Annotated in this window: 130 protein-coding genes, 1 other RNA gene and 1 riboswitch (1 of these 132 cut by a window edge); of the genes, 19 read left to right on the forward strand and 112 right to left on the reverse strand. The window is 40.6% G+C overall.

Going from position 1 to position 115,343, the window contains the following annotated elements; all coding sequences use genetic code 11:
- Both msrB and msrA read right to left on the reverse strand, forming a co-directional pair.
- Positions 1-174, reverse strand: partial view of a peptide-methionine (R)-S-oxide reductase MsrB gene (msrB, locus tag MHB38_RS10295; RefSeq protein ID WP_007500777.1) — the beginning only. 258 nt of this gene lie to the left of the window's left edge; the window shows 174 of its 432 coding nt (coding positions 1-174); its start codon is at positions 172-174; its stop codon lies off the left edge, out of view.
- On the reverse strand, positions 174-707 hold the full coding sequence (gene msrA / locus MHB38_RS10300) for a peptide-methionine (S)-S-oxide reductase MsrA (protein WP_065460583.1): 534 nt from the start codon (positions 705-707) through the stop codon (positions 174-176). Before msrA ends, msrB begins: the two co-directional genes overlap by 1 nt.
- Before the next feature lie 138 nt (positions 708-845).
- Between msrA and MHB38_RS10305 the strand changes: the two genes are divergently transcribed.
- From MHB38_RS10305 to MHB38_RS10315, 3 genes are all read left to right on the forward strand, one after another.
- Complete coding sequence (locus tag MHB38_RS10305; protein ID WP_007500780.1) at positions 846-1,277, forward strand: MarR family transcriptional regulator; 432 nt, start codon at positions 846-848, stop codon at positions 1,275-1,277.
- Between the two features lie 52 nt (positions 1,278-1,329).
- A complete protein-coding gene (locus tag MHB38_RS10310; protein WP_008346413.1) occupies positions 1,330-1,590 on the forward strand; it encodes a hypothetical protein in 261 nt (86 codons plus the stop codon).
- A gap of 117 nt (positions 1,591-1,707) precedes the next feature.
- Entirely contained in the window at positions 1,708-2,376 is a 669-nt protein-coding gene (locus MHB38_RS10315; RefSeq protein WP_024718557.1) for a DUF4397 domain-containing protein, read from the forward strand.
- 188 nt (positions 2,377-2,564) lie between these two features.
- Here MHB38_RS10315 and ypmT read toward each other — a convergent pair whose 3' ends face one another.
- The 7 genes from ypmT to ilvA form a co-directional block, all read right to left on the reverse strand.
- Entirely contained in the window at positions 2,565-2,762 is a 198-nt protein-coding gene (gene ypmT / locus MHB38_RS10320; RefSeq protein ID WP_008346409.1) for a protein YpmT, read from the reverse strand.
- 24 nt (positions 2,763-2,786) lie between these two features.
- Positions 2,787-3,353 (reverse strand): YpmS family protein, encoded by a 567-nt coding sequence (locus tag MHB38_RS10325; protein ID WP_024718556.1) that lies wholly within the window; start codon positions 3,351-3,353, stop codon positions 2,787-2,789.
- Between the two features lie 9 nt (positions 3,354-3,362).
- The gene (locus MHB38_RS10330; protein ID WP_017359696.1) at positions 3,363-4,124 is read right to left on the reverse strand and encodes an SGNH/GDSL hydrolase family protein; all 762 of its coding nucleotides are present in this window, start codon (positions 4,122-4,124) and stop codon (positions 3,363-3,365) included.
- A gap of 69 nt (positions 4,125-4,193) precedes the next feature.
- Positions 4,194-4,784, reverse strand: coding sequence for an SCO family protein (locus MHB38_RS10335; RefSeq protein ID WP_268390170.1), 591 nt, complete (start codon positions 4,782-4,784; stop codon positions 4,194-4,196).
- Between the two features lie 22 nt (positions 4,785-4,806).
- Positions 4,807-5,649 carry a DegV family protein gene (locus MHB38_RS10340; RefSeq protein WP_017359697.1) on the reverse strand — a complete coding sequence of 281 codons (843 nt, stop codon included), beginning with the start codon at positions 5,647-5,649 and terminating at the stop codon, positions 4,807-4,809.
- A gap of 187 nt (positions 5,650-5,836) precedes the next feature.
- On the reverse strand, positions 5,837-6,088 hold the full coding sequence (locus MHB38_RS10345; RefSeq protein WP_008346400.1) for a YpmP family protein: 252 nt from the start codon (positions 6,086-6,088) through the stop codon (positions 5,837-5,839).
- A gap of 36 nt (positions 6,089-6,124) precedes the next feature.
- Entirely contained in the window at positions 6,125-7,393 is a 1,269-nt protein-coding gene (ilvA, locus tag MHB38_RS10350; protein WP_008346398.1) for a threonine ammonia-lyase IlvA, read from the reverse strand.
- Between the two features lie 180 nt (positions 7,394-7,573).
- Between ilvA and MHB38_RS10355 the strand changes: the two genes are divergently transcribed.
- Entirely contained in the window at positions 7,574-8,542 is a 969-nt protein-coding gene (locus tag MHB38_RS10355) for a sigma 54-interacting transcriptional regulator (RefSeq protein ID WP_206115513.1), read from the forward strand.
- A 13-nt stretch (positions 8,543-8,555) separates the two neighbouring features.
- Positions 8,556-9,191, forward strand: coding sequence for a PAQR family membrane homeostasis protein TrhA (gene trhA / locus MHB38_RS10360; RefSeq protein ID WP_008346394.1), 636 nt, complete (start codon positions 8,556-8,558; stop codon positions 9,189-9,191).
- Positions 9,192-9,229: 38 nt separating this feature from the next.
- On the opposite strand, the gene MHB38_RS10365 is transcribed toward trhA, so the two are convergent.
- The 12 genes from MHB38_RS10365 to MHB38_RS10420 form a co-directional block, all read right to left on the reverse strand.
- Positions 9,230-9,853, reverse strand: a complete 624-nt coding sequence (locus MHB38_RS10365) for a lysophospholipid acyltransferase family protein (protein WP_268390167.1) — start codon at positions 9,851-9,853, stop codon at positions 9,230-9,232.
- 19 nt (positions 9,854-9,872) lie between these two features.
- Positions 9,873-10,361 (reverse strand): type 3 dihydrofolate reductase, encoded by a 489-nt coding sequence (folA, locus tag MHB38_RS10370; RefSeq protein ID WP_007500805.1) that lies wholly within the window; start codon positions 10,359-10,361, stop codon positions 9,873-9,875.
- Positions 10,358-11,152 (reverse strand): thymidylate synthase, encoded by a 795-nt coding sequence (locus tag MHB38_RS10375; RefSeq protein ID WP_017367468.1) that lies wholly within the window; start codon positions 11,150-11,152, stop codon positions 10,358-10,360. Before MHB38_RS10375 ends, folA begins: the two co-directional genes overlap by 4 nt.
- Before the next feature lie 113 nt (positions 11,153-11,265).
- Positions 11,266-11,793 carry a phosphatidylglycerophosphatase A family protein gene (locus MHB38_RS10380; RefSeq protein ID WP_008346387.1) on the reverse strand — a complete coding sequence of 176 codons (528 nt, stop codon included), beginning with the start codon at positions 11,791-11,793 and terminating at the stop codon, positions 11,266-11,268.
- A gap of 18 nt (positions 11,794-11,811) precedes the next feature.
- On the reverse strand, positions 11,812-12,429 hold the full coding sequence (locus MHB38_RS10385) for a YpjP family protein (protein WP_341003324.1): 618 nt from the start codon (positions 12,427-12,429) through the stop codon (positions 11,812-11,814).
- Between the two features lie 266 nt (positions 12,430-12,695).
- Positions 12,696-13,493: a class I SAM-dependent methyltransferase gene (locus tag MHB38_RS10390; protein WP_025207514.1), complete on the reverse strand. Its 798-nt coding sequence runs from the start codon at positions 13,491-13,493 to the stop codon at positions 12,696-12,698.
- A 65-nt stretch (positions 13,494-13,558) separates the two neighbouring features.
- Positions 13,559-13,993, reverse strand: coding sequence for a BrxA/BrxB family bacilliredoxin (locus MHB38_RS10395; RefSeq protein ID WP_025207515.1), 435 nt, complete (start codon positions 13,991-13,993; stop codon positions 13,559-13,561).
- A gap of 81 nt (positions 13,994-14,074) precedes the next feature.
- The gene (gene ilvD, locus MHB38_RS10400) at positions 14,075-15,751 is read right to left on the reverse strand and encodes a dihydroxy-acid dehydratase (RefSeq protein WP_007500822.1); all 1,677 of its coding nucleotides are present in this window, start codon (positions 15,749-15,751) and stop codon (positions 14,075-14,077) included.
- Between the two features lie 310 nt (positions 15,752-16,061).
- Positions 16,062-17,201: a conserved virulence factor C family protein gene (locus tag MHB38_RS10405; RefSeq protein ID WP_025207516.1), complete on the reverse strand. Its 1,140-nt coding sequence runs from the start codon at positions 17,199-17,201 to the stop codon at positions 16,062-16,064.
- Positions 17,202-17,231: 30 nt separating this feature from the next.
- Complete coding sequence (locus tag MHB38_RS10410; protein WP_341003330.1) at positions 17,232-17,855, reverse strand: HD domain-containing protein; 624 nt, start codon at positions 17,853-17,855, stop codon at positions 17,232-17,234.
- Between the two features lie 2 nt (positions 17,856-17,857).
- Positions 17,858-18,340 (reverse strand): glutathione peroxidase, encoded by a 483-nt coding sequence (locus MHB38_RS10415; RefSeq protein WP_007500827.1) that lies wholly within the window; start codon positions 18,338-18,340, stop codon positions 17,858-17,860.
- Positions 18,341-18,414: 74 nt separating this feature from the next.
- Complete coding sequence (locus tag MHB38_RS10420) at positions 18,415-20,097, reverse strand: formate--tetrahydrofolate ligase (protein WP_035391708.1); 1,683 nt, start codon at positions 20,095-20,097, stop codon at positions 18,415-18,417.
- A 138-nt stretch (positions 20,098-20,235) separates the two neighbouring features.
- Here MHB38_RS10420 and metA point away from each other — a divergent pair, with 138 nt between their 5' ends.
- Together metA and MHB38_RS10430 are read left to right on the forward strand one after the other, a co-directional pair.
- Positions 20,236-21,144, forward strand: coding sequence for a homoserine O-acetyltransferase MetA (gene metA / locus MHB38_RS10425; protein WP_008346374.1), 909 nt, complete (start codon positions 20,236-20,238; stop codon positions 21,142-21,144).
- Positions 21,145-21,372: 228 nt separating this feature from the next.
- A complete protein-coding gene (locus MHB38_RS10430) occupies positions 21,373-22,524 on the forward strand; it encodes a diglucosyl diacylglycerol synthase (RefSeq protein ID WP_007500831.1) in 1,152 nt (383 codons plus the stop codon).
- Between the two features lie 35 nt (positions 22,525-22,559).
- On the opposite strand, the gene MHB38_RS10435 is transcribed toward MHB38_RS10430, so the two are convergent.
- Entirely contained in the window at positions 22,560-23,261 is a 702-nt protein-coding gene (locus MHB38_RS10435; protein WP_007500832.1) for an AIM24 family protein, read from the reverse strand.
- Between the two features lie 267 nt (positions 23,262-23,528).
- Here MHB38_RS10435 and cspD point away from each other — a divergent pair, with 267 nt between their 5' ends.
- Positions 23,529-23,729 carry a cold-shock protein CspD gene (cspD, locus tag MHB38_RS10440; RefSeq protein WP_003215784.1) on the forward strand — a complete coding sequence of 67 codons (201 nt, stop codon included), beginning with the start codon at positions 23,529-23,531 and terminating at the stop codon, positions 23,727-23,729.
- 51 nt (positions 23,730-23,780) lie between these two features.
- Here cspD and MHB38_RS10445 read toward each other — a convergent pair whose 3' ends face one another.
- The 3 genes from MHB38_RS10445 to MHB38_RS10455 form a co-directional block, all read right to left on the reverse strand.
- Positions 23,781-23,963 (reverse strand): hypothetical protein, encoded by a 183-nt coding sequence (locus tag MHB38_RS10445; protein WP_008346368.1) that lies wholly within the window; start codon positions 23,961-23,963, stop codon positions 23,781-23,783.
- A 171-nt stretch (positions 23,964-24,134) separates the two neighbouring features.
- Positions 24,135-24,317 (reverse strand): zinc-finger domain-containing protein, encoded by a 183-nt coding sequence (locus MHB38_RS10450; RefSeq protein WP_008346366.1) that lies wholly within the window; start codon positions 24,315-24,317, stop codon positions 24,135-24,137.
- Between the two features lies 1 nt (position 24,318).
- Complete coding sequence (locus tag MHB38_RS10455) at positions 24,319-24,990, reverse strand: ribonuclease H family protein (RefSeq protein WP_046343813.1); 672 nt, start codon at positions 24,988-24,990, stop codon at positions 24,319-24,321.
- A gap of 94 nt (positions 24,991-25,084) precedes the next feature.
- Here MHB38_RS10455 and MHB38_RS10460 point away from each other — a divergent pair, with 94 nt between their 5' ends.
- The 3 genes from MHB38_RS10460 to MHB38_RS10470 are packed head-to-tail and all read left to right on the forward strand — an operon-like array spanning position 25,085 to position 26,340.
- Positions 25,085-25,774, forward strand: a complete 690-nt coding sequence (locus MHB38_RS10460) for a queuosine precursor transporter (RefSeq protein WP_007500834.1) — start codon at positions 25,085-25,087, stop codon at positions 25,772-25,774.
- A 1-nt stretch (position 25,775) separates the two neighbouring features.
- Entirely contained in the window at positions 25,776-26,171 is a 396-nt protein-coding gene (locus MHB38_RS10465; RefSeq protein ID WP_079919900.1) for a reverse transcriptase-like protein, read from the forward strand.
- Between the two features lie 43 nt (positions 26,172-26,214).
- Positions 26,215-26,340, forward strand: a complete 126-nt coding sequence (locus MHB38_RS10470) for a hypothetical protein (RefSeq protein WP_008346357.1) — start codon at positions 26,215-26,217, stop codon at positions 26,338-26,340.
- 38 nt (positions 26,341-26,378) lie between these two features.
- Here the strand turns inward: MHB38_RS10470 and MHB38_RS10475 are convergent, their stop codons facing one another.
- The 7 genes from MHB38_RS10475 to MHB38_RS10505 form a co-directional block, all read right to left on the reverse strand.
- Positions 26,379-27,266, reverse strand: a complete 888-nt coding sequence (locus MHB38_RS10475; protein WP_079919902.1) for a 5'-3' exonuclease — start codon at positions 27,264-27,266, stop codon at positions 26,379-26,381.
- Between the two features lie 275 nt (positions 27,267-27,541).
- Positions 27,542-27,805, reverse strand: coding sequence for a YpbS family protein (locus MHB38_RS10480; RefSeq protein ID WP_008346351.1), 264 nt, complete (start codon positions 27,803-27,805; stop codon positions 27,542-27,544).
- 41 nt (positions 27,806-27,846) lie between these two features.
- Positions 27,847-31,440, reverse strand: a complete 3,594-nt coding sequence (locus MHB38_RS10485; protein WP_079919903.1) for a dynamin family protein — start codon at positions 31,438-31,440, stop codon at positions 27,847-27,849.
- A gap of 131 nt (positions 31,441-31,571) precedes the next feature.
- The gene (gene fbpC, locus MHB38_RS10490) at positions 31,572-31,679 is read right to left on the reverse strand and encodes a Fur-regulated basic protein FbpC (protein ID WP_306172627.1); all 108 of its coding nucleotides are present in this window, start codon (positions 31,677-31,679) and stop codon (positions 31,572-31,574) included.
- A gap of 64 nt (positions 31,680-31,743) precedes the next feature.
- Entirely contained in the window at positions 31,744-32,253 is a 510-nt protein-coding gene (locus MHB38_RS10495; RefSeq protein ID WP_017367476.1) for an isoprenylcysteine carboxyl methyltransferase family protein, read from the reverse strand.
- Complete coding sequence (locus MHB38_RS10500; protein WP_017359717.1) at positions 32,253-33,350, reverse strand: type III polyketide synthase; 1,098 nt, start codon at positions 33,348-33,350, stop codon at positions 32,253-32,255. Before MHB38_RS10500 ends, MHB38_RS10495 begins: the two co-directional genes overlap by 1 nt.
- A 309-nt stretch (positions 33,351-33,659) precedes the next feature.
- On the reverse strand, positions 33,660-34,166 hold the full coding sequence (locus tag MHB38_RS10505; RefSeq protein WP_098680800.1) for a GrpB family protein: 507 nt from the start codon (positions 34,164-34,166) through the stop codon (positions 33,660-33,662).
- 488 nt (positions 34,167-34,654) lie between these two features.
- On the opposite strand from MHB38_RS10505, the gene MHB38_RS10510 reads away from it, so the two are divergent.
- A complete protein-coding gene (locus MHB38_RS10510; RefSeq protein WP_341003344.1) occupies positions 34,655-35,509 on the forward strand; it encodes a polysaccharide deacetylase family protein in 855 nt (284 codons plus the stop codon).
- A gap of 183 nt (positions 35,510-35,692) precedes the next feature.
- Here MHB38_RS10510 and pbuX read toward each other — a convergent pair whose 3' ends face one another.
- From pbuX to MHB38_RS10570, 12 genes are all read right to left on the reverse strand, one after another.
- Positions 35,693-37,012, reverse strand: coding sequence for a xanthine permease PbuX (gene pbuX / locus MHB38_RS10515; protein WP_341003346.1), 1,320 nt, complete (start codon positions 37,010-37,012; stop codon positions 35,693-35,695).
- Complete coding sequence (gene xpt / locus MHB38_RS10520) at positions 37,009-37,593, reverse strand: xanthine phosphoribosyltransferase (RefSeq protein WP_008346333.1); 585 nt, start codon at positions 37,591-37,593, stop codon at positions 37,009-37,011. Before xpt ends, pbuX begins: the two co-directional genes overlap by 4 nt.
- A 118-nt stretch (positions 37,594-37,711) precedes the next feature.
- Positions 37,712-37,811: riboswitch (purine riboswitch) on the reverse strand.
- A 340-nt stretch (positions 37,812-38,151) separates the two neighbouring features.
- Positions 38,152-39,657 (reverse strand): carboxypeptidase M32, encoded by a 1,506-nt coding sequence (locus tag MHB38_RS10525; protein WP_341003348.1) that lies wholly within the window; start codon positions 39,655-39,657, stop codon positions 38,152-38,154.
- A 127-nt stretch (positions 39,658-39,784) separates the two neighbouring features.
- Positions 39,785-41,722, reverse strand: a complete 1,938-nt coding sequence (locus tag MHB38_RS10530; protein ID WP_048001897.1) for an ATP-dependent DNA helicase — start codon at positions 41,720-41,722, stop codon at positions 39,785-39,787.
- Positions 41,723-41,797: 75 nt separating this feature from the next.
- The gene (locus tag MHB38_RS10535; RefSeq protein WP_017359721.1) at positions 41,798-41,995 is read right to left on the reverse strand and encodes a hypothetical protein; all 198 of its coding nucleotides are present in this window, start codon (positions 41,993-41,995) and stop codon (positions 41,798-41,800) included.
- Between the two features lie 105 nt (positions 41,996-42,100).
- Positions 42,101-43,255 (reverse strand): THUMP domain-containing class I SAM-dependent RNA methyltransferase, encoded by a 1,155-nt coding sequence (locus tag MHB38_RS10540; RefSeq protein WP_017359722.1) that lies wholly within the window; start codon positions 43,253-43,255, stop codon positions 42,101-42,103.
- 108 nt (positions 43,256-43,363) lie between these two features.
- Positions 43,364-43,745: RNase P RNA component class B (rnpB, locus tag MHB38_RS10545), an RNA gene on the reverse strand.
- A 60-nt stretch (positions 43,746-43,805) separates the two neighbouring features.
- On the reverse strand, positions 43,806-44,111 hold the full coding sequence (gpsB, locus tag MHB38_RS10550) for a cell division regulator GpsB (RefSeq protein ID WP_008344631.1): 306 nt from the start codon (positions 44,109-44,111) through the stop codon (positions 43,806-43,808).
- A gap of 75 nt (positions 44,112-44,186) precedes the next feature.
- On the reverse strand, positions 44,187-44,729 hold the full coding sequence (locus MHB38_RS10555) for a DUF1273 domain-containing protein (RefSeq protein ID WP_202394241.1): 543 nt from the start codon (positions 44,727-44,729) through the stop codon (positions 44,187-44,189).
- Positions 44,730-44,778: 49 nt separating this feature from the next.
- The gene (gene cotD / locus MHB38_RS10560) at positions 44,779-45,015 is read right to left on the reverse strand and encodes a spore coat protein CotD (protein ID WP_072368252.1); all 237 of its coding nucleotides are present in this window, start codon (positions 45,013-45,015) and stop codon (positions 44,779-44,781) included.
- Between the two features lie 314 nt (positions 45,016-45,329).
- Positions 45,330-46,577 carry a ribonuclease H-like domain-containing protein gene (locus tag MHB38_RS10565; protein ID WP_017359725.1) on the reverse strand — a complete coding sequence of 416 codons (1,248 nt, stop codon included), beginning with the start codon at positions 46,575-46,577 and terminating at the stop codon, positions 45,330-45,332.
- Between the two features lie 23 nt (positions 46,578-46,600).
- The gene (locus MHB38_RS10570; protein ID WP_341003353.1) at positions 46,601-48,847 is read right to left on the reverse strand and encodes a DEAD/DEAH box helicase; all 2,247 of its coding nucleotides are present in this window, start codon (positions 48,845-48,847) and stop codon (positions 46,601-46,603) included.
- 160 nt (positions 48,848-49,007) lie between these two features.
- Here MHB38_RS10570 and MHB38_RS10575 point away from each other — a divergent pair, with 160 nt between their 5' ends.
- Positions 49,008-50,126, forward strand: a complete 1,119-nt coding sequence (locus tag MHB38_RS10575) for an NADH-dependent flavin oxidoreductase (RefSeq protein ID WP_025207530.1) — start codon at positions 49,008-49,010, stop codon at positions 50,124-50,126.
- 49 nt (positions 50,127-50,175) lie between these two features.
- Here MHB38_RS10575 and MHB38_RS10580 read toward each other — a convergent pair whose 3' ends face one another.
- On the reverse strand, positions 50,176-50,682 hold the full coding sequence (locus tag MHB38_RS10580; RefSeq protein WP_065460619.1) for a PTS sugar transporter subunit IIA: 507 nt from the start codon (positions 50,680-50,682) through the stop codon (positions 50,176-50,178).
- A 170-nt stretch (positions 50,683-50,852) separates the two neighbouring features.
- Between MHB38_RS10580 and MHB38_RS10585 the strand changes: the two genes are divergently transcribed.
- Entirely contained in the window at positions 50,853-51,272 is a 420-nt protein-coding gene (locus tag MHB38_RS10585) for an Hsp20/alpha crystallin family protein (RefSeq protein WP_144740044.1), read from the forward strand.
- 21 nt (positions 51,273-51,293) lie between these two features.
- Here the strand turns inward: MHB38_RS10585 and MHB38_RS10590 are convergent, their stop codons facing one another.
- The 3 genes from MHB38_RS10590 to MHB38_RS10600 form a co-directional block, all read right to left on the reverse strand.
- The gene (locus MHB38_RS10590; RefSeq protein WP_017359729.1) at positions 51,294-51,746 is read right to left on the reverse strand and encodes a YppG family protein; all 453 of its coding nucleotides are present in this window, start codon (positions 51,744-51,746) and stop codon (positions 51,294-51,296) included.
- A gap of 108 nt (positions 51,747-51,854) precedes the next feature.
- The gene (locus MHB38_RS10595; protein WP_225310452.1) at positions 51,855-52,235 is read right to left on the reverse strand and encodes a YppE family protein; all 381 of its coding nucleotides are present in this window, start codon (positions 52,233-52,235) and stop codon (positions 51,855-51,857) included.
- 49 nt (positions 52,236-52,284) lie between these two features.
- Positions 52,285-52,518, reverse strand: a complete 234-nt coding sequence (locus MHB38_RS10600; protein ID WP_231131595.1) for a DUF5446 family protein — start codon at positions 52,516-52,518, stop codon at positions 52,285-52,287.
- Between the two features lie 196 nt (positions 52,519-52,714).
- Here MHB38_RS10600 and sspM point away from each other — a divergent pair, with 196 nt between their 5' ends.
- A complete protein-coding gene (sspM, locus tag MHB38_RS10605; RefSeq protein ID WP_017359731.1) occupies positions 52,715-52,819 on the forward strand; it encodes an acid-soluble spore protein SspM in 105 nt (34 codons plus the stop codon).
- Positions 52,820-52,842: 23 nt separating this feature from the next.
- Here sspM and MHB38_RS10610 read toward each other — a convergent pair whose 3' ends face one another.
- The gene (locus tag MHB38_RS10610; protein WP_017359732.1) at positions 52,843-53,799 is read right to left on the reverse strand and encodes a DUF2515 domain-containing protein; all 957 of its coding nucleotides are present in this window, start codon (positions 53,797-53,799) and stop codon (positions 52,843-52,845) included.
- A 46-nt stretch (positions 53,800-53,845) separates the two neighbouring features.
- Between MHB38_RS10610 and recU the strand changes: the two genes are divergently transcribed.
- Positions 53,846-54,481, forward strand: coding sequence for a Holliday junction resolvase RecU (gene recU / locus MHB38_RS10615; RefSeq protein WP_017359733.1), 636 nt, complete (start codon positions 53,846-53,848; stop codon positions 54,479-54,481).
- Between the two features lie 19 nt (positions 54,482-54,500).
- Complete coding sequence (locus MHB38_RS10620; RefSeq protein WP_019744017.1) at positions 54,501-57,188, forward strand: PBP1A family penicillin-binding protein; 2,688 nt, start codon at positions 54,501-54,503, stop codon at positions 57,186-57,188.
- A gap of 35 nt (positions 57,189-57,223) precedes the next feature.
- Here the strand turns inward: MHB38_RS10620 and MHB38_RS10625 are convergent, their stop codons facing one another.
- The 17 genes from MHB38_RS10625 to MHB38_RS10705 all read right to left on the reverse strand — a co-directional run bounded on the left by MHB38_RS10625 (position 57,224) and on the right by MHB38_RS10705 (position 72,179).
- On the reverse strand, positions 57,224-57,733 hold the full coding sequence (locus MHB38_RS10625; protein ID WP_019744018.1) for a YpoC family protein: 510 nt from the start codon (positions 57,731-57,733) through the stop codon (positions 57,224-57,226).
- A complete protein-coding gene (gene nth / locus MHB38_RS10630; protein WP_008344602.1) occupies positions 57,730-58,392 on the reverse strand; it encodes an endonuclease III in 663 nt (220 codons plus the stop codon). The genes MHB38_RS10625 and nth overlap by 4 nt, the downstream gene beginning before the upstream one ends.
- A 17-nt stretch (positions 58,393-58,409) precedes the next feature.
- Complete coding sequence (locus tag MHB38_RS10635; protein ID WP_007500879.1) at positions 58,410-59,114, reverse strand: DnaD domain-containing protein; 705 nt, start codon at positions 59,112-59,114, stop codon at positions 58,410-58,412.
- A gap of 97 nt (positions 59,115-59,211) precedes the next feature.
- The gene (gene asnS, locus MHB38_RS10640) at positions 59,212-60,504 is read right to left on the reverse strand and encodes an asparagine--tRNA ligase (protein ID WP_024718525.1); all 1,293 of its coding nucleotides are present in this window, start codon (positions 60,502-60,504) and stop codon (positions 59,212-59,214) included.
- Positions 60,505-60,620: 116 nt separating this feature from the next.
- Positions 60,621-61,106, reverse strand: coding sequence for a cell wall elongation/penicillin-binding protein regulator TseB (gene tseB, locus MHB38_RS10645; protein WP_035391675.1), 486 nt, complete (start codon positions 61,104-61,106; stop codon positions 60,621-60,623).
- A 12-nt stretch (positions 61,107-61,118) separates the two neighbouring features.
- Positions 61,119-61,289 (reverse strand): YpmA family protein, encoded by a 171-nt coding sequence (locus MHB38_RS10650; protein WP_008344594.1) that lies wholly within the window; start codon positions 61,287-61,289, stop codon positions 61,119-61,121.
- 132 nt (positions 61,290-61,421) lie between these two features.
- Positions 61,422-64,214, reverse strand: a complete 2,793-nt coding sequence (dinG, locus tag MHB38_RS10655) for an ATP-dependent DNA helicase DinG (RefSeq protein WP_060832413.1) — start codon at positions 64,212-64,214, stop codon at positions 61,422-61,424.
- 115 nt (positions 64,215-64,329) lie between these two features.
- Complete coding sequence (gene panD, locus MHB38_RS10660) at positions 64,330-64,713, reverse strand: aspartate 1-decarboxylase (RefSeq protein ID WP_017359738.1); 384 nt, start codon at positions 64,711-64,713, stop codon at positions 64,330-64,332.
- A complete protein-coding gene (gene panC / locus MHB38_RS10665; RefSeq protein ID WP_046527069.1) occupies positions 64,706-65,572 on the reverse strand; it encodes a pantoate--beta-alanine ligase in 867 nt (288 codons plus the stop codon). Before panC ends, panD begins: the two co-directional genes overlap by 8 nt.
- The gene (panB, locus tag MHB38_RS10670; protein ID WP_008344587.1) at positions 65,569-66,408 is read right to left on the reverse strand and encodes a 3-methyl-2-oxobutanoate hydroxymethyltransferase; all 840 of its coding nucleotides are present in this window, start codon (positions 66,406-66,408) and stop codon (positions 65,569-65,571) included. The genes panC and panB overlap by 4 nt, the downstream gene beginning before the upstream one ends.
- A gap of 199 nt (positions 66,409-66,607) precedes the next feature.
- On the reverse strand, positions 66,608-67,591 hold the full coding sequence (locus tag MHB38_RS10675) for a bifunctional biotin--[acetyl-CoA-carboxylase] synthetase/biotin operon repressor (RefSeq protein ID WP_025207537.1): 984 nt from the start codon (positions 67,589-67,591) through the stop codon (positions 66,608-66,610).
- Complete coding sequence (locus MHB38_RS10680) at positions 67,564-68,766, reverse strand: CCA tRNA nucleotidyltransferase (protein ID WP_017367495.1); 1,203 nt, start codon at positions 68,764-68,766, stop codon at positions 67,564-67,566. The genes MHB38_RS10675 and MHB38_RS10680 overlap by 28 nt, the downstream gene beginning before the upstream one ends.
- Positions 68,759-69,904, reverse strand: a complete 1,146-nt coding sequence (gene bshA, locus MHB38_RS10685) for an N-acetyl-alpha-D-glucosaminyl L-malate synthase BshA (protein WP_046527071.1) — start codon at positions 69,902-69,904, stop codon at positions 68,759-68,761. The genes MHB38_RS10680 and bshA overlap by 8 nt, the downstream gene beginning before the upstream one ends.
- A 2-nt stretch (positions 69,905-69,906) precedes the next feature.
- Positions 69,907-70,611, reverse strand: coding sequence for a bacillithiol biosynthesis deacetylase BshB1 (gene bshB1, locus MHB38_RS10690; RefSeq protein ID WP_017367496.1), 705 nt, complete (start codon positions 70,609-70,611; stop codon positions 69,907-69,909).
- Complete coding sequence (mgsA, locus tag MHB38_RS10695; RefSeq protein ID WP_008344580.1) at positions 70,598-71,017, reverse strand: methylglyoxal synthase; 420 nt, start codon at positions 71,015-71,017, stop codon at positions 70,598-70,600. Before mgsA ends, bshB1 begins: the two co-directional genes overlap by 14 nt.
- Before the next feature lie 17 nt (positions 71,018-71,034).
- A complete protein-coding gene (gene dapB, locus MHB38_RS10700; protein ID WP_017359745.1) occupies positions 71,035-71,838 on the reverse strand; it encodes a 4-hydroxy-tetrahydrodipicolinate reductase in 804 nt (267 codons plus the stop codon).
- A 5-nt stretch (positions 71,839-71,843) separates the two neighbouring features.
- The gene (locus MHB38_RS10705; RefSeq protein ID WP_008344575.1) at positions 71,844-72,179 is read right to left on the reverse strand and encodes a nucleotide pyrophosphohydrolase; all 336 of its coding nucleotides are present in this window, start codon (positions 72,177-72,179) and stop codon (positions 71,844-71,846) included.
- Between the two features lie 137 nt (positions 72,180-72,316).
- Here MHB38_RS10705 and MHB38_RS10710 point away from each other — a divergent pair, with 137 nt between their 5' ends.
- Positions 72,317-73,189 (forward strand): YitT family protein, encoded by an 873-nt coding sequence (locus tag MHB38_RS10710; protein WP_003215598.1) that lies wholly within the window; start codon positions 72,317-72,319, stop codon positions 73,187-73,189.
- A 30-nt stretch (positions 73,190-73,219) separates the two neighbouring features.
- Here the strand turns inward: MHB38_RS10710 and ypjB are convergent, their stop codons facing one another.
- From ypjB to MHB38_RS10890, 36 genes are all read right to left on the reverse strand, one after another.
- On the reverse strand, positions 73,220-74,026 hold the full coding sequence (ypjB, locus tag MHB38_RS10715; protein WP_008344572.1) for a sporulation protein YpjB: 807 nt from the start codon (positions 74,024-74,026) through the stop codon (positions 73,220-73,222).
- A 65-nt stretch (positions 74,027-74,091) separates the two neighbouring features.
- On the reverse strand, positions 74,092-74,685 hold the full coding sequence (locus MHB38_RS10720; protein ID WP_017359746.1) for a DUF1405 domain-containing protein: 594 nt from the start codon (positions 74,683-74,685) through the stop codon (positions 74,092-74,094).
- A 102-nt stretch (positions 74,686-74,787) separates the two neighbouring features.
- Positions 74,788-75,555 carry a menaquinol-cytochrome c reductase cytochrome b/c subunit gene (locus tag MHB38_RS10725; RefSeq protein ID WP_008344567.1) on the reverse strand — a complete coding sequence of 256 codons (768 nt, stop codon included), beginning with the start codon at positions 75,553-75,555 and terminating at the stop codon, positions 74,788-74,790.
- A 41-nt stretch (positions 75,556-75,596) separates the two neighbouring features.
- Positions 75,597-76,271: a menaquinol-cytochrome c reductase cytochrome b subunit gene (gene qcrB, locus MHB38_RS10730; protein WP_003215804.1), complete on the reverse strand. Its 675-nt coding sequence runs from the start codon at positions 76,269-76,271 to the stop codon at positions 75,597-75,599.
- A 2-nt stretch (positions 76,272-76,273) separates the two neighbouring features.
- Positions 76,274-76,780: a ubiquinol-cytochrome c reductase iron-sulfur subunit gene (locus tag MHB38_RS10735; protein WP_007500911.1), complete on the reverse strand. Its 507-nt coding sequence runs from the start codon at positions 76,778-76,780 to the stop codon at positions 76,274-76,276.
- 144 nt (positions 76,781-76,924) lie between these two features.
- On the reverse strand, positions 76,925-77,371 hold the full coding sequence (locus tag MHB38_RS10740; RefSeq protein WP_017359747.1) for a YpiF family protein: 447 nt from the start codon (positions 77,369-77,371) through the stop codon (positions 76,925-76,927).
- Positions 77,372-77,432: 61 nt separating this feature from the next.
- Positions 77,433-77,972, reverse strand: a complete 540-nt coding sequence (locus MHB38_RS10745; protein ID WP_008344562.1) for a ReoY family proteolytic degradation factor — start codon at positions 77,970-77,972, stop codon at positions 77,433-77,435.
- A gap of 75 nt (positions 77,973-78,047) precedes the next feature.
- Positions 78,048-79,319 carry a tetratricopeptide repeat protein gene (locus MHB38_RS10750; protein WP_035702924.1) on the reverse strand — a complete coding sequence of 424 codons (1,272 nt, stop codon included), beginning with the start codon at positions 79,317-79,319 and terminating at the stop codon, positions 78,048-78,050.
- A gap of 289 nt (positions 79,320-79,608) precedes the next feature.
- Positions 79,609-80,895, reverse strand: coding sequence for a 3-phosphoshikimate 1-carboxyvinyltransferase (gene aroA, locus MHB38_RS10755; RefSeq protein ID WP_017359749.1), 1,287 nt, complete (start codon positions 80,893-80,895; stop codon positions 79,609-79,611).
- A 10-nt stretch (positions 80,896-80,905) separates the two neighbouring features.
- Positions 80,906-82,021, reverse strand: a complete 1,116-nt coding sequence (locus MHB38_RS10760; protein WP_017359750.1) for a prephenate dehydrogenase — start codon at positions 82,019-82,021, stop codon at positions 80,906-80,908.
- 115 nt (positions 82,022-82,136) lie between these two features.
- Positions 82,137-83,234, reverse strand: coding sequence for a histidinol-phosphate transaminase (gene hisC / locus MHB38_RS10765; protein WP_017359751.1), 1,098 nt, complete (start codon positions 83,232-83,234; stop codon positions 82,137-82,139).
- Between the two features lie 11 nt (positions 83,235-83,245).
- Positions 83,246-84,049, reverse strand: coding sequence for a tryptophan synthase subunit alpha (trpA, locus tag MHB38_RS10770; RefSeq protein WP_007500934.1), 804 nt, complete (start codon positions 84,047-84,049; stop codon positions 83,246-83,248).
- Positions 84,046-85,245 (reverse strand): tryptophan synthase subunit beta, encoded by a 1,200-nt coding sequence (gene trpB / locus MHB38_RS10775; protein ID WP_007500937.1) that lies wholly within the window; start codon positions 85,243-85,245, stop codon positions 84,046-84,048. Before trpB ends, trpA begins: the two co-directional genes overlap by 4 nt.
- On the reverse strand, positions 85,226-85,894 hold the full coding sequence (locus MHB38_RS10780; RefSeq protein ID WP_017359753.1) for a phosphoribosylanthranilate isomerase: 669 nt from the start codon (positions 85,892-85,894) through the stop codon (positions 85,226-85,228). The genes trpB and MHB38_RS10780 overlap by 20 nt, the downstream gene beginning before the upstream one ends.
- The gene (gene trpC, locus MHB38_RS10785) at positions 85,891-86,643 is read right to left on the reverse strand and encodes an indole-3-glycerol phosphate synthase TrpC (RefSeq protein WP_048003157.1); all 753 of its coding nucleotides are present in this window, start codon (positions 86,641-86,643) and stop codon (positions 85,891-85,893) included. The genes MHB38_RS10780 and trpC overlap by 4 nt, the downstream gene beginning before the upstream one ends.
- Complete coding sequence (gene trpD, locus MHB38_RS10790) at positions 86,636-87,658, reverse strand: anthranilate phosphoribosyltransferase (protein ID WP_268390149.1); 1,023 nt, start codon at positions 87,656-87,658, stop codon at positions 86,636-86,638. The genes trpC and trpD overlap by 8 nt, the downstream gene beginning before the upstream one ends.
- Positions 87,630-89,177: an anthranilate synthase component I gene (gene trpE, locus MHB38_RS10795; RefSeq protein WP_017359756.1), complete on the reverse strand. Its 1,548-nt coding sequence runs from the start codon at positions 89,175-89,177 to the stop codon at positions 87,630-87,632. Before trpE ends, trpD begins: the two co-directional genes overlap by 29 nt.
- Positions 89,178-89,409: 232 nt before the next feature.
- Positions 89,410-89,793: a chorismate mutase gene (gene aroH, locus MHB38_RS10800; RefSeq protein WP_008344549.1), complete on the reverse strand. Its 384-nt coding sequence runs from the start codon at positions 89,791-89,793 to the stop codon at positions 89,410-89,412.
- Positions 89,790-90,881 (reverse strand): 3-dehydroquinate synthase, encoded by a 1,092-nt coding sequence (aroB, locus tag MHB38_RS10805; RefSeq protein ID WP_017359757.1) that lies wholly within the window; start codon positions 90,879-90,881, stop codon positions 89,790-89,792. The genes aroH and aroB overlap by 4 nt, the downstream gene beginning before the upstream one ends.
- Positions 90,881-92,053, reverse strand: coding sequence for a chorismate synthase (aroC, locus tag MHB38_RS10810; RefSeq protein WP_007500947.1), 1,173 nt, complete (start codon positions 92,051-92,053; stop codon positions 90,881-90,883). The genes aroB and aroC overlap by 1 nt, the downstream gene beginning before the upstream one ends.
- Before the next feature lie 76 nt (positions 92,054-92,129).
- Complete coding sequence (locus tag MHB38_RS10815) at positions 92,130-92,906, reverse strand: CheR family methyltransferase (RefSeq protein WP_008344547.1); 777 nt, start codon at positions 92,904-92,906, stop codon at positions 92,130-92,132.
- Positions 92,907-93,050: 144 nt separating this feature from the next.
- On the reverse strand, positions 93,051-93,497 hold the full coding sequence (gene ndk, locus MHB38_RS10820) for a nucleoside-diphosphate kinase (RefSeq protein ID WP_003216015.1): 447 nt from the start codon (positions 93,495-93,497) through the stop codon (positions 93,051-93,053).
- A 129-nt stretch (positions 93,498-93,626) separates the two neighbouring features.
- Positions 93,627-94,589 carry a heptaprenyl diphosphate synthase component II gene (gene hepT / locus MHB38_RS10825; RefSeq protein ID WP_203085342.1) on the reverse strand — a complete coding sequence of 321 codons (963 nt, stop codon included), beginning with the start codon at positions 94,587-94,589 and terminating at the stop codon, positions 93,627-93,629.
- 24 nt (positions 94,590-94,613) lie between these two features.
- Positions 94,614-95,318: a demethylmenaquinone methyltransferase gene (locus tag MHB38_RS10830; RefSeq protein WP_007500957.1), complete on the reverse strand. Its 705-nt coding sequence runs from the start codon at positions 95,316-95,318 to the stop codon at positions 94,614-94,616.
- A gap of 3 nt (positions 95,319-95,321) precedes the next feature.
- On the reverse strand, positions 95,322-96,089 hold the full coding sequence (locus tag MHB38_RS10835; protein ID WP_007500958.1) for a heptaprenyl diphosphate synthase component 1: 768 nt from the start codon (positions 96,087-96,089) through the stop codon (positions 95,322-95,324).
- A gap of 115 nt (positions 96,090-96,204) precedes the next feature.
- Positions 96,205-96,435, reverse strand: coding sequence for a trp RNA-binding attenuation protein MtrB (mtrB, locus tag MHB38_RS10840; protein WP_008344541.1), 231 nt, complete (start codon positions 96,433-96,435; stop codon positions 96,205-96,207).
- A 23-nt stretch (positions 96,436-96,458) separates the two neighbouring features.
- The gene (gene folE, locus MHB38_RS10845) at positions 96,459-97,028 is read right to left on the reverse strand and encodes a GTP cyclohydrolase I FolE (RefSeq protein WP_003215789.1); all 570 of its coding nucleotides are present in this window, start codon (positions 97,026-97,028) and stop codon (positions 96,459-96,461) included.
- 190 nt (positions 97,029-97,218) lie between these two features.
- Positions 97,219-97,497: a non-specific DNA-binding protein Hbs gene (gene hbs / locus MHB38_RS10850; protein ID WP_003215863.1), complete on the reverse strand. Its 279-nt coding sequence runs from the start codon at positions 97,495-97,497 to the stop codon at positions 97,219-97,221.
- Positions 97,498-97,871: 374 nt separating this feature from the next.
- Positions 97,872-99,350: a stage IV sporulation protein A gene (spoIVA, locus tag MHB38_RS10855; protein ID WP_008344534.1), complete on the reverse strand. Its 1,479-nt coding sequence runs from the start codon at positions 99,348-99,350 to the stop codon at positions 97,872-97,874.
- Between the two features lie 205 nt (positions 99,351-99,555).
- Positions 99,556-100,281 (reverse strand): hypothetical protein, encoded by a 726-nt coding sequence (locus tag MHB38_RS10860; RefSeq protein ID WP_007500961.1) that lies wholly within the window; start codon positions 100,279-100,281, stop codon positions 99,556-99,558.
- 18 nt (positions 100,282-100,299) lie between these two features.
- Positions 100,300-100,503, reverse strand: coding sequence for a DUF2768 domain-containing protein (locus MHB38_RS10865; RefSeq protein WP_008344530.1), 204 nt, complete (start codon positions 100,501-100,503; stop codon positions 100,300-100,302).
- Positions 100,504-100,769: 266 nt separating this feature from the next.
- Complete coding sequence (locus MHB38_RS10870; protein WP_341003392.1) at positions 100,770-101,807, reverse strand: NAD(P)H-dependent glycerol-3-phosphate dehydrogenase; 1,038 nt, start codon at positions 101,805-101,807, stop codon at positions 100,770-100,772.
- A gap of 14 nt (positions 101,808-101,821) precedes the next feature.
- Positions 101,822-103,132, reverse strand: a complete 1,311-nt coding sequence (der, locus tag MHB38_RS10875) for a ribosome biogenesis GTPase Der (protein ID WP_008344528.1) — start codon at positions 103,130-103,132, stop codon at positions 101,822-101,824.
- Positions 103,133-103,291: 159 nt separating this feature from the next.
- Positions 103,292-103,486: a capping complex subunit for YIEGIA gene (locus MHB38_RS10880; RefSeq protein ID WP_008344527.1), complete on the reverse strand. Its 195-nt coding sequence runs from the start codon at positions 103,484-103,486 to the stop codon at positions 103,292-103,294.
- A gap of 6 nt (positions 103,487-103,492) precedes the next feature.
- The gene (locus tag MHB38_RS10885) at positions 103,493-104,377 is read right to left on the reverse strand and encodes a YIEGIA family protein (RefSeq protein ID WP_007500964.1); all 885 of its coding nucleotides are present in this window, start codon (positions 104,375-104,377) and stop codon (positions 103,493-103,495) included.
- Complete coding sequence (locus MHB38_RS10890; RefSeq protein ID WP_419145717.1) at positions 104,374-104,976, reverse strand: YphA family membrane protein; 603 nt, start codon at positions 104,974-104,976, stop codon at positions 104,374-104,376. The genes MHB38_RS10885 and MHB38_RS10890 overlap by 4 nt, the downstream gene beginning before the upstream one ends.
- A gap of 118 nt (positions 104,977-105,094) precedes the next feature.
- Here MHB38_RS10890 and MHB38_RS10895 point away from each other — a divergent pair, with 118 nt between their 5' ends.
- Entirely contained in the window at positions 105,095-105,226 is a 132-nt protein-coding gene (locus tag MHB38_RS10895; RefSeq protein ID WP_008344525.1) for a YpzI family protein, read from the forward strand.
- A gap of 174 nt (positions 105,227-105,400) precedes the next feature.
- Here the strand turns inward: MHB38_RS10895 and fni are convergent, their stop codons facing one another.
- The 10 genes from fni to MHB38_RS10945 form a co-directional block, all read right to left on the reverse strand.
- On the reverse strand, positions 105,401-106,468 hold the full coding sequence (fni, locus tag MHB38_RS10900; RefSeq protein ID WP_008344521.1) for a type 2 isopentenyl-diphosphate Delta-isomerase: 1,068 nt from the start codon (positions 106,466-106,468) through the stop codon (positions 105,401-105,403).
- Between the two features lie 14 nt (positions 106,469-106,482).
- Positions 106,483-107,634, reverse strand: a complete 1,152-nt coding sequence (gene rpsA, locus MHB38_RS10905; RefSeq protein ID WP_008344519.1) for a 30S ribosomal protein S1 — start codon at positions 107,632-107,634, stop codon at positions 106,483-106,485.
- Positions 107,635-107,857: 223 nt separating this feature from the next.
- On the reverse strand, positions 107,858-108,535 hold the full coding sequence (gene cmk, locus MHB38_RS10910) for a (d)CMP kinase (RefSeq protein ID WP_007500974.1): 678 nt from the start codon (positions 108,533-108,535) through the stop codon (positions 107,858-107,860).
- A 71-nt stretch (positions 108,536-108,606) separates the two neighbouring features.
- The gene (locus MHB38_RS10915) at positions 108,607-108,789 is read right to left on the reverse strand and encodes a YpfB family protein (protein WP_008344514.1); all 183 of its coding nucleotides are present in this window, start codon (positions 108,787-108,789) and stop codon (positions 108,607-108,609) included.
- A gap of 63 nt (positions 108,790-108,852) precedes the next feature.
- Positions 108,853-109,500, reverse strand: a complete 648-nt coding sequence (locus MHB38_RS10920) for a flagellar brake protein (RefSeq protein ID WP_007500975.1) — start codon at positions 109,498-109,500, stop codon at positions 108,853-108,855.
- Between the two features lie 102 nt (positions 109,501-109,602).
- Complete coding sequence (ypeB, locus tag MHB38_RS10925; protein ID WP_116307088.1) at positions 109,603-110,952, reverse strand: germination protein YpeB; 1,350 nt, start codon at positions 110,950-110,952, stop codon at positions 109,603-109,605.
- A gap of 16 nt (positions 110,953-110,968) precedes the next feature.
- Positions 110,969-111,880, reverse strand: coding sequence for a spore cortex-lytic enzyme (gene sleB / locus MHB38_RS10930; protein ID WP_017359767.1), 912 nt, complete (start codon positions 111,878-111,880; stop codon positions 110,969-110,971).
- Between the two features lie 132 nt (positions 111,881-112,012).
- Entirely contained in the window at positions 112,013-112,669 is a 657-nt protein-coding gene (gene prsW / locus MHB38_RS10935) for a glutamic-type intramembrane protease PrsW (protein WP_008344507.1), read from the reverse strand.
- Positions 112,670-112,824: 155 nt separating this feature from the next.
- On the reverse strand, positions 112,825-113,796 hold the full coding sequence (locus MHB38_RS10940) for a YpdA family putative bacillithiol disulfide reductase (RefSeq protein WP_017359768.1): 972 nt from the start codon (positions 113,794-113,796) through the stop codon (positions 112,825-112,827).
- A gap of 124 nt (positions 113,797-113,920) precedes the next feature.
- Entirely contained in the window at positions 113,921-115,195 is a 1,275-nt protein-coding gene (locus MHB38_RS10945) for a Glu/Leu/Phe/Val family dehydrogenase (protein ID WP_007500982.1), read from the reverse strand.
- Positions 115,196-115,343 lie beyond the last annotated feature (148 nt).

Consider the following 115,343-nt stretch of genomic DNA (forward strand, 5'->3'; position numbering starts at 1 on the left):
AAATTTATCTAAAGAAGAAAACAATGGTTTGCCTGAAATGATATCTACATAAATGCCCTCTTCCTTATGGTCCCAAAATTCATTTTGAAATGGCGGCTCAGTTCCATTATTTTGCGTCACTTCGTACTGCATTCGGTTTAATTCTTTGATGCGCTGCTCTTTTTCGTTAGCCATTATTTATCACTCCAATGAGATTGAATAAAACCTGCTCTGCCCGAACCGACATGGTATCGTTCGTAGTGCATTTTGTTCTTTTTATAATAATGCTGATGATATTCCTCAGCAGGATAAAAAGGACCAGCCTCTAAAATTTCTGTCACGATTGGCTTTTGGAAAACTCCACTTTGGCTCAGCTGCTCTTTTGATGTTTCTGCAAGTTGCCTTTGTTTTTCATTGTGGACATAAATCCCTGTACGGTAGGACTCTCCTCTATCACCAAATTGTCCTCCATCATCTGTTGGGTCTATTTGCTGCCAATATAGTTCTAATAGCTTCTCATACGGAAAAATGTCTGGATCAAAGGTAATTTGAACGGCTTCTCTATGGCCTGTCGTATTTGTACATACTTCCTCATAGGTTGGATTCACTGTATGTCCGCCAGTATACCCTGATTCAACTTTGATAATGCCTGGCTGTTCATCAAAAGGTTTAACCATACACCAGAAACAGCCTCCAGCAAATGTGGCTAATTCTTGTTTTTCAGACATATTAGTGCCCCCTTCATTTAAAAAATGGTATCATCATATTATAACATGATAAAAAATAATGAAAATGATACGACTTGTATACCTAAAAACAAAAGAAAGCATTCTGTCGTATCTTAAAATATAATGGGGGTTTAATGATTGGAACAAAGAAAACAAATGATGTATGAAATGGATACTTTACTGAGAACCGTATTTAAGCAAATACGTTATGAAATTAACAGCTTGCTTGAAAACGAATTATCTCGGAATGAATTTCTCATTTTAAATCTGCTGCGTGAACAAGGCGCAAAAAAAGTAACGGAATTCGCCTCAATTCTCGGTGTATCAGCAAGCCATATTACAGCTGTAACCGACACGCTTGTAGAAAAAGGCTGGATCACTCGTATCCGTTCAAAAGAGGATCGACGCATCATCAAAATCCACTTAACCGATAAGGGTAAGGAAATTACTGAGCATTTTGAGAAAAAGAAAACAGAATACTTCATGGAACGATTTGAATCATTTGATGATGAAGAACTGAAAACGATGATCAAGTTATTTAAAAAGCTGGATAAAAGTCAAAAGGATTAAGCATAGATTTTAGCGTGGAGGACATGCTACGGATAAAAAGGTGGAATGAACCATGACAAGTCCATATCTTTGTCCGAACTGCAAAACCAACAGAACGCGTTTTAACCTCATCGAGCAGCATTCAGAACCTGTGAAACTTGATCCAGCAACTGGAGCTATTGTCGAAACATATGAAGGAGATCAGCTTTCTCCTTTTCACATGAACTATCAAGGACCGAAAATCAAAGTCCAGTGCGGCGTTTGCGGATTAATTGAGGATGAAAAAACGTTCATTAAGCTGGCTGAATATCATCAATATTCATCTCCTTCTTAATACGAGAGCCTGACACTTTTTGTCAGGCTTTTTTCTATGTTTCTTTTGCCTATACAGATCGTCCCTTTCTTGCATACGCTACAAAAAACACATTGTAGAGAAAGAAGGGATAAAGACGTGCAGCAGCTCTACGAGATGAATCAATTTCTATATCGTCCATTAGCTACCTTCCCCCCATACCATCCGAGAAACACCATTTCCAAAGCTGTTATTCGATTATTTCACGCTGCACCGGATTTAAGTGAGCTTGCTGTATTTGTAAATCAGCAGCCAATCCAAAAAAAGCTGCCATACGGTCAGCTGTCTGCTTATATGGAATGGGATGAGGGTGTTTATGAGATAGAAGTATTCAAGCTGGCTACAAAAGAAAGAATTCTTTCTTCTCGTATGATGATTAATGGAAACGAGACTTACACGCTATGTATCACAGGAGCTCGTACCGGCTTTGCGCTGCTCACAGAAAAGCAAGACTCGCTGATTAAGCAAGAAGAGCTATCAGCACTCACGTTTATCCAGCTGTCACCAGACCTCCCTTTCATTGATATATATGAACGAGATCAAGGCATGTTATCAAAGGAACTCGGATATGTGAACGGCACCCAAACCCACCACTTCTCTCCGAATAAGTATCACTTTGAATTAAAAGCTGCCGGTACTCAAAGTGTACTGCTAGATATTCCGAAAGTTCACCTGCAAACAAAGCGGGCCTATCTTATTTTACTTCATGGATTTGCAAACGGAGAGCCAGAGCTAATGGCAAAAGTCGTCTTGTCTCACCAAATGTAAAAAGAGCCTTTCCAAATGGAAAAGGCTCTCAGCGTGTAGACAAAGCCTCGCATTCGGTGTCAGTCCTGCGTGCCGGTGCTCACGAATGTCACATTCACTCTGCGCCAGTACTCGTGCTTCCTAGAATGCAAAGGTTTTCAATCACGCTGAAAAGAAGACAAATAGCCTTTCCAAATGGAAAAGGCTATTTACGAGACATCTTCAGCTTTTTCTTGTTTTTGAAAATCAAAAGCAAGAATCATGGTACCTAAAAATAATGCACAATAGGCGATATTTAAGTAAAACTGGTCGATATTTTCTGCTTTTAAATGAGAGGCAGCTGTCATGCCAAAGTATGCAGCAAATAAGAGCGACAGTAAACTAAAATATTGATAGACTCGCTTCATAGTTTCACTCCTGACTTACACGTTCTATTGCTTTGGATGATAATATGAGAATTCAATTTCATCATTCTCAAGATCAATTTTGTTCGCTTTGACATACATATCATTCGTCAGCGGCATTTCTGAAAGGCGCACTTCCACCGTTTTTTGGTCTGGTTTCACATGAACGAAATCAGGCAGTTCATAGAATTGACCCATGTAGCTTAAAACAAAACTGATTGGGATGCTTAATTGTCCAATTGAAAAGTCATCTACTTTCAGCAGAACATCCCCATTATCTTCAACAGATGGTGTAAATGATACATTTGCATTAATCGTTGAAGAAAAAGCTTTGATTGCACCTGTTACTTTCACATCTTGGTCAATCGCAACATGAAAGTCGGGCATATCGCTTGATCCTTGGTTTTTCAAATAATCATTGACAAAGCTGGTAAGCGACTCTTTTGAACTAGAAATGTTAAAAGCATACTCGCTGTTCACTTCTTTTTTCGAAGCGGATTGATCGCTCGGCAGCAGCATAAAAATACCGCATACAAGAACAATCAATAGATTAATTGACAGTAAAATAAAAAATAAACTCTTCCATTTTTTCATCTTTTCACCCTATTCCTTCGGCAGTCCTTCTTTTTTCACTTCTGAGAATAAACGATTTGCCATAAGAGAGTACCCCTTTTGGTTTGGGTGGAAATCATCATCTGCCAGTAATTTTTCATCTTTATCATCTTCAAATAAATCTGCTACATCGATCATATCAGCATTGCCGTCTTTTTTTAGTTCTTTTTCGGCAGCAGCATTCCAGTCTTTGACGACCTCATCAATATCTCTCAGCTCAGACAAGCTGAATTTAAAAGGATTGTACATACTGACATACATGATCTTTGCATGGTCATTATGCTCTCTTAATTGAGCAAGAATGGTCTTAAAACGCTCTTCAAAAGGACCTTGCTCTTTTTGAAAAGGAGCAAATGTCAAGTTGAGCACATTTTGTCGGACGACATGCATTAAGTCATTTCCGCCGATCGTAAAGAAAATATAATCAGCGTCTTTCAGTCCATCCTGCACTTTTTTTTCTTTTAATCTTTTTAATAAATCTACCGTTCTACTGCCTTTAATGGCATAGTTTTTTAATGTAACAGACTGTACACCGTCCACCGCTTCTATCTTGTCACGGGTGATGCCGGCATACCCTTTTTTATTTTGATCTCCTATTCCTTCTGTTAAGGAATCTCCAACCGCTGCGATCGTAATATGTTCTTTTACGTTTTGTGTGTCTTCTAGTTTATCCTTTATGCCGGCCTCTTGTGCGGAACATGCAGAAAGAACAAAAGCTAGAGACATCACAATCAAAATCAAACGAGCCTTCAAACGATGATGTCCCTCCTTTTTCTGATTAAAAAAGTGTATCATGTTTTCGCTCATTTGAACATCCTTATGCTAGCTTCGACTCAGTGTTTTGATGTCCTTGATGATTTCATCATATGGCGTATTTTGAACACCATCATAGTTTTTCATCACTTTTCCTTCTTGATCAACGAGGAAAAACAGAGATTGGTGTATCACTTGGTCTTCGTCTTCAGGTTTTTTCACAATCGTCTTAAAGCTTTTCATTGCAAATTTTTCAATCGCTGACTGCGAGTAACCAGTGAGAAAATCCCAATTTCTAAAGGATAATGGATATGCTTTTGCAAATTCCTTTAGCTTTTTCGGTGAATCCACCTCTGGATCGACGCTAAATGAAATGATGTGCGCATCCAATTTTTCTTCTTTTAACCGTTTTTGTAGCTCTGTCATATGTGCGGTCATCGGCGGGCAAATCGTTTCACAGCTTGTGAAAATAAAATCTGCCACCCAGACTTTCCCCTTTAAATCGTCGAGCGACACCTTTTGACCATCCTGGTTTTGATACTCAAACGGCTGGATTTGATAATTTAACGCATCCTTGATTTGTCCATTTGAACATGAGACTAAAAGAAGCACGCTTATAATCGTAAGCGCACCAAATAAGGCTCCCCTTTTTGTATACATGACAATTACATCCCCTTTTCAATCAATCGGTATAAAAAGTAAAGCCTATAGCGCCCTTACCAGTATGACAGGAAATAATCGGTGTTGTATAAGCGATGTCAACTAGTGCATCAGGTGTATGATCAAGCAGTGCTGCTTTAAGCTTTTCTGCAAGTTCTAATGCGTCTGCATGTGCAATCCCAATTGCTTGAACGGTTTTCCCTTTCACCGCCTGTACATACTGTTTTGTCAAATAGCGGACAAGAGCGGAGTAACTTCTCACATTCGCTTCTGGTGTGTATATGCCGTCTGTTAAGCTGGCAATTGGTTTAATATGAAGAAGTGAACCGATCAGCGCCTTTCCTCTTCCAATTCGTCCACCTTTCACGAGATTTTCTAATGTATCGATTGTGACAAATAGCTTTGTTTTAAGACGAATTTTGTCCATTTCTTTGAGGATGTCATCACGGCTTGCCCCTTTTTTTGCAAGCTCTGCTGCTTTGGTGACTTGAAACCCTAAACCATAGGAAATAAAATTCGAATCAATGACAGTGATATTCCCGTCTACCATTTTAGAAGCGCTTTCAGCAGTTTGAACCGTACCACTCATCCCACCAGTTAAATGGATACTAATGACTTCGCTTCCATCTGCCGTCAGTTTTTCATATAATTCGACGAATTGACCGATCGCAGGTTGAGACGTTTTCGGCAGTTCCTCAGCGGCCTCCATTTTTTCAATAAATTCATCTGGCTGTATGTTCACTCGGTCAATATAATCAACCCCAGAAATGGAGATATTGAGCGGAATGACATGAATGGAAAGATCATTGATTTTTTCTTGCGGAAGGTCCACAGTTGAATCTGTTACAATTTTAATTTGTTTCACTATCGTCTCATCCTTGCTGTCTTAGTCTTTACATATGATATTACCTTATTTCGTGCATACTTGAAAACAACTGTCAGAACGTTTTTGAAATTGTCACATTTTCTTCTTTTCATGTAAAAAATCCTTGCCAAGATGAGTAGCCCCCATTTGAAAATGGCCGCTCACTCTCTTTGGCAAAGATTCCAATTTACGCATTGTGTTTTAGTGTAGGCTCTTGGTAGATCTGTTCATATGTGCTCCACTTGACGTTACGTTTCACATCCTCCCTGAAAGAGTACACATGCCTCTTTCCCTTAGATACATAGACTTTTTTCAAGAAAGCTTCAAGTCTAAAGGTGAGCATGAAACCATAGGATTCATCTCCCTTTAAAACAGGGACTTCTGTTACCTTGATCTGAGCTCCATCCATCCGTCTAAAACATATTGTTTTGAGCAGCACAAACGATCAATCCTCTTTTCCAATTATCTGTTAAGCCTAAATAAATAGGTGGAATAAATCTTGATCTTTATTCACTTCAACATAGTGGAAGCCTTTTTTATTCATTCGGTCAATCAGCGCTGCATAGTCATCTCTTTCTTTCAATTCGATCCCAACAAGCGCAGGTCCTTTGCTTCGGTTATTCTTTTTCGTATATTCAAAGCGTGAGATATCATCATTTGGCCCTAATACTTCATCCAAAAATTCCCTGAGAGCACCTGCTCTTTGCGGAAAATTAACGATGAAATAATGCTGGAGTCCTTCATAAATCATGGAGCGTTCCTTGATTTCTTGCATTCGGCCAATGTCATTATTGCCTCCGCTGACAATACAAACGACATTTTTCCCTTTAATCTCCTCACGATGTGCATCTAAAGCCGCGATCGGTAACGCACCCGCTGGCTCAGCTACAATGGCACATTGATTATACAGCTCTAAAATGGTTGTACATACTTTTCCTTCTGGTACAAGACTAATCTTATCGACAACAGACTGAAGCGATGTAAACGTCTTTTCGCCAATCCGCTGAACCGCTGCTCCATCTACAAACTTATCTATTGAATCAAGTGTGACAACCTCCCCTTTCTCGTGGGAAGCATGAAGTGAGGCGGCACCAAGCGGCTCGACTGCAATAATTTCTGTTTCTGGTGCGATATTTTTCATATACGTGCCAACGCCAGATAACAAACCTCCGCCCCCAACACTTGCAAATAAAAAGTGAGGCTCCACTTCGATATCATTTAATATTTCTACAGCAGTTGTTCCTTGTCCTGCCATGACATCTAAATCATCAAATGGATGAATAAATTCCCGCTTTTCCTTATCTCCGCATTTGACTGCTTCATGATACGAATCATCAAAGGTATCTCCGGTTAAGATAATGTCAACATATTCTTTTCCGAAAAGCTCCACTTGAGATACTTTTTGCCTTGGTGTGGTAGCAGGCATAAAAATTTTCCCGTGGATACCTAAATATTTGCAAGAATAGGCAACGCCTTGTGCGTGATTTCCTGCACTGGCACAAACAATGCCGTTTTCTAGTTTTTCTTTTGGCAACTGGCTCATTTTATTAAAAGCGCCTCTTAATTTAAAAGAACGAACAACCTGCAGGTCCTCTCTTTTTAAGTAGACATTACATTCATATCGTTCAGAAAGTCGCTCATTTTTTTGAAGTGGAGTATGAATCACTACATCCTTCAAATTTTGATGGGCTTTTAAGATGTCTTTCACTTGAATTAGCGTGTTTTCTTTGAGCAACGGTTTCATGTACAAGATCCTTTCTCTTTAACCTTATTTAATTTGTCATTATAACATGAATATTCAAAAAATAAACCAATAGATCATGGATCGGAGATAAATTTCATGAACTTTTTCGTTTTTCTATACATTTGTTCTAATTGGGTGTTATAATAAAACCAATTAGAACCAAAAGAAAGGAATCGCTCGATGACCACACATCCGTTTGCTAATATATATGGAGAACACCAAGATATAAAACACGCCATTCATTTGGCAAAACAATTCACGAAAAACGATCAGCCTGTGTTGATCACAGGTGAAATTGGAACAGGCAAATCACGCTTTGCACAAGAAATGGCCCATTCATTTGCTGCGCAGGCTTCGATGAAACATATCTACTGCCCCATTGTAGATGAAGCGACTTTGCAGGAAGCATTTACTCATGCGGCAAATCATGTGCTTTATTTAGACGAAGTCAGCGCATTCAGTATTCCTATGCAGCATCAGGTCATTCGTTTTCTCGAAGATTCTCCTGCAACAAAAATCATTGCTTCTTCGTCTTTATCATTAGAGGCGATGAGCGTTTCGTCCAGTTTTTTACCTGAGCTGTTTTATCGGCTCAATGTGCTTCATATCCCTCTCCCGCCTTTAGAAGATCGAAAAACAGATATTCCTATTTTAACCGCTGCTTTCTTTCAAGAACTGAACATAACGCCTGACATCGACTCAAGTGTGTGGGAAGTCTTACAGCAATATTCATTTGAAGGGAATGTCCAGGAGCTCAAAAATATCGTTCATTATGCAGCCGCGATTCTCGAAGGGCAAACAGTTTTCTTGCATCACTTGCCACCTTTTGTATTATTACCTCAACAAACAGCTGGTAAAGGAAAAAAAGAAGAACACCAGCTCACGCTTATGGAGAAACAAGAATTTGTTTTCTTACTCGAAGCCATTAAGTCTCTAAATGAAAAAGGAGAAGCAGCCAGCAGACGTATCTTGTCTGAGTTAAGCAAACAAGGCGACATCCCGCTGACCCCTCAGCAAGTCAGGAGTCGATTAGATGATCTTGAGAAAAAAGCTTATGTGACGAAAGGGAAAGGCAGAGCTGGAACGAAGATTACACTTGAAGGTCTCTCATTTCTGAAGTCGCTTGATGGTTATATACCGGTTCAATAAAGGAGGACATCCATTGTTTACTGTAAAAGAAGAAATTGCCAACGCGATTACACATGGCATTGGCGTCATTTTATCCATTCCCGCCATTGTTTTTCTCGTTTTATTCGCTGTTCAATACGGCACTGTCACTGACATTATTAGCTTCTCGATATTTGGCGCGTCGATGCTACTGCTTTATTTAAGCTCTACTTTGCTTCATAGCATTCGGCACAAAAAAACAAAAGATGTATTTGAAATCCTTGACCACTCTGCGATTTATGTATTGATTGCTGGTACATATACGCCATTTTTGCTTGGCCCATTAAAAGGCGCACTTGGCTATACTCTTCTTGCAATCGTATGGGCACTTGCTGCAGGCGGTATCGTTTTTAAAATCTTTTTCGTCAAACGGTTTATCATTGTATCTACCCTTGTTTATTTATTAATGGGCTGGATGATTATTATCGCAATTAAACCTCTGTACATTCAATTAACAGGAGCTGGATTCAGCCTCTTACTATTAGGCGGTATTTTGTATTCAGTCGGAACGATCTTTTATATTTGGCGGAAAATTCCCTATCATCATGCGATTTGGCACAGCTTTGTTCTCGGAGGAAGTGCATCCATGTTCTTCTGCATTCTATTTTATTGTGTCAACATCCCAGCATGATCAAAAAACCAGCATCCGAATGTGGATGCTGGTTTTTTCTATGCGCGCTTTTGTGCGTAATCACTCATCTTGACCGGTGCTTTGATATGGATATCGACATTAACTGGACGAAGTCTTTTGACGATCTTCCCTGTTAAAAGACGGTCTGTGCCGCTTGTTTCAACCGGAACAAGTGAGCAGTTACATTCTTCAGCAAGCGTTTCTGCCATGACACGATACTGTTCAGAAAGCAACAGACTTTGGCCAGATAGAACTCTTTCTCTTGCTTCTTCTATTAACGCCTCATCAGATTGATTCTGCTTGATCACCGCCATCTTCTTCAACCATTGTTTTAAGATGGGATAGCGAAACAGATGCGGTTTTGCCATAAAAGCAAATGGCTTCTCTAAGTGACCAATCAGCAATGTCGTCGTCACTGGATGATGTGCTTCTGTGACATAAATAACAGGACCATCTGGCAGCTTTTTTTGCTGATGAATGGTCATGACCGATCCTGATTGATCAATACACCCTCTGGCAAACCTTTTTGCATGCTCATGGATGAGATGCATTCGTTTCGTATAGGAAATGCGTGGATCCGTTAATTCATGATCATACAAATGCCTTATACTTTTAAAAAAGGATACAACAACATAAATCGTTAAAAACCAATAACGAAACAACCGTACTCCTCCTACTCACTTATCCTTCTTTTCTGTCATAGACGACAAATTCATAATTGTAGGGGTTCTTTTCGTCACGATGGCCTTTTTCACGTGATACAACCGTCCAATCATCTTCATCGTAATAAGGGAAGAAACGGTCGCCTTCAAATGAATGATGAATGTGCGTGATATATAGACGATCTGCGTATGGCATCATTTCCTCATACAGCTTAGACCCGCCAATGATCAATAATTCTTCCTCGGTCTTCGCAATGGTTAAAATATCATCAATTGAATGGACTACCTCGCATCCTTCAGCTTGAAAAGAAGAACTTGTGGTCAACACGATATTCCGGCGGTTAGGCAGTGCTCGTCCAATTGATTCAAACGTTTTTCTACCCATGACAATGGTATGACCACTTGTGACTTTTTTAAAATACGCTAAATCAGCGGGTAAATGCCAAGGCATTTGATTATCTTTGCCAATGACTCTGTCTTTTCCTGTCGCCACTATCATGGAAATCATACACTGACTTCTCCTTTAATATGCGGATGTGGATCATAGTTCTCAAGCACAAAATCATCAAACGTAAAATCAAAAATACTTTTGACATCTCTAGTGATGCGAAGCTGCGGAAGTGTGCGCTCCTCACGCTCTAACTGCATTTTGACCTGAGGAAGATGATTTTGATAAATATGAGCATCTCCTAGCGTATGAATAAACTCTCCTGGCTCAAGGTTTGTCACTTTGGCAATCATCATCGTTAGAAGTGCATACGAAGCAATATTGAAAGGCACACCTAAAAAGATATCTGCCGAACGTTGATAGAGCTGGCACGATAATTTACCGTTTGATACATAAAATTGAAACAAGCAATGACAAGGAGGCAGCGCCATCTGATCAATCTCTCCTGGATTCCACGCACTGACAATCAATCTTCTCGAATTAGGATGATTCTCAATATCATGGATCAGCTTGCTGATCTGATCTACTGTCTCTCCGTCTCCACTCGCCCATGATCTCCACTGCGCACCATACACACGCCCTAGCTCTCCATTTTCATCTGCCCATTCATTCCAAATACGGACACCATTTTCTTGAAGATATTTGACATTTGTATCACCTTTTAAAAACCACAGTAACTCATGAATGATTGATTTCAGGTGTAATTTCTTTGTTGTTAATAAAGGAAACCCTTCCTGTAAATCAAATCTCATTTGGTAACCGAACGTGCTGATAGTGCCTGTTCCTGTTCTGTCACCTTTTTCATCCCCGTGCTGTAATACATGACGGCATAACTCTTTGTATTGTTTCATTTTTTTCATCCTTTATTTATGTTCTTGTTGTAGTTTACCTTATTTCTGCTTTTGTTGAAACCAATTGAAACCAAAAAAACATGTCTGCAAGATGAGCAGACATGTTTTTCTTTTTATGCTTGATTCACTCGATCCTGCTCTTCGTCCTTAATATCTTGGTGAGAGTGAGCTATGCGACTTGCTGCTGCAGCGGCAAGCGCAGCGACAAGGTCATCAAGGAAAGTGTGTACTTCACCAGGACGACCTTCATCTAATTCTCTAATAATACCAAATTTCTCTTTGTCTAGATAACCGAAGTTGGTCAAACCGATTGATCCATATACATTGACAATGGAAAGCGGAATAATCTCATCAATTCCATATAACGGTTCATCTGTTTCAACTAAATGCTGCAAAGGTTCTGGCAAAAGCTTTTTTTCTGCCAGCTGATCAAGAGCAAGTCCTGTCAAAACTGCGTGGACAATTTCCCTTTTATTCAGCACTTTTTCAACATTTTCAATGCAGACACTAAGTGGAAGATTTGGGTTGTATTTCTCTTGGAGTTTCAGCACAATGTGTGCAATATCTTCTATTTTCACTCCACGCTCGTTTAACATCTGTTTTGTAATGCGAACCATTTCGTTCATTGTATACTTTTTCAATTGGCATGACATCTCCTTCTAGTGGCTCATCCAGCTCGGCGGGGTGTTTTTATCCCAGTAAATATTACCGAGTTCATGATGCGTCTGGAATCCATCTTCTGCTGTATGGTAGTGAAAGTTAAACCAATATCCGCTGTGAGGCGGCTGATCTCTCCTGACATGAAAACGAAGCAAATCTTCTCCAGTCTTTCTATTATAAATGTGGAAGATTTTTTCCCCATTTCCGCTTGAAGGCTGATCAGTTAAAACAACATCTTGAAATTTTTCGTCATCTTTGAAATTTGTTAAAAAGTCGGTTAACACTTGTTCAATTTTTGGTTGAATCTCTTCTCTATACTCGTCCTCAATGACAGGTGTGATTTTACGACCAAATTTGAGAAAGGATTGGTTTTCTGCACTTAATAGAACCTCTTGCTTATATTGCTCAAAGGGGTCTACCCGCTCTTTGTTGTCTTCTTGCGATAATTCCCAGCTGCGCGTAGCATCTGATGTATCATAAACTGCTGTATAAGGTGATTTATCAGATGAAGAAAATTCAGATGGCTTGTCTGTCATCAAAGCTGATGGAGGAGAGATTAAACCAAAAGTCGCAATCGTAAAGAGTGCAACGAGCGTTTTTCTCATCCACATTTTCATGATATCTAATTCCTTCCATAAGTTATCATACTGCTATTCTAGCATATAATGAATTTTCAGTCATTCAATTTGGTCATTGAGTTCAGACTTTCTTTTTCATGATAAAACGTTTACAATGACAGTAACGACGACTAAAATTTGGGAGGAATGGATATGCTTGAAGGGTTTTTCATCACAGCTTCCTTGCTGACGTTATTTTATTTTGTCTATATGGAGATCACCGATTAAAAGCCCTGAAATAGGGCTTTTTTAATTGTTAAGAGTGATTAAAGTTTTGTTGATTTGTCTTCTTCTATTGAGATATATCCGTAATGGAATTGGGCGGTTTTACGTTTCATCACCTGAAATTGATAGGAATCAGTGGTAAATCGTGTGCTTTTCCAATGATCTTTTAAAACCACTCTTTTTCTAGCCACTCTCATTGCTTCTTTCACAGCGGTTTCATGGTCAAAATGATGCTCAGCTGCATGACGAAGCGGCATCATACTAGCAGACTCTTGTATGGTTTCTTCGAACATTGGATCAAAATAGACGATATCATAGGATCGATCAGGGAGCTTCTTTAACTGCTCAATACTATCCCCGCTGATAACAGATATCCGTTTCATCGCTTCGTCTGCCTCTCTCACACCCGTTTCCCATGTGATGAGTCCTTCTCGAACAAGCAATGCCGTCATCGGATTTTTTTCAATACCGGCCACTTTTCCATTGGTTCCTGTAGTGCAGCTTGCGGTAATCGCATCAGATCCTAAGCCAAGCGTACAATCTAAAAAGGAATCGCCCGGCTTTAATTGTGCTGCTTCTATTAATGGATCTTTTTCCCCTCGCAGAACCCGCTTCACCCTAAACATCGCTGAGCTTGGATGGAAAAAGAACTTTTCACCATTTGGCTGATACCATTCAAATCGTTCTTTCCCAACAACGAGTACATCCCCCCGCTTGATCGCAAGCTGTTTGACAGATTGTTTGCGCCGCTCGATATACTCACCATGCAAGTCCTTTGCGAGGGCCTTTGCCGTTTCAATTGTTTGTTCATTTGCTCTAAAGCTTGTTGTAATGAGCATGACGTTCCTCCATCATAATCAAGAAAAAATGCCCTGATGGATCACAGGACATTTCAACATTTGTATTAGCAATGTTTTTCAAATGCAGATAAGACGTTCTTCATAATATCTTCCATTTCATGACCTTCAATTTCGTCACGCGGGATAAAGTGAACAAGTTCATTTCCTTTTAAAAGTGCCATAGATGGAGAAGATGGCTCCTCACCTGTGAAGTATTCTCTCATTTTAGCCGTTGCTTCCCGGTCCTGACCAGCAAAGACCGTCACCATTCGATCTGGTGCTTTTTCTGCTTTCATGACAGCTTGAGTAGCAGCAGGGCGTGCTAAACCAGCAGCACATCCGCATACGGAATTGACGACAACAAATGTTGTTCCTTCTGCTTTCTGCATCGTTTTTTCTACTTCTTCTTCAGTCGTCAACTCTTGAAACCCTGCACTTGTTAGTTCTTGGCGCATTGGTACGACGAGCTGACGCATATATTCTTCATATGCCATTGACATAAAAAAGCCCCCTCTATAATCCTTATGTTGTGAATAAAGGATACTATAGAGAGAGCCAATTTTCAAATGATCAATTTCACATTAAATTTTCATGATTCCGCCTGTATTGGCTGATGTCACAAGTTTTGAGTATCTGGCAAGGTAACCTGTTTTTACTTTTGGCTCAAAGCCTTTCCAGTTTGCTTTTCTTTTTTCCCATTCTTCTTCCGGGACATCTACACTTAAAATGCGTTTTTCGATATCAACAACGACATGATCACCATTTTCAACAAAGGCAAGCGGGCCGCCTTCTGCTGCCTCTGGAGAAACGTGTCCAATAGACAATCCGCGAGAAGCACCGGAGAATCGTCCGTCTGTAATTAAAGCAACCTTTGGACCAAGTCCCATTCCAACAATTTGTGAAGTTGGTGCAAGCATTTCAGGCATACCTGGACCGCCTTTAGGTCCTTCATAACGAATAATGACAACATGTCCTGCTTCTACTTTTCGATTAATGATTCCTTCAAGTGCTTCTTCTTGGGATTCAAATACGATCGCAGGTCCTTCATGACGTGTGATGCCGTCTTGTACACCGCCTGTTTTAATGATTGCTCCATCTGGCGCAAGGTTTCCAAATAAAACGGCTAAGCCGCCCTTTTCAGTAAATGGCTTGTCAATTGGATAAATGACGTTATAATCTTTTACCTCATGACCTGCAATGTTCTCGCCTAACGTTTTCGCTGTGACGGTCATGGTATCTAAATGAAGAGCCCCCTCTTTTTTGGACAATTCATTTAGTGCAGCAGTCACTCCGCCAGCTTCATGTAAATCTTCAATATATACATCTGAAGCTGGAGCAAGTTTCGATAAATGCGGCACTCGTTCTGCGACTTCATTGATACGCTCAAGTGAGTATTCAACGCCTGCTTCATTTGCAATCGCCAATGTATGAAGAACTGTATTGGTTGAACCACCAAGTGCCATATCTAAAGCAAATGCGTTATCAATCGCTTTTTCCGTGACAATATCACGTGGTTTAATGTCTTTTTTGATTAGCTCCATCAATTGTTTTGCTGACTTCTTCGCAAATTCTCTTCGTTCTGGTGAAGTCGCCAGAATGGTTCCATTTCCAGGAAGAGCAATCCCAAGCGCCTCTGCTAGACAGTTCATTGAGTTGGCTGTAAACATACCAGAGCAAGATCCGCATGTTGGACAGCCAAATTGCTCTAATTCATTTAATTCCTCTTCATTAATTTTCCCTGATTGGTATGCGCCTACGCCTTCAAAGACAGAAGAAAGAGAAATTTTTCTGCCATCACTTGTTCTCCCAGCTTCCATCGGTCCACCACTGACAAATACAGTTGGGATATTCACACGCATGGCAGCCATCATCATACCTGGCGTGATTTTATCACAGTTAGGAATACAAACCATGCCATCAAACCAGTGTGCAGACACCACGGTCTCTACTGAATCAGCAATGATTTCACGGCTTGGCAATGAATATCTCATCCCAATATGCCCCATCGCAATACCATCATCTACCCCGATTGTATTGAATTCAAATGGAACACCGCCAGCTTCACGAATGGCTTCTTTCACAATTTTTCCGAATTCCTGAAGATGGACATGCCCTGGGACAATATCAATATAGGAATTACATACGGCAATAAACGGCTTGCCAAAATCCTCATCTTTTACCCCAGCTGCTCTTAGTAAGCTTCGGTGAGGTGCTCTGTCAATTCCTTGTTTAATCATATTACTGCGAAGTTCTGCCATCTGTTTAAAAAGCCTCCTATACTACTAGTCTTGTTGACTGTATGATTTTGAGTTCATTTTATTTTACAAATTTTCTGTTTATTTAGCCACCTATAATAGATAGTGACTGATTTCTCTGCTGAAGCAAGTGCTCAGCAAGGATTGTGTCATAAAATCTGACCTCCAATATTCTATATTGGTACTACTATATAGAGTTTTTTCTCATATTTCAACAATATTCAAAATAATTTTTCTAAAAAAATTTTTCTGCCAATAAAAAAGCCATTTTCAGAAAACAAGCTGCCTTTTATTGGCAGCCTGCTCGTCTTTCTTATGATTCTGATGCATTTTTTCTACTTTCTGTCATTTGCTTCCACACAGAGCCTTTTGCTTCTTCTCCGTGCTCAATTCGTTCGATGGCCATTTTCACTTGAAGACTGACTTCAAATTCAGGGTCCTGCTCCGCTTCTTTTAAAGCTTCTAGTGCTGTTTCGTCACCTTCTTCATAAAGGAACATGGCCGCACGCCAGCGGACAAGCTTACTTGGGTCCTTTAAGGCTTGGATCATCGCTTCAATCGCACTAGGATCACCAAGATCTGAAATACAATCTCCAGCAGTTCTTCTAACCGTCACTGTTTTATCTTCAAGCCCTTTATACAAAATAGGCAAAATGTCTGGATCTTCAATCATGCCAGCATTCACAACAGCTTGTCTGCGAATCGATGTTTTTGGGTCCTCCATCGCTTTCATTAAAACAGGTATATCTTTTTTCTCTGGCTGCATTTGCTCTAAATGAGCAAAACGTTTCTTCCAATCTTCATCACGCAGCATCTCTTCTGTCACATCATATGCTTTTCGGTTCACTTGTTTATCTACAGCCTCTTGACCTTCCTTCACTGCCTCTGTTAAACGGGATAAACGCTCGTCGTCATATGCAGCTTGCAGCTCTTCTGTGACTTCTTGACCGATATCAGCAAATTCTCCAAAACGTACGCCATGTTCTTTCCACACACGTTCAAATACAACATTATCTGAACTGCTTCTTAGCTTTAAAATCGCTGCCTGGAAACGTTCAGGCATTCCAAATCGTTCTTCTCTTTCACCGTCTGTCAGCTTCACCTGCATCGGAATCCCATTAAACATTTGAACAAACACTTTGACTTCTCCAAATGTGTCATCACCTGACTGCGATTCTCCCTGAAGACCTTCTGTTTCTTGTCCAAAGGCTTCTCTGACTTGCTGTAAAATACCTTGCCAGTCAAATTTCGCATTACGCTCAACCGCTAAGAAATCGGCTACATGGTAAACACCTTTTACACCTTCAATGGTTAAAATGCGCTTGATCATCTCTGGCGCTTCGTCTTTTTGATCTTTTTTGTAGTTATTGCTTTTACCGCCTGCAAGCGCTTCTGTCAAAATGACTTTCATTGTATTCGGGCTTGGCGTTGGTTCTATGGCAGTTATTTTCATCTATACATCCTCCTTACACACATAAAGACCCTACTCATCTGTAAGGCCGCATTCTTCTTTCCATGTCTTAATAAATAGACACATAAACTCATGCCGCTCATGAGCCAGCTGCTTTCCAGCACGTGTGTTCATCAAGTTTTTTAATTGAAGCAGCTTTTCTTGCATATGCAAAAGTACTGTGCCTTGGTGAGCACCCTCTGTATAGTGAGGCTCCCCTTTTGCACCTGCATATGTAAACACCCTTGCAATCCCAGTTGCACCTATCGCATCTAGCCGATCTGCATCTTGAACAATGGTCCCTTCTAATGTCACTGGCTTATGCTGCATATGCCGGTGACGAAAAGACATCGTTGTAATAATATCCATGATATAGCGAATATCTTGCGTGTCCACTTCCCACAAAAGGAGCTGCTGCTTGAGATCATGCGGTGAAAGCTTCCATTCACTAGACAGCTTGTCATCAATGACATCATGGATAATCGCTGCCATTTCAATGACAAAAAGCGACCCGCCCTCCTGTTGTGCAATATGGACGGCAAGCTGGCGCACACGATTGATATGAGCTTCATCGTGTCCAGTCGGTTCATTCTTTAGCTGTTTTGAAACAAAGGAGGCAGCTGCCTCCAATTGTTCTTGCTGCTTACTCAAATTCATGCTTATTTCTCCAAAAGAGCGATAATGGAGCTTTCTAATTCTTTCGGTGGTGTTTTAGGAGAAAATCGTTCAGTCACTTCTCCGTTTTGGTCAACGATAAATTTTGTAAAATTCCATTTCACCGTTTTTGTACCAAGCACACCTTTCGCATGACTCGTTAAGTATTTGAAAAGCGGATGCGCATTGTCACCATTGACATCTACTTTTGCAAACATCGGGAAGGTCACACCATAGTTTAACGAACAGAATTCTTGAATTGCTTCTTCCCCTTCTGGCTCTTGATTCATAAATTGATTGCACGGAAATCCTAAAATTTCAAGGCCCTTTTCATGATATTGATCGTATAACTCTTGTAATTGTTTAAATTGAGGGGTCAGTCCACATTTGCTCGCTGTGTTCACGATGATCAGTACTTTCCCTTTGTAATCTGCCATTGATTTTTCCTGACCGTTAATGGTCTTGACCTGAATATCATAAATTGACATCTCATAGCCTCCTAGGATTCACTTTTTCCTATCGTAACATGCTTCTTTTAGAAAATCGCTTTTTATGCTTTCTGCTAAAAGAGTCCAGTCACACTGCCGTCTTCTAATAAATCCATCTCAAGTGCCGCAGGTTTTTTAGGGAGACCTGGCATGGTCAGAATGCTTCCTGTTAGTGCAACGATAAAACCTGCTCCTACAGATGGTTTTAACTCTCGAATCGTAACGGTGAAGCCTTTTGGTCTGCCGATTAAAGCCGGATCATCCGATAGTGAATATTGCGTTTTTGCCATACAAACCGGCAAATGGGCCCAGCCATTTTTCTCAATTGCAGCTAGCTGCTTTCTTGCTTTTGATGTAAGGTTGACGCCGTCTGCACCATAAACCACTTTGGCGACTTTTGACAACTTTTCTTCAATGGAATCTTGCTCCTCATATAAATAAGAAAAGCTGTTTTCATTCTTTTCAATGAGTGTCGTGAGCTCTTCGGCAAGTGCTGCGCCGCCAGCTCCCCCTTCTTCCCATACATTGACGGCTTTGACTGGATGTCCATTCGTTTCGCACCAGTTTTCTATTGCTTGAATTTCTTCTTTTGTATCGGTAATAAAACGGTTCACTGCAACGATGTATGGTAGACCGAAGGCTTGCACTGTTTCAATATGCTTCTCTAAATTATGTATACCTTCTAATACAGCCTGTGCATTTGCTTCCTTGAGCTCTGTTTTCTGCATTCCGCCATGCATTTTTAGCGCCCTGACAGTTGCTACAATGACAACAGCGCCTGGTTTAAAATCACCGGCTCTTGTTTTGATGTGAAGAAATTTTTCCGCGCCGAGGTCTGCACCAAATCCCGCTTCTGTTACGACGTAATCTGCTAGTTTTGCCGCCATTTTTGTGGCAATTAAACTATTGCATCCATGTGCAATATTGGCAAAAGGACCACCATGAACAAGGGCTGGAGTTCCTTCAATCGTTTGAACAAGGTTTGGTTTCAGCGCATCTTTTAATAGCAAGGTTAATACGCCTTCATATCCTAGATTTCCAACTGTGACCGGTTCACCTTCTTGATTGTAGGCAACAACAATAGAAGAAAGACGTTTTTTTAGATCGTTTAAGTCGTCTGCTAAACAGAGGATGGCCATCATTTCGGATGCAACCGTAATATCAAATCCATCTTCTCTAGGGTACCCATTTAATTGACCGCCAAGTCCTACGACCACTTGTCTTAGAGCACGATCGTTTAAATCTAACACTCGTTTCCATACAATTCTGCGTGCGTCGATCCCAAGCTCATTTCCGTGATGGATATGATTATCAATAAAAGCAGATAAAGCGTTATGTGCAGATGTAATCGCATGAAAATCCCCTGTGAAATGAAGATTGATTTCTTCCATAGGTAACACCTGTGAATATCCGCCGCCAGCTGCACCGCCTTTAATACCCATTGTGGGACCTAGTGAAGGTTCACGCATGGCAATAATCGCTTTTTTCCCAATTTTCTCGAAGGCTTGACCGAGGCCAACTGTTACAGTGGACTTCCCCTCACCTGCTGGCGTTGGGTTGATCGAAGTCACAAGAATCACATTTCCTTCTTTTTGTTCCTTTAAACGGTCAAAAATAGTCAAAGATATTTTCGCTTTTGTGAAACCATAGCATTCTAATTCTTCGTCATGTATTTGTAATTTTGCTGCGATGTCTTGAATCGGTCTCAGCTTTGCCTTTTGGGCAATGTCAATATCTGATAAATGCTTTGTGATCATGAATAATGGCCTCCTTTTTTGACAGAAACAGCTTTCTTTTTTGCTCTATTTTTCATTGTAACATAATTGAAACATTGAAATATCGCCAGAAAGTTCCTATAATGAAGTGAAATTAGCTTTGGTTCAGGGGGTGGCGAGTTGCCTATTAACATACCAGTTCATCTGCCGGCAAAACAAATACTAGAGAGCGAAAACATTTTCGTCATGGATGAGACAAGGGCATTCAAACAAGATATCCGTCCTTTGAATATCGTGATCTTAAACTTAATGCCAAAAAAAATACAAACTGAAACGCAGCTGCTGAGAATGCTCGGAAATTCTCCTTTGCAAGTGTATTTTACATTTTTGATTCCAAGTACACATACACCGAAGAATACATCGAGAGAGCATCTAGATGAATTTTATACGACCTTTGACTCGATTCGCCATAAAAAATTTGATGGCATGATCATTACAGGTGCACCAATTGAGCATTTAGCTTTCGAAGAAGTTTCCTATTGGAAAGAACTGCAGGACATTTTGGACTGGAGTAAAACGAATGTGACGTCTACTCTCCATATATGCTGGGGGGCACAGGCTGGTCTTTATCATCATTATGGCATTGAAAAAATCAAGCTTCCAGAGAAAAAATTCGGTGTCTTTGAACATCTTGTCAAAGAGAAAAAAGAAAGATTAGTAAGAGGTTTCGATGAAGTATACTATGTCCCACATTCTAGGCATACAGATATTAATACAGAACAATTAAAAAACACGCCGAATCTAAAAGTATTGAGCACGTCTGAGGAAGCTGGTGTTTGTTTAATTGTTTCAGATGATGATAAACAAGTATTTTTAACTGGACATCCTGAATACGATACAGATACATTGAAGCAGGAATATGAAAGAGATTTGTTGAAACATGATACAGTCAAAAAACCCGTCCACTATTTCATAGAAGATGGAGACACATTAGTTCCAGTGAACCGCTGGAAAGCCCATGCTACTTTGCTGTTTATGAATTGGCTTAATTACTATGTTTATCAAGAAACACCATATGTGTGGGAATAAAATAGACTGTAGTCTGATGATAAATGCTTAAAATGTGTTAAAATACAAATGGCTCTGTCTTCCATTATCAATTTAGTTTGTTTGTTTTTTAAAATTAGTTTAATTCTTTCGTAACGAATGATATGCTCTCGCTGTTTATATGTTATCTTTATGTATATGTAGACCTATGAGATTTATAGTTTTCGTACGAAGTTTTGTTGTTGTTGATTACATTTGAGGTGAATATTCTTGAATACCAATAAAAAAATATTAATCTTGACCGCAAATTATGGAAATGGACATATGCAGGTTGCAAAAACACTGTATGATGAATGCAAATCCCAAGGGTTTGAACATGTGATAGTTTCTAATTTGTATCAAGAATCAAATCCCATTGTGTCCGAAGTGACTCAATATTTATATTTAAAGAGCTTCTCCATTGGGAAACAATTTTATCGCTTGTTTTATTACGGTGTAGATAAAATTTACAACAAACGCAAATTTAACATTTATTTAAAGATGGGAAATAAGCGTCTTGATGAATTAATTCAATTACACAATCCGGATATCATCATCATTACATTCCCGATGATTGTTGTACCTGAATACCGAAACAAAACAGGTAAAGTCATTCCAACATTTAATGTGATGACAGACTTTTGTCTTCATAAAATTTGGGTACATGAAAACATTGACCGATACTATGTTGCAACCGATTATGTGAAACAAAAGCTAGTAGAAATCGGCACACATCCAAGCGATGTCAAGGTAACAGGCATTCCGATTAGACCACAATTTGAAGTAGACGTGCCTAAATCGATCATCTATAAAAAATATGGATTATCATCAGACAAAAAAGTCCTTCTCATTATGGCGGGTGCCCATGGTGTACTAAAAAATGTGAAGGAACTGTGTGAAGCACTACTTCTTGACAGTGAAGTACAAATTGTTGTTGTGTGCGGTAAGAATGCAGCGCTGAAGCAATCGCTTAGCGAACTTGAACAAGCACACCCAAATCAATTGAAGGCGCTTGGATATGTGGAACAAATTGATGAATTGTTCAGAGTAACGGACTGTATGATTACAAAACCGGGCGGAATTACATTAACAGAAGCAACAGCAATTGGTGTCCCAGTTATTCTTTACAAACCTGTTCCAGGACAAGAAAAAGAAAATGCTCTTTTCTTTGAAGATTACGGCGCTGCCATTGTCATCAACAGACACGAAGACATTTTAGAATCTGTCACCAACTTGCTGCAAGACGAAGAAAAATTAGAATCCATGAAACAAAACATCAAAAAATTACACTTAAAACAGTCTTCTCAAACCATTTTAGAAGATATCGTTGAACAATCAGATCTGATCATGAGCAACAAATCGTATGCTCAAGCATTATCATAAAAAGGTGCCCGTCATTGACGGACACCTTTTTTCTTTTAACCTTGATTCCCATTCGTTGTATACACTTCTTCAAACGGCTGCACGACAACAAAGCCACTTCCGCTAAACTTCATTTGAATGGACTCTCCGCTTCCCCTGCCAATAAACGTTTTGAACGATACATCTGTCACAAATTCAGTCTGCAAATCTCCTGACCATGCGACCGTCGCATTCGGATCTGTATAAACAGAATCACCTGGCTGAACAATCAGCGTCAGCGGTTCGTAATGACTTGTGATTGCAACAAGACCTGGTCCTTCAAGTTTGACATTAAATAATCCGCCTGCAAGCATGCCAGACACCTTTTTCATTAATTTAATATCCCACCGAACAGACGGTTCAAATGCGAGCAAGTCGTTTCCATTAACGAAAATAGACTCCCCTTGAGCCAATCGAAGAATCGAGATTTTTTTCCCTTGGTCTGCTACATATAATTTCCCATCACCTGTGGCCTTCATCAAAGAGGTTCCTTCTCCTGATAACATTTTTTTGAACATCTTTGAGACACCGTGTTCAAACACACCTTCACGTTCAAACTTTATTTTCCCGCGATATGAAACCATGGAGCCTGTTTTTGCCCAAATGGTATCTGTTAAATTAATTTCTAACAATCTTGGTGTTTCAAGTTCAAAGACCCCTTCACCTTTGTCTTCTTGCTGCGTATTCTGAACAAACTCCTCAATTGTGTAACGATTCATGACGCACCTCTTTCTGTATTTTTACTATATACGGACAAGTTATACGTTAGGTTTCATGAGATTAGGACGTTTTATAGATAAATGTCATTCACTAAAAAAACAAAAAAATCAAACATTCTGCTCAAAATTTGGCTTGCCTGCTTGACGCTTTACTTTTGATGGTGTATAGTGGAACCATCATTTAACAACTTCTTAAGTCGTTAGGTGATGAAAAATTTTTTTTAGTATGCCAAAAGGTGTGCTACAGTACTAGGAGGAAAAAGCAATATGCAAAACGGTAAAGTAAAATGGTTCAATAATGAAAAAGGTTTCGGCTTCATTGAAGTTGAAGGCGGAGACGACGTATTCGTTCACTTCACAGCTATCGAAGGTGACGGTTACAAATCTCTAGAAGAAGGACAAGAAGTTTCTTTTGAAATCGTTGAAGGTAATCGTGGACCTCAAGCTGCAAACGTAACAAAAATCTAATCAACTCAATCAATGATGAAACGACAAAATAAAGAGAGGCGTATGCCTCTCTTATTTGATTTTCAGCTGAATTTCAATCGCTAAAATATTTTGCTTTAATCTTTGTTCAATTTCAGAGATATCTTTTTCGAGAAAAGGTCTTCCCTTCTTTGCAACATCTACCAGTTGCTCTAGATCACTGTACACCTCTTGAAATGTCCGATGTAATACCGTTTCAAAATCCTTATTATCCATGCCGGCCTTCCCCTTTTCCTCTATTATCCGTCACTTAGTCAAAAAGTAACTCAACCAAAACTTTCTATAGTTATATCGGCTCATTTTTCAGAATATGTTCTTTTTTTACACATTCTATTCGTTTTTTTTCGTGAACGCGTGATACATCTAGGGGAAAACCGGAGTGTATGCTTATTTTTTGAGTAATTCATTCCCGTATTGTTTGATCTTCTCTCCTACCGTGCATTGCTGTATACAAAAGGAGTGCGCATATTTTTTGCCAAATTCTTTACGAAAGTGCTTCTTAATCAAACAATCTGAACAATACGTGTCTTGAAGATCTGTTAATTCTTTTACTGCTGTTTTTTTATCCACTTTATTCAGCTCCGTCTGCTTCTAATTTCAACTTACTTTCGATAGGGACGTCTGCAAGTATCTGTCTGGCAAGCTGATCTGCTTCTGCATTTTGTTTACGATCGATGACTTCATATGTTGGCGTGAGCTTCAGCTCTTTGATCGCAGTCTCAATTCGGTCGAGCCATTTGTTATGTATATCATCATAACAAGGCCATTCCCCTTTGAGCTGATTCATCACCACAAGAGAATCTCCTCTAATCGTAACAGAGTTTCTGCTGGCTCCCAGTTCTTTTAAAGCTTTTACCGCTTCAAATAAAGCCGCATACTCTGCCTCATTGTTCGTGGTGCTCTGAAAAGGCTGATTCTTCCTTAGCCGGTATGCATCCTGTCCGAGCTGATAATACACGACAATTCCAAGCCCAGCATCACCTGTTTCTTTGCGAAAACTCGCATCAAAATAGACCTGAAGCTGATCGGGTTCAAGCCTAAGTTCTTCGTTTAGCTTTTCAAGTTCTTTCATCGACCACATCGCACCCTTTTCATCTTCAAATGATAGAAGTGACTGCGGTTCTTTTTTGTCTATATGTTTTGCTAAAAGCAAGGCCTCTTTGAGCTCCATCCAATCTTCTTGGAAAAAAGCAATGGACCCAATCGATTTCACTTTCATTGTATAGTGCGCTCTTAGTTTCATTGATCACATCGCCTTCCCATACTTTTAAGGTAAACGTTCGTTATGCTATAATCAAAAAGTTACATTTTACATTTAGAAAGGAAGTTCATGTCACTTGTTTAATGAAGGTATTTGGATCTTATTTGCGATCATTAATTTTATCATTGTTCTTCTATTTTATAAAGGATTTGGCAAGATGGGGCTTTTCGTCTGGATTGGTTTTGCAACAGTTGCTGCCAACTTACAAGTGGTCAAAACCGTTGAATTATTTGGCTTAACGGCAACACTTGGCAACATTTTATACGGCAGTGTGTTCTTTGCAACGGACGTCCTCAATGAAAAATATGGACAAACCGAAGCGAAAAAAGCTGTCTGGATTGGCTTTGCCACCCTTTTAACATTAACTGTTGTCATGCAGGAGGCTTTGCTTTTCCATCCCGCTCCATCTGACATTTCACAATCATCATTAGAAACGATATTTGGCTTTATGCCAAGGGTTGCTCTTGGTAGTCTTGCTGCTTATATCATCAGTCAAATGTTAGATGTTTATGTATATTCGTTTATTCGCCGGATATTTCCTTCAGATGGTGCGCTCTGGCTGCGAAATGCGGGGAGTACAATGATTAGCCAGCTACTTGATACACTCGTTTTCACAACCATTGCCTTTCTTGGGACCTACCCATTCCATATATGGATCGAAATTTTCATCACGACTTATGTGATTAAATTTATCGTCGCTGCCATTGGCACACCTTATGCCTATGCGGCGAAAAAAATGGTTCCGATTGATGAAAGGGGGAAATAAATTGCCAGCTGAAATATATATTGACGGTGCTAGTGCCGGAAACCCAGGTCCATCTGGCATCGGCATTTTCTTGAAATATGACGGAAAAGCTGAGTCTTTCTCCATTCCTCTTGGCATCATGAGCAATCATGAAGCAGAGTTTTCCGCGCTCATTGAAGGCATGAAAATTTGCGTAGAAAAAGGATTACGGACCGTTTCATTCCGCACTGATTCACAAGTAGTGGATCGTGCAGCCAATGCAGGATTTGCCAAAAATCCATCTTTTCGTCATTTTATCGAAGAAATGCTGCAGCTTCAAAACGAATTTGATTTATTTTTCATTAAGTGGATTCCGAGCAAGGAAAATCAAGTGGCTGATCAGCTCGCTAGAAAAGCGATTCACCTTTCAAAAGGATGAATCGCTTTTCTTTTGGTTATGCTAATGTGTGAGGTGATACGAATTGGATAAAGAGAACAGAGGCCGTGTCACAAACGGAACGACTCCTCAAGGTGATGCGCAAACAAAAGATAAACAGCCAATATCGCAATTAGAAAATAAGGCGAAAAAAAGCAACACAAAGGGCTAAAATGAACTTGATTTTAGCCCTTTCTTTTTTTTCTAACCTTAACTGATTCCTAATTGACTTAAGCGGTTAACCATTGGTTCGATCCCTTTGATTTGATGCAAGCGAAGCATTGCCGCTGCCCGCTCTGGGTCCATTTTTATTTTTGTTTCGTCAATCGGACAGCTGAGTGGTACATCACATTTAATTTCTGCCAGTATACGAGATAGCTTCAGATCTTCTAATCCTGCTTGCATTTTCTTTTGCTGAGCTGCCGTTAATGCATGAACATTTTCTAACAGTCGATCAATCGTTTGATACGTTTGAATAAATTTCAATGCTGTTTTTTCGCCGATTCCTTTTACACCAGGGTAATTATCGCTAGTATCACCCATCAGCGCTTTCATATCAATCAGCGCCTTTGGAGAAATGCCCATTTCCTCTTCAAAAAGGGCTTTTGTATAATGCTTATAATTCCCGATGCCTTTTTGCATCAAAGCCACGGTCACTTGTTCATTCAAGATCTGGAGCAAATCTTTATCTCCTGTTAAGACGGTCACACGTGCTTCGTTTTGATAGATAGATGCAAGCGTTCCAATACAATCATCTGCTTCAAAACCTGTCACACCAATATTCACTATCCCAAGTTCTTCTGTCGCCTCTTTTGCTAAATCAAACTGCGGGATAAGCTCAACAGGCGCCTCGCCTCGATTGGCTTTATAATCTTGAAACAATTCGTTCCGGTATGTCTGGCTTCCCATATCCCAGCAGCAAACGATATGAGTCGGCTCAAATGTTTGGACAGCTGTTAACAAATGCTTCAAATAACCATTCACTCCATTTGTCGGCACACCACGATCATTTATCATAAAATTGCGATGGACAGCCGTCGCATAAAACGACCTAAAAAGAAGGGCCATTCCATCTACAAGTAAGACGTGTTTATTCATTCATCTAAACTCCCTTTTTATAAACAATACTCCTATTCTATCATAGAACATCGAAACGAACATAAAAAAGGCGCCTTCTTCTTTTTGATAAAGAAGAGGCAGCCCGATTACTTTTTACCATATTGCATTTTTTTCGTTTCCGCTTCTGCGTAGGATGGCATGTCTTTTTCCTTCGGCATGCGCTCCTCCTGCTGCTTTACGTTTTGCTTTTTTGCCATGATCATTCCCCTTTCTGGTTCATTTGTTAAGATGACCAAAAATGAGAAAGTTACTCTTTACTTCTGTTTACGCTGGGTGTATTCTTCCACCATCTCAATCGTGACATGTTTACGAAGCGGAACAATTCCGCCTCGGGCAAGCTCATTCATTTTAGAAGTAATGGCATTGATCTCATCTGTTGAAAATGGTTCATTGTGTTCACATTTTTTCACAGCCGATTCAATCGCCTGCTCTCTTTTTTGTTCAAGTGCAAGAAAAGATTGGATATGGGCATGTTGTTTCTGTGAATGTGCAGAAATTTCTTCGTGTACACTCGTCATCGTCTATCAGCTGCTTTCTTTTTTATATAGTCTATCATGAATCATATCGTTTTCAACTGGTTCTTCCATTCATTTGTTTGTTCATAAACTTGTTCAATGATCGCCTGTTTTTCAGCATCTGTTGTAAGGCTCGTCATAAATGTCTGTTTTTGCTCATTGAGCTGTTGGAGAGCATCTTGTTCGTACCTTTCCGTATAGGTCTTCACTAGCTTTTCATATCTGCTCAGCAACTCTTCTTTTTCGTTATCTGCCCAACGTGTTGTCATTTGATGTAGAACATCTCGAATGGCTTCAATAAACGCAGCCTTTTCATTTTGTTCAAAAAAGGCTTTCGCTGATTTTTGTTTCTTTAAAAGCGGCTCAAATGGTGCAATCTCTGCTTCGACTTCAATTTGTTTTAGCTCAGCATTTTTCTCCTCAGGGGCTGACAGGCTGAGAGAAAAGTAAGGATCTTCCGCACATGCAGCCTGCATCCCTTTTTCCCACTCCTCCTGGAAATAATGGTGGATAAACGATTCCATTCGGATATCAAGTGCCTTGAGCTCCTGCACAAATTCAAATTCATACTCCTTTAACGCTTTCTCAAGTGCCTTTTTTAACTGCTGACCAAAATTCCCTTGAGATATGCCAGGATAAAAAGCCGACTTTAATAGATCATTCGCAAATAATGAAAGCCGCTGTACAATATGATAGAGCTGTTCATGCACGTCTTTTTTTACGCTTTCGGTCACAAGTTTAGACCGTTTCACATCTTGCATTTTTTCGAGAATGGCTTCATAGGATGTCTTGATGTTTTTCTTTTCAGCTTCTTTCTCATCTTCTGATTGATGCAAGGTCGCACGTAGTCTATCGACCGTTGTACATAATGTATTAGCTTCAAAATGCAAAAGTTCAATGGCATCTTTCGTTAATTCTTCCTCAATAAAATAGTCGAGCTGTTTTCTCAGTGTTGCATATTGATTATAAGATGTCGGCTCTTTCCCCTCGATCTCTTCCTTACTAGACACATGATGCAGGTTTGGATTGCGGATGCCTTCTTTTGTGAGCTCGCTTCGTACATAGTCAAATACGGTTTCAAGCTCTGCTTGATCCTTAGCCAAATCAGCTGCATTGATGATAAAGAACATTTTATCCATGCTAAAGGAATCTTTTACGAGTCCAAGCTTCCGTAAAAATGAGCGATCAGCTTTTGAGAAAGAGTGCTGATAATACGTTAAATAAAGAAGGGCGTCTGCATCCTTCATATACTGGAAGGCGATTTCTGTATGACGCTTATTCATACTGCTTGCACCTGGTGTATCGACAATCGTCAGCCCTTTATCTGTCAGAGGTGTACTTAAATACACCGTCACTTCCTTCACCACACAAGAAACAGATTCTTCCGCTACATAAGGCTTTAATTCTTGAAGTGTGACATGTAAATTGGTTTGGTTGTCAATGTCATCATGAAACTTGGCATAGGCTTGTAGAAAATGTTCTACAATGATTCGGTGATCCTGTTCGAGCTGCCGTTTTTTCAGCACTCTTTCCAGCTTTGCCTTAAACGAATCTCCTTTTTCTGTTGTGATCGAAAATCCAAGAATCTGATCGAGTTCCTCTAGAATGTCCTGCTTGGTTTTAAACACCACTTTGACACTTTCATGAGGATGATCTTCCGTAGGTCGTGTCAGTTTGTTAATTGTTGCAGTTGTTGGCGTAGGAGATGATGGTAACACCTTCCGTCCAACAAGCGCATTGGCAAAAGAAGATTTTCCAGAACTAAAAGCGCCAAATAATGCGAGTGTAAACTCTTTTGCCTGCAGCCGCTCTGTTCGTTTTTCAAAGGAATCTCTTTGAGACTTTAGAATATCTAAAGGCGATAAAATGCGGGAAAGCTCTTTAAATTGTGCAATCGATTGTGCTGTTGTTAAATGCTGCGATTGACGGTATTGATCGCGCTCTGTCCGTTCAGCAGCTTGATCGCTCTCTTTAACATGAATTGATGCGTGATTCTTCTCCAGCTGGTCGTGCTGCATCCATTGCTTTTTCGCATAAAACCAGTCGCCTGGGATATGATCATCCGTTCCGTTTTGCCAAATATCCCATAAATGCTGAATATCCTGTCTTATTTGTTCATTTTTTTCGTTATACTCCTCAAGGCTCTGAAGCTCTTGTTTCGCTTGTTTCCATTTTTCCTCTTGCTTCTCTTGTTCATTCCGGAGCTGGTCTTTCAAGGTCTCAATCATCTGTTCAATCAATTGAAGCGCTTGCTGTTTCACCTGTCTTTTCAATGCTTCACCAGCATCTTTCGCATATTGAAGAACGTATTCGTTAGAAAAAGTCGCCCCTTGGTGAATGACCTTTTCAAGCAGGGATTCTTCAACAGGTGTCTCAAATGCCATGGCTTTGTCTAATAACGCTTCCCCAAGCTGATGCTGTTTTATTTCTTTTTTGAGGAGCTCGGCAATGTGCCAGTCAACTTCCGCTTTCATTCTCTTTTTTACATCTGCTAAGAAATCACTTGCCCTTTTTTCCTTTTCCTGCTCGGTTTTATTTTTGGCAAAAAGTAAACCCACTTTAAAGCCAGGTGCTTTTGATTCGATATAGTCACTTGCAAGCTCTCGCATCTTAAATGGCGTGAGGTTTGCATTTTTTAAGATGTTCTCTACTTCAGAAGACACTTCATCTTCTACCTGCTTTGCACCATTTTCAATAAATCGGCGTTTCTCTTCTAGTTCTTTCACTTCATTCCTTTTTTCTTGAAGGTGCTTATCAAGGTCCTCTTCATGCAGTTCTTCTTTTAACGAGTCTATATGTTCTTTTAAAACATGTTCGATTTTCTGCTCTGTATAGGCTCGAAGTGATGCTTTAGGCATGGTTTGTAATTCTTGTAGCTTCTTCACTAAACGGATCATTTCGTTTTTTGGGTGTGCCTCATCCGTCACAGAAGTAAAATATAGATGTTCTTCTTCAATGCCTTCTTTTAAAAGCATCTCAACGACTTGTTTTTTGTAGTTTTCAAAAGTTGTCTCTTGTTCATCATGCCGATCCACTTGATTGACGATGAAATAAAGATTAGGCACTTTCTCTTTAATCGAGCGAATGAAGCGAATGTTTTCTTCAGAATGGACATGGTTATAATGAACGACATAAAAAAGAGCATCCGCTTGATGAAGAATCGAAGCAGCGGATAAAAAGTGCGCATGATCCGTTGAATCAATTCCCGGCGTATCAATGAGTGCCACTTTTTCTTCAAGTCCACTATAATCACCGCTAATTTCCACCATCTCAATTTGTTCCCCATCTTTACAAAAACGCTGCACCGCTTCTTTATCATAAGAACCGCTCATTTTTGCAAAGCGTCCATCAGACGTATGGAGCTGAACTTCACTGACCCCTTTCCTGACAACAACCAAGTTTGCACTCGTTGGAATTGGGCTTGTGGGCAGGATGTGATCATGAAGAAGATGATTCACTAGTGATGACTTACCAGCAGAATAGTGGCCGGTAAATGCGATATATACTTCTTCTTCAGCTTCCTTTTTCATAATAGATGCAAGTTTGGCTGCGCGCTCGTGATCATCCCTTTTCAGAAGGCTTTGATATAAAGCACCTGTAGTTTGAACGAGCGAATCTCGAATAGACAAGTCTTTCATGACGATAAACCCCTTTGTTTTTAGAAAAGTCAGTTATGTATGTGTACCATTTTACACAAAATAAAGAGATTTTTCTTCTGATCTGAGGAAATAAAAAAATCTGCTGCCCGATCAGTCGCAATGGACTGCAATCAGGAAGCAGATTTTTTTGAAACACCTTTTAATACGAAGCCAATCAATAAGCTGTATACACAGACCGTACCGAGTAAGAAAATCATTGTCATGTGATCACCGTCCATCCTTCATGATTGAGAATGTTTATCATTAATGAAAGTGTAGCACAATTGATAATGATTTTCAATATTAATTTAATAAATACTGATTCAGTGCTTTTTCTTCTGTTTGTATTCTGACCATCATCATCCATCCATTTAAACACGTAAACAAAATGGCAGTAATAAATGCGTTAAATAGCAGCGGAATGAACATCAGTTCAATCGCCACCACCACATAGTTAGGATGCTTTAACCAGCGATACGGCCCCTTTTTCACAATCATCGCATTTGGAACGACTAAGATTTTTGTATTCCAATACGTCCCAAGTGAACATAGTGCCCAGTACCGAATCACCTGGGTAGCAAGAAGGAACACAAGCAGCAATAGGAAAAAACGAGACGGTTGACGATGCAGCAGCCATGTCTCTCCAATAAGCGAGAGGAAAAAAGCTGCATGCATAGCGACCATATAAGGATAATGGCTTGCACCAAATTCAATTGCTCCGATCGCCTTCACCTTCTTTTCATTTCTTTTCGCCACAAGCATTTCAATGAGGCGCTGACAAATGAAAATGCCAATCACTATCCAGAAAATCATCACGAGAGCCCCTCCCATTTCATGAGCAATAATTCTGATGAAAAGCCTGGACCAAGTGCTCCGCAAAGCCCCACCTGTCCTGCATCTAGTGACTGATGTTCAAGAAAATGCTTCATGACATATAAAACGGTGGCAGAGGACATGTTTCCATGCTGTTTCAGAACCTCTTTTGAAGAAAATAGCTGATGCTCTTGTAAAGATAGGCTTTCAAGATAGGCATCAATCACTTTTTTTCCTCCAGGGTGAGCAAGAAATACGGATACATCCTCTGTTGAAAACCCTAGTTGATGTAAAAAGTGATCCACTTGCTCTTTTAACCAGCCAGAAATGATGGACGGAATGTCACGTGAGAAGATGACTCGAAATCCGTCGGCGGTAAAATCCCATCCCATCACATCCTCAGAATCTTTCATGGTCACTGACTGCGTGCCAAGCACTTTAGGAACCGTTTTTAACCGCGTATACTTAGAGGCGGCCTTTTCTCCAGTTAAAAGAACGGCCGCAGTCCCGTCACCGAACAGCGAGGTTCCAATTAAATTGCTTTTTGATTGATCTTGCGGCTGAAAAGTGAGGCTGCAAAGCTCGCAGGCAACAACGAGCACTTTCGCTTCTGGATACGCCCTGATGTATTCATAAGCTCGGGATAAGCCTGCCGCCCCGCCCCCGCAGCCTAACCCCCAAATTGGCACTCGTTTCGTATAAGGAGAAAATGGAAGAACATTCATCAGCTTTGCATCAAGACTTGGCGTTGATAACCCTGTACTGGAGATGAAAAACAAAGCATCAATCTCATCAAAAGGAACTGGCTTTGTAAGGAACGCTGTTTCATGCAGACAGTGAAAAACGGCTTCTTTCGCATGTGCCAATGCTTTTTCGATATAGAGGTTGTTTTTCTCTTCAAAAGAGTGATGTTCTTGATACCAATCAATAGGCTGTACAAACTGTCTGCTCTCTATTTCGCCATTATTAAAAGCTTTTAATAGCCGATCAATATCTTTAAACGATCGTTTAAATTGAGACCTTGCAAATTGAGCAGCTGCTTGCTGATCCACATGATGTTTTGGCAGACTTGTTCCAACTGAAAGAATGTATGCCATCGGCTTCACCTCTTTTTTCGGTTAATATCCCCAATCAAAAAAAGGATATACATGCCAAAACGACACAATTCAGTCAAAATATTTTCCTCCGTCTAACTTTTTGTCTTGACGACAATTGATAAATATTGGATAATATAGGTGAAAACATGATGTAGTTTTCCTCCTTCACAGGTTCGTTCCAAGCCAAGCGAACCTGCTTTTTTTATGCAATTTATGTTCGGTGATTTAATGAAAAAAAAGAACTCCGTTAATTGGGAGTTCCTCTGTGACATGACCTCTCTTATGAACATCTTAAGAGCAAACCCTCACCTAAATCTTTTCGAGGATTGACTTAATAAAAGCAGTTTTTTCATGTGCGTATTTGTGTTTGTCATTTCCATGTAATCTTGATAATTTAAGTTTAAGCTGTTGGTACTCACTTCTAGCTTGCTCATTATTTCTCAAGTAATCTCTGAAATTTAACTGTTCAAGTAAATACTTATTATGTCTTTGATACATATGGATTTGATGTGTTCGTGTTTCTCCTTTATTAAAGTAGTGTCTTTCAGGTAATACGTCTGTTCCTTTATATGAGTAACCGAGTCCTTCCAACGCTATTACACATTTTTCTCCATCAAAAAAATGTTCTATTTCAATTGCAATATCAATAATTGGCTTAGCGCTTAAACCTTTTACTGCCGTACTTCCAATATGATGTACATTGATTGTGTATGGACCAATATCAGCTATTATCTGGCGCTTTTCTTTTTCATATTCGTTTTTCCACTCCATAGACCAAGGCACTAAAAAAACTTCCCCTCTTGGTAATCCTAACATTTACTTATCCCACCTTTTATTAACACCCATTTGGAGAATGTTAATAAACCAACTTTATCATAAGTCCCATATGGAGAGAGCGGATAGATTTCAACAATCATCCTATTCGTTTAGATCTATTTCTTGGTTGATGTCATTCAAAACGATTCTTAACCATTCACTCTCATCTTATTTTATATCTAAAGAACAAAAATCCCTTCAACCGATTATTAATAGAGTTATTTAACATAGCTTTATGCAAAAAAACACCTCTCAAATGAGAAGAACCGTAGACAAACCCCACCTTTCATTTAAACATGAATGGATCACCTTTTTTTCTGATCAACACAAATAAATAACCATAAAATGCTAATTTATTTGATGATTTTATATGAAAAGGGGTTTTTTTCCTGTATACTTAATCAATATGAGCACCATGAAAAACAGTGAAAAAAGACAGAATCTACTACATGATTCGGCACAAAATTTAATTGATTGGAGTGATTGTCATGAAAAAGGTGTCCAAAAAACAAACACCCTACAACACGATATTTCTCTCGAAGATAATTGGTTTAGTGCTTCTTACACTGTTTCTCTTTTTTATCTGGGATATGTCTAAACCCCATTTGCAGGCGACAAATGGGCAAGCAACAATTGTTACTAGCAGTGACTTCCGAGACACAAGTATCAGTCTGAAAGCAAAAGATCATTCTGCAAGAACATTGGATCAACAATTTAAGACCAATCCAAACCAACAGACAACGAATAAAACGGTCTTTTTAACATTTGATGATGGCCCTTCTGCTACATCAAATCAGCTGTTAAATATCTTAAAAGCACATCAAGTGAAGGCGACATTCTTCATGCTTGGACCGCAAATCCAAGCTCACCAAGCAACTGTGAAAAGACTTTATCAAGAAGGACATCAATTAGGGCTTCATGGCATGACGCATGATATAAACCGCTTTTATCAGAACAGTGAGTCTCCCGCAAATGAAATGAGAGAAGCTCAGCTCATTCTTGCTTCTGTTACAGGCGTTTACACCCGTCTTGTGAGAACACCTTATGGCAGTGTTCCAAATTTAACATATGATCAAAAAGTACGCTTAAACCAATATGGCTTTATTTACTGGGATTGGACGATTGATAGCCTTGACTGGAGATATAAAAACTCACAATATGTTCAAGAGGTATTGAATCAACTGCAAATGTTTGAGAAAAATAAACCATGGGAACCAAAAGTTATTTTAATGCATGATCAACCCTCTACCACGAACTATTTAGATAGCCTGATTACACAACTAAAAGCAAGTGGCTATACATTTGCAGTCATTAACGAAACAATGCCGCCGGTACAACATTAATAGCGCTAATCACAATAAGCCCGTATCCAAAAGATGCGGGCTTTCAGCGTGTAGACAAACCCTCACACGCCCCTTCCTAGAACTTCAAAGGTTTTCTATCAAGCTGAAAAGAAGACAAAGAGCTAAAATAAAGATCATTTTAGCCCTTTGTCAACAATCTGAACACCTCTCCAAGAGAAGTGATTACATAACAGATTGCTTAGGTTCTTCCATTAGCTCCTGCTCTGTTTCTTTTTTAAAAGGAATCATGTGATAAATAATATGAAGCAAAATAGCGGTAAAGCTTCCGGCGACAATTCCGTTACTTGTTAACAATTTAATCGATTCTGGCAAATGCTCAAACATTTGCGGTACAACCGTTACTCCTAGCCCGATGCCAACTGAGCATGCGACAATGAGCAAGTTTTCTTGTTTTGCAAAATCGACGCGCGAGAGCATTTTAATCCCGTACGCAATGACCATCCCAAACATGGCGACCATTGCACCGCCTAGAACGGACTTTGGAATAATCGTTGTAAATGCCGCGATTTTAGGAAAAAGGCCAAATACCATTAATAATACCCCTGTCACCACAATGACCTGATTTTTCTTCACACCTGTTAACTGGATCAATCCAACGTTTTGGGAGTAGGCTGTGTATGGAAAAGCGTTGAAGATACCGCCTAATAAGACGGCAATTCCCTCTGCACGATATCCCTTTGCTAAATCCTTCTCTTTTAATGAACGATTCGTTAAATCTCCGAGCGCAAAGTATACACCCGTTGATTCGACTAATGACACAATGGCAACTAATGTCATTGTCATGATTGGTGCAAATTCAAAAGTAGGCAACCCAAAGTAAAAAGGCTCAATGATGCGGAAAACTTGTGCATTCGCCACTTCTGCCGTCTCCACCTTCCCTAAGAAAGTAGCAACTGCTGTTCCGAGTAGAATGCCGATTAAGATGGCAATGGCTTTCATGAATCCCTTTGTAAATCGATAAAGAAGAACAATGATAAACAATACAAGAAAAGCAAGTCCAAGATTCTCAAAAGAACCATAGTCTGCACTTCCTTCACCACCTGCCATATTGTTCATGGCGACCGGAATTAAGGTAATTCCAATGATCGTGACGACGGAACCTGTGACAACGGGCGGGAAGAATTTCACAAGCTTCCCAAAGAAAAATGAAAGAGCAATGACAATACACCCTGCGGCGATAATACTTCCATATATAGACGAAATTCCATATTTAGAACCAATCGCAATCATAGGAGATACCGCAGTAAATGTACAGCCTAGTACAACAGGCAAACCGATGCCAAAAAAGCGGTTTTTCCATACTTGAAGCAGTGTGGCGGCACCGCACATGAAAATATCTGCCGAAATTAAGTACGTCAGCTGGGCTGGCGTGAGCCCAAGCGCATCTCCAACAATGAGCGGGACAAGAACCGCACCTGCATACATCGCCAGTACATGCTGTATCCCTAGCGAAAGGGTTTTGGCTTTTTTAGCGGCACTCATGATTGTACCTCGCGTACAAACGTGACTTTTCCTTCCTCGAGCGATTCGATACGTGCGAGTGACTCGACTCTATAGCCCATTTGCACAAGTTCTTTTCTTCCAGGCTGGAATGATTTCTCGATAACAATTCCAAAACCAGCTACTTTTGCTTTCGCTTGCTTTGCGATGGCAGCTAGTCCCTTAGCGGCTTCTCCATTTGCTAAAAAGTCGTCGATAATTAACACACAATCATCCTCACTAAGGTGCGTGTTAGAGACAGCAATCGTACTTTCTACTTTTTTGGTAAAAGAATACACACTTGCTGTCAAAAGGTTATCCGTTAAAGTCAGTGATTGCCGCTTTCGGGCAAAAACAACTGGCACATGAAGGGCAAGTCCAGCCATTACAGCAGGTGCAATACCAGAAGATTCGATTGTGATAATTTTAGTAATTCCATCATGCTTAAATAATCTAGCAAACTCTTGACCGATCTCATGCATTAACACAGGGTCAATTTGATGATTTAAAAAAGCATCTACCTTTAGCACTTGATTTGACAGAACGATTCCTTCGTTCTCGATCTTTTGACGTAACAATTCCATCATTCTTCCTCCCAGCATATTAGCAACTTTCATTTTTTTGCATAAAAAAAGCATTGCTGTCCATTAAGGAGCAAGCAATGCGAAAACGATCCACGGGATCTTCAGCTCATACAAAAGCTGTTTCATTTTGCTCACTCATAGTCGGACGGTATCGGTGTCCGGTAGAAACTTGCGTGCCTTCATCACGCGATTATATGAGTGTTTCATAGTGTTCAAATTATAACAAGATTTCAGACGCTTGGAAAGCACTTTTCTAGAAAAATACCGAACTTAAATAATCATTAAGATTTAAACGTTCGTTTTTAGAATATTCAACCAGCAAAAAAGCACCCTTCTGATTAAAGGGTGCCTCAGATTGTTGACAAAGGGCTAAAATGAACTTTATTTTAGCCCTTTGTCTTCTTTTCAGCGTGATAGAAAACCTTTGCAGTCTAGGAAGGACGAGCACCGGAGCAGAGCGAATTTAACATTCGTGAGCACCAGCACGCAGGACTGACAACGAATGCGAGGGTTTGTCTACACGCTGAAGCACCCTTCTGATCAAAGGGTGCCTTTCATTTATGATAAATACAGTTTCGTGTACTTATCTGTTAAATAATCAATTAAGTATTGAACATTTAATTCTTCACCAGTTGCGTCTTGAATGATTTCAGATGGCTTTTTCCGTTTTCCATGCTGATGGACATGTTTAGTTAGCCATTCTTTTATCGGTGCAAAAGACCCATTTTGAATCAGTTCATCAAAATTCGGTAAATCTTTGATCATTTGCTGCTTTAATTGCGCCGCATACATATAACCAAGTGCATATGAAGGGAAATAACCAAAACTACCATCTGACCAGTGAACATCCTGCAAAATACCAAGCGCATCGTTAGGCGGCGTAATGCCAAGATATGCTTTATATTTTTCATTCCATAACGCTGGCAAGTCTTCAACGGCTACTTCTTCATTGAAAATGGCCTTTTCAATTTCATAGCGAATAATAATGTGAAGCGGATACGTGAGTTCATCTGCTTCAATTCGAATGTAAGTCGGCTTCGATTCATTCACCGCATGCACAAATTCTTCTAAAGTGACATCTTTAAATTGTTCAGGAGATGCCTCTTGCAGCTTTTGATAATACGTTTTCCAGAAATCTTCATGTCTGCCGATAAAGTTCTCAAAGAAAAGAGACTGTGATTCATGAATACCCATTGATGTGCCGTCACATAAGAGCGTTCCGCTCAGTGCCTCATCAATATTTTGTTCATAAATGGCGTGGCCGCATTCGTGAATGGTGCCAAAGATCGCCATGCGAAAATCGTGCTCATCATAACGCGTCGTCACACGTACATCCCCTCTGCTTAATGTCACAGCAAATGGATGAACCGTTGTATCAAGTCGTCCTGCGTCAAAGTCATACCCTAACTCTTTTAAGAAAAAGAGACTCAGCTCTTTTTGTTTGTCGATCGGGAAGCTTTTCGATAAAAATGATGTATCTGGTTTATTTGGCGAAGCTTCAATTTTTTTCACGAGAGGAACGATGGCGTCTCGAAGTGCGCCAAATTTTTGATCGAGTTGTTCAACCGTCATATCCGGCTCATAATTATTGAGCAGCACATCATATGGCGTTTTTTTCACGCCCCAGTATTGAATGAAACGCTTGTTAAAATCAATCAGCTGTTTTAAATAGGGCGCAAAGAGTGAAAAATCTGATTTCTCCCTTGCTTCTACCCAAACATGTTCTGCTTTTGATTGTAGAATGGAGTATTCTTTAAATTCTTCTTTTGGAATTTTACTGTTTTCATCATATTCTTTTTGCGATAATTCGAGTGCCTTCTGTGTGTCTTTTGACAGCTCTTTTTTTTCTTTATTTAAAGCAACAAGAAGATCTTTCATTTCATCAGAAGTCTTCATATTAAAGATATCGCTGGATAATTGACCGATGGTTTCTGCTCTGAAATCAGCGCTTTTTTTAGGCGCTTGTGTTCGAGAGTCCCAATAAAGTAAATGAAGCGCCTCTGTATAATGGGCGATTTTTCCTAGTAATTGATAAAACGCTTTCTCTTTTGATTCAAGACTCATGCGTTCGTTCCCCCAATCAATAAAATATGTATGTACGTTTCAAGGCTACTTCAATAAATGTTCTTTTGTCAATGAAAAAGGAGGATACGCTGCTCGTATCCTCCTTTTGTTGAATCATTTTCTATTATTAAGAGATCACTGGCCTCACTGGAAGAACGGATTCAATTTTACTTTGTAGCTCAATATCTTTCTGACTGCCAAAGTAAATATGAATGCTGCCAGCATCTTGGCTTGTCCGAATCAGTCTCCCAATGCCCTGCCTTAGACGAAGCAGCATGTACGGAAGGTCCACTTCAGTAAATGCATCTTTCGCTTCATTCCGTTTTGCTTCAAATACTGGGTCATGCGGTGGATATGGAAGTCCCCAAATGACCACATTTGTTAGAGACTGTCCTGGAATATCCAGCCCTTCCCACAAGTGAACGGAACATAACACAGATGTTTCATCTGCTTGGAACTTTTGAACAATGGTACTGATCTCCTCGTCTCCTTCAAAATACACATGGAAAGGCAGTGGTTCATTTGATGCATCGAGCTGCTTTCTAAATACATGCAGTTCATCAAATGAAGGGAATAAAATAAGAGATCGACCGCCATTTTCTTTTACCTGAGCCAGCACGTGCTGACCTTTTACATCTGACTCTGTCATTGGCTGCTGAATTCCGTGGAAATACATTTGCATTTGCTCCTCATAATCATACGGCGAAGCCACACTCATGGATAAATAATCTTTGATCCCAAGGCTTTCAGCTAAATAATCAAATGATTGATTTTCAGACAACGTAGCAGATGAGAAAATATAAGGGATTTTTTGTGAAAATACCTTTTCACCAAGCACCTCTGCTACCGTTTTTGGCATGACGACAAAGGTTGTATCTAATTCCTGCTTCTCCAGCCAGCTAATGGCATTTTTCTGATAAAGCGACAGAGAATACGCCATCTGTTCAATGTACTCTTCCACAACAGACAATTCATATTGATCAATTGTGTACATCTCTGATTCAAATACGAGCGCTTCTCCAATCTTCTCAAGCAAATCACATAATTCACTTGCTGAACGCTTCACCTCATCTACACGACCAATTTCAAGACGGTGTGATCCTTTGATTTCTTTGGCATTCGTTTTTAAGAGGTAAAAGAACTGATCGTTTGTTGCAAGTGCATCTTCAACAAGTTCTGCAAACTCTTCACGAATATCATTTTGCAAAAGACGCTCCAAAAACGTCTCAAGTGTTGATTGCTTCACTCGGTATGTTAGCGCTTTTTGTGCTGCAAATTCAAGAAGATGTCCTTCATCAAATACAACAGAGCTATGCTCAGGAAGGAGCGGCAGCTGTCCTTCACGTTTACGTGACTCCTTTGTCCATACATGCTCCATGTAAAAGTCATGAGAGCAAATGATGAGGTCTGTGGCTTTTCGGTAATGGTCTCTTGATAAATTCAAGCCACAGCGGTGCCGCATGTCGCACGTTAAGCAGTCCTGAAAAGAGTCATAACCAATTCTTGACCACTCATCATTTGTTAATTCTGGATACTCTTTTCGATCACCGTACGGATAAAATGTCTGCATCCCATGAGATTCATGAACAAATGAAGGAAGCGATTCATAAATGTCGAGCCACTTCTCATCATCTTCACGTTGCATCGTTTTCTCTAGTTTCTTTAAGCACAAATATTGATCATGCGATTTACTTAATCTCGCATCTATTTGAATATCAAGGTGATTGGCAATTTTATAGATATCACCTTCTTGTTTGACGAGCTGTTCAATTAACGTTTCGTCTGCACATGCAATGATCGCAGGTTTCCCTGTATATCTTGCATATGTGACCGCAAATAAAAGGTAAACGATTGTTTTGCCTGTGCCTACCCCAGCTTCGGCAAACATCACACTTTTTTCTTTAAAGGCTCTTTCTAACTGAAAAGCCATGAATATTTGTTCATCTCGAAGATCAAAGCCCTTTTCTGGCAAGATGTCATAAAACACATCACCAATCCAGTTGCCCAGTTCTTCGTAAAAATTATGTTCTTTTGTTAATGAAAAAGGCAAACGAGACGCTGTCACCTGCTTCAACCCCCAACTTTTGAATCATTCAGACATTCAATAGTACCATTTATGCTGGGGTATGACAATCTTTTTTTAAGAGCGCAGGCGATGTTGGTAGCTTTCCTTCATTAAAAATGCGTGCTCTGAATGGTCTATGTAGTTTTGAGCCATTGCTAAGTTCTCGATGGCTGCCGTAAGTTTAGCAGATTGTCCTGTTTCAATCCCTTCTATTTCTCGGGCTGTTGAAGCGAGTGCTTTTTGAATTAACTGAAATTGATCATAATGAATCATGAAGACACCTCTTTTTTTAAAATCAAGTTCAGTTTATTCCGTCCCGTGACGACTTATACCTTTTTAGCATAAAAAATCCACACCGTCTCGTGGTGTGGACATTTGTTATGATTCAGTTGTTTCTCTTCTAGGTCGGCGTTTTCCCCAGTATTGATAATAATCTGTTTTAATAAATCCATTAAACAGTTTTCTCTTTTTCGTCGCTTTTCTTCCGAAACACTCTTCGAATTTTTCATGTGACGTTAAAATGTAAATGGACCACGTATCTAGGTTTTTCAATGCTTCGCCCATGCCTTGATACATTTTTTCCACAGCTGGCTTATCGCTGAGACGTTCACCGTAAGGCGGATTTCCGACAATTACACCATACTCTTCTTTTGTTTGAAAGTCCTTCACTTGCATTTGCTTAAATTGAATCAGTTCACTAAGTCCAGCTTCTTCTGCGTTCAGTTTCGCAATCTCTACCATACGATGATCGATATCGCTCGCGATAATGTGAAGCGGCTGATCATAGTTCGCCTTTTCTTCTACTTCAAGGCGTGCTTTGTTCCAAACGTCCTCACCGATCCATTCCCATGATTCAGATGCGAACTCACGATTAAATCCAGGGGCAATGTTTTGTCCAATCATCGCTGCTTCAATAGCAATTGTGCCTGATCCGCAAAAAGGATCGACAAACGGACGGTCAGGTGTCCAGTTCGTTAATAAGACAAGCGCCGCTGCAAGGGTTTCTTTAATCGGCGCGCCTCCTTGATCTGCACGGTATCCACGTTTATGAAGACCCACACCAGACGTATCAAGCGTCAGCAATACTTTATCTTTTAAAAGCGCTACCTCGATTTTGTATTCAGGGCCTGTCTCTTCTAGCCATTCAGACTGTATGTTGTAAGATGATCTAAGTTTTTGCGCGATAGCCTTTTTGACGATGCGCTGACAATCCGGCACACTGGCAAGCTGAGATTTAACAGATTTACCAATGACAGGGAATGTGCTATTTTTCGGTAAAAAAGCAGCCCAGTCAATGGCTTTTGTCTGCTCAAAAAGCTCGTCAAATGTTCTAGCCGAAAATTCAGCAACTTGGACCTTGATTCGGTCTGCTGTACGCAGCCATAGATTCGCACGGCAGATGGCAAGCGCATCTCCTTGAAAAATAACTTTTCCGTTATCTACAGTGCACTCATACCCGAGGTCTCTTACTTCTTTTGCAACAATCGCTTCAATTCCCATTGGCGCTGTTGCGATGAGTGTATAGGTTTTCATTTGTTTATCACCTGTTTTCTCGTTCTTTTCTTAATCAAGATAAAAGCTCTCCATATGTAGAAATAGGAGAGCTTTGATTTCATCATGTTTATGATAACGGATATAACGTTCTGTAAGCCATGTTTTGTTCCATCGTACTACAAACGGCAAAAGCCTCGTACTCAGGTGGTAATCATCTATCTACAGAATTCTCTGTCCTTCTCTCCGTTTGGTTCCTTTGAGAAAGTTCCCCTACCAAGTTTGGGTTTCTCGCTCGAGGGGTTTACCGCGTTCCACTCTCACCATTTCTAGTGAGACTTCGTCACTGTGGCACTTTCAAGGATACTTTGCCATATCCTAAAAGGACGTAGGCATTTTTCCTGCCGTCAGCCTTTCCCAGGCTGCCCTGGCTTATTTTTTCGCCAGGCACGAACACTACGGGCATCTCAGCACCGTGCGAGCATGGACTTTCCTCTGCAATGTCAAAGCATTACAGCGATTACCCGAACGTTAATCAACATGCGTTATTATAAACGACAATGTCATCTGACACAAGCTTTTTTGGTATTACTCAATCATAAAGTTTGCTACCGAAAACGTGTTTCTCAAGATTAGATAGTCTTTTTAAAATATCAAAGTTTGTTGTATTGGACTGTGCAGGCTGTCTTTTCCCTTGCTCAACCGCTTCTTCAAGCTGTTTTGACAAGTGAAGGTTTTCTTGTTGGAGTTTTTCAATTTCTTGATGGAATGTCTCATAGTCTTTAATGACCATATCTAGAAATTTATCGACTTCTTCTTGTTTATACCCTCGGACACCTGTTTTAAATTCTTTTTCTAAAATTTCTTTCGCAGAAAGCTTTACTTTATCAGCAAGCATCTTTTTCACCTCATATCGTGAATTCATAGTATATTTTTTCAGAAATACGTGACGTTGTCAAATTTTCTCTTGCTTTTAGTCAAAAAACGGATCTTCCGCCTCAACCTGTGCTCTTAAATCATCCATTGTGATATACATTATTGGGTAGTCGGTATAGGTTTCAGCTTCTTTGATCATATATTTTGGCGAGCCTTCGTGCTCGGGATCATATAAGACGAGAAGGCCGTCCGTTTTTTCAATAAAAAAGCGGTTCTTTTGTTTAAATTGTGCCGGACTTTCATACGGTCTATGCGTGACACTTTCTACAAAATCAGCTTGTGCAAGAACGCCTTCATACAGCTCTTTATTTTGTTCATTCCAGCGCTCTTCCTGTTCATAAAATGGTGTAATGACAGCAAGTTTTAAATCTGGAAACTCCTCTTGAAGCTCAAAGACCACTTCAGCTGTCCATATTTCTGCCCCTAACTGACCTGAAATGAGCACCCATTCCAGCCCGTCTTCAATGAGTGCCGTCAGCCTTTTCCGAAGTTCCGCTTTTATGTATTGAAGTGCAGGCTCGTCTTGTTTGAAGATCCCAAGCTCAAATGGCTTGTACCCTGTGACAGCAATAATTTTCATTTTTTCACCTGCTTTTAAAAAAAGGGACTTATAAAAGTCCCATTTCACTTTATCTGTTACAGCAAGGTCCACCGCAGTTAAAGTGTTGATGTGTTGCCGGGTCCACCTGAGAAAACGTATGCGGGAAGTAGTGAACATGTTGGAAATTTTGGTGATGAACATTTGTTACATGCTGCGGGTGGATGTGCGGCACAATTGTAGTTGACTCACTATGCGTACAGCAGTGATTCGTTGGATGTACAATTGGCTGTGTAACATTTGGATTGCAATGATGATGATGGTACATGTAGCATTCCCCTCTCCTTGATTTTCTTACATTAACAATGTATGAATCAAGAGGTGTACATGTACTAATGCATTAACCTATTTTAAAAGTTTGCAAGAAAAACATCTTTATAGTTTGAAAACACAAACGCGACCAATATGACAACAAGAAAAAACAAGTAGAAAAGACCCTTATACATGCTCTACGCTCCTCATTCAATATCTAACGTTATTTTACAGGATTCGTGACTTTTCTACAATAAAAGTGCTAAACAATTTTTATTTTCGGCCGAGAGCCGAACGTTGTCATTTTTTGCGCTTTCCCAGGCAATAATTTCATTGCCCAGCTTTTCTTAAGAGCCGCTTTTCTCGCTTGTCAAGTTCCACAATGTCTCGTTCACTTAAAGACGATTGTGATAACAATGTTTGGGTAATGGAAAGGGCTGCTTTAGGATCTTTTTGACGGTGTTCTTCATACTTTGCTAGCTCTACACCCGCTTTTAATCTTACATGAACATCACTTGATTCAAATAGACGCCTCCATATGCATGCCGCTTCATCCCATTGTTTTAATCGCTTATACTGTAATGATAGATCATAAGCTGCTTGATCCGCATGCTCAAACGCTGCTCCCGTTAATTCTTGCAGGTGCTTTGTTGCTTCCTGCACATCGCGGTGAGCAAGATGCCACTTAGCTAATGCATATTTCTCATCGTCTTCCTTCACCGCATCTTTGGATAAGATTTTTTTAGACAAATGAATGTAGAGACTGATTAACGATAAGACATCAAGTTCATTGTGAGTCAAAATTCCTTCAATCAGTTTCGGGTTTTGTTCCTTTAAAAAGTGAAAATAGATCATTGGTGCGAGGAACCCCGGTGTATCTCCCTCTCGATTGACGTGCAGTTCCTCTTTTTCTACAACCGAAAGAGCCATACGCTCATATTTATGTTTCCACAATCTCCTTGACCCATGCAGAAGGTCAAAATGACCAAATTCAGGTAGAGCAGGTATTTGATCGCGTAATAATGTATGCCTCGTTTTGACTTGAGGCCAGTCAAATGATTTTCCATTATATGTCACAAGCGATTCAACATCCACCTCACTAAGAAAGCTTTTATAAAGTGCCGCTTCATTTCCTGGATTCGTGAGCAGATGTTGTTTTACCACCACTTTATCTGAATAAACTCTCGCATGCCCAAGCAGAAAAATCATATTTCCCGTTCCGCCAGATAGTCCTGTTGTTTCTGTATCGAAGAAAAATAGCTCGTGAGGCTTGTAGCCTTTTGCAGAAAGAGAATGCTGAATCTCACTTTTGTTCCATGCACTCACCATCTCCGGCAGTTCTGCAAATGAATATCGCCCATGCTGATGGTCAAGTGGATAGGTCACTTCCCGAATGAGGCAGAAAGAGTCTTCAAAGTAGTAAGGAGCTGCACTTAATTCCCCCCACTCTTTTAGAAATGGAATGGTTTCAGCCGTCACAGTGTGCGTTTGTTCCTCTTTTACTGCCACACGCTTTTCATCTGACTGATTGTGTGACAGGTGTTTTTTCATTCTGTTTAATTTTCCTTTTAATGACATGAGTACGTCTATTCCCCCTTCCCTTAAAATCCTGCCATCAATTGAATGATACTGCTTTTTCCATCGATCTCTTTCATTTCCATGCCAATACAAGATGGACAGCCGTTCTCGCAGCTGCATCGCTCAATCAGCTGAGTGGCTGCACGAGCAATTTCATCAAAGCGAGCCTGGACCTCTTTACTTAAACCGATTCCACCTGGGTAATGATCATATAAAAATACGGTCGGTTTCCCCGTATGGGCTGCCTTTATTTGAGAAATGACATGAATGTCTGAATGGTCACACATGACAAACGCCGGAACAATATGCTGAAGAACATTGGCAATACCGAGCAAGAGCTGTTCAAGTGTTTTTTCTTCAAATGTCCGCTCTGCTTCATGTAATTCAAACCAAGCAGCACTCGTATGAATCTCTTCTTCAGGTAAGTGAATCGGGCCGGAGCCGATATTTTCACCGGTTGATAATCGAATTTTTTTGAAAATGGTCGGCATTGCATTGACGGTCACATCACCGTAGTGAACAGATACCGCTTCCTTCTCTGTTGTCTGATCAATTTCAAGCACCTTGAGCTGAACCGCTAAATTCGCATCTGTATAGTATTCTACATCGACTTGTTTCACATAAGCCTTAAGGTGTTCATAATCTAGCTTTTCCACTTGATACTGAACCCCTTCATGTAAATAAATCGCTTCATCATGAAGTAAGGTCATCGCACTGAATCGATCCATCTCCCCAATAATTCGAACGTTCGCTACATCGGATTGATCGACAATGACGACATTTTCCTGACTTGCAGATCTCAGACTGATCCCATGAGCCGGGAACGATTGATCTGACCAATAATAACGGTTCCCGCTGAAATGAAGAACCCCTTCTTCATGTAAGTATTGCAAGATTTCTTCTACTTCCATACCGCCAAACTGTTCATCTTCTCGAAACGGTAGCTCGTAGGACGCACATTTTAGATGATCGACTAGGATGATAAGGTTCTCAGGATTGATTCTTGCCGATTCAGGTGGTCTGTTAAAGAAGTATTCAGGGTGTCTGACAATATATTGGTCAAGTGGCGATGAGCTTGCGACCATGATAATGAGTGCTTCCTCATGACGCCTTCCAGCTCGTCCTGCCTGCTGCCACGTACTCGCTACACTGCCAGGATATCCGGTCATGATACAGACTTTTAGCTGTCCAATATCTACTCCTAATTCTAGTGCGTTTGTGCTGACAACACCTAGAATGTCTCCTTCCCTTAAGCCTTTTTCAATCATGCGCCGCTCTTTCGGCAAATAGCCCCCGCGATAACCACGGATCGATTTAGGACCAATTTCTTTTTTCACTAGTTCTTGAATATGACTTAGAATGACTTCAACTCTTACCCTACTTCTAGCAAAAACAATCGTTTGAATTTTTTCTTTTAAAAATGTTTTAGCGAGCTGATTCACAACAGTGGCCGCACTTTGTCTAATATTTAATGGCTTATTGACGACTGGCGGGTTGTAAAAGACAAAATTCTTTTTACCGCTAGGCGCTCCGTTGCGTTCAATGAGATGCACCTTGCTTCCGGTCAGCTGCTCTGCAAGCTCTTTCGGATTCGCAATGGTCGCTGAAGTACAAATAAAGGTCGGGTCACTTCCATAAAATGCACAAATTCGCTTTAGTCTGCGAATGACATTGGCAACATGACTGCCAAACACGCCTCGATATGTATGAAGCTCATCAATGACAATATACTTTAAGTTCTCAAATAAACTGACCCATTTCGTATGATGAGGTAAAATCGCTGAATGCAGCATATCTGGATTTGTGATGACAATATGTCCTGCCTGTCTGACGCGCTGGCGAATCGCTGGGGAGGTGTCCCCGTCATAGGTTTCACTGTGAATTGGAACATCCATCTCATGAATGATTTCGTTTAATTCACTTTTTTGATCTTGCGCAAGTGCTTTTGTTGGAAATAAATAGAGGGAGCGGCTTGTCTGATCTTCTGCGATCGACTGAAGAACTGGCAGATTGTAGCAAAGCGTTTTACCTGAAGCTGTAGGTGTCACAGTCACCACATTCTCACCATCCATCACACGTTCAAAGGCTTCCTTTTGATGAATGTACAGTTCGCTCATACCTCTTTTTTCAAGCGCCACTTTGAGCCTGTCATTTACTCTTTCAGGAATTGGAGAAGTCAGTGCAGGCTTCGCTTCAATTTCATGCCAATGCTCGACCTGTTCGTCTTTTTTTAAATCTTCTATGAGTTCGTTCATTGTTTTCTTCTTCATCTGGTATCCACCTCTCATTCTAGTGTACCGAATATTTGTTTGCATGACTAGGCGGCAATTTTTTGATGCACCGCTTGTGAGCAAATATTTTGATGTGTTGTAACAATATCTATTACACTTCTATAGTGAAATGATTTTATCAAGGAAGAAGATGATCAGATTGAAAAACGAATTTAAGCCTTTATTTGAACCTTTTACATTCCCAGGGGGTGCCTCTATTGATGGCCGTTTAGTCGTTGCACCAATGACACACTTCGGTTCTCATGAGGATGGCACGATCTCAAAGGAAGAAATTGATTTTATTACCGCTAGATCAAGCGAAATGGGCATGGTCATCACCGCATGTGCAAACGTGACGCCAGATGGTAAGGCGTTTGAAGGACAGCCTTCTATTGCAAGAGATGAAGATATACCTGGCCTTCAAAAGCTTGCTTCTGCGATTCAAGCGAAAGGAACAAAAGCCATTATGCAAATTCATCATGGCGGCTCTCAGGCTCTCCCTCATTTAGTCCCAAACGGTGATGTCGTTGCGCCAAGTGATGTATTTAAAGATGGAAAACAAATTGCGAGAGCTTTGACAGAAGAAGAAATTCCTCACATCATCGACTCATTTAAAGAAGCAGCAAGACGCGCGATCCAAGCAGGATTTGATGGGATCGAAATCCATGGAGCGAACGGATATTTATTACAGCAATTCTACTCCCCGCATAGTAATCAGCGTACAGATCAATGGGGCGGAAGCGAAGAAAAGCGTCTCGCATTTCCAATTGCAGTAGTAGATGCAGTGAAAGAAGCAATCAAAGAGCATGTAACAAAACCATTTATCTTTGGATACCGATTATCACCTGAAGAACCAGAAACACCTGGTTTAACCATGACAGAAACATTTACTTTAGTAGACGTACTTAAGACGAAAAACCTTGATTACTTGCATATTTCTTTAATGGAGATTGACGCTAAAGCAAGACGTGGTGCTGATACAAGTAAGACGCGGATGGAGCTATTAAAAGAGCGCTGTGGTGACACGCTTCCACTCATCGGTGTCGGCAGCGTCATTACAGCTGAGGATGCACTGAATGCATACAATCAAGGGATTCCACTCATCGCTGTTGCAAGAGAAGTCATTGTTGATCCCGATTGGGCAGTAAAGATTAAAGAAGGCAGAGAAAACGAGATTGAAACCGTCATTAAACGCAGTCAAAAAGACAAGTACTTGATTCCAGAAGGTTTATGGACTGTCATGGAAGCAAGTAAAGGCTGGGTTCCAATGGAGGATTAATCTCCTCAATCAAAAAACTACCCTATCAACTCAGGGTAGTTTTTTTGGATTATTTCATTTTCACTGTAAAAAGTTTGGACGTCTGCTTTTCTACAGAGCCCTTAGGTTCTTTGGTAAGATGTTCTACTAAATCACCATTCATGATGACAATTGGTGTCACTGTGCTTGCCGCTTTTTCTTCAATCAGCGCTAAATCACACGTAATGAGAGGATCACCTGCTTTCACTTTATCCCCTTCTTTTATGTGTGCTTCAAAGCCTTCACCATTTAATCCAACCGTTTCAAGTCCGATATGAATCAGAAGCTCAAGCCCCGAGAGTGTTCGAATCCCAATTGCATGTTTTGTATGGAAGAGTTGAATAATTTCACCATCTACTGGTGACACAATGGTGCCGTTTTTTGGTTTTACAGCTACGCCGTCTCCCATCATCTTTTGAGAAAAAACGGGATCTGGTACATCGGTCATATCCATTAACTCTCCATCAACTGGAGAATAAATGACTTCTTCCTTTACATCATCTTGGTTTTTTCCGAAACCGAATAATTTTTTCAGCAATGTTCATTTGCTCCCTTCAAGCTTTGCTTCTAGATCTATTTAGCGTATAAACACCTTCACGCCCATACACCTTGCTTCATTCAACACTATTTAATCATAATTTTTTCCTCTCATCAATTGATAACCGCCTGAGCCCCTTTTGCATAGGCTATAGATGAGAGGTGATTCAAATGAAACATGAAAGTGAAAAGAAACACGAGTTGTTAGCAAATGAAGACATTCTATATGAAGCGATTGAACAATTTTTTGCATCATCGCCGTTTCACGACATTTTAAATAGTGCAGAGGCGCTGATGACCACGAGCCATTCACTTGCATCCATTACAACCGATGTGACAGAAGATGATCAATATGTATATATTGAGATTCGATTTCCAGACCATTTTGTCGAAGGTGATATCGCACTAGAAGTGAAAGCGCAATATTTACACTTATCGGTACAGGAAAAAATCAAAACAGACATGACTTCCTCCTATTCGAGCTTTACCAAAACCATTTTAATGCCTGCAAAAATAGATGAAACCAATATGAAGAGCGTTTGGAAAGATCAATCTCTTCGTGTGACTGCGCCAAAACAAACAACCCAATAGATGTATATCTATTGGGTTTTGCTATGCTTTAAAAATGCTTGTAAATCCTTTCGCCAATGAGCCCACTTGATTCATTGTACTCATCATTTGTCCAGCAGTATCAAACATTTTATTAAAATCGTATTGCCCATTCGTTTTTTTAAATTGTGACAGCACACTTTTAAATTGAGATGATTGCTGTTTTTGTGGCCTTGGCAAAGGATAAGGATTCATAGGTTGCTGCATAGGCATCATGCCCGGCGGCTGCATTTGCGGCTGATTCATTGCTTCAGGCTGCGGCTGATAAGGCTGGAAGTTTTCCTGATATCCAAAAGGCGGCTGATAGCCTGCAGACGGCGGCTGGTTCATTTCACCTTGATATGGGGGCATGAAATATTCTGGAGGCTGCGGAGGCTGCTGCATATCTGGATACGGAAAAGGCCGTTGCTGAAATTGATTCATTTCATAAGATGGCTGGTTTGAATAAGGGAACATGTATCTCGCTCCTCTCGCTCTGAAAACATATTGAAGTCAATGATATATTATGTTCAGGAAGCAGAAGATGTGCCTACAGCAGCCATAAGAAAAACGCAGGCTGTTTCATCAGCTGCGTTTGTTGATTTCTTCTATTAAAAGGTTCAGTGTATAAATTACTGACTCAACTAAATTTTTCACACGAGGTGCATGCTGTTTGCCAAAATAAGATTGCAGCACAACCTCTTTTCCATTTTCTTGGACGGCTTCAAGCTGTTCTTGATGTAAGTATCTAGGTTTGGCCTGATGAATAAATGAGGTAGCAGCAGTAAGCCACTCTTCCATTTGCTGATCAAATTTGACAACGGCCGGCTGAATATCGTTGTAAAAATCATAAACTGGGTATTCCTCTTCTGCCTTTCCCTTTAGGTACTGCTCGTATGCTTCTTCGATCCACGTGATCAACTCTTGTGTATGTTTCAGTAATGTTTGATTATCCAAAGTGTTCACCTCTATGAACCATCCTATCAAACGTTTACTTATTGCTCAAATAGAAAAGCTATCCGGCGTGATATGCGGGTCTTGCCGCCAGCTTATACTCTGCTGCATGAATTTTCAATTCACATTCCTTCACTTCAGATTCAAGACGGTCAATGATTTGTTCTTGCTCCTCTACGGCAGCGTTTTTTGTTTTTTTGACAGCTAAAGACAGTTCTTCTTCCACCGCATCAATCTTTCGCTCAATTTCCTCTAACAACTGCATAATGGATTCTTTTGATACAAATTCGCTCATCATCAGATTCCTCCTTTATCATCTCTCGTTACATTCTCTTTTCTTTTGCTCCCTCCTTCATACATGACAAAACTAGAACTAAATCGCCAATCTAAGTGAACATAAGCGCAATTTCTTCCATTTCGACACGTGCTTGTCCTTCTTTGTATGATCGCGTCCGATTGTGTAAATTCTAAGGACAAAGGAGGTAGATGTCATGAAAAAGCAGCAAGCACCAAAAGAGCAAAAAACAAAAGGGAAAGAAAACAGTACAGATCAGCTTGATAAAAAGCTCGGCGGCCCTAACCGTCCATCCACGTAAAAAAAGCAGGTACCCCCTGCTTTTTATTTATGCAAAAAATAGTGTTCTAATGAGAAAAGAAAACGAAGCTGCCTTTTTTTATGAAAATACCAGTCGGTCAGCTCAATTTGTTTTGGTAAACGCTCTGCTTCAAACAAGGATGGACTCAATTTCTTTTGAAACCAATCTTCCCTTTGATCGTCTAATGAATGTGTCATGACTGGATACACCGTTCTGAGGAAAGGGCTTGACCTTCGCGCAATCCCTAAAAACGGTTCAAAATCAAATCGAGATCCCGTATGTGGCACGGTATGCAAAAAATGATAAAAATCCGAAAACAAATCGGCTCGAAACAATAGTTTTGCTAGTTTTTTCCCTAACGTAATGCGCTCTTTTACTTGGGAAAACTTTCGTATGGTTAACCCGTACAAATGCCCGTCTACTGTCGGAAAAACGACGGTTTGAAAATGTGCCCACTCGCTGAAAAGATATTGAATCGAGTGAAAAACATTCTTTTTCAGTAGAGGATTTTGTATAATAGGAGATTGTATAGTATATTGTTCATTTATGATGAGTGCATGCAGCAGTCGCTCTGTGTCACGCTTTTGCCAAAATCGTTCCCACTCAGCGCTCATAAAACGAGACACACCGAAATGGGGCAGCAGATGAAATAAAGGTTTGCGGCACCTTTTTGACCATTCATACAAGAGAAGCTGCGGGTAAGCATCTGAAAAGATCAGCCAATTCGCTCTTTCATATGCTGTAAAGAACAGATGCCCTTGCTGATCCGTTAAACCCGGATGGAAGAGCTCGCCTTTTAAATCTGTCATCGACCATCCAGCATTTCTGGAGACAAAAGAAGCAAGCAGAGACCATTTCATCTCTGGATGACGGTCATAAAAGCGCTTGTACGCATTTGTCCTTGTCAGGTTGTCCTTATTTTTCGCTTTCGTTTCATGTAAAATATGCTGGGTAATCATGTGCTCTTGTTGTGACAACATGGTGATCTCTCCAATACAAAATGCATTAAAAGGAGGCTGAAACTTGATGATTCGGTATCCTAACGGAAAATCGTATCAGCCCATTCAACAAATTGGGACAAAAAAAAGAATCAGCGGCGAATCATCTTATAGTAACCGCGGGATGACGCTTGAAGCTGACTTAAATGAAACGAACCAGTACTATTTGGTCAACGGGATTGCAGTCATTCATAAAAAGCCTACCCCTGTTCAAATTGTCAATGTGGATTATCCAAAAAGAAGCGCTGCTGTCATTAAAGAAGCCTATTTTAAACAATCCTCCACAACAGACTACAACGGGGTATACAAAGGGCGTTATATCGATTTTGAAGCAAAGGAAACCAAAAGCACCACCTCGTTTCCACTCAAAAATTTCCACGACCATCAAATTGAGCATATGAAACAGGTTGAAAAGCAAGGCGGTATTTGTTTTGTTATTATATCCGCATTTGGTTCCGTTTATTATTTGTCCGCTACTGACCTCTTCTTCTTTTGGGAGCGGCAGCAGCAAAACGGCCGTAAATCCATTAGCAAAGATGAATTAATGGAAGCAGGTCACCTCATGACACTTGGATATTCGCCAAGAATTGATTATATTAAAGTAGTGGAGACACTTCATTTTTCGGATGACAGCAAGCAACATTTACGTTCGAAAAAGGTTTAACACGAAAGGTTGAGATGTGATGTCTGATCAATTTACAAGTCGTGAACAGCGACGTAAAGCAAGTCAAGAAAACAATAAGAAGCAAAAGAACAAAAAAGGCAAAAAGAAAGCAGGTCTATTTAAAAAAATATTTTTATCTTTACTCGTGATCGGTCTTCTTTGTTTAGTAGCCGGAATCACAACTTTTGCCGTTTTTGCATCAAGCGCTCCTTCTATTGATGATAGCAAGCTAAAAACGCCGTATTCTTCAAAACTTTATGATAAAGACAAAAAAGTCTTTGCAGAAGTCGGGGCGGAGAAAAGAACGTATGTCTCAATTAAAGATATACCCGACGTGGTAAAAGACGCGTTTATTGCAACTGAAGATGCACGTTTTTATAAACACCACGGGATTGATCCTATCCGTATTGGCGGTGCTCTTGTCGCAAACGTCGAGGACGGTTTTGGAGCAGAAGGTGGAAGTACGATTACCCAGCAGGTAGTGAAGAACTCCCTGCTTAACAATCAAAAGACGTTAAAACGTAAAGTACAGGAAGTATGGCTCTCGATTCAGCTTGAGCAAAAATACTCTAAAGATGAAATTTTAGAAATGTATTTAAACCGTATTTTCTTCTCTCCTTATGCTTATGGTGTTGGGAAAGCGGCTGAACAATTTTTCGGAGTGACAGATTTAAATAAACTAACTGTTGCACAGGCTGCCACACTTGCAGGTATGCCGCAAAGTCCATCTGCCTATAACCCAGTGAAACATCCAGAGGCAGCGGAAAAACGTCGTAATATCGTTTTAGGCCTAATGAAAAAACAAGGCTATATTTCAGAAAAAGAGTATGAGGAAGCAAAAGCAACACCTGTCAGCAAAACGGTTGTTTCAGCTGATAAATATAAGAGTCAAAACTCAAGTAAGTACTCTGCTTATATTGAAGAAGTCATGGAAGAAGTACAGAAAAAAGCCAAAGTAGATGTATCAACAGATGGATTAAAAATCTATACTTCTCTTGATCGAAAAGCACAGGATCATCTGGATGACATCATCAATGGGGATTCAGCCGGATTTACGAAAGGTATGCAAGCTGGAGTCACCCTGCTAGATACAAAAAATGGTGAAATTCGTGCCATTGGCGGTGGTCGTGATGTACCAGCCGGCGGCTTTAACTATGCCACTGATGCAAAACGCCAGCCGGGATCTACAATCAAACCAATTTTAGATTACGGCCCTGTAATTGAAAACAAAAAATGGTCAACATATCAGCAAATTGATGATGCGCCTTATACGTACTCTAACGGTACACCAATTAACAACTTTGACAGAAGACACTTAGGGAAAATGTCGATGAGAAGTGCTTTGGCACAATCACGAAACATCCCTGCTTTAAAAGCTTTCCAAGAAGCTGGTACAGATAATGCTGTTCAATTCGCCAATAACTTAGGTCTGGACTTACCTTCTGACATTCCTGAGTCTTACTCAATCGGCGGATTTGACGAAGGTGTCTCTTCTCTTAAAATGGCTGGTGCATTTAGTGCATTCGGTAACAACGGATACTATAATGAACCGCATGCTGTAACGTCTGTTGAATTTAATGACGGGACGAAGCTTGACTTAACGCCAGACTCTAAAGCAGCCATGAGTGATTACACTGCATTTATGATCACAGATATGCTGAAAACTGCTGTACAATCTGGAACAGGTACACTCGCACAAGTACCGAATGTTCAAGTAGCTGGTAAAACAGGTACAACCAACTTTACACAAGATGATATTAATAAATACAACATCCCTTCTGGCGGTGCGAAAGATTCATGGTTTGTCGGTTACACGCCGCAATACACAGCAGCTGTGTGGACTGGAATCGGCAACTCAAAAGATGCAGACGGCAAAATGTGGCTTACGGATTATGAACAACGTGTTGCCAAAGTTGTTTTCCAGAAATTAATTTCTCAAATTGATGATGGAAGCGGCTCATTTGAAAAGCCAGACAGTGTCGTTGAAGCAACGGTTGAAAAAGGATCAGATCCAGCGAAGTTAGCTGGACCAAACACACCAAGTGATAAGAAGACAACGGAATACTTCGTCAAAGGAACTGTCCCAACAAAAGTTTCTGACACATATGAAAAGAAAGAAGCTGACAAACCATCTGACTTAAAAGCGGTGTATGATGAAGAGAAAAAATCGATTACACTTACTTGGGGTTATGATGACGATGCAGATGCAACATTTAATGTGAAGCAAGCGGTCGATGATGGCGGCTATAAAGACATTCAAAACAGCTCTTCTAAAGAAGCCGTCATCTCTGATGTGAAGCCAGGATCCACCTATAAATTCCAAGTGACAGCGACTGTAGACGATGTCACAAGTAAAGCTGCTTCTACCTTCCTCACCATTAAAGATGACGAAGAAGAGGAAGAAAAAGCAGATGATGAGAACAAAGAAGAAGAGCCACAGCAACCTGATGATGAACAGACAGATCAAACAGATGATAATCAAAACCAAGGCACTGATGAGCAGAAGCCTGATGATAAAAAAGATCAAGATCAAGGCGGAAATACCGAAAATGGCAATGGTGGTTCAAGTGATGGCTCAGACAGTACAAATGGAAACAGCAACTCACAGAGCGATGCCAATAAAGATAAAAAGAAAGACGACGAGAAAGCCAATTCTCAAAGCTCAAATACTCAGTCAAATTCTACTTCTCGCAAAGAAGACGAATAACAAAAAAGCACTTGCCCTATGTGGCAAGTGCTTTTTTAACGATTTTGTTTTAACTTTCTGAGTGCTTCGTATTTTCCATACTGCTTTTTGAGCTCTGTGTATAACTCGTCCAATTGAATAAAGCAATGATATTGAGTAGGTTTAAGTAAAATAAACTCTAATCGTTCTGTCCAGTTAATGGGGGCTACTGGAAACGTCTGTTGTTTGATTTCCTCCCAATCAACGGTTTGAAGCTTCTCTCCTTTGATCCAGTAAAACATTGCAATCATACTGACAATGCCTTGCAGCATATCATCCTCTTCACACCGAGATTTTCTCGTTTGAAAGCGAGGAAGCATGTTGTCTTTTAATTCATTCCACAGATCAAACATCAAAGGAACAAATTCTTCCGTTTTCTGCCACGGTTGCTCATCTAGTAAAGGTTCTGAAGATAGATCAAATGCGAGTGGATTGATTCTTAATATATCCTTTTTTTCGCCGCTTATCTCTACCTTTTTCTCTTTTAGCTTTTCGACATATGAGGTGAAAACAGCTGCTCCGCTCATGCCAGCTTCACCAGCCCTTTTTTCAGCCTCTTCTGCCCTTCTCTGCACATATCAAGAAGTGGACAAGATTCACACTGTGGCCGCTGCGCCTTACAGTGATATCTGCCGAAAAAGATGAGACGATGATGGGTCACGGACCAATCCTCTTTTGGCACCTTCTTCATTAAGGTTTGCTCTACCTCAAGAACAGAATCCTTCCAGCGGCAAATCCCAAGTCGTTTGCTTACGCGCTCGACATGTGTATCTACTGCAATGGCGGGAATTCCAAAAGCGACAGACACAACGACATTTGCTGTTTTCCGTCCAACCCCTGGGAGCTTGATTAGCTCATCTCGATCTCTTGGCACTTCACCGCCATAATCTTCAATCAGCATTTGGCTTAATTTTTGAATGTTTTTTGCCTTATTACGATAAAGACCGATCGAACGAATATCCTGCTGCAACTCTTCAAGCGGCACACTTAAATAGTCTTCTGGTGTTTTATATTTTTGAAATAGATGTTTGGTCACTTTGTTCACTAGAACATCTGTACATTGCGCTGAGAGTGCGACAGCAATCACTAGTTCAAATGGATTGGAATGAACAAGCTCACACTCAGCCTCTGGAAACATATCTCCTATAATATCTAAACATTCATTGATTTGTTTTTTTGATAACATGCCTTCTCCTTTATTGGTTATTGTTCCAGCCAATTATAAAAAGGAACTTGTCTTTTATATGAAGATGTTTCTTCTTTTGAAGGTGGGGCTTTTTGCTGCGAACGGAAATGCTGGCTATGCTCTTTCGCTTCTTCCGCTGTTTTCAGCCCTTTCTTTTTCCACTCAAACAATATTCGATCGATATAGCGAAAATTTAATTTTCCTGATAAAACGGCTTCTCTTAGAGCAAGACGAATCATCTCAGCATCATGATGGTCTTGGTCCATCCAGATCGAGAGTGTTTCCCCTTCAAGAGGAGAAAGTGGTCTGCCAAACTCATCTTCAAATAGCGCATATAAAGATTTTTCAGCCTGCACATGATTCTTTTGCAGGTCTTTCGCCTGTTTTGCTTCTAAAAAGTCATACAGCACACCCCATAAGGGTTCTACCGAGTACCGGTCATGCTGAATACCAGACCTGTCTTCAAACGGCTGGATCGAAATAAACCCTTTTTGAATCAAATACTGCACCATATAAGCACATTCTTCGGCCGAAATGGTCATACCATGTGAAAGCTCTTCAAATGTCTGAAAAAAGACGCCTTGTTCTTCATTCATTTTAATCTTTAACATGACCATCATTTGTGATTCATTCAGTCCTAATTGCTCATAATGGGCAATCAGCAAATTAGGCAAACTGGTCGAACCCATTTTCTGCATATCTATAAATTGCTGCCTTTTCATCGGATACACCTCTTCACTTTCAGTATATCACGTTTTCTCATACGTGCTGTCCTTAAGACGTTTGAAAAAGCCTCCATATGTTGGAGGCTTTCACGTCTTAAGGATATAAACGGTTTAATAATCTTGGGAATGGAATTGTTTCACGCACATGCGGCGCTCCGCTAATCCAAGCAACTGTTCGTTCAAGTCCAAGACCAAAACCTGAATGTGGTACAGAACCATACTGTCTTAATTCTGTGTACCATTTGTACGTTTCTTGATCTAACCCATGTTCTTTTAGTCTTGCTTCAAGCAGATCTAAATCATGAACACGTTCAGAACCACCGATAATCTCTCCATAGCCTTCTGGCGCAATTAAATCTGCACAAAGGACGACATCATCACGGTCTGGTGCAGGCTGCATATAAAATGGTTTTAATGAGGTTGGGTAATGAGTGATAAAGACTGGTTTATCATAGCTTTCGGCGATCGCTGTTTCATGCGGCGCACCGAAGTCATCTCCCCATTCAATGTCATCAAATCCTTTATCCTGCAAGAATTTAATCGCTTCATCATATGTGATGCGCGGGAATGGTGCTTTGATGTTTTCTAATTTTGCTGTATCACGGCCAAGTGTGTGCAGTTCTACTTTACAATTTTCAAGTACACTTTGAACAACGTGAGACACATAATTTTCTTGGTACTCAAGGTTTTCATTAAATTCAACAAATGCCATCTCAGGCTCGATCATCCAGAACTCGATTAAATGACGTTTTGTTTTCGATTTTTCTGCTCTAAATGTTGGACCGAATGAGAATACTTTTCCGAGTGCCATCGCAGCAGCTTCCATGTAAAGCTGTCCACTTTGAGAAAGGTACGCATCTTCATCAAAATATTTAGTAGCAAACAGCTCTGTTGTTCCTTCAGGAGCACTTCCTGTTAAGATTGGCGGATCCACTTTCACGAAGCCTTCTTGATGGAAAAACTCATATGTAGCACGAATAATTTCATTACGGATTTTCATAATGGCATGCTGTTTTTTAGAACGCAGCCATAAATGACGGTGATCCATTAAGAATTCTGTTCCATGTTCTTTTGGTGTAATTGGGTAATCTGTTGCTTCGTGAATCACTTCAATGGATTTCACTTGTAATTCAAAACCAAGTGGTGAACGTTCGTCTTTTGTTACTTGTCCTGTGACATAGACCGATGTCTCTTGTGTCACTGATTTCGCAAGCTTAAAGACTTCCTCTTCCACCTCTGCTTTTACAACGACTCCTTGAATAAAGCCTGTCCCGTCGCGAAGCTGCAAGAATGCAATTTTCCCGCTTGAACGTTTATTGGCAATCCATGCGCCGATTGTTACTTCTTCATCGACGTGTTTGAACACTTGATTAATAGTTGTTTTCAACATATTTCCCTCCAAAGCCAGAAAGAAACTCACCTTGTTAAATAGGTGTGATTCTTTTTTCATACATTTTATTATAACCGTTCTAAATCAGCATGGTCAACGCAAGACAGAAGAAACTACGGTGTTAAATTTTTTTCCACTCGTCCTGTCGTAAAATCAACATAGCTGAAACTATATTGGTTGTTCTCATTTAAGTACGTTACTTCCCAAAGGAGGACGTCACCTTCTCGTGCTAATTGAACATTTTTTAGCTTAGAAATGGTGTTCTCCTTTTGAACGGCTTGTACTGCTTGGTTTGAAGTAATGCCTTCTTTTGCTTTTTTAGCAATGACTTTTTCTTTTTTGCTGGCAGGTACCCACACATAGATCGCTTCGTTTTGTTTGTTTTTACCTTCCACAATAAATTGCTTTTCTTTCCCAACAAAGGTATCCACTTGCTCTACTTGTTCTATTGATGCTTGCTTTTTTGCTCGTTCAATCGCTGCCTCATGACCTTCTTCTTTTTGTCCCATGGCAATTTGATAAATCCACGAAAAGCTAATGATGCCAATGAGTAAAACGAGCGCAGCAACGGATGAAATAATCCAAACTATTTTTTTCATGTCAAGCTTCCCCTATGTGCGATATATGGTAAATATCGCTTGATTTTGATCTTCTTGATCTAATGCTAATCCAAACATAAGATCTTCCCTTTTAAGCGTTCTGTTCAGCAAATCGACGATTTTGTATAGGTCTTCTGAATGCTTAATTTGAACAGTTGAAAGTACCTCTATTTTACTTTCCACTTCTAATTCCTCCTCGGTACGTAAATATTGTTAGTCATACTTTTCAATGTGAGAACCGATACTATTTTTACAACGGAACATAAAAAGCCGTTACGATAAATTAACTCCAAACCCACACCAGTGAAAGGCCGCTTATGACAGCGGCTTTTCGTTGTTAAGCTTTTCTATATACGCCTCAAGCGACTCTTTGGACATCTCGTGAACTGGCGCATGATGAAGTGATTCTAAAAATAGTTTTCCATACGAAGCGGTTTTCACTCGGCGGTCTAAAATCAGCAATGTTCCGATGTCTTTTTCCGAGCGCAGCAAGCGGCCTGCTCCTTGCTTAAAAGTTAACACAGCTTCCGGGAGAGCGACGGCTTTAAAGGGATTCTTCCCCTGTTTTTTTGCAGCTTCACATTTTGCTTCAATGAGCGGTGAATCGGGTGGTCGGAAAGGAAGCCTTGCCATAATGACGGTCGTTAGCTCTGAGCCAGGAAAATCCACACCTTCCCAGAAACTCCCTGTTCCTAGCAAGATGGCCTGCTTAGCCAATTTGAACATTTTTGTCAATTTTACAGGGCTCCCGCCTGTCAAACCTTGAGCAAACAATGCCGATTGCATACCTTCTGATTTCAGCTCTTCATACACTGCTTTTAACATCTCATGTGAATTAAATAACACCAATATTTTCGCTTGATCCTGCTTTTCCATGATCTTAATATATGTTGCAGCTTGCTTCACATATTCGCGTTCATCACGGTTTGTGATCGGCGGCATGTCAGCAGGTACAACGACCTTAAGCTGTTTTTCAAGTTCAAAAGGTGAATCAATTTGGACAAGGTGTGGGTAAAAATCTTGCAGGCCAAAACGTTCCAAGCAATAATCAAAGCGTTGATTGATGGTAAGCGTCCCTGATGTGAGGACAACGCTTTTTTTGTTCATGAAGAACCGATCAGCTAGCAACTCCCCTGTATCTAGCGGCTGCGCGTGCATAAAGACAGCATTCTTGGCACCCTTTGCATCAATCTCAATCCAAACGGTTTCATCATTGTTTGGTTCAAAGATAAACCGGTACAGCGTACTGCAGAATGTCTGCATAAATGACATCACTTGATCGTATTCTTCTGCTTCAAATGCAAACTGCTCTATGAACTGATCACTTTTGTGAAGCAACTCATTTTTTTGCTGCTCATACAGTTTCTCACAAGCAATCAATAACGAACAAAGCTTACTCGCTGATTCTTTAATTCGGACCCACTGAGCATGTTTTGAATGATGACGGACTCTATGAATGAGACGATTGATGTCCGCTTTTGGTTTTGTCCTTTTGACAAAAGAATGAACGGTACTAAAAAATGCGTCACTTTCCACCTGAAGCTGCTGAAGATACTCGTCCATTTCAATAAAGGTGTCAGTTGATAAACCTGCCCCATGAAATCTCTTTTTCAATTTCTTAAGCAGCCCGCCATGCAAAGAGCCAAGCTGGGTTAATTTCGCATGAAGCTGGATATAAGACGCACTGTCACCTAGCGTTTCATTGGCTGTTTTTTCAAATTGGTGGGCCTCATCAATCACATAGACATCTGCATGCTGAAAGATAGAAGCTCCTTCTGTTTGAGATAAAAGCAGACGGTGATTCGTCAAAATTAAATCAGCTGTTTGAGCCTTTCGTTTAGCCCGTTCATAAAAACAATGTTCTTTAAAACGGCGTTTTTTCGATGTAAATGGCATGTGCACACAAGAGATACGGTCTTTTATATTTGCAGCTCCTGACGGTAAATTCAGTTCAGACAAATCACCTGTTTCAGTGACAAGAAGCCACATTAAAATTTGCGCTTTTGTTAAGACAACATCATAGTTATCATCTTCCTCATGCAGGACATGCTCAAACTTATCTAAACAAATATAATGTGCACGCCCTTTAAACACACAGGCGGCTGGCTCAAATGGGAGCAATTGCTTGAGTAGCGGAACATCGCGCTGAAGCATTTGCTGCTGCAGTAAAATAGAATATGTACTGATAATGACAGGTTTTCCTGATTTCTTTGCTTCTAAAGCAGCTGGTATAAGATAAGCGAGTGTTTTCCCGATTCCTGGCGCCGCTTCAATTAACGCATAAGCTCTTTCATGGAACGCATCTCTTACTTTGTTCATCATCGTGAGCTGGCCTTCTCTTACTTCATAGCCTTCTAATGTTTGAGGAAGCTTCTCTTTTATCTCTTCAAACAGTTGCTCGTCGTCACCGCCTACTGCATATGTCGATTCAGTGATAGGATTGGTCACATCTTTCACAGCAAAAGATCCTACTTCTACAAGCGAATCATCCTGACTCGTGTGATTGGTTTCAAGCTGCTTAATTAAAAGTCCTATATCACTTAGAAGATAAGAGGATAATCTGCGCAGCTGTTTTAACACATTTGGCGGTGTATTCCTTAATTGATGTAATAAGGTTAAAAATAACATAGCAGTAACTTCCGCATCACTATCCGCCCTGTGCGGGTGGTCATGTGGAAGCATGAGCTCTTCGCTTAATTCAGTTAACTTATAACCTTCAAGCTCAGGATAAAGAATTCTAGAAATTTCAACCGTATCAATCGCTAGCACATCCAGCTCATTTTTCCCGCATGCTTTTAGTTCATCGTTTAAAAAGTTCAAATCAAAATGAACATTGTGCGCAACAAAATAAGCGCCCTGTATGAGATCATACACCTCTTGGGCAATGTCCTCAAAAAACACCGCGTCATCAACCATGTGCTGTTTAATTCCTGTCAGCTGTTCAATAAATCCAGGAATCGTTTTCCCTGGGTTCACATATTTTGAATACCGTTCGACAATTTGTCCATTTTCAATGACCACCGCAGCAATTTGAATGATTTTATCACCTTTTTTTGGTGAATTCCCGGTGGTTTCAATATCAACGACAACAAACCTTTGATCGGTCATAAAATGGACACCTCAATTCCTCGTTCCACTCATAGTGAAACACACTCTGGGCAATATAGCTGAAACAGAACAGCTTCCTTATGATGAAACTGTTCTGTTTCCATGTGAGCGTGCGTTATAAAATCGTTCTCGCAGGCTCTTGCCCAATCATTTGTTCAATTTGATTTTGTTTATTTAACACGACCACTTTAGGTGTGTGCGATTTCGCTTCTTCCTCTGACAACATCCCATAAGCGATAATAATGACTTCATCTCCTGGCTGAACCAATCTTGCTGCCGCACCATTTAAACAAATGACACCGCTCTTTCTTTCTCCAGGGATGATATATGTTTCAAGTCTAGCACCATTGTGATTATTGACAATTTGCACTTTCTCATTTGCCATCATGCCTGCCGCATCAAGCAAATCTTCGTCGATGGTAATACTGCCTACATAGTGTAAGTTTGCTTCAGTCACTGTCGCTTTATGAAGTTTCGAGGTCATAAAAGTTCTATACATGCTTTTCACCGCTTTCAGGAACATGGAAAATCACATTATCAATCAGTCTTGCCCGGGAGAACTTCACAGCAGTGGCAATGATCACTTGGCCCGTTAAGTGCTGAAGAGGTTCAAGCTCTGGGTAGGAGTAAATGTCAATATAATCGATTTCTCCACTCGTTTGAAGAATCTCCTCTTCCACTAATTGATAAATACGATTTACATCATGTTCACCATTTTCTACAGCTGTCTGTCCTTTTTTTAATGCCCGATATAAAGCAGGTGCTTCTTGCCTTTCTGTTTCAGACAAATACACGTTCCTTGAACTTTTCGCTAAACCGTCTTCTTCTCGAACAGTAGGAACAGACACAAGGTGAAGATCAAAAAAGAAATCCTTGATCATCGCATCGATAACAGCGACTTGCTGTGCATCCTTTAGCCCAAAGTATACATTGGTTGGTGCGACAAGGTGAAACAGCTTTGTCAGCACCGTGACAACGCCGTCGAAGTGTCCTGGGCGTTTCTTCCCGCATAAGACGTCTGTACGCTTTTGAACAGTCATCGTAACCGATGGCTCGTCTTTGTACATTTCCTTCACACCAGGTGTAAATAATATATCTACTCCAGTTTCTTCGGCAAGACGCTGGTCTCTTTTCATATCTCTTGGATAGGATTCAAAGTCTTCATTCGGTCCAAATTGCAATGGATTGACAAAGATGCTCATCACCACAATGTCATTTTGATCTCTTGCTTCTTTTGCAAGCGTAAGATGTCCTTCATGAAGGAAACCCATTGTAGGGACAAATCCAATGGAATGCTGCTTCTTTTGATGCTGCTTGATCATTTCTTTTAATTCATGAATATGGGAGACAACCTTCATTCCTTGATCCCCCCATATAAACCATCAAGGACTTCTTCTTTCATATGAAAGGTATGAGCATCCTCTGGGAATGTGCGTGCTTTTACTTCTTTTGTATATTGTATGAGCGCTTCTTCTAATACAGCATCGATTTGCGCGTATTGTTTCACAAATTTAGGTGTTCTAGACACGCCGTACCCTACCACATCATGGTAAACGAGAACTTGTCCATCTGCTTCAGCCCCTGCCCCAATTCCGATCACAGGAATCTTTAGCATGTCAGTAATCCGTTTTGTCAGTTCACCAGGTACACACTCTAACACAAGGGCGATGGCACCTGCTTCCTCACATTTCAGACTATCTTCAATCAATTTCTGTGCACTCTCTTTGTCTTTTCCTTGCACTTTATAGCCGCCAAGGACACCGACTGATTGAGGGGTGAGGCCTAAATGGCTTACAACAGGAATGCCGCCTCTTGTAAGTGCTTGAATGGATTCAAATACTCCGTCTCCACCTTCAAGCTTTAATGCATCAGCACCGCTTTCTTGCATAATGCGTGCTGCATTTTTCATCGTTTCTTCTAATGAATAATGATAAGACATAAATGGCATATCCGTCACAACAAATGTGTCTTTTGCGCCTCTTTTCACTGCTTTTGTGTGATGAATCATATCATCCATCGTCACTTGCACTGTGGAATCAAGTCCAAGGACAACCATCCCAAGTGAGTCACCAACTAAGATCATGTCGACTTCCGCTTTTTCCGCTTGCTTTGCAGCTGGATAGTCGTATGCTGTCAGCATCACGATAGGTTCGTTTTGTTCTTTCATTTTGAAAAAATCTAACTTTGTCTTCATTTGTTCCTCCTCATTCTGGAGAGGAGATGGCTTGTCTGATCTCACACGCTTTTATCTCTCATGTGCAGACGAATCATCCCTCTGTCCAAGTCCCTTAGGATCAAGGCAGAAATTTATCGAATTTTTCTTCCTAACAGGTACAGTTCTTTTTCAGATACTGCCCACACGAAGTATATCAAAAATGTGCCGGGTGTTCCACTTAAGTTGACTTGATCTCAATGTCAGCGGAGTAGATGTTTTGGATTCCGCCCTCCGTTTCGAGTAAGAGAACGCCTTCATCGTTAATCCCAAGCGCCGTTCCAGCATATTGTCCATTGACGGTGCGTGCGATGATACGTTTTCCAATGGTCATCGCATACGATTCCCATAATTGTTTGATCGGAGCAAAACCATAAGTCATATATTCATCATACCTTTTTTCAAAGGTGGACATGATGGTTTGAATCAATGCCGCTCTGTCTACCTTTTCACCCAGTTCCATTTGCAAACTCGTCGCAACATCCTTTAATTCTTCAGGAAAATCATTAGCCGTCTGATTCACGTTAATGCCTGGACCAATAATGACTGCGTGAACTTGGTCAGCTTCTGCTTTTAATTCAGTCAAAATACCAACGACCTTTTTTCCGTTTAGCAAAATATCGTTTGGCCATTTGATTGATGGACTGAGACCCGTTTGCTGCGCTATGGCTTCAGCGATCGCGACAGATGCTAAAAGCGTCATTTGCGGCGCTTTGTGCAGCGGTATTTCCGGCCGGAGAATCAAACTCATCCAAATGCCTGTCCCATTTGGTGAATGCCACGTTCTTTGAAGGCGGCCTTTTCCGTTTGTCTGATGATCACTGACAACAAGCGAGCCGTGCGGGGCTCCTTTATTGACGAAGTCATGGGCAATGAGCTGAGTTGAGGCGACTTCTTCTTGAAAGTAAATATGCCGGCCAAACAGCTCTGTTTCCAAACCAAACAGAATTTCGTCTTCACTAATTTTGTCCGGTTTACGAAGCAGCCGGTATCCTTTTCTTCTGACCGCTTCGACCTCATATCCCTCTTTTCGCAAATCCTCTATATGCTTCCATACCGCCGTTCGGGAGCAGCCAAGCTCATCACATATTTGCTGGCTTGAGACAAAATCTTGCTCAGATGCTGTAAATAGTTCAATTAATCGTTTTCTAATCGCTGATCGCACGCTATGAGCCACTCCTCTATGGCTTCTTTTCGGTTTTCAAGCTGGTTTTGCAAAACGGCTTTTTTCACAGAAGCAAGCTCTTCTGCAATCCATTTACCAGCTGGCTTTTGCCGAAAGGCCATCAAATCTTTTCCTGACACTGCAAGGTCTTGAAGCTGTTTAATCGGCAGCGCATCATATGAACGTTTCGCCGCCTCCAGCTCATCAAAGAAAATGCGACGCTCATGTTTGAGCTGCGTGATTTTCATACTAGAAAGCAGGACATGTTCACCAGCTTCAAACATTTTTTCCGCATCCCAGTCACAATCAACATATTTGCTAATAGCAACGGCTTCTTTTAAAAGTTTCGTTGATAACTTCCATTCTTTTAAAAAGGACACCGCCTCCGCCTCATCTAGACCAAGTAAATGGATAAAGGCTCCCCACACCTCATCTAACCCATCCAATAAATAATACGGGAAAGCTTGGAACGTTTCATTCAGCTGATCCTTTTTGAGGCCGGGCAATTCTTCATACAATTTGGTGGAGATGAGCACCTTGATGGCTTGCTCACAGTAGCGGCCTTTTAAAAGTTTTTCCATTTCGATTTTTTTGCGTTCAACAGAGATGTTGGCAAGCAGATGTTTATCTTTTTTCATTGCTTCTTCCGTCTCTTTAGAAAGCTCAAACCCGAGCTGGCTTAAAAACCGCACCGCTCTCATCATCCGAAGCGCGTCTTCTTGAAAGCGGCACGCAGGATCTCCAACCGTTTGAATTCGTCTTCGCTTAATATCCCGCTTGCCGCCTACATGGTCAATGATGTCACCATGAATATCCATGGCTACTGCATTGATCGTTAAATCTCTTCTTAAAAGATCTTCTTTTAGTGATGAAATAAACGCCACTTCTTTAGGCCGGCGAAAGTCTTCATATTCTGATTCAGTCCGAAACGTAGTGACCTCATAGCTGACCCCGTCAAGTAAAACAATAACAGTGCCATGCTCTTTGCCGACATCTACTGTTTTATCAAATAAAGACTCCACCACATCAGGTGTGGCATCTGTCGCAATATCGATATCCCCAACTTCCCTGCCTAAAAGGACATCTCTCACCGCACCGCCGACAAAATAAGCTTGATACCCATGTTCGTGCAGTGTATGTAAAATAGGGATCGCATGTGTGAATGGTTCATTCATCTTCAACATCACCTTCGATCAATTCTAAGTAAAGCTCTTCATACTCTCTCACAATTTTGTCAGAAGAGAAATTGGCTTCCACACTAGACTGGGCTGCCATCGATATTTGCTGATGGAGCGCATTGTCTTTCAGAATAGTGATGGCATGTTTTGCTGCTCCATCTACATCACCAAGCGGAACAAGGAATCCTGTCTCTCCATGTGCAATCACCTCTGGAATTCCTCCAACGTCTGTTCCTATACAAGGTACTCCGCATGCCATTGCTTCAAGTAGTACAAGACCAAAACTCTCTTTCTCAGAAAGCAGCAGCTTCAAATCACTAATCGAATAGAGCTCCTCCACTTTCTCTTGCTTTCCTAAAAATAACACGCGGTCCGTTAATCCAAGCTTTTTCACAAGCTCGCAAACAACCGATTTTTCAGGTCCGTCCCCAATCAGTAGCAGTTTTGCATTCACCTGTTCAGAAATCTGTTTAAACACATGGATCACGTCATGCACCCGCTTCACTTTACGGAAATTTGATACATGGATGACGACCTTCTCATCCTGCAGAAGACCATAATGCGTCTTCAGCACTTCGTGATCTTCACGCAAATATACGCGCTCATCGACGAAATTATGGATCGTATCAATTTTTTTATTCGGTTTAATCAGATCGTATGTCTGCGCAGCTAATGAATGTGATACAGCCGTTACGCGGTCAGATGATTCGATCGCAAACCGGATGACTTCCTTTAAAGATGGGTCATAGCCTAAAACCGTAATATCCGTCCCGTGAAGCGTGGTGACGACTTTGACAGACTGTCCAGTCATTTGCTTAGCTAAGAACGCACAGACGGCGTGAGGGACCGCATAATGCGCATGAATAATATCAAGCTTCTCTCGTTTTGCCACTTCTGCGAGTTTACTTGCCAGTGCAAGGTCATAAGGCGGATATTGAAACACAGCATATTGATTGACATCCACCTCATGAAAATAAATATTCGGATACACTTTATTGAGTCTAAACGGAATACTTGAGGTAATGAAATGAACATCGTGCCCTTTTTCAGCTAAACGTTTTCCAAGCTCTGTGGCAATAATGCCCGAACCGCCAACACTCGGATAACAAGTGATTCCGATCTTCAATTTTTTCATAATTACCCCCCAAGTAAGTCATCGTCCATCAAAAGTGGCTTCTTTGTCAGAAACCCTTCTGCAAAAGGTTTATTGACTTCCCTTCCATACATCGACTCTCTCATTTTGACAAAATCAATATAACCATTTACAAGCGGTGTCTCCACTGAACTCTCTGTTTTGACAAATTGGCTTTTATACGCATGTAAGCTATCAATTTTTTGGTTCATCTCGTCTGAGATATCGATCACAAAATCTGGACGATGGTGGCCATTAATCATGTAATAATACATCTGGCTTATTTTATGCGCTGGCTGCTTGTATGAATCTTCAAATTTATGTATACCTGCAGAAAAAGCGGCCTCTTCTACAAGTGAACCCGCATGACCATGATCAGGATGTCGATCTTGGTGGTGCGGGGCAAAAATAAGTTTTGGTTTATATGTTCGGATGACACCTGCAATTTCTTTTATCGCTTCGTCATTCAGATAAAGTCCTCTATCTGGCAGCGTGAGCTGGATTCGAGTCGTGACGCCTAAAATGGCAGCGGCTGCTCTGGCCTCTTCTTTTCGGCTGTCAATCGTTCCATTTGAAGATAATTCAGCCTGAGTCAAGTCACAAATCCCAACACGTGCCCCTTTTTTTACGTATTTTGCAATCGTTCCACCCATACCGATCTCTACATCATCACTATGGGCACCGAATGCAAGGATATCAAGTGGTTTCATGCGTTCCTCCGTTTTTTGCTACATCTCGAAAATCAAACGTACCTTTATTTAAATTCCTGACTAAAATTTCGGCAGTCCCCATATTGGTTGCTAATGGGATGGCATACACATCGCAAAGCCGGATGAGTGCAGATACATCCGGTTCATGCGGCTGTGCAGTGAGAGGGTCTCTAAAAAAGAGCACAAGATCCATTGCATTATCAGCAATCATGGCACCAATCTGCTGATCCCCTCCAAGTGGTCCTGATTGGAAACGATGAACGGGAAGCCCAGTCGCTTCTTTCACTCTTAAACCTGTGGTTCCTGTTGCATAAAGTGTATGATCTGCCAAAAGATCTCGATACGCAATGGCGAATTGAATCATGTCACTTTTTTTCTTATCGTGAGCGATTAAAGCAATGTTCATCAGGGATCCACTCCTTATTAGTCGATAATATTTTCTAAGCCATAAACGAGTTGATCAATATGCATCACCTGTTCAACAGAAAGCTTCACACCTGACATAAAGGATGCACGGTTATAAGAATCATGACGGATCGTGAGCGTCTGTCCGTCCATTCCAAACAGCACTTCTTGATGTGCAATCATGCCTGGAAGTCTTACGCTGTGAAGGCGGATGCCATCATAATCTGCTCCTCGTGCACCTTCGATTAGTTCTTTTTCTTCAGGGTGCCCCTGCTTTTTGCTTTCTCTTACTTCTGCGATCATTTCAGCTGTTTTTAGTCCTGTACCGCTCGGAGCGTCCAATTTTTTATCATGATGAAGCTCAATGATTTCAACATCAGGAAAATAATTTGCTGCCATTTTGGCAAACTTCATCATTAAAACAGCACCAACAGCAAAGTTAGGCGCAATAATACAGCCTATCCCTTTTTCTTCTGTTAATTGCTGAAGTTCTTTTAGGTCGTCTTCTGAAAAACCTGTTGTGCCTACAACTGGACGTACGCCATGTTCAAGGGCTTTTTTTGTATGTACTTTCCCGATTTCTGGGGTCGTCAAATCAATTAATACATCCGGTGCTGTTTCTGAAAGACACACGTCAATATCCGTATAAATGGGCGCATCAGATGTTGTATGAAGCACATCAGATAGCTTTTTCCCCTCATGTGTGTGATCAAGTGCTGCTACCAGTTCAAAATGGCTTGTTTCTTCTGCAAGCTTGACAGCCTCTATCCCCATTCTTCCTCTTGCTCCAGCGATTACGACTTTGATGGTTTGATTCGTCATCTTCTCTACTTCCCTTCTTTTTTCGTCCAGCGATCTTTGTCTCTTGTATTGAATTTATGCATCACACGATCATGGGCTTCTTCAAGTGATATATTGAGTGAATTGGCAAGGCATGTTAACACAAACAGCACATCGCCAATTTCTTCTTCCATGCTTTTTTCTGTTTCAGTTGTTTTTTTCGGCTTTTCTCCATAGTAATGGTTAACCTCTCTTGCCAGCTCACCTAATTCTTCTGTCAGACGGGCCATCATGGCAAGCGGGCTGAAATAGCCTTCTTTAAATTGTCCTATGTAATCATCTACTTCTTGCTGCACGTGACGCAGCGTTTTTTCATTCGTCATGAAGCTCATCCTCCTATCCATCTCTTACATGTTAGCGAAATCATAAATATTTGACAAATGTTTAAAACTCAGTTTGCTTGTTTCTCTTCCATACCATATAATATTATCGCTGTCTAAGCAAAAAAAGGAGTGATCTTTTGCTAAAAGAAATTCGTCTTAAAAATATCGTATTTATTTTAATAGGATCTGCGATTTTTTCTTTCGGCCTTGTTCATTTTAATATGCAGAACAACTTGGCGGAAGGCGGATTTACAGGTATCACACTGCTTTTATATTTTCTATTTCACATTGATCCATCTATTTCAAACCTTGTGTTAAACATTCCGATCTTTTTTATCGGCTGGAAAATGCTTGGAAGAACCATGTTTACATATACAATTGTCGGAACCGTCAGTCTTTCTGTCTTTCTAGCCATCTTCCAGCGCTTTCAAATACATATGCCTCTTCAGCACGATTTAGCCTTAGCCGCACTTTTTGCAGGTGTGTTTATCGGAACAGGCCTCGGAATCATCTTTAAATTCGGCGGGACAACAGGCGGCGTTGACATTATTGCAAGATTGATCAACAAACATTATCAAGTCGCAATGGGAAGAACGATGTTTATCTTCGACGCGTGCGTCATTACCATCTCTCTCACCTATTTAAATTACAAAGAAGCCATGTATACACTTGTTGCCGTATTTGTTGCTGCAAAAGTCATCGACTTCATGCAAGAAGGCGCTTACGCTGCCAAAGGAGCGATGATTATTTCTGAAAAGGATGACATCATTCAAAAGAAAATCACAGAGGAAATGGAGCGTGGAGTGACCATTTTAAAGGGTGTCGGCTCCTATACGAAACAGGAACGCAACGTCCTTTACTGCGTCGTTCCAAAAAATGAGCTTGTCCACCTCAAGAGCGTCGTAACTTCCGTCGATCCTCATGCCTTTGTATCAGTGAGTGACGTGCATGACGTACTTGGTGAAGGCTTCACATTAGATGAACATAAAAAGCCGCTCAATCCCCATTAAAAAAGAAGCCCGATAACGGTGCTTCTTTTTTTATGACTTTGGATAATCGGCTTGTCTCTTTTGCTTTTTTTCTTTTTCAGCACGGTATTTCCTAAACCCAACATACGTTAAAGTGAGTAAAATCATACTTCCTGTTGTTAAAATGACCCATAAAAGCGATGGATCCGCTTCATCTTGATCAACGTTCGCAAACACACTTGATAAATCCTCTTCGAGTTTCGTGAGACGCTCAAGCTTTGTCCCACTCGATGCTTTTAAAAATTCACCTTGTTCAATTACTTCCATGTGCTGCTTAATCGTTTGCAGCTTTTCAGGCGAGATATCAATGGTTAAACTCGGATAAATCATATCATACAATGAAACCAGCTCATTCCAAGTTTCATAGAACGTCGTCGATTCTGGATCTTTTACTTCTTTCTTTAATGTCGGAAAAGACCCCATAATCGGCTTCTCGAGAGATCCCCAAAGAGGTTCTGAATTTGATTGTATCGCATCGAGAAGCATTCTAAACTGAGAGGCATACCGAAGTTTTTCGCGCTCATTTAAGTCTTCCTGCGGGAGTCCTTTAATGATATCTTGATAGCCAAGTGTAATTTGCCGAACCTGCGTATTCGTCAAAGTTCCGCGCCAATTCTCAGCTTTAAATGTCTTTTCAGCATACAATGCAACTTGTAATGCCTCATCATATTTAGCTTGTCTCGTTAATTGAAAGATTGAATCTGATAGTTCCGTTAATTCTTGCAGCGCTTTAGCAGCTGTTGTTTCCTCACCTTTTGCAGCAGCTGGATGCAAGACAAGAAATAATAATAGAATCATCGCGATTGACTTTCGTTTCATGCAAGTCCCTCCTAGCCTTTCTCCATACAGCGTATGAAGAAAAGGACAAGGTTAGACCAACATTGTTAAGGGAGTTCAAGCTTGACCGATTTTTTCGAGATGACAAGATAATACGAAACAAGAAGAACGGCAATACTTAACCAAAACGTCACGTAGCCGATCTCATTTGAATAGGCAGAAAGCATAGAATAACGCGGCATCATTCCAAATACATAATCAATCACATCATTATGTAAAATCCATATGCCTGCTACAACCAAATGACGCATTTGAAAACGATAATACGGCGCAAATAACACAGCCTGTACCGCCATCGCAAAGTGCGAACCAATTAGCATATATCCTTCCCAAGGAAAATCATCAACAGAAACGAGCACGAAAAGATTCATCCCTACAGCCCATAATCCATATTTGATCAAGGTGACAAGGGCCAGTGCTTCAAAATAAGGAGCATGGCGTTTCATTAGAAAGGCTAGTAATACAAATAAAAAGAAAAAGCTTGCCGTCGGACTGTCTGGAACAAAAGGTAAAAAGATAGCCGGCGTCTCAACGAGCTGCGGGATATACCAGTAGTAGCCGTACACAGTACCAAGAAAGTTGACAATGAGCACCAGCACAAGCATGTAGCGTGTGGCTAGCAAATATTGAATCCATCTCATATTTCTCTTCACTCACGATCTGTTAAAATCAGAAAAAAGCTGACAGCGCCAGCTTTTTTCTCTTTTTGAGTATATCCTTGTACTTGCATTTAAACAACTGAATTATTTAGATTTGACCTCAGATAAATATTTTGAGAGCTTTTCAAGTTCTTCATCGCTACCTTTAAAAATACCCTTAGGCATGTTGCCTTTTCCTTCTACAGCGATTTTCGCAATTTCCTCTGGTGCTAAGCCATTGTCAACAAGTGACGGTCCAGCTGCCCCGCCTTGCATATTATCTCCGTGACAGGAGATACATGTCTGCTCTTGATAAATTTTATACTCTTCAGCTGAGGTATCAATCTCTGCTTCTTTCTTGATTTCACCTTGCTTCGCTGCTGCTTCCCAGTCATGAGTAGCAACAGACTCCCATGTTAAATAGGTTGCTGCACCAACTGCAAGAATCATCATTCCAACTGCAATTGGTCTTCGATATGGCCTACGTTCAGGACCAGAATCAAGAAATGGTGCGAGTAAAAGAGCACCAAACGCAATTCCAGGCATAATCATTGCGCCAACTACCGTATAGCTCCCTGCAGCAAACTCATATTTTAACAACTGGTATAAAAATAGGAAATACCAGTCTGGCAGCGGAATATAGCCCGTATCTGTCGGATCAGCCATCCGCTCAAGCGGAGGTGCATGAACAACAGTTAGGACAAGAAATCCAATTAAAAAAACAGCACCTACAAGCCATTCCTTTAAAAGAAAGTTCGGCCAAAAGGCTTCGGTTTTTCCCGGATATTCGGAATAGTCTTTAGGTATGTTAGGTTTTCTTTCTGCCGGTATTCTAGAATCTCCGACAAACTTCATCCCTTTTCCCCTATGCAAAGTCATCCCCTCCTCATTGAACATTCATCAAACGCAAAATTTTACAGCGGTCCAGAAATTCCTTGCTTACGAATCATAATAAAGTGGGCAGCCATCAGCCCAAATAATGCCGCTGGCAAGAAAAAGACATGGATAGCGAAAAATCTCGTCAGCGTTTGTGCACCTACAATGTCAGGATGACCTGCAAGCAGCGTTTTAATCTCTTTCCCAATGAAAGGTGTCGCCTCTGCAATTTGAAGACCAACCTTCGTCGCAAATAGCGCCTTCATATCCCACGGTAAAAGATATCCTGTAAAACCAAGTCCAAGCATCACAAAGAAAATGAGCACACCGACAATCCAGTTTAGCTCTCTAGGCTTTTTATACGCCCCTTGGAAAAAGACCCTCAGCGTATGTAAAAACATCATAACAATGACTAGACTCGCACCCCAGTGGTGCATCCCTCTAACAATCTGTCCAAATGCCACTTCATTTTGCAAATAATAGACAGATTCCCATGCGTTTTTAATATCCGGTACATAATACATCGTTAAAAACATGCCCGAAAGGACTTGAATGACCGTCACAAAAAACGTTAAACCGCCAAAACAATACACAAAAGCAGAGAAATGATGTGCTGGATTGACGTGCTCAGGCACTTCATGATCCGCAATGTCTCTCCATATCGGTGTGATGTCCAGCCGCTCATCTACCCAATCGTAAATCTTGTTAAGCATCGTTACCCTTCCCCTTTCGGCACAGCTTTTCCAAGATAGAGGTATCCGTCCTTCACTTGCTGCTTATAATGGTCAAGCGGAGCAAGCGGTGGAGTTCCGGGTACGTTTGTACCATCCTTGTCGTACAGCCCATAATGGCATGGGCAGAAAAATTTGTTTGGATTTTTCGGATCACTGTTCCAGTTCACTGTACATCCCAAATGTTTACAGATTGGCGATAAAGCGACAATTTCATCCCCTTCTTTGTACACCCATGCAGACCTAGATTCCTTTGACTCATACCATGCATCTACTTGATCAATTTTAAAGTCAAAGCGCTTCGGTTCCTTTGTCAGTTCATCTACACTGACAACTTGAACCATATCCTGATCCTCTGTTCCTTTTAGCACAGGGTCAAGCGCAAAGCGAACCATAGGCATGAGCATTCCAGCGGCCATAAATCCCCCCACGCCGGTCAACGTGTAATTCAAAAATTGACGCCTGGACACTCCATGTCTCTTCTCGCTCATTTTTTTCTCCCCCCCTCAGGTCGTCAGCTACTTTATAACTGAATTAGAAAAAATTTCATAAAACTAGGACACCCTCATAATATATCAATCTATTCACAAGGTCAACAGCCTAAAAAGCTATGTACAATGCAAATGTAAGGGTTTTTATGAAGGGTTCCATTTTTGTAACAAAAAGTTCAAAATTTGTTCTACACTGTCTTGAATGACTTTTTGCTTTAAATTGACCTTTAAATGCTCAAGCGGAACAGACTGCAATATAAATGCCGATTCGCTCACTTCTAGCTGTTCTTTCCATTTGTTATCAGATGTGATAAACACAACATGCTGAAAATGTTCTTGCAATGATTGTTTTACTGCAAGTATGTCTTCTTGCTTACGATGATTTACTTCTAAATATGTATGTGGAGGAAAAAGAAACACTCTGCCTTTCAGTTGCCTTTCAAGATCTTCTGCCACAAGCATTGTAAACTCACCTAAAGACACGGTTTGTTTGATATGGCTCGCATTAATCCCAACTAATGGAATGATAGCGGTATCAATGTAATCTTTAGATTGTAAAAAGAGATCCGCGTCCTCCGCCTGAAACTTCATCTAGTTCCCCTCTTTCATCACATAAGCCCTGCCTGTATAGGGCAAGGCTTATTGGCTTGGTTTATGATAATAGGCTTAATTCTTTTGCTAACTTATTAAATGTTTCTTGATCATGACGGTCAAGCGCTTCATCGATTTCTTTCATCAGCCGTTCTTTTTGGAAAGTAGCAATAGAATGCTCTAGCACTTTCTCAGCAAGATCTTTATCTTTTTCATTTTCATAAAGATCTTTAGGAATATGAGGATTTGTTTCAAGTACAGCGGCATATTCCGGCGAACGATATGCAGATCGGAAATTCAATTGAATAAACAAATCTTGCTGTTTATTCAAACGAATATCATGAAATGATTTTTCTGCATCTGTCGTCATGATATTTTCTTTATAAAATCTAAAGGGAACTTCATCCACACAGTGTGTTGACATAATAATTCCCCTTGGGCAAAATTCTGCTTGCTCTACAAAATGAACCTTTTCCATCAAAGAGTCGTGACTCATTAAATAATTTAATATCCAAACACACTCTCTTCGCTTTAACTGATAATGGTTTAAGAACCACCGGATAAATTCCTTCTTTTCATTGACAGAAACAGGGGTCTGCATGTTATTCCCTCCTCTATCGTAAATTAAATTGCTATACATGAATTATTCAACAAACCAGTTCTTCATTCCTGCAAACTATAAGGAAATTTCGTCTTCAATTCTTAAAATCGTTTCTTCAATTTCTTCATTCGTGCCATCTTTCTGAAGAACTTTTCGTAATAACGGCAAGGCTTCTTTTTGTCTGCCTTCTTCTAAAAGGAACGAAGCATATTCATATAAAAAGTCACGTTCCTCATCAAAATCAGGCAGAGCAAGTTTGAAATACTCAGCGGCTTCATCGTATTCTTCTCGTCCGACAGAAGCAGAAGCAGCATACCAATTCCATTTTGGATCTTCTTCCCCAAAACTTTTAACCTCTTTAATCACATCCAGAATTTCATCAAACAGCTCTTCATTTAAATAGATCGCAAGCAGCGTTTGAACCGCTTCAATATATCCTGGATCAAGAGCAAGTGCTTCTTGAAGCAATTTTTTCGCATCTTCCGAATGGCCATTTTTCAAATCAATCTTTGCCCCATATAAATATAACTCTTTGTTATACTCATCCACTTTAATTCCTTCTTTTACTATCTCTAAAGCTTCATGATATAGTCCTTCTTCCTCATAGCTTTTGGCTAAAGGCATATAAAGTGACGAATACGAAGGATCAATATCTTTTAGTTCAGAAAGCTGCTGAATAGCCGTTTTCGTTCTGCCAGCCCTCATCGCTGTAAATCCGTAGCCAAAAAGTGTATTTGGATCCACTTGATCCTTTACAGCCTTTTCATACCATTCAAGGGCATCTTCAAATTCTCCAGCTGTGCTTAATGATTCAGCGAGCCGCTGATATACATTGACACCGCCAATTTCATTTTGTTGATCGGCCACTTTGTAGAAATAGTCGGCTGCTTTCTTTGAAAGACCTTGAGAAAAATACAATTCCCCTAAAGCAAAATCAATGACGGCTTCATGAGGTAGTAACTCTTTCGCTTTTAAAAGCTTTTGTTCACTGACTTCAAATAGTCCTTGCATTTGATACAAATCTGCCATTAACAATAAACTCTCTGGATACGCATCGTCATCTTCAGGAATCGTTTCAAGAACTGCTATTGCCTTCTCTTCTTCATCAGAGTCTATTAACAACTCTGCATAAAAACAGGTTAATCCTGTTTCTTCTGGATATAAATCATGTAAATCACTAATGAGATTCCGCGCTTTATCAATATCTCCCCAGTCATAATATAACTGAGCTGCCTGCGCTTTTTCTTCATCATGAAGATGCTTCTCTGCTTGAGCAAGTGTTTGGAGTCCCTTTTCAGTCTCACCCGCCTCAACTAATTTTATGGCTTCTTGTAATGAACTATTCAAATCAAACCGTTCCTTTCTGTTTCCAAAAACCTAAACTGTTGTTACTTCATATCATAATCGACAGCTGCATATCCAGCAAATATGTTGCTCTTTTAACATGAAGCCATTTTTGTGTTTTGAAGACTCTTTTTCAATCAATACTTTACTAAACTGACGATTTGTAAACCGAATACACTAAAAAATTGTTTTTGAATCAGCAAAATGCTCTTTTTCAAGGTTTCACCTTGAGACAAGCTATGCTATAGTTCTTTCAAATATGCAAAAGGAAAGAAAAAGCCTGAGGAAATCCTCAGACTGTTTGCGTTAAGTATTCAATGTGTTCAAAGAAATTTGGGTAAGATACACGTACTGCATCTGTATCTTCAATCTCGATTGCTTGCTCTGTTATACATGCCGCAATTCCTAACATCATACCAATTCGATGATCTCCGTAGCTTGAGACGACTGCGCCGCCTTTAAGGCTCGTTTTACCATGAATCTTCATTCCATCATCTGTTGCTTCAATATGAGCACCTAGTTTTTTAAGTTCTGAAACGACTGTATCAATACGATTGGTTTCTTTCACTTTTAATTCAGCGGCATCTTTAATGATCGTTGTTCCTTCTGCTTGAGTAGCTAGGAGCGCAATAATAGGAATTTCGTCGATCAGTCTAGAGATCATATCACCTGAAATGTCGATCCCTTTTAATGAAGAGGTAGAGATCGTTAAATCACCGTACGGTTCTCCGCCTTTAGCATCCACTTCTTGAATGTCGAGGTCTGCACCCATTTGTTTTAGCACATCTATAATACCAGTTCTCGTTTTGTTCAAACCGACATTTCTCAATACAATCCGGCTGTTTGGAACGATAGATCCAGCCACTAAGAAAAATGCAGCTGAAGAAATATCTCCAGGGACAAATACATCTGTTGCTTTTAACGTTTGTCCACCTTCAATTGAAACACTTTGTGCATCTTCATGTAGCGAGACACCAAACATTGATAACATTCTTTCGGTATGGTCTCTTGATTTATGCGGTTCAGTTAACGTCGTTGTTCCTTCTGCCTGCAGTCCAGCTAAAAGGACAGCCGATTTAATTTGCGCACTTGCAACCGGAGACTCATAAGAGATAGCTTTTAAATTGCCCCCACGTATAGAAAGCGGTGTATACTCGCCACTTGCTCTGCCATCTATCTTGGCTCCTAATTGTCTTAGCGGACCTGTTACCCGTTTCATCGGTCTTTTGGCAATACTTTCGTCTCCGATCAGCGTACTGTGGAACTCACAGCCAGCCAAGATTCCCATCATTAAACGAATAGTCGTGCCAGAGTTACCGACATCGAGAATATCACTCGGCTCTTTAAGTCCTTTTAGTCCCTTACCATGAATGACAACATCTGTACCTTTTTGTTCGATGTCGACACCCATTTTTCTAAAACAATCAATCGTGCTTAAACAATCAGCGCCAGGAAGAAAGTTTTTTACTACTGTAGTACCGTCAGCAATAGCGCCAAACATCACAGATCTATGAGAAATGGATTTATCTCCTGGAATATGAATTTCTCCATTCATAGGAGCACTTTTATGAATTTTCATCTTCCTCACCTCAATCAGCATAAAATGTATCGTAATTTGCTCTATTTTTTATACAGAGTTCTGCCCGCTTTCGATCGTCATCTGTTTGAAAACTAATGCGTAAAATCCCGTTAATGTCTTCTCGCGTTTCAATAATACGGATATTTGTAATACTGATGTTTTCATTTGCTAGATATCCTGTAATTTCCGAAATAACACCAGGATGATCCGGCACATCGACATAAAGATCATAAAAAGCAGGGATAGCTCCTTTTTTCCTCAGAGGCAGGCCGTCGCGATATTCCTTGGCCTCTTGGAAATAAGAGAATAACCCCTCAGCATCTTCTTGTTGCACAAAGGATTCAATGCGGTCAATCTCTTTTTTCCATTCATGAAATCGGTCTAAAATCTTGTTTTTATTGTGCAAAAGGATATCGCGCCACATTGCAGGATTACTTGATGCAATACGGGTAATATCTCGAAAGCCTCCAGCAGCAAACCGTTTTACAAGAGGAAATTCTTCTTCAAAATGATGCGCTTGATGCACAAGACTGGCAGCGACGATATGTGGAAAGTGACTAATCACACTTGTCACAGCATCATGTTCTTCGGGTGTCATTTCAATGAAATGAGCATTGGTTCCCTTCAGCAGATCCTTCAAACGGTCAACAGCCTGACGACTTGTTACCTTTGCTGGCGTTAAAATGTAGAATGCATTTTCAAATAAAAAGTCTTTCGCTGCAATGACACCTGATTTATGAGACCCTGCCATCGGATGCCCGCCAATAAATTGGTAATGATCAGGCAACGTTTTTTCAGCAAAGTGAACGACCTTTTGCTTTGTGCTCCCTACATCCGTAATCGTGAGCTCTCTTTCAATTCCAGATGCTGCAATATCACTTAACATTTTGACGGTTTGTTGTACTGGCGTTGCCAAAATAATCGTTGCTGCTTCATTTAAGCCTTCCATAAAGGACTCGGCAGTCGCGTCGATGATCCCTAGTTTTGTTGCAGCAATCATTTGTTCTTTAGAGACATCATAGCCTACAATTTTTTTATGTGGAAATTCTTTTTTAATCGACAGTGCAATAGAACCACCAATTAAACCGAGCCCAGCGATTAATATGGTTTCGTTTGCTTCATTCATGTTCATCACCTGATTTTTCGCGAAAATTAAACAAGCTGTTTCTAGCTTATATGTATATTGGATGAGTTACAACGAAAGCCATATCCCATAAACAGGATATGACTTCATTGTTATGCTACGCACGAATGCCTTGTAATAAATCGGCAAGTGTAGTTAGGATTTCTTCATTTTGCTCCTTTGTTCCAACAGTAATACGTAAAGAAGTTGGGAATCCGAGAGCTTGACCAGATCGAACGATATAGCCCTTTTTCAAAAGTGCATTGAACAGCTCATCTGCATCTCTTTTAAAATCAATCAGCACAAAGTTTGTTTGAGATGGATAGATAAATAATCCAAAACGGTCTGCAAATTCTTGATATTGTTTAAGACCTGCTTCATTTTTTTGTCTGCACGATTGAATGAAGTCTTGATCTTTAATGGCTGCACGTGCAGCTGCCTGAGCGATACGACTTGTATTAAATGGCTCTCTCGCAGGTTCAATGGCGGTAATCAATTCCTCTGAAGCAACCCCATAACCTACTCGAAGTGCCGCAAGTCCATATGCTTTAGAGAATGTGCGCAATACAATGACATTTTGATAGGCTTTTAATAGAGATAAACTGTTCGGAAAGTCTTCTGCGCGGACATATTCAAAATATGCTTCATCTAGAACGACAAGCACATGAGCAGGCACTTGATCTAAGAACGATACTAGCTCAGATTCTGACAAATGATTTCCTGTCGGATTGTTCGGGTTACACACCCAAACGACTTTTGTGTTGTCATCCATCGCATCCAGCATTCCCTTTAGATCATGAGCTCCACCATTTAGAAGTGGTACTTCTCTAATCTCTGCATGCTCAATTACTGCATTGTGACGGTATTGCGGGAATGACGGAGATGGGATCACCGTATTTGTATGTTGATCAAGGAATGCCCTAGCAATAATTTGCACAAGTTCATCTGAGCCATTCCCGAATATTAATTGTTTTTCATTTACTTGAAGAAACTCAGCCAGTTCCGTTCTTAAACTTGCGCTGTATCCGTCTGGATAAATCGCTAAATGTTCAAGTTCAGCTTGTATAGCCTCTCTTGCATGTGTGGAACATCCAAAAGGGTTTTCATTTGAAGCCAATTTCACAATTTTGTCTAATTGATATTCTTTTTTGACCTCTTCAATTGGTTTCCCAGGTTGATACGGTTTTAGCTGTTTTAATTGATCTTTGATTTGCAAAATGTTTCACCTCATTTGAATGAATAGAGGGGACTAAATGTTTTTGCATATGTTTCAAATTCTCTTAAAGCCTCTTGGCGTGTATCACTTGCTACTAATTGTTCTTGAAGCTCTTCAATTTTTTTGACAAGCGCACTGCCGACAACGACACCATCACTCATTTTATTCATTGAGTCTACTTGTTCTCTTGTTGAAATACCAAAACCTACAGCAACTGGTATTTGACTCAACTGTTTCACTTGTTGAATAAAATCTGTAATCGATGCGTCGAAAGATTGTCTGACACCTGTGACGCCGAGAGATGAAACACAATACACAAAACCTTCTGCCTGCTCTACAATTTTTTCTAATCGTTCCTTGCTTGTTGGTGCAACGAGTGATATATATGAAATGTCGTGTGCTTGACAGTTCTTCTGTAGCTCGCTGCTCTCTTCAAAAGGCAAGTCGGGTGTTAAGAGTCCCGAAATATGATTTTTGCGCAGTAAAGCGAAAAAGTATTCTGTGTCTAATTGTAACACAGGATTATAATACGTAAATAGAATTACAGGAATTTTTACGCCGTTTTTTTTCATCTTTCCTGCTAATTCTATCGCTTTTACGATATTCATACCATGATGAAGTGCTCTTTTAGAAGCTCTTTGAATGACGGGGCCGTCCGCTAACGGATCGGAATACGGAACACCTAGTTCAATCGCATGTGCCCCTGCTGATTGAAGTGCGAGGGCTAAATCAATGGTGATCTCTTCTGATGGATCACCCGCTGTAATAAATGGAATAAATAATTTCTGACCTTGCTCTAATTGAAATGTGATCATTTTGTTTCACCCTCACTTTCAAGCACATTCATTAATGTATGCACGTCCTTATCTCCTCTGCCTGACAAGCAGACAAGAACAATGTCGTCTTCACTCATGTTCTGGCTCATCTCAAACGCTTTTGCTAAAGCATGTGCAGATTCGATCGCTGGCAGAATTCCTTCTTTTTCTGTGAGCAGCTTTAACGCATCTAGTGCTTCTTGATCTGTCGCACTCACATATTGAACCCGGCCGCTCGCATGCAAATACGCATGCTCTGGCCCAATCCCCGGATAGTCTAATCCAGCTGAAATCGAATAAGGCTCAATAATTTGACCAAATTCGTCTTGGATCAAGTATGTCAAAGATCCATGTATGACACCTTTTGTCCCTTTCGTGATGGTTGCTGCATGAAGCGGAGTGTCGATTCCTTTCCCAGCAGCTTCTACACCAATGATATCGACCTCTTCATCTAAGAACGCCCGGTACATTCCTATCGCATTGCTTCCGCCGCCAACACAGGCAACGACTTTATGAGGAAGCTGCCCTTCCTTTTCAAGTATCTGTGCTTTTGCCTCATCTCCGATCATCCGCTGAAATTCACTGACGATTTGAGGATACGGATGAGGTCCAACGACTGAGCCAATCATATAAAAGTGGTCACTGCAATGCTGGACCCAATAGCGGATGGCTTCATTGGTTGCATCCTTTAATGTTCCGTTCCCGCTAGTAACAGGTATGACTTCAGCGCCGAGTAGTTTCATTCGGAACACATTGAGTGATTGTCTTTCCACATCTTCTTTTCCCATAAATACAGTGCAGGATAAACCGAATTTTGCGGCCACTGTTGCAGCAGCTACACCGTGCTGACCTGCTCCTGTTTCGGCGATAATATTTGATTTCCCCATTTTTTTCGCTAGCAGTGCCTGCCCAAGCGCATTGTTAATTTTATGAGCGCCTGTATGGTTTAAATCTTCTCTTTTTAAATAGATTTTAGCACCGCCGAGATATGCCGATAATTGATCAGCATATGTGAGTGCGGTTGGTCTGCCTGAATAGTTTTTCAAAAGCGATATATATTCCTTTTGAAAAGCAGGGTCTTCTTTTAATTCACGAAAAGCTTGTTCGATCTCTTCTAGTGGCTGCATGAGCGTTTCAGGAACGAATTTCCCTCCAAATTCTCCATATCTGCCAATCTCATTTGGATATGCGTACATGGTTCAACATCCTTTCTTCGAGCGCTTTCATCTTTGTACTGCTTTTCTTCCCGTTTTCTTCTATACCGCTTGAAAGGTCTATGACGTCTGGACCAAAAGCAAGCAGATCTATTATGGTGTCTGGCGTGATCCCGCCAGCAATGGCGCAAGTTTTTCCCAGTTGTTTTGCATGCTGAACATATGAAGGCACCGCCTCCCATGCAAAAGCTGTTCCAGAACCGCCTCTCATTCCTTTTACTTTCGCATCAATGAGAAAACCGTCGACACTTGGAGCGAATGCCGTCATATGTTCAAGTGTGTCGTTTACATCGGGCTCGTGATGGAACACTTTCCAAACGAGCGCCTTCGTATGCTGTTTAATGTCATTTGCAACTTCTGGCGTCTCATCGCCATGAAGCTGCACAATATCTAAGGGGAGGTTGTTTGTGATCTCGCACACTTTTGGTGTTTTTTCATTCACAAATACCCCCACTATCTCTTTTTTGCATTTTACTTGTGACAGCCAGTGTTTCACTTGATCTGGATCAACTCGTCTTTTACTCGGCGCAAAAATAAAACCGATGGCATCCGCTTGAGATTGCGAGATGCATGCGACATCCTCTTGTGAGACAGCACCGCAATATTTTAAGTAAGGCTTAATTTTCTTCATTCTCCGAACAATGCCTGAACGGCTTTCTCCTGTGATCGTTCCCTCATTAAAGATTCACCAACAAGAACGGCGTTTGCTCCGTGCTGTTTCACAAAGGTCAGATCATCAAATGTCTTTATGCCACTTTCACTTACTAGTAATACGTCTTTTGGAACAAGTGGCGCGATCTCTTTTGTTTGTTCAACAGTTGTTGTAAACGTATTGAGATTCCGGTTGTTCACACCGATGATCTCAGGAGTGAATAGGTGTAAAATCTTTTCTAGTGTATGTGCTGCATGTACTTCAACGAGGACATCCATTCCTTTTTCTTTCGCTTCTGTATAGAGCTCATACAGCTTTTGCGGCTCAAGCACCTCTCCAATTAATAAAATGGCATCTGCCCCTATCCGTTTCGATTCTTCTACTTGTATAGAGTCAATAATGAAATCTTTTCTTAAAATAGGACGTGTGATGTGTTCTTTAATAAGAGACAAATATTCGTTTTTCCCTTGGAAAAACGGTTCATCCGTTAAGACAGATAAACAATCTGCATTTGATGCTTCGTATGCTTTTGCTGTCTGTAAAGGATCAAAATGAGGCTGAATGATGCCTTTGGAAGGAGACGCTTTTTTCACCTCAGCAATCAGTCCGATCGAGCGGTGAGGATTCATAAGGGCTTCTTTAAATGATTGTCTTTCATAATGTCCTTCCTCAGGTAATTGCAAGGTTTGCACATGTTCTTTTTTACGGGCGATAATTTGATTAAGCATAGATCTCTTCCTCTTTCGTTTTTTGTTTTAGACGGGCTAATTGTTCTTTAGCTGATCCGTTTTTGATCGTTTCTAATGCTTTCATTGTCCCTGCCATCAGACTCTCTGCTTTTCCTGCCACATATAATGCGGCCCCAGCATTAAGCGCTGTAATATGAAGCGGTGCTCCACCCGCTTGATAATTCAATATATTCTGAATCAATTTGGCGCTTTCTTCTGGTGATTGGACCTGAATGTCTGATAAATGCCCTTTTTCAAGTCCAAAGTCTTCTGGGTTTAACGTATATTCTGTCATGACACCTTTTTTGAGTTCAATGATGTATGAATTTGCTGTAATGGTTAATTCATCCAGCCCATCATCTCCGCAAACAAACAGGACATGTTCTGGCTCTAAAGGAGCAAGAGCTTTCGCCATGAGCTTTGCCTTTTCCTTTGCATACACACCAATGATTTGCTTTTTGGCCTGCATCGGGTGGCAAAGCGGTCCTAATAAGTTAAATACCGTCCGAAATCCGAGCTGCTTGCGTACGGTGGCTACTTGTTTCATCGAAGAATGATAGAGCGGTGCAAATAAAAAGCCCATGTTTTTCTGCTGTATTTGCCGTCTTGTTTCTTCAGGTGTGGATTGAATTTGAATACCAAGACATTCTAGCACGTCAGCACTCCCGCTTTTAGAGGAGACGGAACGATTTCCGTGCTTGGCGATTTTCGCCCCAGCAGCCGAAGCAACGATGGCAGCGGCTGTTGATATATTAAATGTTGATAAACCGTCGCCTCCTGTCCCGCACGTATCAACGACATCAAGTGACCTTTCCACTGGTGCTGCATGCTGCCTCATGGCTTTCACGAAGCCTGTCATTTCTTCGGCGGTTTCTCCTCGATGCGCTAAAATAGATAGACTAGCAGCGACTTCAGCATCTGTTAACGAGCCGCTCATCATATCATGCATCAGGCCATTCGCTTCTTCTTCTGATAGTTTTCCTCCATTAACAAGAGCTGATAGTCGTTGATTCATTTGGCACACTCTCCTTTTCTGAGAAAATATGTTCAGCAAGCTGAATGGCTTTTAGAAGTGCTCCTGCCTTATTACATGTCTCTTCCCATTCGTTTTCTGGAACGGAATCAGCGACAATGCCGGCACCTGCTTGTATTGAAGCAGTCTGATGTTTGACGCTCATTGTGCGAATGGTAATACAGGAATCGATATTGCCGTCGAAACCAATATAGGCAATACAGCCGCCATACGTCTCTCTTGGCTCAGGCTCCATTTCGTTTAATAATTGCATCGCCCTAATTTTTGGGGCGCCTGTCAATGTGCCTGCTGGAAAAGCGGACATAAGTGCATCTACTGGATGTGTATCCTGCTTCAGCTTCCCTGTCACAATAGAAATAATGTGCATGACGTGCGAAAAGTTCACGACTTTTGTAAAAGTTGGGACAGACACACTGCCATACTCTGCCACACGCCCCACATCATTTCGAGCCAGATCCACTAGCATGTAATGTTCTGCTTTTTCTTTTTCATCATCGAGCAACTCTCTTGCTAGTGCATCATCTTCTTCTTTTGTCATTCCTCGTTTTCTTGTACCAGCAATTGGATGGATTTCTAAGTGACCGTTTTTCGCATGGATTAATCGTTCTGGCGAGCTTCCCACTAAGTCTCGATCTTTTAATTTCATAAAATACATATACGGTGATGGATTGACGATCCGAAGCACACGATATAATTCAAATGAGCTCACTGTCACTGGAATGTCAAAACGCTGAGAAAGTACACCCTGGAAGATATCACCCGCTCGAATATACTCCTTGATTTTTTCGACATCCTTTAAAAATTTTGCTTTTTCATAGGTAGACGTCACCTGTTCAAACGAAGGGGGTTCATTCATATTCCCTGAGATAATCAGTTCTTTCATATCAATTTTTGTATGAAGCTGCTGTACCATCAGTTCAAGCTGCTTTTGATTTTCTCGATAAACCAGAATTTTTTCTTCGTCTGTTTCATGACCGTTCAGCTGCGTGTACTGAATAAAATGAACTTGGTTTGTTTCATGATCAAATGCGATCATTGTTTGGCAAACAAATAATGTGCAATTATCTGTTGTTGATGCATTCGGATGCGGCTTGACAGACGGCTCAATGTTGGGAATGAGGTCGTAACTTAAGTACCCTACGGCTCCGCCAGTAAATGGGATATCAATTTCAGGTGTCTTGATTTGATATTGCTCTTTCATCCAGTCAAGCAACTCTTTCAGCTCCGCTTTTTGCATCACTGACTTTCCTGCAGCGTCACGAGCAATATAATGGTCTTGCTCGTCATGTAATGTTAAAAAAGGATGTAATCCGATAAAGGAATATCTCGACCAGCTAGAAGATTCGTCTTTGCTTTCTAGCAAATACACAATATCCTGTTTCAGTTTCTCAACAATTTGAATGGGTGAGAGCGTATCAACTGTAATGGTTTCAACAATCGGGATGGTTTTGTAAAACTGGCTGTCTCTTAAAAATTGGGTAAGGTTTGATTGGGATTTCATAAGCACACTCCTTAAATGGAATTAAGGAGAATGAGGGGACATCTTGAGGATTTGTTTGAGTATACGAAATAAGCCTAAAAGAGGCTTCGCTCTTTTAGGCAGTATGATTAAATAGAAGTATCGTATCTCTGCTCAACTCTACTCATCTCAACTACCCTAGTCTCATTCTCATCTTCTCTAAGCTTGCAATGCCGTTCACACCTGTGTGTAAACTTCGGCTGTTCATATCGTATTATAATTCCTTGTTTTTTGTCAACTGTAAATCAGGCCGAAGCGTGACAGCCTCTTCCAAGTATACGTGCTGTATGTCTTCCTGCTTGACATCTGTCTGAACGGTCATTAAAACGCGAATACACTTCTTTAGACCTCCATCAATGTCAAGCTCTTGCATACAAGTGACAGGCACATAGGTCCATCCTTCAAACTGCCTGAGTGCTTTTGCTGGAAAAACAGAGTGAATATCTTGTGTAGCTGAAATCAAGATCTGCACGACACGCTCTGGATCTACTTGGTTTTTTGAAATGATCGCTTCTAGCAGCTGCTTCGTTTTGGTTAACACTTCTGTTTCAGTATCTTCTGTCACAGTTGTAGCCCCGCGTATGCCGCGAAACATCATAGACAGCCCTCCTCCCGTTTCCATTCTTCGAGCCAGTGATACAGCTCATCTTTTGTGAAAGATTGCAGGGTGACGTCTCCAACTTGTTTTAGCAAAACAAACTGAACACTCCCGCCTCTTGCCTTCTTATCACCAATCATGCGATCGACAAATGTTTTGGTTGAAATCGTTTGTGTGACTTGTACTGGGAACCCTAGTTCTTTCATCCACACTTTAAGTTTCTCGCGATCTAGACTGAGTCCTTGCTCTTTTTCACTGACATATAAAGCAAACTGCATGCCAATTGCAATGGCATCTCCATGCGTGATCGCACCGTATCCATACTCCGCTTCAATGGCATGCCCTAGTGTATGACCTAAATTCAAGTATGCCCGCACACCTTGTTCTTTTTCATCTTCTTGAACAATGGATGCTTTCACTTGAATCCCTTGATAAAGCATATGTGCCAGTTCATCCTTTGATAATTCTGTCAACGAACGAATGGACATCAGTTCTGATAAAAAGACTTCACTTGAAATCAGTGCATGTTTTATCACCTCAGCAAAGCCTGATCTCAGCTCTATTGGTGAGAGTGTCTCTAGCATACTTGTATCATAGATGACAGCAGCCGGTTGATGAAACGCACCAATTAAATTTTTGCCGAGCGGATGATTGATTCCGGTTTTTCCGCCGACTGCACTATCATGTGCAAGCAGCGTGGTCGGTACTTGAATAAAATCAATGCCTCTCATATAAGTGGCAGCAGCAAAGCCAGCCAAGTCTCCAATCACCCCGCCTCCTAATGCAATGATGCATGAGGAGCGGTCGAGTTGAAATTGGATGGCTTTCGTATGAATCTGCTCAAACTGCGCAAAAGATTTTGATTGTTCTCCGTTTGGCACCACTATTTTTTGTACAGACCATTTCTGTTTAAGTAATTGAACCATTTCATCTCCATAAAGGGCATCGACGGCTGAATCTGTCACGATAAAGAGCTTCGTGTAGGATCGCCCAGTGGAAGTAATCAAGTCTACGATATTTTGTCTAATCCCATCACCGATATATACAGGATAAGTGGCTGAAGACGTCTTCACTTCCAGTGTTTTCATTAAAACTCCCTCTGAAGCTGTCGCATTTTGTCGACATTTTCTTTAATGCGGTCAATTTGATCAAGACCAAACTGCTCAACTACAGCATTGGCGATTTCCCATGCAACGACTGCTTCTGCCACAACACTTGCGGCTGGAACAGCACAGCTGTCAGAACGCTCAATACTTGCAGAGAAAGGTTCTTTTGTTTCAATATCCACGCTTTGCAATGGTTTGTATAAGGTTGGGATTGGTTTCATAACCCCTCTTACGACGATTGGCATGCCAGTTGACATTCCGCCTTCAAGACCACCTAAGCGATTTGTTTTTCTCGTATAGCCTTTTTCTTCATCCCAGATGATTTCATCATGAACTTCACTGCCATTTTTAGAAGCCGCCTCAAAGCCAATACCGAATTCAACTCCTTTAAAAGCGTTGATACTCAGTACTGCGCCCGCAAGCTTGCTATCCAGTTTGCGGTCATAGTGCACATAGCTGCCGACTCCAACTGGCATCCCTTCAACGATGACTTCGACAATACCACCAATTGAATCGCCGTTTTTCTTCGCTTCGTCAATGGCATCCATCATTTTTTGACCAGCTTCACTGTCATAGCAGCGAACAGGTGATTCTTCTGTTACTTTTTGCAAATCTTCAATAGATTCATAAGCGGTATGGGAAGCTTTTACTCCACCAATTTCAAGGACGTGACCAGCCACTTTGATTCCAAGGTGAGCCAAAATTTGTTTCGCTACTGCACCTGCAGCTACACGAACCGTTGTCTCGCGTGCTGATGAGCGCTCTAATACGTTTCTCATATCACGGTGACCATATTTAATCGCACCATTTAAATCCGCATGCCCTGGTCTTGGACGAGAGATTTGACGCTTCATTTCACTCTCTTCTTCTTCAGTAATCGGCTCTGCACCCATGACCTTTGTCCAGTGCTTCCAATCATTATTTTCAACAACAAGTGCAATAGGAGAACCTAATGTTTTCCCGTGGCGGACACCACTTAACACTTTCGCTTGATCTTTTTCAATCTGCATTCTTCTTCCGCGGCCATGACCTTTTTGTCTTCTAGCCAGTTCATAATTGATGTCATCCTGCTCTATGTAAAGTCCCGCTGGAACTCCTTCAATAATTGTGGTCAGTTGTGGACCATGTGATTCACCTGCTGTTAAGTACCTCATGACTTATTCTCCCTTCATCGCATTAACGCTTTTAAGTAAAACTATGATAACACACTTCCTACTAAAAAGTCAGCTACTACCCCTTCTTTTGATAAAAGAAAGTATCAGCAGAGGTTAATCCAAACTTTTCTGGGTGAAAAATTTGTTCTGTAGAACCAACAAATAATACGCCGTTTTGCTTTAAACTGCTGCTCATTTTTAAGTAAATTTCTTCTTTCGCCTCTTCTGTAAAGTAGATGAGGACATTTCGGCACACGATGAGATCCAGCTGTTTTTCATATGGATCTGCTAAAAGGTTGTGTTTCTTAAATTGAATGTGCTTTCGAATCTCATCCTTCACCGTGTAAAATGAAGAATCTTCTTTGGTGAAATATTTTTGCTTGATTTGATCTGGCACCTCTTGCAAAGATCGTTCATGATATCTTCCTTTTTGCGCAGATTGCAGGACTTTATCATCAATATCCGTTGCAATAATTTGGAAGTCTTTCACAAGCGGATGGCTTGATAGCAGCATTGAGAGTGTATACGGCTCTTCTCCAGTAGAGCAAGCTGCACTCCATATTTTTAGAGTGCCACTGTTTTTTGAAAGCAGCGGCAGGATTTTTTGATCAAGTACTTCCCAGCGCTGATAGTTTCGGTAAAATTCTGACACATTGATCGTCATTCGATCCATCGTTTCATCTAATAGCGCTTTGTCCTTTTCAAGAGCAGACGCAAATGCCTCAAAATCTTTATATCCTTTTTTATCATAAAGGGATGTTAATCTTCGTTTCATTTGTGCTTCTTTATATAAGTTCAGATCTACCCCAGTTAGTTTTTTCCATTTTCCAACAAATACTTGATACTGATCCATCAATGTCCTCTCCTGTCTCATCTATCTTTGTCCTAGTATAGCTGTTTTTATCATAAATTTGTATCATCTCATGCGAAAATTCGTATAGAAATCTCAATATAAAAAAGCCAAAGTGATCATTTGATGAACACTTTGGCTTGAACATTAATAAATCCAGCTTGAGATCGTTTGATCCCAGTTTGTCAGTTCTTCTTGTTTGAAGAACAGGTTGATTTCTCTTTCGGCACTTTCTGGTGAGTCTGAGCCATGGATAATGTTTTTGCCAACAGTTAATCCATAGTCGCCTCTTATTGTTCCCGGAAGCGCTTCCTTCGGATTTGTCTTTCCAATTATCTGCCTTGTTACGTCTACGACTTGTTCACCTTGCCATACCATCGCAAATACAGGTCCTGACGTAATAAAGTCAACCAATTCACCGAAAAATGGTTTTTCTTTATGCTCTCCGTAATGTGTTTCTGCTACTTCTTTTGGAATGCTCATGAGCTTTGCTCCAACAAGCTGAAGCCCCTTTTTTTCGAATCTTGACACAATTTCACCGATTAATTGTCTTTCCACACCATCAGGTTTGACCATAAGAAATGTTTTGTCCATATACGTTTTCCACCCCGTCGTTATGTATGTATAGGCTTACATTGTTACAAAGTGATCGTATCATTTTTTTTTATAATAATCAATTTTTGACAAAAAATTTCACAAAAAAACCAATCAACGAAACGTTGATCAGAATTTTCGTTTACCAATATATTTTGCAATCGACGCTAATGAAGATTTAGCCCGCCCACGCGGAAGTTGATCGAGCTGTTCAAATGCTTTTTTCAAATACATTTCACTCACTCGAATGGAACGGTCGATCGCATCTGTTTGTTTGAGATGTTCAATCACAGGTTTCAGCTGCTTTTCCGTCGTTTCACTATTGATCAGCTTCAACTGACCTTCTAACGTCGGGTTCTGAAGCGCATATAAAACGGGAAGAGTGACATTTCCTTGTAAAAGGTCCCCGCCAACAGGTTTGCCTAATTCTTCTTCAGTTGATGTAAAATCAAGGACATCATCAATGATTTGGTACGACATACCAACATAGTACCCAAACCAGTAAAGGGCTTTATGTGTTTTTTCATCTGTTCCAGCTGCAATCGCACCTAATTGGCAGCTGCCTGCAATAAGCAAGGCTGTTTTTCGTTTAATTCTTCTTAAATATGTACGAAGGTTTTGGTCCATGTTGTATTTATCTTTGACTTGTTCTATTTCCCCAAGACAGAGCTCGACGACCATTTTTGACAAAATTTCATGTGCCATTGGGTGATTGATTTTCGTCATGTACTCGAGTGACCTTGCAAATAAGTAATCCCCCGTGTACATCGCAATTCTGTTGTCCCATTTTGCTTTAATCGTCGGTTTTCCTCTTCTCAGTTCTGCATCATCAATGACATCGTCATGGACAAGTGATGCCATATGAATTAATTCAAGCGCTACGGCTACATATTTAATTTTATTAATATCATAGTCACCAAACATGCCTGAAAGGAGAACAAAAACGGGGCGGATCCGTTTTCCGCCCGCTTGCAGCAAATGAAGACCGGCTTCACTTAATAATGCATAATCAGAGCGAACGGTTAGTTCAAGCTCTTTTTCAATTATATCGATATCATGATTTAGAAAAGAAATCATTGCTTTTAGTTTCATTATTTTCACCCAAATATCGTTTATTCAAAGCTTCTTTCCGATATGTGTTGCTGCTACACCGCCTGTAAATGGATGATACGAGACATCAGACAGACCAGCCTCTTCAAAAAGAGACGCCAGTTCTTTCATGCCAGGGAATGTTTTGGCTGATTCTTGAAGCCATGAATACTCCTGATAGCTTTTGGCAAACAGCTTACCAAAGAGCGGCATGATGTATTTGAAATAGACATAATACCCTTGTTTAAACCCAATCATCTCAGGCTGTGATGTTTCAAGGCAGACAACCATTCCACCGGGTTTTACCACTCGTGTCATTTCCTTTAGCACTGTTAAGTAATCAGGGACATTTCGAAGACCAAAACCGATTGTGACATAATCAAATGAGTTGTCCTCAAAAGGAAGCTCCATTGCGTTGCCGTGGAGCAGCTCAATTTGATTGTAGCCGCCTGTTTTCACCTTCGTTTCGCCAACACTCAGCATATTTTTACTGAAGTCAAGGCCTTTGACCTCGCCTGTTTCTCCAACAGCGTCTGCAAGCGCAATCGTCCAATCGGCAGTTCCGCAGCATACATCTAGTGCTTTGGCTCCTTTTTGAACATTCATGAGCTTCATTGTTTTATCGCGCCATTTTTTATGCTGTTTAAAGCTAATGACAGAGTTCATTTGGTCATAGTTTTTATAAATTTTTTCAAATACACCGTGTACTCGCTGTTCTTTTGATTGCTGCATGACTTACCCTTCTTCCACTTTCTGATGGTACGCAGGTTCATTTTTCATATGATCCAAGCGATTTAATAGCTCTTTTTGAACGATCGGAGATGAAACTAGATGCTCCTTGATTGATCGTTTGGCCTTTTCATAGCCTTCATTCTCAAAGTTGTCAAAACATGTATAGGCGTCCGTATAGCTATCGTTCAAAAAAAGTTTTAAATGTTTGTCGTCTTCTGCTTGTTTCATAAAACGTTTATAAACAAGGAAGCGACTTGCAATTTCATTCCAATGCGTCAATTGAAAGTGCTCAGAAATTCTTTGGAATAGCGCAGATTCTACTGTAGCAACACTTTTATAAAAGTGGGCTGCATCTTGAATGGATCGATCATATAGTCTAATTTTATGTTCATTAATCTCTTTGATCGCCGTGGCGAGAGTACGGATCATGTAAATATCTTTCATGTCAGAGAGAAGAGAGTAATAGAGACCGCTGAAATAGTCTCCTGCTAGGATGGTCAACTGACGATTTTTGAATTCGTCTTGTTTGATGGCTGCAGCAGTTGTGACTTCGTCATGGGTATCAAGGGCAATTTGCACAAGCATCGCCGTTAAAATATAATTTTCTTTTTTCTCAGCATCGATTTGAGCTTCATCAAACATTGCATGAAAAAGAAGGAGCTTATCTTCATCGATGAGCGGCGCACGCAAATGCTTCGCCAAATAAGGATGAGAAAGCTTTTTGTTTAATTTTATATTCAGATTAGATAAAATTCCGTAGATGTCTTGCAAAGATATCACCCTTGTCCCAAAAATTACAGTTTCATATGTAGCTCTCTACATTGTATAGAGATTTATTATACCATATCAGGCCTGACTTTCATGCTATCAAGTGCATAGTCGTGCGTTATTTCTTTGCTTCGCTTTGAATTTCACCGAAGCTTGTTTGAATGACAGCATCGCCCCGCACTTTGATGGCTGATGTGTGCTCAGTAAATTGTGCGATAATGACTTCACCTTTATCGAGCTTTTCGGAATGGTGAAATCTTGTATCGGAACCTCTAGTTAAGCCGATCACGTTGACACCATTATCAATGGCTTTAATCACCACAAAATCAGATGCTTTATTTTCACTCAATCTGTTCACCTTCCATCTATGGATTAGTCGTTTTTAATAAATGAAAGCACTTCTGCTCTTGCTGCCGCATCATTTGCAAATGTACCGCGTACGGCTGAAGTGACTGTTTTAGCGCCAGGCTTCTTCACTCCGCGCATCGTCATACACATATGCTCTGCTTCAACGACAATCATCACACCATGTGGATTTAAAGTTTCCACCATACTATCTGCAATCGTTGATGTAATGCGCTCCTGAAGCTGCGGGCGCTTTGCCACGGCTTCTACTGCTCTTGCCAGCTTGCTGAGTCCCGTTACTTTTCCGCCGCGCGGAATATAAGCGACATGGGCTTTGCCATAGAATGGCACAAGGTGGTGTTCACACATTGAATGAAAAGCAATATCTTTGACAAGAACGAGTTCTTCATGATCTTCACCAAAAATGGTTTTAAAATGTTCTTTTGGATCTTCATTTAATCCCGAGAACACTTCTTCATACATTTTTGCTACTCGTTTTGGGGTATCAAGAAGTCCTTCACGATCTGGATCTTCTCCGATTGCTTTTAATATATCGCGTACCGCGTGTTCGATTAATTCTTTATTTATTTCACTCATGTATTATATCCTCCAAAGGCGATTACATTTCATTCAGATTCTAGCACACTTCAGATCCTAAAAGCAAAGGAGAGCGTTCTAAACAAACCATTTGATTCAAAAGGAAAAGCCCCTTATCAAAGGGGCTTTTCTAGACCAGTGTGAAACTGTATATGTATAACTCCTTCAATAGGATCATTACACATAACGATTATTTACCTGCCACCGCGTCTTTAAGTGCTTTACCTGGTTTGAAAGCAGGTACTTTGCTTGCAGGGATTTCGATCTCTGCACCAGTTTGTGGGTTACGTCCTTTACGAGCTGAACGCTCACGTACTTCAAAGTTACCAAAACCAATAAGTTGGATTTTGTCACCATTTTTAAGTGCATCTAAAATTGTATCAAAAACAGAATCAACTGCTTTTGTCGCGTCTTTTTTAGATAACTCGCTTGCTTCAGCAACCGCGTTAATAAGTTCTGTCTTGTTCATGCCTTTCACCTCCTCCCAAAAATATGCATTCAATAGATTGTTATCATTTCTTCACAATTCATCTTCTTTCTATACACTTTTTTTGAAAAAAAGAGCGTCTAGAAAGCGTCATACATGGCTTTTCATTAGAAAACTTCTCTTTGAAGGAATGTTTGTCCAACAAAGTGAAGATTTTCTGTAAGTAGATTAACACATATGAAATACCATATCAAGCATTTTAAAGGGAAGAATCCTTATTCGTCAAGGATTAAGGGCACTTTTACGAACGAATATTCCTAATTTCAGCCTGAATCTGACTAATCTTTATACAATTGTCTTTTTATGACTTCACCCGCACGCAAAAAAAGACCCCCATCAATGAGAGGTCTCACATCCTATAGAATAATCGCGATCAGACCGCCTGATCCTTCGTTAATAATTCGTTCAAGCGTTTCCTTTAGTTTATACCTTGCATTTTCCGGCATCAGCGAGAGTTTTGCTTGAATGCCTTCTCTGACAAGCGAGCTGAGTGAGCGTCCAAATATATCGGAATTCCAGATCGAAAGCGGATCATCTTCAAAGTCTTGCATTAAGTATCGGACAAGCTCTTCACTTTGTTTTTCTGTTCCGATAATCGGCGCAAACTCGCTTTCTACATCTACCTTAATCATATGAATAGATGGCGCGACTGCTTTTAATCTGACGCCGAATCTTGATCCTTGCCTAATGATTTCCGGCTCATCTAAACTCATATCTGACAAAGCTGGTGCCGCAATTCCATAACCAGTCTGCTTCACCATTTTTAAAGCGTCAGACACTTGATCATACTCCGTTTTCGCATGTGCAAAATCTTGCATGAGCTCAAGAAGGTGATCTTTGCCCCTAATTTCCACACCAACCACTTCTTTTAGGATATGATCATATAGATCATCCGGCGCATACAGATCAATTTCTGCGATCCCCTGACCCATTTCAATGCCTGCTAAGCCCGCTCTTTCGATAAAATCGAATTCACTGAACTGACCTACCACTCGGTCAACATCTCTTAATCTCTTAATATCCTTGACGGTTTCTTTCACTGAATCCTGATAACTCTCTCTTAGCCAATGATCTTCTTTTAGTACCATGACCCAGCTTGGCAGGTTCACATTCACCTCAAGCACTGGAAATTCATATAATGCTTCACGAAGTACACTGAGAACGTCTTGTTCTCTCATACTTTCGACACTCATCGCGAGTACAGGAATATCATATTTTTGACTAAGTTCCTGCCGCAGTGCTTCTGTTTCAGGGTGATAAGGTCTCACAGAGTTGATCACCATAATAAATGGCTTTCCAACTTCTTTGAGTTCGTCAATGACACGTTCTTCTGATTCAATATAGTCATGTCTTGGGATTTCCCCAATTGATCCATCTGTTGTAATCACAACACCAATGGTTGAATGCTCTTGAATGACCTTGCGTGTACCAATTTCCGCTGCTTCATGAAACGGGATTGGCTCTTCATACCACGGTGTATTAATCATTCTCGGACCATTTTCATCTTCATACCCGCGTGCACCAGGCACGGTGTAGCCTACACAATCGACAAGTCTAATGTTGACATCCAGGCCGTCGCTCACGTGAATGGATGCCGCTTGATTTGGCACAAATTTTGGCTCTGTGGTCATAATGGTTTTTCCTGCTGCACTTTGCGGCAATTCATCCTGTGCTCTTGCACGATCTGCCTCATTATTGATATTCGGGAGCACCACGAGCTCCATAAACTTTTTAATAAACGTAGATTTCCCTGTACGAACAGCTCCAACGACTCCTAAATATATATCGCCTCCTGTTCGTTCAGCGATATCCTTGAAAATATCGACTTTTTCCAAGTGATCCCCTCCCGGACTTGCTATCCTCGTTTTCAAATAAAATACTCTATACTTCAATCAAACGGTGCTTGAAAGGTGTCAGGACAATATATGTGTATGACGTTGTCCTATTTGAATATGACACCTTTTTTGTTTTGAGAGTATGTTTAGCCATAAAAAAACCTTTCTCCTCATTTATATGCAGAGGAGAAAGGTTCATTCTTGTTTATGACGTCTTTTTTTCTAAAAAAGCCGGCTCACCTTTTTTGTTGATCGTATATGGAACAGAAAACGCTGGTACAAACGGGGTTTCCTGCCAATAGACATCTTGAATATTTTCACCTGGTTTCAGCTTTTGTTTCGTATTTTTCAAAATCTGGGCAAAATCACTGCGATAGTCAACATAGATTTCGCCATTTGAGGAAATCAGTAATGGAAGGGATTCCCCCGTGACAGGGCTCGTCACTGTAGGCGGTGCTTTTAACCCTAGTTTTTTTTCATTTAACGTATATAAATCTTTGGATACTACTTTGCCATATGGCGGATATGTATGTTCATCTTGATATATTTTGATCCTTAGACGTAATTCACTGATCGTTTGCGTCATTTTGACATCAAGCAGTTTCACCGTTGGGTTTTGTTCGACGTCTGTGAGGACATAGATATATTCGCCCCCGCCTTCAAAAGATGTCGACGGTACATCGTGTAAATATCTTGGTGACAGACGCTTAAAGTCAATGACATACTTCTGATAAATCGGTGTGTCGCCTTCTTTTGTTTCAATGGGCAAAAGGCCATTTGTCGCTTTTTGAAAATCTTCAATCGCTGTCTGCACACTTTGCAGCTGCTCTTTATATGGCACGCGGTTTTCAGCTTTGCGATTCTCTGGATAGAGGCACCCCGTAAGTAAAATAAGTGTTAACAGCATGACACTGATTTTTGCTTTGATCATCACATTCTTCCTTTTTCTTTATTCATTGACCGGCCCGCTAAATACAACTAAAAACACAATGATACCTGATATGAGCATTAAGCTGTACGCGACAGTTGAGGCTGTTATTTTCAGAAACCGGCTCTTCAGCTTAAACCTACTCAGATAAATGGTTACAACGGCTAAAAACATGAGCCCCATTGAACCAAGTGCAAACCACATCTTGATTAAAGCAAAACTCATCGTGCCTGTCCCCCTCTAATACAAACGAATTGTAAGCGTTTATATTTCATTCTAAACCAAAATTAAGTAAAATATCAATCATTTTTCCAATCATTCAGAAAAAAGTGCATAAAAAAACTGAAGCAAAGAGGGGGACTCTGCTTCAGTCATTAGGTCGACTATTTTTCCTCATTCTGTAGAGGCAAAGCTCTATTCAAACTTCATTGTTATGTTATGCAAGTCTGCCCCTTCTTGCATCCTCTACACGCCTAAGTTCAGTCTTCCAATTACTTTGTTTGGTTTTCAAACATGTTCACAAGATCTTCCATTTCATGTGTTTTGACACGTGCCATCAATGACTCTACAGCATCGTCTACCTTTTTCCCTTCAAATAGGACGTGGTAAAGCGCTTCTGTAATCGGCATGCTGACCTTATATTCTTTAGCAAGCTGATATGCGCCTTTTGTTGTGCGGACGCCTTCTACCACCATGCCCATTTTTTCAAGTACTTCTTCAAGTTTATATCCTTTACCAAGTAAATTCCCGCAGCGCCAGTTACGTGAATGAACACTTGTACAGGTGACAATCAAATCTCCAACACCTGTTAACCCGGCAAACGTAAGAGGGTTTCCTCCCATTTTTGTGCCGAGGCGGGCGATTTCAGCAAGCCCCCTTGTGATGAGCGCTGCTTTCGCATTATCGCCATATCCGAGTCCGTCTGTGATTCCTGCCGCAAGAGCGATGATGTTTTTCAGCGCCCCGCCAATTTCCACACCAATCACATCAGGGTTTGTGTACACTCTGAAGTTGTTGTTCATAAACAAATCTTGAACAAATTGAGCCGCTTCAATATGTTCTGATGAAACTGTAACAGTTGTCGGATGACGCAAGCCAACTTCTTCAGCGTGACTTGGTCCTGACAGGACAACAACTGCTTCTCTTTTTGCTTTTGGGACTTCTTGTTCAATCATTTGAGAAATTCTAAGAAGCGTATCTGGTTCAATTCCTTTACTGACATGAACAAATGGCACCTTTGACGTAATGAACTCATTTGCCTGTTTCAATACCTCTCGAATAGCCTTTGTTGGCACAGCGACAATAATCGCATCTGTCCCTTCTAGTGCCTGTTTCATATCTGTTGTCGCTTGAATAGACGCTGGCAATGCAACATTAGGCAAGTAATCATGATTTTCATGTTTCTCATTGATTTGATCAATTAATTCTTGTCTATGTCCCCACATGTGTACATCATGATGATTATCAGCTAATACAAGCGCAAGAGCTGTTCCCCAGCTCCCTGCTCCAAGTACTGAAATTTTCTTCATCCTGCTCACCCTTTTTATTTTCTCGCTCTCGCAAATATTTTAATTGGTGTTCCTTCAAAACCAAATGCATCTCGAATTCGGTTTTCTAGGAAACGCTCATAAGAAAAGTGCATAAGTTCTGGATCATTTACAAACACAACAAAGGACGGCGGTTTGATCGCCACTTGTGTTGCATAGTAAATTTTCAGACGCTGTCCGTTATGGGTCGGCGTTGGGTTCATTGCTACGGCATCCATGATAATATCGTTTAGAATGTTCGTTTGAACGCGCATCGCATGATTTTCACTAGCGGTAATGATTGTTGGCATTAACGTGTGAATTCTCTTTTTCGTAAGAGCAGACATGAATAAGACAGGTGCATAATCAAGGAATTGAAAATGCTCACGAATGTTTTGCTCAAATTCCTTCATTGTACGCTCGTCTTTTTCAACAGCATCCCACTTGTTCACAATGATCACAACGGCTTTACCCGCTTCGTGTGCGTAGCCGGCAATACGTTTATCCTGTTCAATAATGCCTTCTTCACCATCAAGAACAACAGCGACAACATCCGATCGATCAATGGCTTTCAACGCACGGAGTACACTGTATTTCTCTGTTGTTTCATATACTTTCCCTTTTTTTCTCATACCTGCTGTGTCGACAATGACAAAGTCACGTTGGTTGTACGTAAACATTGTATCTACAGCATCTCTTGTTGTACCAGCGATGTTGCTGACAATGACACGTTCTTCACCGAGCATCGCATTCACCAAAGAGGATTTCCCTACATTTGGGCGGCCGATTAAGCAGAACTGTACCACTTCTTCATCATACTGTGTATCTGGTAAGTTTTTGAAATGCTCTGCGACAGCATCAAGCAGATCACCTAGACCGAGTCCGTGCGTTCCAGAAATCGGATACGGTTCACCAAATCCAAGTGCATAAAAGTCATACACGTCGCTTCTCATTTCAGGGTTGTCCAATTTATTGACAGCAAGTACGACAGGTTTTTTCGTGCGATATAAAATTTTTGCGACTTCTTCATCCGCAGATGTGACGCCATCTCTTCCATTGACCATAAAGATAATAACATCCGCTTCATCCATTGCGATTTCAGCCTGATGGCGAATTTGCGCCAAAAACGGCTCATCTCCAATATCAATTCCACCAGTATCTATTAAATTAAAGTCATAATTTAACCATTCAGCAGAGCTATAGATTCGATCTCTTGTTACACCAGGTGTGTCTTCTACAATCGATATTCTTTCGCCTGCGATTCGATTAAAAATTGTAGATTTTCCAACGTTGGGCCTTCCAACAATGGCTACGACAGGTTTACCCATAGTACCCTTCCTTTCAATCCAGCCGCGATTCAATATGTTCATCATCATGTTTCAACCGGGATTTATAATTTTCATTCAGTTTTATGAAATAAACCCTTCAAACATGAAGGGTTCAACTTATATATTATATCAATTTTTAATCAGACCACAATGAATAACTTAAAAATGTTTGACGATCAAATAAAGATCTTCTCCAATGCCGTGTGCAATTCCATCTAAAATGGCCTCTAAATTCATGGCATACATGTCGAGCTCTTCTTTATTTTCACAGAAAAAAACGGCTGTTCCGCCAATGACCCGCTCTTTATTTGTTGTCGCCACAGCCAATATAAATTGTTCAATGGTGTTCGCCATGCCCTATTACCTCACTTTCTTTTTAATGAAATCTGTCGGCATTCTAATAGCATTTTCTAAAATAGGCACCTCTTCTAATACACGGACAGCTAAATCTTCACGCTGCCATTGCGGTAAAATGAATACGCCAAGTGTGCCATTATTCAGATCACGTTTTGCGAGCGGACAAAGCGATGGTTCACCAGAATCTCGGTATACACCAAGCACGTTGGATAAATCAAATAAGATAGCCTGCCGCTGCCCAAGGTTTGCGATGGTTGTGGCCGAGTTAAAATTCTTCGGAGTCAAGATGAACCCCATTCCATGCTCTAAAATCAATTTTTGCTTTTCAGGCAGCCCGATATTCATAATGTAAATATCATTTACGTAAAGTCCTGCGCCGTCAAAGCGAAGTTCCCCTTTTTGAATATTCACGATATCCTTTAATTGGCTCCCTGACATTAATAGTTTTGCCATGAAAAAACAAAGAATACCGACCACTGTCCCCACGACGAGCGAGAAGAAAATACAGGCGGTCGTTGTAATAAGGGCAGTAAGAATGGCAATATAATTTCGACTTTCAAAGGCAATCGCAATGCCTTCGATATATGTACTGCCTCGTGAGACAAGCTCATACGAATCCATTTGGGTCAATGTATTTCTTTCCATATTACGCACATCACGAAATTGCGTGGCTGCAAGCGTCAGAAAGGTAATAGCAGTGAATTCTTCCTGGATCAGTGCAGGCATAATAATAGCACCAAGCCCTGATGCGATAAAACCAAGCGCAATGTGAATCACTTGTCCATGAATATATGTGGGATATTGCCGATAATCAGTTCTTAGCATATAAAGCCTAGCCGCCATCCCAAAGATGACACCAATAATCACAGGAAACGTGTAATCCGTCATGTTGATTTTGCAGCCCCTTTTACTGGTTTTCTAGATGAACGGGTGTTCAAGAGTTTTTCAAGCTGACCTACACCTAATAGAAAGACAGCTCCTTGAACAGCCATGGAAAGAAACGAGAGATCTCCTATGACAATGGAAGATGTGAGGCGATGAATCGTAAGCGCATAAAGGGCTTCCCCCAGACATATAGCCATCATCCATAAAGTGATCCGTTCCGTTAACTGATGCCCATATGTTAAACACATCAAGATCAGCAAGGCAAATACAACCCAGTCCACCTTTATTATCGTGAACCAAACTGGATCATATAATGCAAAAATCATAAAAAAGGCATACGCACTGACCATGGAACCTAATTGCATGATTCGCATGATTCGATGAGCAGGCCGAAAGATCACGAATGACATGCAAGCATATAAAAAGGTCATCAAAAATCCTGCATTGATCCTAATGTCTAAAATAGAAACCATGACATGACTGCATATAATATGAATGAGAACACATACGCCTAGCACATTGCGCCACGTGCTTTTCTCCATGATAAATGTCACCATAATCCAAACGAACCATATTGACCAATAATAGTACAATGCCTCCAACCCTCATCACCTCAATTACATTATGGGAAAATTTCCAGTTTTTAAACGTATGAGAAGGTGCGAGATTTGCATGAAATAAACAAGAGGTGACACCCTAATAGTTGAGGAGGGATGTATAATGGGTAAGGATAGACAGGAAAAACGCCTAAAGGCGTCAAGAAGAGTTGAATCTGACCGCGATCAATCCATTCATCACAAAGGGGCAACAACTTTAGAAGGCCCGGAAGACGCTCGCAAAAGAAATCAATAAAAAAAGACATGTGATCACCACATGTCTCAGCGTGCAGACAAACCCTCGCATTTAGTGTCAGTCCTACGCATTGGTGCTCACGAATGTCAAATTCGCTCCGCAAAAAGGAGCTGCCTTTCATAGACAAAAAAGTTTTCTTTCACACTGAAAAGAAGACAAAGGGCTAAATTTCATTTAGTCCTTTGTCTTCTTATTTCTTAAACTATAGTACGTAGTATCCACGCCTCTTTCTTTCAGCCAATGACTTGTTTCCCCTGTAAGCACAATTGGAGCTTGCCGTAGCTCCTCAATTGTCTTCATGCCAAGTACTGTCATCAACATCTTCACATCATCTTGTAGATCAATGATATCAGAGATAAGGCCCTTTTCTCCTCCACTCGTCAGGGATTTTAAGAAAAAGCCGGCTAATCCAGCGGCAGACGCACCAAGAGCAATTGATTTTGTCACATCAAGTGCATCTTGAATGCCTCCAGAAGCTAGGACGGTTTGATCTGGAAAGGCTGTATGTACTTCAGCCAGACTCGCTGCAGTTGGAATTCCCCACTGGTCAAAATAGCGAAGTGCTTTTTGACGGCGCAGGTTCTCGATTTTAGAAAAATTCGTTCCCCCAAATCCGCCTACATCAACAGCAGCAACTCCAGCATCAAATAATTTCTTTGCTGTTTCCTTATTCATCCCAAATCCAACTTCTTTGACAACAACAGGTACCTCAATTGATTCAGTGATGGCTGCGATCCGTTCAACAGCACCTCTGAAATCACGATCTCCTTCAGGCATGACGATCTCTTGAATCACGTTTAAGTGAATTTGGAGCATGTTTGCCTCCAGCATGTCAACGGCATCCCGCGCTTGCTGAATTGTCGCCTCACTGCCTAAATTGGCAAAAACGAGTCCATCCGGATTCACCTTTCGAACCACTTCATACGTACGACGTTCGTCTGCATCTTTCAGTGCAGCCATTTGTGATCCGACTGCTACTGGAATATTGGTTTCCTTCGCTGCGATAGATAAAGAGCGATTAATCTCATAGGTCGATTCTCCGCCTCCACCAGTCATTGCATTGATAAAAATTGGCGAACCGAAAGTCAGTCCGCCAATTGTCGTATGTGTATCAATTTGTGATGTCGCAAGATCTGGTAAACTGGCGTGAACGAAGGAAACATCTTGTAAACCTGTTGCTGCATGCTGGCCAGTCGACAAAGCATGCTCAATATGCTGTTTCTTTCTTTCTGCTCGCGTCAATTTTGATCACCAAATTATTTTAGTTTATTGAGTTTATCACCAATCAGGTCACCAAGCTGGAATCCGCTTGTATTTTCTTCTTTCGCCTGATATTGACGGTAATCCTCTTCAATTTGTTTTTCAGGATTCTCTTCTAATTCACGAATGCTAAGTGAAATGCGCTCTTCATCTTCATTGACATCAAGCACTTTCACTTTCACAGTCTGCCCTTCTTCAAGGACTTCTTGAGGAGTACCAATATGTTTGTGTGAAATTTGGGAAATATGCACAAGTCCTTCTACACCTGGCAGAATTTCAACAAATGCACCAAAGCTCACAAGACGTTGAACGGTTCCTTCAAGAACATCACCTTGTTTTACCTTTTCACCAATTTGGCTCCAAGGTCCTGGTAATGTTTCTTTAATAGATAGTGAGATACGTTCGTTATCGCGGTCAACAGCAAGAACTTTGACTTTTACTTCCTGTCCTTCTTCAACAACGTCAGATGGCTTTTCGACATGCGCATGGGATAGTTGAGAAATGTGAACTAATCCATCAATGCCGCCAATGTCAACAAATGCACCAAAGTCAGTCAGGCGCTGCACTTTTCCATCAATCACACTGCCTACTGCAAGCTTTTGCAGGAAGTCTTGCTTCTTGTCTAATTGTTCTTGCTCAACGACTGCACGATGCGATAGAATCACGCGGTTTTTTTCGCGGTCAAGCTCTACCACAACAAGCGAGAGTGTTTTTCCTTTGTAGTCAGTGAAGTCTTCTACATAGTGTGCCTCAACAAGAGACGCAGGAATAAATCCGCGAACACCAATGTCGACCACTAGACCACCTTTGACAACGTCTTTTACTTCTGCTTCAAATACTTCTTTTGTTTCAAACTTTTTCTCTAGGTCTTCCCAAGCGCGGTCTGCATCAACAGCACGTTTCGATAAAATCAAAGCATCGTCTTCGACCTTTGTTACTTTAAGCTCTAACTCGTCGCCATCTTTCACGACATCTGATGCTTTTTCAACGTGAAGACTTGATAATTCACTGATTGGGATGATCCCAGGTTGTTTCACATTGACGATATCTACATTGACATGCTTGTCCTCAACTTTAGAAACAATCCCTTTCACTACATCTCCAACCTCTGGTACCTGAACATCGATTTGATTCATTTCCTCTGTCATTTCGATAACCTCCTTGGTCCAAACCTACACAGCTTAGTTAAAACGACTGGGTGAATATGTGTCCTTAGCATGATGATTGCCAGCCGAATATGTATTATAGAAACATTCAAATCAACAGAATTGCTTGAATGATCAATAAAAATAGTATTAGTATAAACTTCTAATAAAAGACCTTGTTTGTCAAGAGATAAACCTCTAACTTATAAAAGTTTTCTAAAATTTCTTACTGTTTTTCTACACGCTCTGCTGCATCTAAAATTTTACCTGCAACCTCTTGAATAGAAAGAGAAGTCGTGTCAATTTCAATGGCATCATCTGCTTTCTTCAGCGGTGATACCTCCCGCTCAGAATCAAGCTTGTCACGTCTTGCAATTTCTTCGATCAGTTGATCGTAATTGACATCGTAGCCTTTTTTCTGATTTTCTTCAAAACGGCGTTTTGCTCTTTCCTCTACTGACGCAAGCAAGAAAATTTTCACTTCTGCATCTGGAAGAACATGCGTGCCGATGTCTCTTCCATCCATGACGACACCGCCTCGGTTCCCCAGCTCTTGCTGCCTGCGGACCATTTCTTCCCTAACAGCTCGATGCTTTGCAACAACAGAGACTTGATTGCTCACACGGTCTGTTCTGATGTCTTCTGTGACATCAATCGTGTCTAGATGTACTTTTTGACCTTCGTCAGTTGACACAAGTTCAATGACTGTCTTTTTCAATAAAGCATCAAGTGCCTGTTCGTCTTCAAGGTCTACGCCTTGATTGAGTGCCGCAAGTGTAATTGCGCGGTACATCGCACCTGTATCGATATAAATATATGATTTTTTCGCTGCGACAATTTTTGCCACAGTGCTTTTTCCTGCTGCAGCAGGACCGTCAATTGCGATAGATAATTTCTTTTTCATAATACCTCTCCTTGATTGAATCTCCCTTATGAATTGTAACACGATCACCGCTCAAACGGGGGAATTTTCTATCAATCCTTTTGCTTAAATGTCTCAATCCAATCTTCAATGCTCATGTTATTTACACCCTCGTATTGTACGACTTTTGACAAAAATAGTTCTCCTTTCGTCAAGTGAAGGGTGACCTGAACCGCCAAAAGCAGAATGAGCTGAATGAGCACTGCTTTGAATAGCCATCTTTCCATTGTTTTCATACAAAAAGCCTCCAACGCTAGATTCTTTCTCTCTAGTATGGAAGCTTTTGACAACCTTTATTCTTATACTTTTTTCACACGTGTTAGAAGCTGCTGCTGGAAGCAGTACTTCATGATGTGCTGCTGGTGGTCGTTTGTGATTTCAGTAAATTCCATGATCGCTCTTGTTTTCCCGGTCTGTTCATCTTGATAAACGCGATTCATTTCTGCAATCGCTTTAATTTTCACTGGTTCTTTCAGTGAAAGTTCAAACTCTGTGACGACCTCGCCATATTCTTTTAGTGAGACACCTTCTGGAACAGCAATTGCTACACCGCCAGCACTCATATTGACAATAAATGTGTCGAAGGTTTCTTCACCATTTTGCGTAATGGACGCTTTCACCATCGTATCCACTCGAAGATATTCTCTTCGCTGAAGCCGAATCATTTCTTCTTTTGGCGGAATAGAAACGACAATCATCGGGATATCTTCTTTTCTTTTCCCAATGACTTTGCTTGTACATTTGTATGGAATTTGATTTTCATCGAAAAAGAAGACGGTGATTTCTGTTTCTTGATTTAAATAGATCGTGCGCCCCGTTTCTTTATCAGCTGGATAATTAATGCAAATATCATCGTTATTATTTTCCAAAACTTTCGATTTTGCAGTTTTCACTTCTTTGTTCTCATTGACATACTCAATTGTGATTGCATCCCCTATTTGTAACATTCCTCATCACTCTTTTCATCTGTGAAATCGTATCCTCTCTTATATTAAACCATGTATAAAACAAAAGGAAAAGGCTTATTCGCCTTTTCCTCGCTTCCTTTTCTATAGGTCTTTATATATAGGTTCTGCATTTTTTAGCTTATCTACTCTTTCTTCTTTTCCAGTATCTGCATTAATAAACATTCGGTATGTGTCGTTTTTAATGGTTCCTAAAAACTCATAGCAGAGAACTTCCTCTGACATATCATTTTGAACAAGAGCTACATGTGTATCCTCAATCTTCACATGTTTATTTAAGGTCTTTTCAGCTTCTTTTCGAGAAATCTTTGGTGCTTTTATGTCACGTTTTCTGTGATTCATTAAATAGTCTTTCGCTGAGAATCCCACAACCTCACCATCATCTAAAGCGACTTTCATTCGAATGCTATCTGGATAAAGCAATACGTTATTCTGTAAAGGGACATAGGTAAATACGCCGATATTATCAAATTGCGCACTCTCATCTAAATGAAATGATTCAGTATCGAATCCATGCTTCTTTAAGAAACTTAGTGCTTTTTCTGAGGCATCATTTAAACTGATTTTTTGTTTTTTCACTTCACGGTTCTGAAGAAGATAAACAGGATGGCCTCCTTTTTCAGTCAAGTCTAAATAAAAGTTTGCTCGGCTATCTGGGTCTGACATTGACAGGCTGTAGACATCACGGTTCGTTTTACTCCCACTTTTTCTCACCTTGAAATCTTTGTTATGGTCAGGCGCAAATTGCTGGGCGATACGGATCGCTTCTTTTTTTGAAATCTTTTGCCCTTTTAAGTGATTGTAGCCTTGCGTTTCTGATTCAGTTGACACATTTGTAGGGCCAAGATCAACATCTGCAAACGCATCAGCATTTCTTTCAACGGTTTTTAATCCGTCAATGATGGTGTTGTCGTTTTTTCGATCTCCATCAGCCAGTGCCATTTCAACATCCATCCATTTTAAATTTTTGTTGAGTACGAGATGTTGCACTTGTCTAAGTTCGTTTTGAATATCTGCCGCTTGATCATATAAAGTGGTAATGGTTTTGTGTGTATCTTTGTTTAATGGTTCATCTGATAAAGATTTAAGTGACGATTTATAGCTAAAGTCACCGACATTCGCTAGAAACTCTTCTGTTTTGTTAAAAGGCATCAATGTGAGCGGAAGCTGACTGACATTGTTATGCGCTTCTGATGACATTCTCCATACATCTGCCAGTGCTGGAGATATAGATGTTTGGCTATTCATCGCAAGTGTTGCGCCAAGTTTATCGTGCAGCTGATCGACTTGATACGTTAAATCATGGAAGGCTCTTTGATAGTTGTTCTCTGCATGAAGCAGTACTGCATCTTTTTCTTGATGCTCCTTATAGCCCCAGTATCCTGTTGAGATGACAGCAATTCCTAAAATAGCAATCAATATTCCTCTGATCATTTATTTACACCTCTTTTTATTCACAGAAAATATGTTTCCCGATTCGTTTAATTTGTGGTCTTCCCCAAATCCATGGGCTTGTCGCTGTATCAGGATTAAAGTAATAAACGGCGCTTTCAGATGGGTCCCAGCCATTAATGGCATCAAATACTGCCTTTTTAGCGGTTTCATTTGGCGCCATATAAAATTGTCCATCTGCTACAGCAGTAAACGCAAGCGGTTCAAAAATGACACCAGCAATCGTGTTTGGAAAGGTCGGGTTGTTTAAACGGTTTAAGATGACGGCTGCGATCGCTACCTGTCCTTCATAAGGTTCACCTCTCGCTTCACTATAAACAGCTTGTGAAAGAAGCTGAATGTCATTGCTTGAAAAACCACCTGGCATGTTGGCTGCTGTTTGTTTCGGCGTTTGATTTGCTTGACCATTTCCTGACTGGTTTCCAGACGAGCTGTTTCCTCCGCTTTGACTTTTTTGATTCTCTTTTGCACCTTGTGCTGTCTTTTTTTGCGTGTTTCTTTGCGCAGGAGCCTTTGTTTGCTGATCAAGAGGTTTCCCGCCATAGTGCGTAAACTGATTCCCTTTTTGCAACTGCTGTTGCACAAACTCTTTATAGTATTTCGTCTTTTGAACTAATAGGCTTTTTGTTTTTTCCCCTACGAGTCCATCGACTTTCTTTACACCAAACTGGTTTTGAAAATTGCGCACGGCCCAGTAAGTTCCCCAGCCATACACACCGTCTATTTTTCCATTGTAAAAACCATTGTATTGGAGCCTTGCCTGGAGCTCGACGACATCTTCTCCTGTAGCTCCCCGCTGAATCACTTGATTTGTGAAAGCTTCACTTTTTTCAGCTGTCATCAATGAAGACGCGAGCAGAACAATTGAGAAGATAAGGACGATTTGTTTCATGAAACGAGCTTTGTCCATATTTAATCCTCCTGTACTTTTGATGTTTGAATATATGTTTCTTCCGATCCCTATTTTTATACATTCATCACAGGAGGGAATTGGATGGAAAAGACAAAAAACGCCCTAAAGACGTATAGGACGTTTTCCAATTTAAATTTGTACCATCTTCACCGCACGGGCTTTTTTGGCTTTCCGCAGACCAAACCACCATAAAAAAATCATGAACGGCAACATAATATATCCCCAATTTTTCATGCCAAGAAGAATGAAATCATATAAGCCATGAAAAAGGATAGGAAGTATTAAAGAGAGAATCAGCCATTTTCGCTGCTCTTTTTTATCAGAGAAGCGAGCTTTACCTATATAAAATCCCATCACCACACCAAATAAAGCGTGGCTTGATACAGGCAGCAAGGCACGTGTAAACGCGTACTCTACCCCATGACCCACTAAGTATAGAATATTTTCAAGTGTCGCAAATCCAAGCGAGACACTTGTTCCATAGACAATCCCGTCATAGTGTTCATCAAACTGTACGTGCGCATAGACACTGACCATTAAAATAAACCACTTTAATGATTCTTCTAAAAAACCCGATGTCACAAATGAAATCACGATAGGATTCGTGGCGATATTTTCCTCTTGGAGGACATACTGAATAAACATGGTTGGAAACACAAGTATGACACCTAGCATAAAAGATCTGATGACCATATGAACCGGCTCATTGTCGTATTGATCTTTCAAATAAAAATAACTTAAAAGTGCGATGCCGGGAGCTAAACCTGCTGAAATGATTGCGATCATAATCAGACCTCTTTCCCTACATTATCCTTTATTATCGTACCACGAATCACCCCTTTTTTATATGACTCGAGCCCAATTTCCCAAAAATAATCTTCTATATAATCCCAATTTACATAAAAAAGAACTGAATCCCTTAGAAGGACCCAGTTCTTTTTTTAACCGTTGATTCTTTTGTTGATTTCTTCTGCAATTAACCCGCCATGAAATCTTCCATTTTCAATGAAAATTTCGTTGGCGTTGTTACCAGCTGCAATGACCCCTGCAATGAAAATACCTTCTACATTTGTTTCCATTGTTTGTTCATCAAATGCTGGGCGGCCTGATTCTGGATCGATCGTTACACCCATTTTTTCTAAAAATGAATGATCAGGATGATAACCTGTCATCGCAAACACATAATCACTTTTCACTCGATCCGTTTGGCCCTGCTGGTTTGTAAAGACAACATCCTGTTCTGTGATTTCCTTCACCTCTGCACCAAACTCCATTCGAATGGTGCCATTTCGAACAAGCGCTTCAAACTCTGGTAAAATCCAAGGTTTGATGCTGGATGAATATTCAGTTCCTCTATATAAAACCGTCACCCTGCTTCCACATTTCACAAGTTCCAGGGCAGCATCAACACTAGAGTTCTTCCCGCCGATCACCGTCACATCTTTATCAAAGTAGGGGTGTCCTTCTTTAAAATAATGATACACATGAGGAAGGTCTTCCCCTTTTACATTCATATAGTTAGGATGATCATAGTAGCCAGTCGCAATCACAACATAGTCACATGTATAGTCGTCTTTTGATGTATTTATCGTAAAACGGCCATCTTTTTTCGTCACAGCGTTTACCTTTTCAAAAGCATTCACACGCAGGCTTTTTCGTCTGACCACCTCTCGGTAATAGGAAAGCGCCTGAATACGAACGGGTTTCCGATTTTCAGTGATAAAAGCGACGTCACCGATCTCAAGCTTTTCACTTGTACTGAAGAAGGTTTGGTGTGTAGGGTAATGATAAATACTGTTGACCACATTGCCCTTTTCAATCACAAGTGCATCAATCCCAATTTGCTTGAATGCAATGGCAGCTGATAGACCGCACGGGCCTCCTCCTATTATGATCGCTTTTTCTTGTTTCATTTGTTCCACTCCTGTCGTTTCACTGCAATAACAATTGCTGGGCTGTTTGATTCTTTGCATGATTCCATAAAAAAATCTCCTATTTAAGGATAGGAGATTTTAAGGCGCGATGCAAATAAGTCGCTTAAATCCAGCCTCTGAATCGAGAAGCTTCAGCCATTTTACGTACACCGACCATATATGCTGCTAGTCGCATATCAATACGGCGGTTTTGCGCCATTTCATAAATATTATTAAATGATTTCACCATCATATCTTCTAAACGAGTTTCCACTTCTTCTTCTGTCCAGTAGAACCCTTGGTTATTCTGAACCCATTCAAAGTAAGAAACAGTCACTCCACCCGCACTTGCAAGTACGTCTGGAACAAGCAGTACACCACGATCTGAAAGAATTTTTGTCCCTTCCAATGTCGTTGGTCCATTTGCTGCTTCTACGACAATTTTGGCCTTAATGTTTGCCGCATTATCTTCTGTAATTTGGTTTTCAATGGCTGCAGGTACTAAGATATCACAATCTAGCTCAAGCAGCTCTTGGTTTGTAATTGTATCATTAAATAATTTAGTGACGGTTCCAAAGCTGTCACGTCGGTCAAGCAAGTAGTCAATATCGAGACCATCTTCATCATACAAACCGCCGTAAGCATCTGAAATTCCTACGATTTTCGCTCCGGCATCATACATAAATTTAGCCAAGTAACTTCCTGCATTTCCGAATCCCTGAACGACAACACGAGCCCCATTGATGTCAATTCCTTTTTTCTTCGCCGCTTCTTTGATACAGATCGTTACACCTTTTGCCGTTGCAGTATCACGTCCATGTGAGCCTCCAAGAACAATTGGTTTTCCTGTAATAAATCCTGGCGAGTTAAATTCATCAATTCTAGAATACTCATCCATCATCCATGCCATGATTTGAGAGTTTGTAAACACATCTGGTGCTGGAACATCTTTTGTTGGTCCAACGATTTGGCTAATTGCGCGAACATAGCCGCGGCTTAGTTTTTCAAGCTCCCTAAATGACATTTCTCTTGGATCACAGATAATACCGCCTTTTCCTCCGCCATAAGGAAGATCCACAATACCACATTTTAAACTCATCCAAATTGAAAGCGCTTTTACTTCTTTTTCAGTAACGTTCGGGTGGAATCGAATTCCGCCTTTTGTTGGACCGACAGCATCATTATGCTGCGCACGATAACCAGTGAAAATTTTCACCGATCCATCATCCATACGTACTGGAATTTTGACCGTTAATAGGCGAATTGGCTCCTTCAGCAATTCATACACTTCTTGCGGATAGCCCAATTTATCAAGCGCTTTATGTATGACGGTTTGAGTTGACTTTAAAACATCTAGCTTATCTTCTGCGTTATGAGCGGCGTTTTGATCGGCTGCCATTAAAATAAACCCCCTAGAAATCTTTCATGATCTACTGCTCCCTTTCAAGCAATAGTATACACCTTCGTACTGGTAAAGCAAAGGTAAAAAGCGTTTTTTATCAAAATAAAATATCAGCGTTTATAAATATAAAAATGGATATAAAAAA

It is taken from the genome of Bacillus sp. FSL K6-3176 (assembly GCF_038003325.1).
In the GTDB taxonomy this organism is placed as follows: Bacteria; Bacillota; Bacilli; order Bacillales; family Bacillaceae; genus Bacillus; species Bacillus altitudinis.

Coding starts and splice junctions, on each gene's coding strand:
- MHB38_RS10420 (WP_035391708.1), bottom strand. CDS start 20,097: ATGATCACAAAGCATTTATCAGATATTGACATTGCCCAAAAGGCAAAG.
- MHB38_RS10915 (WP_008344514.1), bottom strand. CDS start 108,789: ATGAAAACAATGGAAAGATGGCTATTCAAAGCAGTGCTCATTCAGCTC.
- MHB38_RS10830 (WP_007500957.1), bottom strand. CDS start 95,318: ATGCAGCAATCAAAAGAACAGCGAGTACACGGTGTATTTGAAAAAATT.
- MHB38_RS10610 (WP_017359732.1), bottom strand. CDS start 53,799: ATGTTGTCACAACAAGAGCACATGATTACCCAGCATATTTTACATGAA.
- ilvD (WP_007500822.1), bottom strand. CDS start 15,751: ATGGCAGAACTTCGCAGTAATATGATTAAACAAGGAATTGACAGAGCA.
- MHB38_RS10920 (WP_007500975.1), bottom strand. CDS start 109,500: ATGTTACAAATAGGGGATGCAATCACAATTGAGTATGTCAATGAGAAC.
- bshB1 (WP_017367496.1), bottom strand. CDS start 70,611: ATGAAACCACTTGATATCCTTGCATTCGGTGCCCATAGTGATGATGTA.
- MHB38_RS10895 (WP_008344525.1), top strand. CDS start 105,095: ATGGGTAAGGATAGACAGGAAAAACGCCTAAAGGCGTCAAGAAGAGTT.
- MHB38_RS10435 (WP_007500832.1), bottom strand. CDS start 23,261: ATGAATCGTTACACAATTGAGGAGTTTGTTCAGAATACGCAGCAAGAA.
- aroC (WP_007500947.1), bottom strand. CDS start 92,053: ATGAGGTACTTAACAGCAGGTGAATCACATGGTCCACAACTGACCACA.
- MHB38_RS10375 (WP_017367468.1), bottom strand. CDS start 11,152: ATGAAACAATACAAAGAGTTATGCCGTCATGTATTACAGCACGGGGAT.
- MHB38_RS10780 (WP_017359753.1), bottom strand. CDS start 85,894: ATGAAGAAAATTAAGCCTTACTTAAAATATTGCGGTGCTGTCTCACAA.
- cotD (WP_072368252.1), bottom strand. CDS start 45,015: ATGTACCATCATCATCATTGCAATCCAAATGTTACACAGCCAATTGTA.
- aroA (WP_017359749.1), bottom strand. CDS start 80,895: ATGAAAATTCATAAAAGTGCTCCTATGAATGGAGAAATTCATATTCCA.
- MHB38_RS10940 (WP_017359768.1), bottom strand. CDS start 113,796: ATGAAACAAGAAAAAGCGATCATAATAGGAGGAGGCCCGTGCGGTCTA.
- MHB38_RS10625 (WP_019744018.1), bottom strand. CDS start 57,733: ATGAGCGGAGCAGCTGTTTTCACCTCATATGTCGAAAAGCTAAAAGAG.
- MHB38_RS10535 (WP_017359721.1), bottom strand. CDS start 41,995: ATGATTCATTATGATCAATTTCAGTTAATTCAAAAAGCACTCGCTTCA.
- trpA (WP_007500934.1), bottom strand. CDS start 84,049: ATGATCACATTTCAATTAGAGCAAGGTCAGAAATTATTTATTCCATTT.
- prsW (WP_008344507.1), bottom strand. CDS start 112,669: ATGATCGCAATCATTTCAGCAGGTTTAGCTCCCGGCATCGCACTTTTA.
- MHB38_RS10495 (WP_017367476.1), bottom strand. CDS start 32,253: ATGATTTTCTGGATAGTGATTGGCATTTTCATTTGTCAGCGCCTCATT.
- rpsA (WP_008344519.1), bottom strand. CDS start 107,634: ATGACAGAGGAAATGAATCAAATCGATGTTCAGGTACCAGAGGTTGGA.
- MHB38_RS10410 (WP_341003330.1), bottom strand. CDS start 17,855: ATGAATTTGAGTAAGCAGCAAGAACAATTGGAGGCAGCTGCCTCCTTT.
- MHB38_RS10335 (WP_268390170.1), bottom strand. CDS start 4,784: ATGTATACAAAAAGGGGAGCCTTATTTGGTGCGCTTACGATTATAAGC.
- ypeB (WP_116307088.1), bottom strand. CDS start 110,952: ATGATCAGAGGAATATTGATTGCTATTTTAGGAATTGCTGTCATCTCA.
- sspM (WP_017359731.1), top strand. CDS start 52,715: ATGAAAAAGCAGCAAGCACCAAAAGAGCAAAAAACAAAAGGGAAAGAA.
- ypjB (WP_008344572.1), bottom strand. CDS start 74,026: ATGAAACGAAAGTCAATCGCGATGATTCTATTATTATTTCTTGTCTTG.
- sleB (WP_017359767.1), bottom strand. CDS start 111,880: ATGGACAAAGCTCGTTTCATGAAACAAATCGTCCTTATCTTCTCAATT.
- MHB38_RS10540 (WP_017359722.1), bottom strand. CDS start 43,255: ATGAAAACCTATACACTCATCGCAACAGCGCCAATGGGAATTGAAGCG.
- MHB38_RS10395 (WP_025207515.1), bottom strand. CDS start 13,993: ATGTCAATGGCATATGAAGAATATATGCGTCAGCTCGTCGTACCAATG.
- aroH (WP_008344549.1), bottom strand. CDS start 89,793: ATGATGTTTCGCGGCATACGCGGGGCTACAACTGTGACAGAAGATACT.
- ndk (WP_003216015.1), bottom strand. CDS start 93,497: ATGGACAAAACATTTCTTATGGTCAAACCTGATGGTGTGGAAAGACAA.
- tseB (WP_035391675.1), bottom strand. CDS start 61,106: ATGAAAAAAATAGTTTGGATTATTTCATCCGTTGCTGCGCTCGTTTTA.
- MHB38_RS10415 (WP_007500827.1), bottom strand. CDS start 18,340: ATGTCAATTTATGATATTCAGGTCAAGACCATTAACGGTCAGGAAAAA.
- MHB38_RS10860 (WP_007500961.1), bottom strand. CDS start 100,281: ATGATCAAAGCAAAAATCAGTGTCATGCTGTTAACACTTATTTTACTT.
- panD (WP_017359738.1), bottom strand. CDS start 64,713: ATGTATAGAACTTTTATGACCTCGAAACTTCATAAAGCGACAGTGACT.
- MHB38_RS10310 (WP_008346413.1), top strand. CDS start 1,330: ATGACAAGTCCATATCTTTGTCCGAACTGCAAAACCAACAGAACGCGT.
- MHB38_RS10500 (WP_017359717.1), bottom strand. CDS start 33,350: ATGGCATACATTCTTTCAGTTGGAACAAGTCTGCCAAAACATCATGTG.
- qcrB (WP_003215804.1), bottom strand. CDS start 76,271: ATGCTTAACAAGATTTACGATTGGGTAGATGAGCGGCTGGACATCACA.
- MHB38_RS10525 (WP_341003348.1), bottom strand. CDS start 39,657: ATGAGTCTTGAATCAAAAGAGAAAGCGTTTTATCAATTACTAGGAAAA.
- MHB38_RS10485 (WP_079919903.1), bottom strand. CDS start 31,440: ATGAAAGACTTGTCTATTCGAGATTCGCTCGTTCAAACTACAGGTGCT.
- ilvA (WP_008346398.1), bottom strand. CDS start 7,393: ATGAAACCGTTGCTCAAAGAAAACACGCTAATTCAAGTGAAAGACATC.
- pbuX (WP_341003346.1), bottom strand. CDS start 37,012: ATGAGTGCCGCTAAAAAAGCCAAAACCCTTTCGCTAGGGATACAGCAT.
- MHB38_RS10740 (WP_017359747.1), bottom strand. CDS start 77,371: ATGAAGTTTCAGGCGGAGGACGCGGATCTCTTTTTACAATCTAAAGAT.
- MHB38_RS10815 (WP_008344547.1), bottom strand. CDS start 92,906: ATGGATCAGTATCAAGTATTTGTTGGAAAATGGAAAAAACTAACTGGG.
- msrA (WP_065460583.1), bottom strand. CDS start 707: ATGTCTGAAAAACAAGAATTAGCCACATTTGCTGGAGGCTGTTTCTGG.
- MHB38_RS10590 (WP_017359729.1), bottom strand. CDS start 51,746: ATGTTCCCTTATTCAAACCAGCCATCTTATGAAATGAATCAATTTCAG.
- trpD (WP_268390149.1), bottom strand. CDS start 87,658: ATGAATCAACGACTATCAGCTCTTGTTAATGGAGGAAAACTATCAGAA.
- MHB38_RS10445 (WP_008346368.1), bottom strand. CDS start 23,963: ATGGATAATAAGGATTTTGAAACGGTATTACATCGGACATTTCAAGAG.
- MHB38_RS10885 (WP_007500964.1), bottom strand. CDS start 104,377: ATGACGGATTACACGTTTCCTGTGATTATTGGTGTCATCTTTGGGATG.
- MHB38_RS10480 (WP_008346351.1), bottom strand. CDS start 27,805: ATGACGAGTGTACACGAAGAAATTTCTGCACATTCACAGAAACAACAT.
- MHB38_RS10390 (WP_025207514.1), bottom strand. CDS start 13,493: ATGCTCATTACAACAAGCTTTAGAGCAAATGAACAAACAATTGAAACG.
- dapB (WP_017359745.1), bottom strand. CDS start 71,838: ATGACGAATCAAACCATCAAAGTCGTAATCGCTGGAGCAAGAGGAAGA.
- trpB (WP_007500937.1), bottom strand. CDS start 85,245: ATGTACGCATATCCAAATGAGATTGGCAGATATGGAGAATTTGGAGGG.
- trpE (WP_017359756.1), bottom strand. CDS start 89,177: ATGAAATCCCAATCAAACCTTACCCAATTTTTAAGAGACAGCCAGTTT.
- folE (WP_003215789.1), bottom strand. CDS start 97,028: ATGAGTGAAATAAATAAAGAATTAATCGAACACGCGGTACGCGATATA.
- MHB38_RS10585 (WP_144740044.1), top strand. CDS start 50,853: ATGAAACATGAAAGTGAAAAGAAACACGAGTTGTTAGCAAATGAAGAC.
- MHB38_RS10355 (WP_206115513.1), top strand. CDS start 7,574: ATGACCACACATCCGTTTGCTAATATATATGGAGAACACCAAGATATA.
- MHB38_RS10510 (WP_341003344.1), top strand. CDS start 34,655: ATGAAAAAGGTGTCCAAAAAACAAACACCCTACAACACGATATTTCTC.
- MHB38_RS10405 (WP_025207516.1), bottom strand. CDS start 17,201: ATGAAAATAACTGCCATAGAACCAACGCCAAGCCCGAATACAATGAAA.
- hepT (WP_203085342.1), bottom strand. CDS start 94,589: ATGAAACTAAAAGCAATGATTTCTTTTCTAAATCATGATATCGATATA.
- aroB (WP_017359757.1), bottom strand. CDS start 90,881: ATGAAAACACTGGAAGTGAAGACGTCTTCAGCCACTTATCCTGTATAT.
- MHB38_RS10565 (WP_017359725.1), bottom strand. CDS start 46,577: ATGTCATTAAAAGGAAAATTAAACAGAATGAAAAAACACCTGTCACAC.
- MHB38_RS10705 (WP_008344575.1), bottom strand. CDS start 72,179: ATGACGAATGAAAAAACGCTGCGTCACGTGCAGCAAGAAGTAGATGAT.
- MHB38_RS10745 (WP_008344562.1), bottom strand. CDS start 77,972: ATGCAGACCCCTGTTTCTGTCAATGAAAAGAAGGAATTTATCCGGTGG.
- MHB38_RS10555 (WP_202394241.1), bottom strand. CDS start 44,729: ATGAAAATTATTGCTGTCACAGGGTACAAGCCATTTGAGCTTGGGATC.
- cmk (WP_007500974.1), bottom strand. CDS start 108,535: ATGAAAAAGAAATTATCTATCGCAATTGACGGTCCTGCTGCAGCAGGA.
- MHB38_RS10475 (WP_079919902.1), bottom strand. CDS start 27,266: ATGAATAAACACGTCTTACTTGTAGATGGAATGGCCCTTCTTTTTAGG.
- MHB38_RS10325 (WP_024718556.1), bottom strand. CDS start 3,353: ATGAAAAAATGGAAGAGTTTATTTTTTATTTTACTGTCAATTAATCTA.
- dinG (WP_060832413.1), bottom strand. CDS start 64,214: ATGACCGATCAAAGGTTTGTTGTCGTTGATATTGAAACCACCGGGAAT.
- recU (WP_017359733.1), top strand. CDS start 53,846: ATGATTCGGTATCCTAACGGAAAATCGTATCAGCCCATTCAACAAATT.
- MHB38_RS10870 (WP_341003392.1), bottom strand. CDS start 101,807: ATGAAGAAAATTTCAGTACTTGGAGCAGGGAGCTGGGGAACAGCTCTT.
- nth (WP_008344602.1), bottom strand. CDS start 58,392: ATGTTATCAAAAAAACAAATCAATGAATGTTTAGATATTATAGGAGAT.
- gpsB (WP_008344631.1), bottom strand. CDS start 44,111: ATGCTTGCTGATAAAGTAAAGCTTTCTGCGAAAGAAATTTTAGAAAAA.
- MHB38_RS10945 (WP_007500982.1), bottom strand. CDS start 115,195: ATGGCAGCCGATCAAAACGCCGCTCATAACGCAGAAGATAAGCTAGAT.
- panB (WP_008344587.1), bottom strand. CDS start 66,408: ATGAAGACAAAGTTAGATTTTTTCAAAATGAAAGAACAAAACGAACCT.
- MHB38_RS10455 (WP_046343813.1), bottom strand. CDS start 24,990: ATGAAACTAAGAGCGCACTATACAATGAAAGTGAAATCGATTGGGTCC.
- MHB38_RS10505 (WP_098680800.1), bottom strand. CDS start 34,166: ATGTTAGGATTACCAAGAGGGGAAGTTTTTTTAGTGCCTTGGTCTATG.
- mgsA (WP_008344580.1), bottom strand. CDS start 71,017: ATGAACATTGCTTTAATCGCTCACGATAAGAAAAAAAGTGACATGATT.
- folA (WP_007500805.1), bottom strand. CDS start 10,361: ATGATTTCCATGATAGTGGCGACAGGAAAAGACAGAGTCATTGGCAAA.
- xpt (WP_008346333.1), bottom strand. CDS start 37,593: ATGGAATTGTTACGTCAAAAGATCGAGAACGAAGGAATCGTTCTGTCA.
- MHB38_RS10735 (WP_007500911.1), bottom strand. CDS start 76,780: ATGAGCGAGAAGAGACATGGAGTGTCCAGGCGTCAATTTTTGAATTAC.
- MHB38_RS10720 (WP_017359746.1), bottom strand. CDS start 74,685: ATGAGATGGATTCAATATTTGCTAGCCACACGCTACATGCTTGTGCTG.
- MHB38_RS10600 (WP_231131595.1), bottom strand. CDS start 52,518: ATGAGCGAATTTGTATCAAAAGAATCCATTATGCAGTTGTTAGAGGAA.
- fbpC (WP_306172627.1), bottom strand. CDS start 31,679: ATGGACGGTGATCACATGACAATGATTTTCTTACTCGGTACGGTCTGT.
- trpC (WP_048003157.1), bottom strand. CDS start 86,643: ATGCTTAATCAAATTATCGCCCGTAAAAAAGAACATGTGCAAACCTTG.
- MHB38_RS10385 (WP_341003324.1), bottom strand. CDS start 12,429: ATGAAAATGTGGATGAGAAAAACGCTCGTTGCACTCTTTACGATTGCG.
- MHB38_RS10880 (WP_008344527.1), bottom strand. CDS start 103,486: ATGGCGAACACCATTGAACAATTTATATTGGCTGTGGCGACAACAAAT.
- MHB38_RS10635 (WP_007500879.1), bottom strand. CDS start 59,114: ATGAAAAGGCAGCAATTTATAGATATGCAGAAAATGGGTTCGACCAGT.
- MHB38_RS10760 (WP_017359750.1), bottom strand. CDS start 82,021: ATGAATGAAGCAAACGAAACCATATTAATCGCTGGGCTCGGTTTAATT.
- der (WP_008344528.1), bottom strand. CDS start 103,132: ATGGGTAAACCTGTCGTAGCCATTGTTGGAAGGCCCAACGTTGGAAAA.
- MHB38_RS10865 (WP_008344530.1), bottom strand. CDS start 100,503: ATGAGTTTTGCTTTAATCAAGATGTGGTTTGCACTTGGTTCAATGGGG.
- cspD (WP_003215784.1), top strand. CDS start 23,529: ATGCAAAACGGTAAAGTAAAATGGTTCAATAATGAAAAAGGTTTCGGC.
- hbs (WP_003215863.1), bottom strand. CDS start 97,497: ATGAACAAGACAGAACTTATTAACGCGGTTGCTGAAGCAAGCGAGTTA.
- ypmT (WP_008346409.1), bottom strand. CDS start 2,762: ATGAAGCGAGTCTATCAATATTTTAGTTTACTGTCGCTCTTATTTGCT.
- panC (WP_046527069.1), bottom strand. CDS start 65,572: ATGAAGGTTGTCTCCCATATTCATGAATTAAAAGAAATGATCAAGCAG.
- MHB38_RS10570 (WP_341003353.1), bottom strand. CDS start 48,847: ATGAAGAAGAAAACAATGAACGAACTCATAGAAGATTTAAAAAAAGAC.
- MHB38_RS10680 (WP_017367495.1), bottom strand. CDS start 68,766: ATGAATGAACCATTCACACATGCGATCCCTATTTTACATACACTGCAC.
- MHB38_RS10620 (WP_019744017.1), top strand. CDS start 54,501: ATGTCTGATCAATTTACAAGTCGTGAACAGCGACGTAAAGCAAGTCAA.
- bshA (WP_046527071.1), bottom strand. CDS start 69,904: ATGAAAAAATTGAAGATCGGAATCACTTGTTATCCGAGTGTTGGCGGT.